Origin of the sequence: Frateuria flava (assembly GCF_017837635.1) — a bacterium.
In the GTDB taxonomy this organism is placed as follows: Bacteria; Pseudomonadota; Gammaproteobacteria; order Xanthomonadales; family Rhodanobacteraceae; genus Frateuria_A; species Frateuria_A flava.
This window is the reverse complement of sequence record NZ_JAGJRS010000003.1, coordinates 56,495-171,837: the sequence shown is the minus strand read 5'-3', so window position 1 is coordinate 171,837 and position 115,343 is coordinate 56,495. Positions and strand designations below refer to the sequence as shown.

The following is a 115,343-nucleotide window of genomic DNA, read 5'->3' as shown; positions in this document are numbered from 1 at the left end:
AGCCCGCCTGCCTTGGCGCCCCCCTCCCCGGAGGGGAGAGAAGCGGGCCCGGCGCATGTCGGAACGCTCCGAAAGCCCGCCTGCCTTGGAGTCCTCTCCCCTTCGGGGAGGGGGGTTGGGTGAGGGCCGGGGCTCGCCACCAACTTCGGCCCCGTTGCTCCTCGGCTGTTCTGAGCGCAATTCGCAAGCTCCTGGCAGAGCGCCACTCGTTCCCGCTTTCCTCCCGAAAGGAAGCGGCAACAAGATCTCACGCGCGCGGGTCGTACCCTTCGAACTGCTTGCTCAGGGCCTCGTAGGCCTCGCGCTGGGCATCGCTCTCGATGGCCGGTGCGCGGATCGACAGCTCCACCAGCTGATCTCCCGCCGGGTTTCCCGGTAGGCCGCGACCTTTCAGCCGCAGCTTGCGGCCGGACTGGGAGCCGGCCGGGATGCGCAGGTCGACCGCGCCGGCAAGCGTCGGCACCGGCACGGTGGCGCCCAGGGCCGCTTCCCACGGCGCCAGCGGCAGCACGTGCACCACGTTGCGGCCTTCCAGCCTGAAACGCGGATCGTCGCGGATCGTAACCTCCAGCATCAGATCGCCGTTGGGCCCCCCGGCGGCGCCCGGCTGGCCCTGGCCACTCAGCCGGATCACCTGGCCGGGCAGAATGCCGGCGGGAATCTTTACCTCCAGCACCCGTTCGCTGCCGCTGCCATCCTGCAGCGCCAGGCGCGTGCGCCCGCCGTCGAAGGCCGTCTGCAGGTCGATCTGCACCTGCGCCTGCACGTCGCGGCCACGGCGCGGGCGCGGCTGGCCGCGCGGCCCCCCGCCGGCACGGCCGAACAGGCTCTCGAAGAAATCGCTGAAGTCGCTATCACCGGCGCCGCCGAAGTCGAAACCACCGCCCTGCCCCCAGCCCGGCGGCGGCCGGAATTGCTCGCCACCGCGGTAACCGCCTGCGCGCAGCTGGTCGTAGGTACGGCGTTTTTCGGGATCGCGCAGCGCTTCGTTCGCCTCGTTGATCGCCTTGAAGCGCTCCTCGGCGCCGGGCTCCTTGTTCTTGTCCGGGTGGTACTGCCGCGCCAGCTTGCGATACGCCGACTTGATCTCGGCCTCGCTGGCATCGGGCTTGACCCCGAGGATCTCGTAATAATCTTTGAATTCCACTGGCCTTCCTCGGCAGGAGTAACGCAGGCAGGCGGCCCGTCGCGATGACTACCGCGAGGGGCCGCCAAGATCACGCTACGGTAGCCGCTCAGTGGTTGCCGCTGCTCGAACCCGAGCCCGAACTGCCTGACGTGCTGCTGCCGTGCTCGGTGGTAATCGAGATCCGCCGGGGCGTGGTTTCGGCGCGCTTGGGAATCATGATCTCCAGGACGCCGTGGCGCCCGACCGCGGTGATCCCCTCCGGATCGGCGCTGTCAGGCAACGCGAAACGGCGATGGAAGGTGCCGTGCGCGCGCTCGATGCGGGTGAAGCGGCCGGCCTGTTCCTGGTTCTGCACGGTGCGCTCGCCCTTGATGGTGAGGATGCCCTTTTCCATGCTCACCTCGATGTCCGCCGGGTCGACACCCGGGACGTCGACGAAGATCACGAAGCGCCTGTCCTCTTCCTTGATGTCCACACGCGGGGCCCACTGACTGGTCACCACGTTGGACGGGTCGGCCTCGTCCTGCTGGAAGAAGCGGTCGAAGGCGTGGCGGATCTCCTCGGGAAACGCGCTGGCTGCATTCCACATCGGGTTGCGGTTCGAACTCATGGGCAGGTCCTCCAGAAAGGGTCACGGCAGGCGCCGCTTGACCCAAAGGTAGGTACGGGCGCCGCCGATTCAAGGCGACAGCTGGCGCGGGGCGGGTTTACGATGCTCGGCCCCATTGCGCGGACGACGTCCCATGAGCATCCAAATCGGCCAGGCCCTGCCGGACCTCGACGTGGACGTAGTCGAGGACGGCGCACCGGCCCGGCGCATGTCCACCGCCAGCCTGCTCGGCCAGGGCCGGGTGGTGCTGTTTGCCGTGCCCGGCGCCTTCACGCCGACCTGCTCGGACCATCACCTGCCTGGCTACGTGCAGCACTTCGAGGCGTTCCGCGAACTCGGCGTCGGGGTGGTCGGCATGGCCGTGAACGACGTGTACGTGATGCAGGCGTGGGCGGCCGTGCAGCAGGTGCCCCCCGGCATGAAGCTGCTGGCCGACGGCAACGGCGGCTTTGCCCGCGCGCTGGGGCTGGAATTCGATGGCACCGCTTACGGCATGGGCCTGCGCGCGCGTCGCTTCGCGCTTTACGCCGAGGACGGCGTGGTACGCCAGTTGCACGTGGAAGCGCCCGGCGAGTTCCGCGTCTCCACCGCCGAGGCGGTGCTGCAGGCGCTCAAGGCACCCGAGGCCGGCACGACCGGGTGATGTACCCAAGGCGCGGGTCCCATGACGCAAAGCCTGTGCGGCCCGGAAGCGTTACGATCCGCTCGCGGTACGCGACATCAACCCGTCCAGGCCACATCCATCGATCGCAAAAGGAGCGCTGCCATGCGGTACCTACGGTTCGACAGGGTCAGTAACGAGGTCATCCTGCTTGCGCGGATACTTCTGGTAGTGCTGTTCGTGCTGTTCGGCTGGACCAAGCTGACCGACTTTTCGGGGACGGTCGGCTACATGGCGAGCGAGGGCTTGCCGGTGCCGACGCTGGCAGCGGCGGTGGTCGTCATCATGGAATTCTTCGTCGGCCTGGCGATTGGGCTTGGCTTCTGCACGCGACCGCTCGCCTTGCTGCTGGCCCTGTACACGCTCGGCACGGCCTTGATAGGACACCACTACTGGACCATGGAAGGCGCCGAGCGCATGGCCAACATGATCAACTTCTACAAGAACCTCTCGATCATCGGTGGCCTGCTGTTGCTGTGCGTGACTGGGCCGGGAAGGTATTCGATCGACCGGCGCTAACCCTCGGGGCGGCCCGCCGAAAACAAAAAAAACCCCGGCGAACCGGGGCTTTTTCGTTCATCAGGTTTCTTCCGTTCCGTCCTGGACAGGAGCCGGACCTTCCGGCGGCGCATCATCGGTCGATTCGGCATCCTCGCCGTTGGCCTCTTCGGCATCCAGCCGCACGACACTGACCAGGTGCTCATCGGTCGGCAGGCGGATAAGCGTGACACCCTGGGTATTGCGACCCAACTGCGAGATTTCCCCGACACGGGTCCGCACCAGCGTACCCTGGTTGGAGATGAGCATCAGCTCGTGGCCCTCGGTGACCTGCACCGCGGCGACCAGTGCGCCATTGCGTTCGGAGCACTGGATGCCGATCACGCCCTGGGTGCCACGCCCCTTCTTGGTGAACTCCTCCAGCGGGGTGCGCTTGCCGTAGCCACGCTCGGTCGCCGTGAGGATGTCGCCCTCGGCCGCCACGATCAGCGAGACCACCTCCGCCCCCTCGGCCAGGCGCATGCCGCGCACGCCGGTGGCGGTGCGACCCATCGAGCGCACGGTGTTCTCGTCGAAGCGGTTGACCTTGCCGTTGGAGGCGAACAGCAGGATGTCGCTGTTGCCGTCGGTGATCGCCACATCGACCAGCGCGTCGCCCTCATCCAGGTTGATCGCGATCTTGCCGCGCTGCAGCTGGAAGGCGAACTCGGTCAGCGGGGTCTTCTTGACCGTACCGCTCCTGGTGGCGAAGAAGACATAGCAGTCCGGGCTGTATTCGCGGATCGGCAGCACCGCCTGTACCTTCTCGCCCTCGCCCAGCGGCAGCAGGTTCACTATCGGTTTGCCACGCGCGCCCGGGCCAGCCTCGGGCATCTGGTAGACCTTGAGCCAGTAGACGCGGCCGGTGCTGGTGAAGGTCAGCAGCGTGTCGTGGGTATTGACCACCCACAACTGCTCGACCACGTCCTCGTCCTTCAGCGCCGACGCCGAACGGCCCTTGCCGCCGCGCTTCTGCGCACGATACGTGCTGGCCGGCTGGCGCTTGACGTAACCGGTGTGCGACAGGGTGACGACCATGTCCTCCGGCGCGATCAGGTCCAGGACGTTGAGGTCTTCCTGCGAGTGCTGGATCTCGGTGCGCCGATCGTCGCCGTACTCGGCCTTGATGGCCTCCAGTTCCTCACGGATGACCCTCAGCAGCACATCCGGGTTCTCGAGAATCTCGATCAGCCCACGGATGGTTTCCAGGATCTGGCGGTACTCGTCGGAGAGCTTCTCCTGCTCCAGCCCGGTCAGGCGATGCAGGCGCATGGCCAGGATCTCCTGTGCCTGGACGTCGGAGAGCTGGTAGCCATCGCCCTTGAGGCCATCGCGCGGGTCCATGTTTTCCGGCCGCGAGGCCTCCGCGCCGGCGGCGGCCAGCAAGGTGCCGACCATGCCCGGCTGCCACTTGCGCGCCAGCATGCGCTCGCGCGCCTCGGCGGGCGACGCGGAGCTGCGAATCAGCTCGATCATCTCGTCGATGTTGGCCAGCGCGACGGTCAGGCCTTCCAGGATGTGGGCGCGGGCGCGGGCCTTGCGCAGTTCGAAGATGGTGCGACGGGTCACCACCTCGCGGCGGTGGCGAATGAAGGCCTCGAGGATTTCCTTGAGGTTGAGTAACCGCGGCTGGCCATCCAGCAACGCGACCATGTTGATGCCGAAGGTCACCTGCAACTGCGTCTGCAGGAACAGGTTGTTGAGCACCACGTCGGCCATGGCGTCGCGGCGCACCTCGATCACCACGCGCATGCCGTCCTTGTCGGACTCGTCGCGCAGCTCGCTGATGCCCTCGAGCTTCTTCTCCTTGACCAGCTCGGCGATCTTCTCGATCAGACGCGCCTTGTTCACCTGGTAGGGCAGTTCGTGGATCAGGATCGTCTCGCGGCCGTTGGCCTCGGTCTCGATCTCGGCGCGCGCGCGCACCAGAATGCGGCCGCGCCCGGTGCGGTAGGCCTCCACGATGCCGGCGGCACCGTTGATGATGCCGGCGGTCGGGAAGTCCGGACCGGGGATGTACTGCATCAACTCATCGACCGAGAGTGACGGCTCGTCGATCAGCGCGATGGTGCCGGCGATCACCTCGTTGAGGTTGTGCGGCGGCACGTTGGTGGCCATGCCGACGGCGATGCCGGCCGAGCCGTTGATCAGCAGGTTCGGCACGCGGGTGGGCAGCACCAGCGGCTCGCTTTCGCTCTCGTCGTAGTTCGGGCCGAAGTCGACCGTGTCCTTGTCGATGTCGGCCAGCAGCTCGTGGGTGAGACGCGACATGCGCACTTCGGTGTATCGCATGGCCGCGGCGCTGTCGCCATCGACCGAACCGAAGTTGCCCTGGCCGTCGACCAGCATGTAGCGCAACGAGAACGGCTGGGCCATGCGCACGATCGCGTCGTAGACCGACGCATCGCCATGGGGGTGGTACTTACCGATCACGTCACCGACCACGCGTGCCGATTTCTTGTAAGCCTTGTTCCAGCTGTTGCCCAGTTCGTTCATCGCGAAGAGCACGCGGCGATGGACTGGCTTGAGGCCGTCGCGTACATCCGGAAGGGCGCGTCCCACGATCACGCTCATGGCGTAATCGAGGTAGCTCTGGCGCATCTCGTCTTCGATGTTGACGCGGATGACTTCTTTGGCGAGTTCTGCCATCAATCGGCTTCCCAGTGGCTTCCGTGGAACCAAAAAAGGCCGCGCAACGGACGCTGCATGCGCGCGGTTGCGCGACCCTCAAGCAATCGTGAAATTGTATCACGAATGCGCCTGGAAAGCCCTTATTTTTCCCTTTAGAAACAGCTGCTTAAAGAGGTTGTTTTGGCTGCCGAAAAAGCACGCCCCGCGCTGTCGAAAAATTGACCAGCGCAGCCACCGCCGAACCTGCCGCGGCCGCCAGCGCGGGCCAGCGCGTGAGAGGTTCGAAGGCAAGCAACAAGGCGGCATAAACGGCGTAGTTCACGCATGCGCCAACGCCCATCAGCGCCATCCAGTGCAGCCATTCGGCCACCGGGGCACGCCCGCTGGCGCGGTGTGCGAAGGTGTGTCGACGATTCCAGGCCCACGTCACCGTGGCGGCCAGCAAAAAGGAAAGCACGCGCGCCAGGTACGGATTCCACTGGCCCCAGCCGACCAGGGCCTGCACGGTGCCGGCATCCACCAGCAGGCCTAGCACCCCGCCGACGGCGAACAGCCCGGCCTCGCGGCCCAGCCTCATTGGCCGAACATTGCCCGCATGGCCATCGCATCGGGGCGTTCGATCACGCCGCGCTCGGTGACGATTGCATCGATCAGCTCCGCCGGCGTGACATCGAACACCGGATTCCAGGCCCTGGCGCCCTCCACTACCGTACGACGCCCGCCGGTGGCGAGCAGCTCGTCGGCGTGGCGCAATTCGATCTCGATTGCCTCGCCATCGGGTGTGGCCATGTCGACCGTCGAGGAGGGCGCGACCACCATGAACTTCACCCCGTGGTGGCGCGCGGCGATGGCGAGCTGATAGGTGCCGATCTTGTTGGCGGTGTCGCCATTGGCGGCAATGCGGTCGGCACCGACGATCACCCACTGCACCTTGCCCGAGCGCATCAGGTGGGCCGCCGCCGAGTCGGCAATCAGATGCGCCGGGATCCTGTCGCGCACCAGTTCGTACATCGTCAGGCGCGCACCCTGCTGCCAGGGACGTGTCTCGCCGGCGAACACTTCGTTGATACGCCCGTCCGCCACGCCCGCGCGGATCACGCCCAGCGCGGTGCCGTAACCAGCGGTGGCCAGCGAGCCGGTGTTGCAATGGGTGAGCACGCCCGAGCCCGGAGCGATCAGCGCCGCGCCCAGTTCGCCCATGTGGCGGTTGGCGGCCAGGTCCTCGTCCTGGATGGACTGCGCCTCGCGCTCGAGCGCCGCGGCCTGCGCGCCGGCCGCGATACGCCCCTTCATGCGGTCGAGCGCCCACATCAGGTTGACCGCCGTGGGCCGCGCGGCGCGCAAGGTCGCCAGCACGTCATCCAGCGGCGCGCCCTGCTGCGCGGCCAGCACCACACCCCAGGCGGCGGCGATGCCGATGGCGGGCGCACCACGCACGGCCAGGTCGCGGATCGCCTGGGTGACCTCTTCGGCATTGAGGCACTCGATCCAGCGCTCTTCGGCTGGCAGCAGGCGCTGGTCGAGCAGGCACAGGCGATCGCCCTGCCATCGCACCGCACGGATGGTGTCATGTTCGCGAAGGGATTGGGTGGAAGTGTCCATGGTCGGATGCATCGAAACAACGGGACCGGGGAGCCTAGCATGGGCCAGCTACGGGGCACGCGTGGGGACACGCTGGTCCAGCCAGGCGCGGAAGATCTCGCGCGGATCACCGTCTTCCGAGGAAACCTCCCAGCCTGGAGGCAACAGGATCGCTCGCGTTCCCATCCGATCCGAAATGACGAGCAAATCGCATCCACCGTCCTGTACACCCAGCGTGAAGCCATAGCGCTCGTGCAGCCGCGACAGCCGGTAGAGCAGCGCTCGGACCTCCGGTGCGGGCACCCTCTGCGCAACGACGGTTTCCTCGAGATCGGAAATCAGCCGGCCTTCGCCGCGATCGTCAACCGCTGCATAACCGAGTGACATCGTCATCCAGCCCACGCCCCAGGAAACCAGGGCCGCGTATTCGGACGCTCTGGGAAAAGGGCCTGCCTGGCTGACCAGGTCCAGCTGCCCGGGGAGGGACTTCATGCACTGCCGCAAGTCGGCATCGCGCGCGTCGGCCAGGTTGCTGTCAAAGGCGAGCACGGCCCAGTCGTTGATCACTTGAGATGCTCTCGCGTGCTGTCTGCCCATGGCCGGTAGGCTGACCAGCATGGCCACCAGAAGCAGACTGCGGATCCGCATCCCCGCCGGTCCTCAGGACCGGTCGCGCAGCCAGCGGTGGATGGCCGGCGGCACTTCGCGCTGCGCGCGGCCGGACACATAGATGCCGATGTGTCCGCCCTTGAAAGCCAGCTCGGTGTAATCGTCGCTGCCGATGTGGTGGGCAAGCGCGCGGGACGCGTCGGGCGGGACCAGATGATCCTGCTCGGCGTAGATGTTGAGCACCGGCTGGGTAATGCGCGCCAGCTCGACCGGCTTGCCGGCGATGGCCAGGCCACCCCTGACCAGCTTGTTGCCCTGGAAGAATTCCTTGACGAACTCGCGAAAGGCTTCGCCGGCCTGGTCGGGTGAATCGAAGATCCAGCGCTCCATGCGCAGGAAGTTCTCCAGCTCCTTCGGATTGTCCAGGATCTCGACCATGTTCACGTACTTCTGCTGCAGCAGACGCACCGGCTTGAGCGTGAGGTAGACCCAGTTCATCAACGCGGCCGGCACGTTGCCCAGCGTGTCCACGAACAAATCCACGTCGATGTCGCGCGCCCAGTGCGAGAGCATGTTGTCCGGCGTGTGGTAATCCACCGGCGTGACCATGGTGATCAGGTTGCGTACCTTGGCAGGGTGCAGCGCGGTGTAGCACAGCGAGAACGCGCCGCCCTGGCAGATGCCGAGCAGGTCGACCGCCGTCACGCCCGCGTGGGCGCGCACGGCATCCACGCAGCGGTCGAGGTAGCCGTCGATGTAGTCCTCCAGCGTGAGCCAGCGGTCGGCGCCGTCCGGGTAGCCCCAGTCGATCAGGTACACGTCCTCGCCCTGCGCGAGCAGGTTGCGCACCAGCGAGCGGTCGCTCTGCAGGTCGGTCATCCATACCGTGTTGACCAGCGCATAGACGATCAGCAGCGGCGCGTTCGATGTCGGTCGACCCTCGCCACGCATGCGCCAGAGGGTGAGCTTGTCCTCGCGATAGACCAGCTCGCGCGGGGTATCGGCGTAGGCAGGCTCGGCCAGGCCGCGCAGGCTGGCGGCGCCGGCGGCAAGCTTGCGCTGGAAGGTGGTGATCTCATCGAGCATCCGGGTGGGATCCAGCGGTCCTGGCGTCTGCATGGGCGGTCTCAGCGCGTCTTGCGAGGCGCGCGGCGTGAGGTGGGCTTGGAGGTTGGTGTGGCGCGGAGTGAGGGCTTCGAGGCGGACTTGCGTTTGGGCGTCTTTACGGCCGGAGCCGCCGTATCCTCGTTTCCGGCCTGCAGTCGCCGCACTTCGCGACGCAGCTCCTGCAACCGTTGGCCGAGCGTGTCGACCTCGCTGCGCGTGGGCAGACCCGCTTCCCGGCACCACTGCTCCATCTGCTGCCGTTGCAGCTGGCGCACGCGCATCTGCGTGTTGCCCTGTGCCGCATAAGCGGCGCGGAACTCGTCAGACAACGCAATCTCCGCATAGGCCTCTTCCACCGCGTCGACCCACAGGTCGTACATGGCCTTGAGCGAATCGACCTGGAAGCCGGGCTCGGCCAGCTTGCGCTGCATCCGTTCGGCGCCCTGCACCTGGGCCCGGGCGAGCAACTCCTGGTAGCGCGCGCTCGCCTGCTGGTGGTCGATCAACGCGCGCAGGAGCGCCTGCTGCTGGGCCTGCTGTTCACGCGTATAACCGAAGGCGGGGCTGTCGAGCAGGCCGCGCAAGGCGTCGAGGCCGACGGGCGGCGTGGCCGTGCCAGGCATGCTCCAGCCGGCGAAAGGGGCGACTGGCGGGGGCGTCGGGGCCACCTGCCCGGTCATGGCGGCCGCCACCTGCTGCATCCAGTCGAGGTAACCCTTGAGGCCGTCCATGCCGGGCACAGCGTCGGCGGCGGGTGAGGCGACCTGCCCCGGCCAATGGCGGCTCCAGGCCTCCCAGGCCTGGCGACCCAGGCTTTCGAAGTCGGTGAAGGGGTTATTCGCGGCGGTCACGGGAGTGCCTTGCGTGGGATCGTGGAGATCGTAGCAAAACGCTGTGGTGACCGACCCCACACCGGGGCGACCGCAGCCCTCGTGGAAGACCGCTTGTGGGCGATGCCCTGCCATCCGGCACAAGAGCATCTCCACCAGTGGGCTGCTTCGAGGAACGGGCGCAATGCGTGAGGGTGATGCACGCATAAAAAAAGCGGGCCAACAGGCCCGCTTTTCATTTCACCGTGTCGGCGGTGCTCAGCCGTTGGCGGCTTCGTCTTCGGTCACAGCCTTCATGGACAGGCGGATACGGCCCTGCTTGTCCACTTCGAGCACCTTGACCTTCACGATGTCGCCTTCCTTGAGCTTGTCGGAAACCTTCTCCACGCGCTCGGAGGAAATCTGCGAGACGTGCACCAGACCATCCTTGCCCGGCATGATCGTCACGAACGCGCCGAAGTCCATCAGCTTGGCGACCTTGCCCTCGTAGATGCGGCCCGGCTCGACGTCGGAGACGATCTGCTCGATGCGCTTCTTGGCCTCGTCGGCCGCCAGGCGGTTGACCGAGGCGATGATGACGGTGCCGTCGTCGCTGATGTCGATCGTGGTGCCGGTCTCTTCGGTGATCGAGCGGATGGTCGCGCCGCCCTTGCCGATGACCTCGCGGATCTTGTCCGGATGGATCTTGATGGTGAGCAGGCGCGGGGCGTACTCGCTCATCTCCGAACGCGGCGTGCTGATGACCTTGGCCATCTCGCCCAGGATGTGCAGGCGACCGCGCTTGGCCTGCTCCAGCGCCACCTTCATGATTTCTTCGGTGATGCCGTCGATCTTGATGTCCATCTGCAGCGCGGAGATGCCATCGGCGCTACCGGCCACCTTGAAATCCATGTCGCCGAGGTGATCCTCGTCGCCCAGGATGTCCGACAGCACGACGAAGTCGCCGCCTTCCTTGACCAGGCCCATGGCGATGCCGGCCACCGGTGCCTTCAGCGGCACGCCGGCGTCCATCATGGCCAGCGAGGAACCGCACACCGAGGCCATCGAGGACGAACCGTTCGACTCGGTGATCTCCGAGACCACGCGCAGCACGTACGGAAATTCCTCGATCGAGGGCTTCACCGCCTGCACGCCGCGCTTGGCGAGACGGCCGTGGCCGATCTCGCGACGCTTCGGCGCGCCGAAACGGCCGGCCTCGCCCACCGAGAACGGCGGGAAGTTGTAGTGGAACAGGAACGGATCCTTCGACTCGCCTTCCGGCGCGTCGATGATCTGTGCGTCGCGGGTGGTGCCCAGCGTGGCGACGACCAGCGCCTGCGTCTCGCCGCGGGTGAACAGCGCCGAGCCGTGGGTACGCGGCAGCACGCCGACGCGCACGCTGATCGGGCGCACGTCGTCGAGCTGGCGGCCATCGATGCGCACCTTGGTCTTGAGCACGCTGTCGCGCATGGTGCGGTACTCGAGCTCGCCGAATTCCTTCGACAGCTCGGCACTCGACCAACCGTTGGCTTCAGCCTGGCCCTTGAGGGCCTCCAGCACGTCGGCCTTGATCGCGCTGATCGCGTCGCGGCGCTGCAGCTTGTCGCGCACCTGGAAGGCCTCTTCCAGCTTGTTGCCGACTTCACCCTTGAGGGCGGCGATCAGCGACTCGTTGCGCGCTGGCGCCTGCCAGGTCGAGGCGGTCTTGGCCGCCTCGGTGGCGAGCTCGGCGATCGCGTTGATCGCGACCTGCATCTGCTTGTGGCCGAACATCACCGCGCCGAGCATGACTTCCTCGGACAGCAGCTTGGCTTCCGACTCGACCATCAACACGGCACCGGCGGTACCGGCGACCACCAGGTCCAGGTCGGAGGTCTTCAGCTCGGTGTGCGTCGGGTTCAGCACGTACTGGCCGTTGACGTAACCGACGCGGGCGGCACCGATCGGCCCCTTGAACGGGATCCCGGCCAGCGACAGCGCGGCGGACGCGCCGAGCATCGCGACGATGTCGCCATCGACCTCGGGGTTGAGCGAAACGACCTGTGCGATGACCTGCACTTCGTTCTTGTAGTCCTCCGGGAACAACGGGCGGACCGGACGATCGATCAGGCGCGAGGTCAGCGTTTCCTTCTCGGTCGGGCGGCCTTCGCGCTTGAAGAAGCCACCCGGGATGCGACCGGCGGAGTAGAACTTCTCGACGTAATCGACGGTGAGCGGGAAGAAGTCCTGCCCCTCGCGCGGCTTGGCGGCGGCCACGGCAGTGACCAGCACCACGGTGCCGCCCATGCTGACCATGACCGCACCGGACGCCTGGCGGGCGATTTCGCCCGTCTCCAGTGTGACTTCGTGATTACCGTACTGGAATGACTTGGTTACTTTCGCCACGTTAGGTCTCCTTGTGGATTAACGGCGGAGGCCGAGACGTTCGATCAGGCTCTGATACCGAGCCAGGTCGCGATCCTTGAGGTAGCCAAGGAGGCGCTTGCGCTGGTTGACCAGCTTGAGCAGGCCGCGACGCGAGTGGTGGTCCTGCTTGTGTTCCTTGAAGTGGCCGGTCAGGTGGTCGATGCGGGCGGACAGCAGGGCCACCTGGACTTCCGGCGAACCGGTGTCGTTCGGCACGCGGCCGTACTCAGCAATGATCTTGCCGGTCTGTTCTGCGGTAAGGGACATGTGTATCTCTTCCTTCGAAAATGCGGATGCGGAACTTGTGCAACGTCACCACCCGATGAGGTTGCACAAGCTCCGCCGGTTGAATGTAAAACGCTGGAACAAGCTCGCTATTGTAGCGAGGGCGGGCGTCCGGCAACAAGAGCGGGTATGGCGGGCAATTTCCGGGGTCCTGCCACCGCCCGCCACCCCCCCCCCCCGCAAGCGGGAAAGGATTGCCGGGTGGGCTCAGGGGCTTGGCAGGTTGAAGCCGCGTACGATGCGGATCCGGCCGATCGGGTCCGGTTCGACCAGCGCCAACAGGCGGCCATCGGGATCGAAGGCGGCACTGCATCCCTGGTCCGCAATGCCTGGCCAGGGGATTTGCTGGCCCAGGGTCACCGCCAGGGCCTGCGGCGCATCCAGCATGAGCGCAGGCAGATTTGCCAGGCCAGCCGCCAATGGCAACAACAATGCCTCCGCGGCCGTCTCGCCCTGCCCCGCAACCTGCTCCAGTTCCGCCAAGGTGACCATGGCTGGCTCGCGAAACGGCTCGACCCACAGTCGGCGCAGCGAGGTCAGGTGCGCACCGCAGCCGAGTCGCTCGCCAAGGTCCACGGCCAGGCTGCGGATGTAGGTACCCGGGCCGCATTCGACCATGAGCTGCAGTCGGTCGCCCACATGGGCCATCAGCTCCAGGCGGTGGACCTCCACCTCGCGGGGCGGCACCTCCACGGATTCACCGCGGCGGGCCTTCACATACAGTGGCTCGCCGCCCTGCTTGAGGGCCGAATACGCCGGCGGCACCTGCGTGATGCGCCCGCGCAGCGTGGCCAGGGCCTGCTCGATCGTCGCCGGGTCCAGCGCGGGCACCGGCCGCTGTTCGACGATATCGCCTTCCAGGTCGGCCGTGGTGGTCGTCAGGCCCAGCCGGCATTCGGCCAGATAGGCCTTGCGCGAGCCCAACAGCATGCCGGCGATCTTGGTGCCTTCGCCAAAGCACAGCGGCAACAGGCCGGTGGCCAGCGGATCGAGCGCCCCCGTATGGCCACCCTTGGCAGCGCGCAGCAACCGGCGGGCGGCCTGCAATGCCTGGTTGGAGCTCAACCCCAGCGGCTTGTCGAGCAGCAGGATGCCGTGCAGGTCGCGAAGTTCAGGGGCGGAATCGCGGTGCGAACCCCGCCGATTACGACTCGCTTTCGCCATCGCTCTTTGGCTGGATGTCGCCCGAGTCGCGCAGCAACCGCTCGATCCGCTCGCTCTTGTCGACCGAGTCGTCGTACTTGAAGCGCAATTCCGGCACGCGGCGCAGGCGCATGCTGCGCGAAAGCGTGCGACGGAACTCCACCGACAGTTCGTTGAGCGCCTTGACCGCGTCCTTTGCCTGCTCCGCCTGCAAAGCGGTGACCCACACCGTGGCGAAATCGAGGTCGCGGGTGACCTCCACGTCCGAAACGCTGACCGAAGGCAGCGCATGGTCGCGCACGGCGGCGTGGACGAGCAGGCCGAGTTCGCGGCGGAGCTCGGCGCCTACGCGGTCGGTGCGTTTGAAGTCGCGTGAGGGCATGGAATGGCCGGAAATCGTCAATAGGAAATCGTCAATAGGAAAAGCCGCCAGCATGGAATGAGAAGGTCACGGGAAATCGCCTCGACGATTCCCCGTTGACCACTCCCGATTCCCGGACGCTTACAGCGTTCTCGCCACCTCGATACGCTCGAAGCACTCGATCTGGTCGCCGACCTTGACGTCGTTGTACTGCTTCACGGCGATACCGCATTCCATGCCGTTGCGCACCTCGTCGACCAGCTCCTTGAAACGGCGCAGCGACTCCAGTTCACCCTGGAAGATCACCGTGTTGTCGCGCAGCACGCGGATCGGCTTGTTCCGCTTGACCGTGCCCTCGGTGATCATGCAGCCGGCCACCGCACCGAACTTGGAGCTGCGGAAGACCTCGCGCACCTGCGCGATGCCGATGATCTCCTCGCGCACTTCCATGCCCAGCAGGCCCGAAGCGGCCTGCTTCACCTGGTCGATGACGTCGTAGATGATCGAGAAGTAACGCACGTCCAGGCCCGCGGTATCGATCACCTTGCGCGCCGAGGCATCGGCGCGGACGTTGAAACCGATGACCAGCGCCTTCGATGCGGCCGCGAGCGTCGCGTCGGATTCGGTGATGCCACCGACGCCGGCGGCGATCACGTTGACCTTCACGTTCTCGTTGCCGATCTGGCTGAGCGAGTCGCGCAGCGCCTGCACCGAGCCCTGCACGTCGGCCTTGACCAGGATGTTGAGCGTCTGCTGCTCCGCACCCTGGCCCATGAGCGCCATGATGTCCTCGAGGCGGTTGGCCTTGCTGACCATGCGCGTCTCGCGGCGCTTCTGCTGGCGCTCGGCGGCCACTTCGCGCGCCAAGCGCTCGTCGGCCACCACCACGAAGTCGTCGCCGGCCTCGGGCACGCCGGACAGGCCGAGCACCTGCACCGGGATCGACGGACCGGCTTCCTGCACGGTCTTGCCGGTTTCATCGACCAGCGCGCGCATGCGGCCGTATTCCACGCCGCAGACCACGAAGTCGCCACGCTTCAGGGTGCCCTGCTGCACCAGCACGGTAGCGACCGGGCCGCGGCCCTTGTCCAGGCTGGATTCGATCACCACGCCGGAGGCCGGACCGTCGAACACGGCGGTCAGTTCCATCACCTCGGCCTGCACCGAAATGGCGTCGAGCAGGTCATCGATGCCCATGCCGGTCTTGGCCGACACAGGCACGAACGGCGTATCACCGCCCCACTCTTCCGGAATGACCTCGAGGTTGCCCAGGCCCTGCTTGACGTGGTCCGGGTTGGCGTCGGACTTGTCCATCTTGTTGAGCGCCACGATCAGCGGCACCTTGGCGGCGCGCGCGTGCTGCACGGCCTCGGCCGTCTGCGGCATCACGCCGTCGTCGGCGGCCACCACCAGCACCACGATGTCGGTGGACTGCGCGCCACGGGCGCGCATCGCGGTGAACGCGGCATGGCCCGGGGTGTCGAGGAAGGTGATCACGCCCTTGGGCGTTTCGACGTGGTACGCGCCGATGTGCTGGGTGATGCCGCCGGCCTCGCCCGCCGCCACCTTGGTGCGGCGGATGTAGTCCAGCAGCGAGGTCTTGCCGTGGTCGACGTGGCCCATGATGGTGACCACCGCCGGACGCGTGGACTTCTCGCCCTCGAGCTCGGCGTTCTGCGTGTGCGCGGCCAGAGCGGCCTCGGCATTGTTTTCGCTCGCCTCGACCGGGGTGTGCCCCAGTTCCTCGACCACCAGCGTGGCGGTGTCGCGGTCGATGGTCTGGTTGATGGTGGCCATCACGCCCATCTTGAACAGCGCCTTGACCACCTCCGAACCCTTGACCGCCATCTTCTGGGCGAGGTCGGCGACCACGTTGGCCTCGCCGACCACCACTTCGCGCACGACCGGCGCGGTGGGACGCGAGAAGCCGTGCGGACCGCTGGAAGCGCCGCCGCCACGGGACACGTCGCGACCGCTGCGACCAGGCTTGCCGCGCTTGCTGGAGCGGCGCGCGCGATCGGCTTCGGACAGATGCAGTTCGCCGCCAGCGAAACGCTTGCCGCCCGGACCCTCGTCGCGATCGCGGCCATAGCGGGGCTTGGCGCCGCGGTTGTCGGCCGGTGCGGGCGCCGGGGCAGGCGCGGGCGCCGGCGCCGGGGCGACGACCTTCTTCTCGCGCTTACGCGGTTCGTGGATGCGCGGCACGATCATGCCGAATGCACTGTGGTCGGTCACGCTGCTGCCGGAGGGCGCCGGCGCAGCGACGGGCGCGGGGGCTTTGGCCGGCTCGGCCACGGGCGCTTTGGCCACGGCTTCGTCCGCGGCTTCGGCCACCGGCTCGTCGGCCGGCTCGATGGATGCGCTGGCGGCCTGCTCGGCGGCCAGGCGACGGGCTTCCTCGGCCTGATGCTGTTGCTCTTCCTGGGCGCGACGCGCCTCGTCCTGACGACGCTGTTCGGCCTCCAGGCGCTCGCGTTCCTCGTGCTCGCGCTGCTGCTGCGACTCGGCCAGCTTGCGCACGGCCTCCTCGCGCTCGGGCTCGGCACTGGCTTCCTCGGCGATCACGCTGCGCTTGACGTAGGTGCGCTTGGCACGCACTTCCACGTTGACTGTCTTGGCGCTGCTGGCCGCGCCGCGCCCACCGGGCGTGGCGACCTTGAGCTCGCTGACCTTGCGACGCTTGAGCGTGATCTGGCGTGGCGCGCTGTCCTCCGCCTCGGCGACGGGCTCGCTCTTGCCATGGGTGCGGCGCAGGAAGCCCAGCAGCTTCACCTTCTCGGTGCTGCTGATGACCTGCTCCGGATCGGAGAAATTCATGCCCGCCTCACCCAGCTGCCCAAGCAGCTTGGTGACCGGCATGCCCAGCACCTGGGCCAGTTGTTTGATCGTTACATCCGACATCGTGTTCTTTCTCCGCCGTTCCCGCGCTTATCGTCCGTGCGGCCCCAAGCCTTCACGTCCACCTCCATCCCTGGTGGAAGACCCGCAGGTCCTCCTCGGCGCGCCCTTCCAAAGGCGCCGCCGTCCGCGGTTAGCCGCCCTTCTCCAGTCGCTCGATCATCGGTGCGCGGGCCGCCATGATCAATGCCGCAGCGCGCTCCTCGTCCATGCCCTCGATGTCGATCAGGTCGTCGACCGCGAGGTCGGCCAAGTCGTCCACCGTACTGATTTCACGTGCAGCCAACGCATAGGCAGTGGCTTCGTCCATGCCAGGCAGGCCGAGCAGTTCCTCGGTCGGCTCGGCAATGCCTTCTTCCACGGCCAGCGCCTCGGTGAGCAGCGCATCACGGGCGCGGGCGCGAAGCTCCTCGACGATGTCCTCGTCGAAGCCTTCGACCGCCAGCAGCTCGGCGCTGGGCACGTAGGCGATTTCCTCGACGCTGGAGAAGCCTTCCTGCACCAGGATGTTGGCGATCTCCTCGTCGACTTCCAGCTTGTCCATGAACAGCTGGCGCGCGGCCTGCTGCTCGGATTCGCTCTTGGCAGTGACCTGGTCCTGGGTCATCACGTTGAGCTGCCAGCCGGTGAGCTTGCTGGCCAGGCGCACGTTCTGGCCGCCGCGACCGATGGCCTGGGACAGTTTGTCCTCGGCCACCGCGATGTCCATCGAGTGCTTTTCCTCGTCCATGATGATGGACTGCACTTCCGCCGGCGCCATCGCGTTGATGACGAACTGCGCCTGGTTGTCGTGCCACAGGATGATGTCGACACGCTCGCCATTGAGCTCGTTCGACACCGCCTGCACGCGCGAACCGCGCATGCCGATACACGCGCCGATGGGGTCGGTACGCGCGTCATGCGCGATCACCGCGATCTTGGCGCGGTCGCCCGGATCGCGGGCACAACCCTTGATCTCAACCAGGCCCTGGCCCACTTCCGGAACCTCGAGCTTGAACAACTCGATCATGAATTCGGGCGCGGCGCGCGAAACGAACAGCTGCGGGCCGCGCACTTCCGAACGCACCTCGTAGAGATAACCACGCACGCGGTCGCCGACGCGCGCCGACTCGCGCGGAATGGTCTTGTCACGCGGAATGAATGCCTCGGCGTTGCCGCCCAGGTCCAGATAGACGTTGCCACGCTCGACGCGCTTGACGATGCCGGTGATCAACTCGCCGATGCGATCCTTGTAGGCGTCGACCACCTGCTGGCGCTCGGCCTCGCGCACGCGCTGCACGATCACCTGCTTGGCGGCCTGCGCGGCGATGCGGCCGAATTCGGCGTTCTCGATCTGCTGCTCGATGAAGTCGCCTACTTGGGAGTCATCCTTCTCATCCAGTGCATCCATCAGGCGCAGCTGGTGGAACGGGGATTCCATCTCGCCGTCGTCGGCGATGACTTCCCAGCGACGGAAGGTCTCGTAGTCGCCGCTCGTGCGGTCAATCGACACGCGAATGTCCGGATCCTCTTCCGGGTAGCGCTTCTTGGCAGCCGAAGCCAGCGCGGCCTCCATCGCCTCGAAGATCACTTCGCGCGGCACGCCCTTCTCATTGGCGACCGCCTCGACGACCAGCAACAGTTCTTTGCTCATTGCAGCAACTCCGCAGGCGCCCATCCGAACGCCAATGGTTTTTTGATTGTTTATTTCGGGGCCTTCTTGGCCGGCTTTCCGCCCGGCTTGGGCTGCGGCACGTAGCCGAGCGCGGCCCAGTCCGGCACCACCCGCGCGCTTTCCACGTCGACGTGGTCGAACTCGAATGTCTTGCCCTCGGCCTCGAAGGTCAGCTTGTCGCCATCGACCGCGGCCAGCTTGCCCCGCAGGCGCCGGCGACCTTCGATCGGCGCCTTGAGCAGCACCTTCACGTCCTGTCCGACGACCTTGCCGAACTGCGCCGCGGTGAACAGCGGGCGATCGATGCCCGGCGAGGACACCTCGAGCACGTAATGGCCCGGGATCGGATCCTCGACGTCCAACATCGCCGACAGCTCACGACTGGCCGTCTCGCAGTCGTCCAACGTGACCTCGCGACCATCGGCGTGGTCCAGCACGTCCAGATAAACGCGCAGGGTACTCTGCCCCTGCGACGGGGAGAATTCCACACCGAGGCATTCCAGGCCCAGATCGGCCAGGACGTCGGTGAATCGTTGTGCCAGTGCCTGTGTATCCATAGTCGTCGTTCGTGTGCTCCAGAAACAAAAAATGGGCGCATGCGGCCCATTCCTCCACCTCGACGATGTGCCGACTCGTCCAGGCTCTTTCCGGCAGCGCATCGGACACCTTAGCGTCCCGAACACTGCGACGCATCCTTGCGCCCAACAAAAAAGCCTCACGAGGAGGCTTTCTTGTTCTAAGAAAGATCTGGTAGCGGGGGCAGGATTCGAACCTGCGACCTTCGGGTTATGAGCCCGACGAGCTGCCAGACTGCTCCACCCCGCATCAGAGTCCGCAAACTATAGCGGCATGGCCGATTTCTTGCAAGCTTTTTGATACCGATCACGCAAAGGTTTTTGTAGGAGCGCACCCGATGCGCCCCTACCGGATCAACCCGCAAAAGCCGAGCGGCACCAGCCCAGCAGCGGGCCCCAGTACAGGCCCAGCGCCAGCAGCACGAGCGCATTGAGCGAAAGCACAGTGCGCAGGAAACCGTCCGCCTGCGGACGCACTTCCAGCCCCTCGGCGGGCTTGTCGAAGTACATCACCTTGACCACGCGCAGGTAGTAGTACAGGCCGATGATGGCGAACACCACGCCGACGAGCGCCAGCCACATCATGCCCGCGTCGATGGCCGCCTTGAGCACCAGCAACTTGGCGAAGAAGCCGAACAGCGGCGGCACGCCGGCCAGCGAGAACATCGCCAGCATCATCAGGAAAGCCATCCACGGCGAGCGCTGATTGAGACCTTTGAAGTCGTCGATCTCCTCGCACTCGAAGCCGGCGCGCGCCAGCGCCAGGATCACGCCGAACGCCGCGGTGCTCATCAGCGCGTAGCAGATGGCGTAGAACATCGCCGCCGCGTAGCCCTCGGGGCCCGCGTTGACCAGGCCCAGCAGCAGGAAGCCCATGTGCGAGATGGTCGAATAGGCCAGCAGGCGCTTGAGGTTGGTCTGCACGATCGCGACCAGGTTGCCGATCGCCAGCGAGACCACCGCCAGCACGGCCAGCATCATCTGCCACTGCCCCGCCATGCCGCCCATGCCCGACTCGAGCAGTCGGTAGGCCATGCCGAAAGCGGCGATCTTGGAGGTCGAGGCGATGAAGGTGGTCACCGAGGTGGGGGCGCCCTGGTAGACGTCCGGAATCCACATGTGGAACGGCGCCACGCCCAGCTTGAAGCTGATGCCCACGATCATGAAGATCAGACCGAACACCATCAGGTTGGACATGCCCGCGTGCACTACCGCGCCGTGCAGCTGCGCCAGCGCCAGCGTGCCGGTGGCGCCGTAGACCATCGACATGCCGTACAGCAGCATGCCCGAGGACAGCGCACCCAGCACGAAGTACTTGATCGCCGCCTCGGAGGAGAGCTGCGAGTCGCGATTGAGCGCCACCAGGCCGTACGAGCACAGCGTCAGCAGCTCCAGCCCCAGGTAGACCATCACCAGGTTGCCGGCCGAAACCAGCAGCATGGCGCCGATGGTGGCGAAGATCATCAGCGTATAAAACTCGCCCTGGAACAGCTTGCGGTCCTGCATGTACGGGCGCGAGAACACGAAGATCAGGGCCGTGCACAGCAGCGCGAAGACCTTGAGGACCTCCGCCACGGCGTCGCGCACGAACATGCCGCCGAAGGCGGTCACTGCCACGTCCGGCTGGCCGGCCACCACCAGGTAGATGCCCACCAGTACAACCAGGACCGAAACCCAGTGCAGGATGTTGCGCTGCTCGGGCTTCATCCAGGCGTCCAGCAGCAACAGGAGGCACGCCGCCGCTACTAGATAGAACTCCGGCAGCATGATCATGATGTCGTTGAGATTCGGCATTAGCGTGGGATTCCGCTTAGATCTTGTGAACGGCGAGCTGCTGGACCAACTGGGACACCGAAGCGTCCATCAGGTGGATCAGCGGCTGCGGCCAGATGCCCAGCGCCAGCACGGCGAGGGCGAAGGCGGCCAGCACGAACGTCTCGCGCCCGTTGATTTCCTTCATCTCACGCACGTGAGGGTTGGTGACGTCGCCCCACAGCACGCGCTTGACCATCCACAGCGTGTAGGCCGCGCCGATGATCAGGGTGAAGGCGGCGAACAGCGCGATCCACGGGTTGGCCGCGAAGCTGGCCAGCACCACCATGAACTCGCCGACGAAGCCGCTGGTGCCCGGCAGGCCCGAATTGGCCATGGCGAACAGCACGTAGAAGAAGCCGAACCACGGCATCACGTTGATCACGCCGCCGTAGTCCTTGATCTGGCGCGTGTGCAGCCGGTCGTACATCACGCCGATGCACGAAAACATCGCGCCCGAGACGAAACCGTGCGAGATCATCTGCACCATCGCGCCCTGCATGCCGAGCTTGGCGGCATCGATGTTGTTCGCGTCGCGCACCAGCATGAACGCAATGAAGATGCCCAGGGTGACGAAGCCCATGTGCGCCACGGACGAGTACGCCACCAGTTTCTTCATGTCGTCCTGCACCAGCGCGACGTAGCCGATGTAGACCACAGCGATCAGGCTGAGGACGATGATCAGCCAGGCGAAGTGCTCGGAGGCGTCAGGCACGATCGGCAGCGTGAAGCGCAGGAAACCGTACCCGCCGATCTTCAGCATCACCGCCGCCAGCACCACCGAGCCGCCGGTCGGCGCCTCCACGTGGGCATCCGGCAACCAGGTGTGCACCGGCACCATCGGCACCTTGACGGCGAACGCGATCAGGAAGGCGAAGAACAGCCAGGTCTGCTCCTTCATCGTCAGCGGCAGCATCGCCAGCGTGTGCAAGTCGAAGGTGCCGGCCTTCAGGTACAGGTAGATCAGCCCGATCAGCATGAAGATCGAGCCGAGGAAGGTGTAGATGAAGAACTTCAGCGTGGCGTAGACGCGCCGTGGGCCACCCCAGATGCCGATCAGGATGAACATCGGGATCAGCATCGCCTCGAAGAACACGTAGAACAGCAACGCGTCGGTGGCGCAGAACACGCCGATCATCAGGCCTTCGAGCACCAGCATGGCCGCCATGTACTGGTGCGGTTTGTCCTGGATCACCTCCCAGGCGCCCACGATGACGAGAATCGTGACGAAGGTGGTGAGCAGGATCAGCGCCACCGAGATGCCGTCCACGGCCAGCCCGTAGTGCACGCCGAGCGAGGCGATCCAGACGTGGCTTTCGGTCAGCTGCATGGCGCTGTCGGCAGCGTTGTAGGCCGGCAGCAGGAACAGGCTGGCCACGAAGGCCAGCACCGCCACCAGCAGCGAGATCCAGCGCGCCAGGCCCGGTCGGGCCGAGCCGGCCAGCAATACCGGGATCGCACCGACGATGGGGAGCCAGATCAGCAGGCTGAGCAAGTGATTGAACATGGAGCGTGCTTCCTTATTGCCCGATCTGCCCGGACCCGAAGACCCAGAACCCGCCCAGCAGCAGGATCAGGCCGAGAATCATCGCGAAGGCGTAGTGGTAGAGATAACCCGACTGCAGGCGACGCACGCCGCCGGCAACGCGCTGCACCAGTCCGGCCGAGCCGTTGACCATCGCGCCGTCGATCACCGCCGCGTCGCCCGCCTTCCAGAACAGCCGGCCGAGCGCCACGCCGCCGCGGGCGAAAATCGCGAAGTACACGTCGTCGACCCAGTACTTGCGGTCCAGCACGGTCCACAGCGGCTTGAGCGCGTTCTTGATCTTGCCGGCCATGGCCGGGTTGAACAGGTAGATGTACGTGGTGATCACGAAGGCCAGTGCGACCAGCGCGAACGGCCAGCTGGCGAACCCGTGCAGCGCCATGGCCGCCGCGCCATGGAACTCGTGACCGAGTTCGCCGAGTACGTTGTTGGCCTCTTCCACGTGGATCGCCTGCCCGAACCAGTCGCCGAACAGCATCGGGCCGATCGTGAAAAAGCCCACCAGCAGCGACGGGATCGCCAGCAGGATGAGCGGCAGCGTCACCACCCACGGCGACTCGTGCGGCGCATGTTCCAGCTCGCCCGGCTTGTGGGCGTGATGCGGATCGTCCGAAGGCGCATGGTGTTCGTCGGCGTGGCCGTCGTGGGCTTGCACGTCGTGATGGACGGCATGCGCGTCATGCGCATGGCCGTGATGGCCCACGACCACGAAGCGCTCCTTGCCGTGGAACGTCAGGTACATCTGGCGGAAGGTGTAGAGCGCGGTGACAAACGCGCCCACCAGCACGCACACGTAGGCGTAGCCCGAACCCCAGCGATGCGACTCGCCCACCGCTTCGATGATCGCGTCCTTCGAGTAGAAGCCCGAGGTAAACGGGATCGCGACCAGCGCCAGTGAACCGATCCACATGGTGATCCAGGTGATCGGCATGTACTTGCGCAGGCCACCCATGTAGCGCATGTCCTGCTCGTGGTGCATGGCGATGATCACCGAGCCGGCACCAAGGAACAGCAGCGCCTTGAAGAAGGCATGGGTCATCAGGTGGAACACCGCGCCGGCGTAGGCCGAGACACCGAGCGCCACGGTCATGTAGCCCAGCTGCGACAACGTGGAATAGGCGACCACGCGTTTGATGTCGTTCTGCACGATGCCGATCAGGCCGGTGAACAGGGCGCCCGTGGCGCCAATGATCATCACGAAGCTGAGCGCGCCTTCGGAGAGCTCGAAGAACGGCGACATGCGAGCGACCATGAAGATGCCCGCGGTCACCATCGTCGCCGCGTGGATCAGCGCGGAAATCGGGGTCGGGCCTTCCATCGAGTCGGGCAGCCACACGTGCAGCGGCACCTGGGCGGACTTGCCCATGGCGCCCACGAACAGCAGCACGCAGATGACGGTCGCCGCGTCCCAGTGGGTGTTGGCGGTCAGCGCCAGCGTCTTGCCGATCAGGCTGGGCGCGCTCGCAAACGCGGTGGCGTAGTCGAGCGTGTTGAGGAAGTACAGCACCGCGGCGATGCCGAGCAGGAAGCCGAAGTCGCCTACGCGATTGACCAGGAACGCCTTGAGGTTGGCGAAGATCGCGGTCGGGCGCTTGTACCAGAAGCCGATCAGCAGGTAAGACACCAGGCCCACGCCTTCCCAGCCGAAGAACAGCTGCATGAAGTTGTTGCTCATCACGAGCATCAACATCGCGAAGGTGAACAGCGAGATGTAGCTGAAGAAGCGCTGGTAGCCCGGATCGTCGGCCATGTAGCCGATGGTGTAGACGTGCACCAGCAGCGACACGAAGGTCACCACCACCATCATCATGGCGGTCAGGCGATCGACCATGAAGCCGACGCTGACGTGCAGGCGGCCGATCTCGAACCAGGTGTAGATGTCCTGGTTGTAGGCAGGAGCGCCGCCGGCAGTGATCTGGTAGAGCACGTAGAACGACAGCGCGCAGGAGATCAGCAGACCGAGGATGGTCACGCTGTGCGCACCGGCGCGGCCGATGGGCTTGCCGAGGAAGCCGGCGAGCAGGCAGCCGACGAGCGGCGCCAGCGCGATGGTCAGCAGGATGGAGGTCGAAAGTTGCATCGGCTCAGCCCTTCATCGAGTCGATTTCGGCGACGTTGACCGTGCTGCGGTTGCGGAACAGCAGCACCAGGATCGCCAGGCCGATCGCGGACTCGGCCGCCGCGACGGTAAGGATGAAGAACACGAACACCTGGCCGCCCACGTCGCCCAGGAAGCGCGAGAACGCCACGAAGTTCATGTTCACCGCAAGCAGCATCAGCTCGATCGCCATCAGGAGCACGATCACGTTCTTGCGGTTGATGAACAGACCGGCCACGGCGATGCAGAACAGCACCGCGCCCAGCACGATGAAATGCGACAGGGTGATCACGGGCGGGTCTCCGGGGATGCGGGTTGCGGCGGGCCGGCGGTCGGCTCGTCCGGGCGCGAGGGCGCCATCTTGACCACGCGGATGCGATCGCGAGGATTGACGCGCACCTGCTCACTGGCCGACTCGTGCTTCTTGTCACCGCGCTGGCGTAGCGTCAGCGCCACCGCCACCACTACGCCCACGGTCAGGATCAGCGCGGCGATCTCGAACGGCAGCAAATACTGCGTGTACAGCGCGCCACCCAGCCAGGCGGTATTGGACAGGCCGGCGGCGGCGGCCGGGTCGGCTCCCATTACGTGCGCGTGCATGGCGCGCACGCCGATCAGCGCCAGCATCTCCGACAGCATGACCAGCGCGACGATGATGCCGACCGGCAGGTAGCGGATGAAGCCTTCGCGTACCTGCTCCATCTTGATGTCGAGCATCATCACGACGAACAGGAACAGCACCATTACGGCGCCCACGTAGACCACGATCAGGGCGATGGCGAGAAACTCGGCCTCGGCCAGCAGCCAGATGCAAGCGGTGCTGAAGAACGCCAATACCAGCGAGAGCACCGCGTGTACGGAGTTCTTCACCGTGATCACCGCCAGCGCGGCGCCAATGGTGACCGCGGCGAAGCCGTAGAAGCAGATCAGTTGAAGCAGATTGGTATCGATCATGTCGGTGACCTTTAGCGGTACGCGGCGTCTTGCGCGCGGGCCGCGGCGATTTCCGGTTCGAAGCGGTCGCCGATGGCGAGCAGTTGCGCCTTGGTCACCACGTTCTGGCCGCGCTGTTCGAAGTGGTACTCCATCACCGAGGTTTCGACGATGGAGTCGACCGGGCAGCTCTCTTCGCAGAAGCCGCAGAAGATGCACTTGAACAGGTCGATGTCGTAGCGCGTGGTGCGGCGCTGGCCGTCGCCCTCGCGCGGGGCCGAGTCGATGGTGATCGCCAGCGCCGGGCACACTGCCTCGCACAGCTTGCAGGCGATGCAGCGCTCTTCGCCGTTGGCGTAGCGGCGCAGCGCGTGCAGGCCGCGGAAACGGTTCGAGCGGGGAATGTGCTCCATCGGGAAGCGCACGGTGTACTTGGGCGCGAACATGTAGCGCAACGTCAGCGCCATGCCCTTGAGCAGCTCGATGAGCAACAGGCTCTTGAAGTATTCGGTAATGCGGTTCATGGGTTTTGCCTTATGCCCCCGTTCCGACGAGAACTAAGCCGAAGTACTTCATGCAGCCGGCCACGAGAACCCACACGATCGTGATGGGAATGAACACCTTCCAGCCCAGCCGCATGATCTGGTCGTAGCGGTAGCGCGGGAACGTCGCGCGGAACCACAGGAACAGGAAGGACATCAGGAAGGCCTTGATCAGCAACCAGACGAAGCTGCCGGTCCAGATCCAGTTGACCCAGGGCGAGACGTCAGCCGTGACCCAGCCCTGCAGCGGGCTCAGCCAGCCGCCGAGGAAGAAGATCGAGGCGAGAAAGCTCACCAGGATCATGTTGGCGTACTCGGCCAGGAAGAAGATCGCGAAGGCCGAGCCGGAATACTCCACGTGGAAGCCCGCGACGATTTCCGATTCGCCCTCGGCCACGTCGAATGGCGCACGGTTGGTCTCGGCGACGCCCGAGATGAAGTAGACGATGAACACCGGCAGCAGCGGCAGCCAGAACCAGTCGAACAGGCCCTTGCCGCCCGCCTGCGCGTGCACGATGTCGGTCAGGTTGAGCGAACCGGCCAGCACCAGCACGCAGACCAGCGACAGGCCCATGGCCAGCTCGTAGGAGATCACCTGTGCCGCCGAGCGCATGGCACCGAGCAGCGCGTAGCGCGAGTTGGACGCCCAGCCGGCCAGGATGATGCCGTACACGCCCAGCGACGTCATCGCCAGCAGGTAGAGCAGGCCGGCGTTGACGTTGGCCAACACCATCCGGTCGTCGAACGGCACCACCGCCCAGGCAGCGAACGCCGGCACCAGCGCGAGCAGCGGCGCGAGGTAGTACAGGAAGCGGTTGGCGCTGGAAGGAAGGATCACTTCCTTGATCAGCAGTTTCACCACATCGGCGAAGGCCTGCAGGATGCCCCAGGGACCGATCTTGTTCGGCCCCATGCGCACGTGCATCCAGCCGATGACCTTGCGCTCCCAGTACACGAACATGGCCACCGCCAGAATCAGCGGCACCGCGATGCACAGGATGTAGACGACCGGCCAGACCAGCTCGTTGAGGAGTTGTTCGCCCATGGGTTACGCCTTGCTCAGGGTGATGGCCGCGCCATATGGCGGCAGCGTGGCGGTCAGGTCGTGTGCTGCTTCGATCCACACCGCGCCGTCGGGCACGGCCGGATCGACAGCCACCGGCAACAGCGCATCGGCAACACGCACCTGCGTGCCGGCGGTCAGGCCGTGGTGCATGGCTTCGTTGGCGTTCATGCGCACGGCGGCCGGACGGTTGATCGGATGCGCATTGAGTGCGGTGGCCCGGCGCAGCACCGCGTCGCTGCGGTAGATCGGCCAGGTCGCCAGGCGCACCAGGCCGCCGGCCGTGCCCTGACGCGGTGCCAGCGTGGCGCCATGCGCTGGCTGCGGGCGCGCCGTGATGCCCTCGCGCAGACCCGCCAGGTCATCGAACTCGAAGCCGGCCAGCTGCAGCATGCCGCCGAGCGCACGCAGCACCTTCCAGCCGGCACGCGTCTCGCCCGGCGCCTTCGCACCGGCGATTACGCCCTGTGCCAGGCCATCGACGTTGACTAGCGTGCCGTCGGTTTCCGGCAGCAGCGCGATCGGCAGGATCACGTCGGCCACTTCGCGCAACGCAGCGCCGGCGTAGGCGTTGAATGCCACCACCTTCGCGCCGCCCAGCGCCTTGAGCGCCGCGGCACCGTCGGCGAAGTCGTAGGGCGGCTCGGCGCCGTACAGCACATAGCCCTTCCGCGGCTGCGCAAGCATCGCCTGCGCGTCCAGGCCGCCGTTGCCGGGCACCACGCCGCCCTGCCCCAGGCCCAGCGCATTGGCGCCGACCGGGAGTTCGTCGTAGCCGGCGCCGGTCGCCTGCGCGATGAAGCGCGCAACGGCCCGCAGCCAGGACGCCTGCGGATGCGTGGCAGCCGCCTCGCCCAGGATCACCACGGCCTTACCAGCCTTGAGTGCGGCAATCGCGTCGTGGTCGCCCTGGTCGCTCTGCGCGCCGTTGATAGCATCGGCCAGCGCGGCCGGTGCCGAGGCGCCTCCGGCAACCGCAGCCTTGGCCAGCGCCAGCAGCGCGTCGACCATCGCCGCGGGCGACACGATGGCCTCGCCGGCCAGCGCGTAGTTGAACTCGAAACGGACGGGGTTGACCGCGTAGACCTTCGCGCCGCGCTTGACCGCCTGGTGCAGGCGATGGTTGAGCAGCGGGATCTCGTGGCGCAGGTTGGAGCCGACCAGCAGCGCCGCCCTGACCTCGGCCACCTCGGCCACCGGTACCTCGAAACGCTCCACGACCGGGCGGTCGGACAGGTCGAGCTGGCGCAGGCGATGATCGATGTGCGCGCTGCCCAGTCCGCGCGCCAGGCGCAGCAGCAGGTCACCTTCCTCGTTGGTGGTGGCCGGCGAAACCAGGATGCCCAGCTCGCTGCCGGGCACCGACTTCACCGCCTCGGCCGCGACGGCCAGCGCCTCTTCCCAGCTGGCCTGCTGCCACTGGCCGTTGCGCTTGATCTGCGGCGCGTGCAGGCGATCGGCCGCGTACAGGCCCTCGCGGCTGTAGCGGTCGCGGTCGGACAGCCAGCACTCGTTGACCGCCTCGTTGTCGCGCGGCACCACGCGCAGCACTTCGCCTCGGCGGGTGTGCAGCCACAGGTTGGAGCCCAGCGCATCGTGATAGCCGATCGAGGGCCGTGCGATCAGCTCCCAGGCGCGCGCCTTGAACTGGAACGGCTTGTCGGTCAGCGCACCGACCGGGCAGACGTCGATGATGTTGCCCGACAGCTCGGTCTCGACCGTCTTGCCGATGTAGGTACCGATCTGCCGGTCCTCGCCGCGATACATGGCGCCCAGCTCGAAGGTGCCCGCAATCTCGCTGGTGAAGCGCACGCAACGGGTGCAGTGGATGCAGCGGGTCATCTCGGTGGCGACGAGCGGACCGATGTTCTCGTCGGAGATGGTGCGCTTGCGTTCGGTGAAGCGCGACACGCTGCGGCCATAGCCCAGCGCCAGGTCCTGCAGCTCGCATTCGCCACCCTGATCGCAGATCGGGCAGTCCAGCGGATGGTTGATCAGAAGGAACTCCATCACGTCCTTCTGGAACCTCAGCGCCTTGTCCGAGCGCGTCAGCACCTTCATGCCCTCGGCCACCGGGGTGGCGCAGGCTGGCTGCGGCTTGGGCATCATCCGGCCACCCATCTCCACTTCCACCATGCACATGCGGCAGTTGGCGGCGACGGGAAGCTTTCGGTGGTAGCAGAAGCGCGGGAGCGAGATGCCTACGGCATCGGTCGCCTCGATGATCAAGGCGCCCTTGCGGATTTGCACGGACTTGCCGTCGACCTCGATGTTGACGAGATCGGGCGCGGTGGGGGTCGGCTGCGCACTCATCAGGCGGCAACTCCAAGCTTGTCGTCGGTCATCGAGCGACCGTGCTCGACGAAATATTCGAATTCGTTCCAGAAGTGGTGCAGGAAGCCCTGCACCGGCCAGGCAGCGGCTTCGCCGAAGGCGCAGATGGTGTGGCCCTCGATCTGCCCGGCGACCGCCTTGAGGCGATGCAGGTCATCGAGCGTGCCCTTGCCTTCGACGATGCGCGAGAGCACGCGATGCATCCACCCGGTACCTTCGCGGCAGGGCGTGCACTGGCCGCAGGACTCGTAGCGGTAGAAGCGCGAGATGCGGTGGCAGGCACGCACCATGCAGGTGGTCTCGTCCATCACGATCACCGCGCCGGAGCCGAGGCCCGAACCGGCCTTCTGCAGGCTGTCGTAGTCCATCGTGCACTCGAGGATCGTCGCCGCCGGCAGCACCTTCATCGAAGAACCGCCTGGGATCACCGCCTTCAGCTGGTGACCGTTGCGCACGCCACCGGCCATCGCCAGCAGGTCCTTGAACGGCGTGCCCAGCCGGATCTCGAAGTTGCCCGGGCTGTTGACGTGGCCGGACACCGAGAAGATCTTCGGGCCACCGTTGTTGGGCTTGCCGAGGTTGAGGAACCAGTCGGCGCCGTTGCGCAGGATCGCCGGCACCGAGGCGTAGGTCTCGGTGTTGTTGATCGTGGTCGGCTTGCCGTACAGGCCGAAATTGGCCGGGAACGGCGGCTTGAAGCGCGGCAGGCCCTTCTTGCCCTCGAGCGATTCCATCAACGCGGTTTCCTCGCCGCAGATGTAGGCCCCCGCGCCGAGCGCCGCGTAGATGTCCACGTCGATGCCGCTGCCGCCGATGTCCTTGCCCAGCAGGCCGGCTGCATAGGCTTCCTTCAGCGCCGACTCGAAGTGCTCGAACGGCTCGTGGTGGAACTCGCCACGCAGGTAGTTGTAGGCCACGGTCGAGCCGGTGCAGTAGCAGGCGATTGCCAGGCCCTCGATCACCGAGTGCGGGTTGTAGCGCAGGATGTCGCGGTCCTTGGCGGTGCCCGGCTCGGACTCGTCCGAGTTGCACAGGATGTACTTCTGCATCGTGCCCTTGGGCATGAAGGACCACTTCAGGCCGGTCGGGAAGCCCGCGCCGCCACGGCCGCGCAGACTGGATTTCTTGACCTCTTCGATGAGCGTGGCCGGATCCGGCTTCTCGGCGAGGATCTTGCGCCACGCCTTGTAGCCGTCCACCTTCTCGTAGCTGTCCATCGACCACGGTGTGTCGAAGTGCAGCGTGGTGTAGACGACCTGGTGGTCCTGGGGTGCGGGTCCTACCGGACCGGTGCTGTTCGCCATGCCCTTACTCCAGCCCGTCCAGGATCTCGTCGAGCTTCTCGGGCGTGAGATGCTCGTGGTAGTGCCCATTGACCGTCATCGCCGGCGCGTACACGCAGGCGGCAATGCATTCCTCTTCTCTCTTGAGGTACACGCGGCCGTCCTGCGTGCTTTCGCCCAGCTTGATGCCGAGCTTGTTCTCGCAATGGCGCACCAACCCTTCGGCCCCGTTGAGCCAGCACGAGATGTTGGTGCAGATGGCGACGTTGTTGCGGCCAACCGGCTTGGTCTCGAGCATCGAATAGAAGCTCGCCACCTCGTAGCCCCAGATCGCGGGCAACTCGAGGTACTTGGTCACCGCCGTGATCAGCTCGTCGGTGAGGAAGCCCTGGTTCTGCTCCTGCGCGGCGAACAATCCCTGGATCAGCGCCGAGCGCTTGCGGTCCGGAGGGAACTTGGCGACCCATTCGTCGATGTGGTGGCGCGTGTGGTCGCTGAGCACGACGAGCGGATCGACGTGCTTGACCTGCTCGTAGTTGTTGGTGGCCTTCATGGGGGAATCTCCGTGGTGCCGGCTTAGCGGTCAACTTCGCCGAACACGAGATCGTAGGTGCCGATCATCGCCACCACGTCGGCCAGCATGTGGCCCTTGACGGTGGCGTCCATCGACGAGAGGTGGGCGAAGCCCGGCGCGCGCAGGTGCACGCGGAAGGGCTTGTTGGCGCCGTCGGAAACCAGGTAGCAGCCGAACTCGCCCTTGGGCGCCTCGACCGCGCAGTACGTCTCGCCGGCGGGCACGCCGTAGCCCTCGGTGAACAGCTTGAAGTGATGGATGAGCGCTTCCATGCTCTCCTTCATCTCGGCGCGCGACGGCGGCGCGACCTTGAAGTTGGTCACCATCACCGGGCCCGGATTGGCACGCAGCCAATCCACGCACTGCTTGATGATGCGGTTGGACTGGCGCATCTCTTCCACGCGCACCAGGTAGCGGTCGTAGCAGTCACCGTTGACGCCGACCGGGATGTCGAAATCCATCTCGGCGTACTTGGCATAAGGCTGCTTCTTGCGCAGGTCCCACTCGACGCCCGAGCCGCGGATCATCGCGCCGGTCATGCCCCAGGCCTTGGCCATCTCCGGGCTGATCACGCCGATGCCGACCGTGCGCTGCTTCCAGATGCGGTTGGTGGTGAGCAGGTCCTCGTACTCGTCCACACGCGACGGGAAGATGCGGGTGAACTCCTCGATGAAGTCGAGCATCGAGCCTTCGCGCGCCGCGTTGATGCGCTTCAGATCTGCGCCCTTGTGCCAGGGCGATTCCTTGTACTGCGGCATGCGGTCGGGCAGGTCGCGGTAGACGCCGCCCGGACGGTAGTAGGTCGCGTGCATGCGCGCGCCCGAGACCGCCTCGTAGACGTCCATCAGCTCCTCGCGCTCGCGGAACGCGTACAGGAACACCGCCATCGCGCCAAGGTCGAGCGCGTTGGAGCCGATCCACATCAGGTGGTTCAGGATGCGGGTGATCTCGTCGAACATCGTGCGGATGTACTGCGCACGCTCGGGCGCCTCGATCCCCAGCAGGGTCTCGATCGCGCGCACGTAGGCGTGCTCGTTGCACATCATCGACACGTAGTCCAGGCGATCCATGTAGCCGATCGACTGGTTGAACGGCTTGGACTCGGCCAGCTTCTCGGTGCCGCGGTGGAGCAGGCCCACATGCGGGTCGGCGCGCACCACGGTCTCGCCGTCCATCTCCAGCACCAGGCGCAGAACGCCGTGCGCGGCCGGATGCTGCGGGCCGAAGTTCATCGTGTAGTTGCGGATTTCCTGCATGTCAGTTCCTCCGCCAGTCGTCGGCGGCTTCGGCCTTGGCCTGGATGAGGTCGGCGTCGTCACGGATCACGCGCGGCACCAACACGCGCGGCTCGATGGTCACCGGCTGGTAGACCACGCGCTGCTGCTCGGCGTCGTAGCGGACCTCGACGTTGCCGATCAGAGGGAAGTCCTTGCGGAACGGATGGCCGACGAAGCCGTAGTCGGTGAGGATGCGGCGCAGGTCCGGATGGCCGTCGAAGATGATGCCGAACAGGTCGAACGCCTCGCGTTCGAACCAGTTGGCAACGGGCCAGATGCCGGTGAGCGAGGGCACCATCGGCAGCGCGTCGTCCTCGCAGAACACGCGCAGGCGCAGGCGTCGGTTGTTCGCGACCGAAAGCAGGTGCACGACCGAAGCGAAGCGGCGCGGCATGTTGGCGTCGCGGGGCCGCTCGGCCCAGTTAAAGCGGCCCATGGCCTGGCCTTCCACGCCGCGGGAGAAGCCCGTGGCCGTGACCGTCTCGGTGGCCCATTCGTCCTGGCCGTAGCCGAGATAGTCCACGCCGCAGACGTCGATCAGCTGCTCGAAGCGGAACTCCGGCTCGTCGCGCAGCGCGGTGGCGACGCTCAGCAGGTCGGCAGCCGCCAGTTCGGCGGTGAGTTCACCGCCACGGGCCGGCAGTAGCGACAGGGTGTCGCCGAACCGCGCCGCAAGGCGCGCGGCGAGCGAGGTGTTTTGCGTATCGGTCATGGCGTAGGGCCTTAGCCGCGGGCGATCGTGCTGGTGCGGCGGATCTTCTTCTGCAACTGCAGGATGCCGTGGATGAGCGCCTCGGCCGTCGGCGGGCAGCCCGGCACGTAGATGTCCACCGGCACGATGCGGTCGCAGCCACGCACCACCGAGTAGGAATAGTGGTAGTAGCCGCCGCCGTTGGCGCAGCTGCCCATCGAGATCACCCACTTCGGGTCGGGCATCTGGTCGTACACGCGGCGCAGCGCCGGCGCCATCTTGTTGACCAGCGTGCCGGCCACGATCATCACGTCGGACTGGCGCGGGCTGGGGCGGAAGATCACGCCGTAGCGGTCCAGGTCCAGGCGCGCGGCGCCGGCGTGCATCATCTCGACCGCGCAGCAGGCCAGGCCAAAGGTCATCGGCCACATGGAACCGGTGCGCGCCCAGTTCATCAGCGCATCGACCGAGGTGGTGGCGAAGCCGCGCTGCACGACCGGGTTGTCCTCGGCCGGGCGCAGGATGTCGTCGACCAGGTTCAACGGCTCCGGGTTGTGCATCACCCGGTCGATGGAAGACATCACTCCCATTCCAGCGCTCCCTTCTTCCACACGTAGGCAAACCCGACCACCAGCAACAGCAGGAACAGCGCCATCTCGATCAGCGCCACGATGCCGATCTGCTGGAACACCACCGCCCACGGAAACAGGAAGGCGATTTCCAGGTCGAAAATGATGAACAGGATCGCCAGCAGGTAATAGCGGACGTCGAAGCGCATGCGCGCGTCTTCGAAAGCCTCGAAGCCGCACTCGTAGGGCGCGAGCTTGATCGCGGCGGGGCGGCGCGGGCCGGCGAGCATGCCGATGATCAGCAGCACCACGCCCAGGCCGGCGGCAACGCCGATGAACAGCAGGATGGGCCAGTATTGAGCAAGCACGATGCAACGTACCTCCGCACCCTTCGGGCGCATCAGTGATCGCCACGATGGCGATCCGGCTGGTTCGATTCGGCAGGCCGCGCACGGCAGGGGCTGTCCGGCCACGATCGCACGCGTGGGGGCCGCGAGCGCCCGATTTCCACGAAATCCCTTCGTGTAACCGCCGCATTGTATCAGCGCGTACGGGGACTACGCCAAGTATTGCGGACGCGACAGTTATTGGTTAGTGCAAGCCCGTTCTCGCAGATCGCGGGTGAGTACGCGGCGAACGCGCGGCCGGAGCGCGCGCTGGCGGAAGGGACGTCACATGGTGTGGGTCGGGCGCTCGGAGGCGAGCACGCCGGCGAGGATGTTTTCGATGCGCTGGCGCGCCGATTCGGCATCGCCGGATTCGTTGAAATGCACGCCGATGCCGGCTGTGCGGTTGCCCTGCGCCCCGAGCGGGCTGATCCAGGCGACCTTGCCCACGACCGACAGGCGCTCGGTCTCATCCATCAGCGTGATCAGCAGCACCACCTCGTCGCCCAGCGCATAACGTTGCGCTGTCGGCGCGAACAGGCCGCCGTTCTTCAGGAACGGCATGTACGCGCTGTATAGCGACGCGGCGTCCTTGATCTTCAGCGAGATGATGCCCTGACGGGCGGCGGTGGCGGTCATGCTGGGCTCCGGAGCGAACAAGCCGGTTTCGGCCGGCGCCCGAGCATCGTAGCGAGCGTGATGGGCCGGCGCAAAGCGGCCCATCACACAGGGTGGGCTTCAGCCCACCAGGCCCACGGTCGCGAGAAGGCCGGTGGGCTGAAGCCCACCCTACGCACGGCGTGTCTACTACAGCTCGCACCATCCCCAGCGGTCGAAAATCCAGGGGGACGGCACAGGCATGTCCAGGCGCGCGAAGCACGGCGCGGTCGGCACTTCGGCCAGGCGCCAGCCTCCCTGTCCGTCGCGCCGCAGCGGTGCGTCCGCCCAGGGCCAATGGCGTACCCCGTCCGGACTGGCGATGGTCAACCGCAACTGCGAGCGCCAGGCCCTGGGGCGCCAGGGCAGCGCGCCGGCTTCGCGGTCAGCCGGAGGCCGGGCGACCCGTTCGTAGCGCTCGGGGCGATCGGTGAGCCGGCGCATGCGGCCCGCGCTCAATGCCATCTGGCTGCCATGGGCGGTCAATGCGGCGAGTTTGGCCGCGTGGCGCTCGGCAGCAGCGGGCAATGCGATATCGGGCGCCGCCTCCCCGCGACCATGCACCAGGTAACTGAGCAGCAGCGGCGGTTCGGCATCCCAGTCGGCCAGCGCCAGCCGCATCAGGACATGCGCACTGCCGTGGTCGGGGTGGCGGTCGGACAGCGCCGGCAGGGCGACCACGTTCGGTCCGAAATCCACCAGTTCGGCGACCAGGCGTGCGCGCGCCATCGAGGCATCCCCGCGCACCAGTGTGGTGAGCCCCATGTCCGGCCAGCCCGTCGCGTGCAACGCGTCGAACGGCACGTCCAGCCGTCGCAGCGCCTCGGCGACCTCGCCGCGACGGCGCCTGCCCCAGCGCGCGCGCTCGACATCGCCAATGCGCAGGCGGCGCTCAAGCCAGCGTTGCGGCCAGGGGTTGTCGTCACCGTCGGTGAGCAGCAGTACGCGCACCTCGCCGCCGGCTGCACGCACGAGTTGCAGCAGTTCGCCGGTGCCGATGGTTTCGTCGTCGGGGTGCGGCGCGACCACCAGCAGGCGGGTCCGCGCGTCGGGGCTGTACAGCTCCGGGCTCAACGGCATGTCGTGGCGCCTCCCGCGCCAGGGTGTGGGGAACGCCCCGGCCGGAAGCCGCAGGCGGTCGTTGCGCGCAGCTTGCGGCAGCGCGCGTTCGCACTACGTGTAGCGTGAGGCTGACGACCGGAACGACCCGCAAGGCTCAGGGTCAGTGCCAGCCGGCGAGCAACTCTAGCAGCAGCAGGTCGCCGCGCAGCGGGCCGCGCAAGGCGTCGCGCGTGCGATTGGCAACGGCGAACCAGTCGGCCAGCGCCTCGGCATCGAGCTGACTGCCGAGCGGCGTGGCACCGCCGGTCGCGCGGGCACGGGCCTCGTCGACCGCGGCCTGCGCAGCAAACCACAGGCACTGCTCCGGCTCGGCATCCAGCCAGCGGCGGGCCACCTCCATCGGTTCGGCGCGGCCGGCCGCCAGCGCGGCCAGGTCCTTGCGCACCGCCTGCCGGCGCGCCAGCGCGCCCTGCTCTGCCCAGGCCTGCGCCAGCCCCGGGTTGCCGCCGGCCGCCTGCAGTGCTGCCGCGGGATCGGTCACGTCTTGCGCGGCGAGCCAGGCCATCGCCTCGGCCGGCCGGGGCAACTGGAATTCGATCCGCTGGCAGCGACTGCGGATGGTTTGCGGCAGCCGCCAGGGCGCATCGGCGACCAGCAGCAGCAGGGTCTGCGGCGAGGGCTCCTCCAGCGTCTTGAGCAGAGCATTGGCGGCGGCCGTGTTCATGGCATCGGCCGGATCGATCACCACCACTTGCCAGCCGCCGAACTGGCTGGCCATCGCCAGCCGTGCAGAGAGCTCGCGGATCTGCTCGACCACGATCTCCTTGCGCTGCACGCCGTCCTTGCGCAGGCCGTAGCTGATGGTGACGAAATCCGGGTGGGTGCCGGCATCGAGCAGCAGACAGGTACGACACTGACCGCAGGCTTCGCCCTCGCGTGGGCGCTCGCACAGCAGGCCACGCACGAAACGGCGCAGGAAGGCACGCTTGCCCAGTCCCGCCGGACCGCACAGCAGTAGCGCGTGCGGCAGTGCTTCGCGCGCCAGGCGCGATTGCAGCCGTTGCCAATGCGCCTCGTGCCAGGACGGTGACGTCATGCCGCGTCCTCCGCGAGCAGCGGCGCAAGCGCCGCGATGGCCGCCCGCAACACGGCCTCGGGCGGCTGGCCGGCATCGATCACACGGAAACGGTCCGGCTCCGCGGCGGCGCGCGAGCGATAGCTGGCGCGTACGCGTTCGAAGAAGGCATCGGCCTCGATTTCGATGCGGTCCGCCTCGCCTCGCCCGGCGGCACGCGCACGACCGGTCGCCACCGGCAGGTCGAGCAGCAGCGTGAGGTCCGGTGCCACACCGGCGCAGGCCCAGCGTTCCAGTTCCGCGATGCGCTCCGCGGGCTGGCCGCGACCGCCGCCCTGATAGGCGTAACTGGCATCGACGTAGCGGTCGCAAAGCACCCATTGTCCGGCTGCCAGGGCCGGCGCGATGGTCTCGCGCACGAGCTGGGCGCGCGAGGCGAACATCAGAAGCAGCTCGGTCTCGGCAGCCATGCCGCTTGCCTGTGGATCGAGCACGATCGCGCGGACCGCCTCACCCACCGCCGTGCCGCCCGGCTCGCGGGTCTGCACCAGGTCGACACCCTGCCCCGCGATGTGTTCGCGCAAGCCGGCCAGCAACGTACTCTTGCCGGCGCCTTCGCCACCCTCGAGCGAAATGAAGCGTCCGCGCCGCGCCTCAGTCATGGCAACGCTTCAGCTGGTAGCAGGCGACGTTGCGGTTGTGCTCGGCCAGCGAGCTGGCGAACACGTGGCTGCCGTCGCCGCGGGCGACGAAGTACAAGGCCTTGCCCGGCGCCGGATGCAGCGCGGCCTGGATCGCCGGCCGTCCCGGCAGGGCGATCGGTGTGGGCGGCAGGCCCGCATGCAGGTAGGTGTTATAGGGCGTATCGGCGAGCAGGTCGCTGCGGCGGATGTTGCCGGCGTAGGCCTCGCCCATGCCGTAGATCACCGCCGGATCGGTCTGCAGCAGCATGTGGTTCTCCAGCCGGCGCACGAACACGCCGGCAATCCTGGGCCGCTCGTCGGCGCGCCCGGTTTCCTTCTCGACGATGGAAGCGAGGATCAGCGCCTCGTAGGGCGTAGCCAGCGGCAGATTCTTGTCGCGCCCAGGCCAGAGCTCGGCCAGTGCCCGGACCATGGCCTGATGCGCGCGCTTGAGGATGTCCAGGTCGCCGTCACCCTTCACGTAGGCGTAGGTCTCGGGCAGGAAGCGCCCCTCGGGCTTCTCGCCAGGGGCACCGATGCGTCGCATGATTTCCGCATCGTCCAGTGCCGCATCGTCATGGCGCAAGGTCGGCACCTTCGCCAGCGCCTCGCGCAACTGGCGAAAGGTCCAGCCATCGACGATGGTGAAGTCGCGCTGCAGCACGCGCCCGGCGGCCATGGCGTCCAGTAGCTGACCAGGCGTGACGCCCGGATCGAGCGCGTACTCGCCGGCGTGCAACCGGTCGGCGACCCGCATGCGTTCGGCCAGCACGCGCCAGTACAACGATGGCGCACGGGTGAGGTTGCGGCTACGCAGCTGCGCCACGATGCCACGCAGGCTACTGCCGCGCTCCACATCGAGCGTCTGGCGCTGCGGCCCGACCGTCAGCGGCGTGCGGCTGAACCGCTCGAAGTCGTACCAGCCGGCCACCAGCGCGGCCAGCATGGCGAGCAGCACCAGCCAACCCAGGATCCGCCAGGCCGCTCGACCTTTTCTTTTCTTGCGCCCCATGGGGACTCCTTCAGAAACCCAGTTCGCGCCAATGCGACTGCAGCGCGCGCGTCACCGCGCCGACCGCAAAAGCCTGGCCGTCCAGTTCGCGAACCGGCAGGATGCCGCGCACGCTCGAGGATAGGAAGAGTTCGTCCGCCCGGCGCAGTTCCTTCAGCGTGATCGGGCGCACCTGCGCGTGCGGCCGGGCTGACAGCACTTCGGCCCGGGCCACGCCCGCGATGCCGCAACGATCGACCGCCGGTGTGGCGAGCACGCCACCGAAAACCGCGAACAGATTGGCCGCGGTGGTAGATATCGCCAGGCCGTCGGCGTCGCACAGCAAGCCCTCGGCAATCGCCGGATCGTCCCACTCGGCGCGCGCCAGCACTTGCTCCAGGCGATTGAGGTGCTTGAGGCCGGCAAGCCGCGGCTGCAAGGCCAGGCGCGTGGCGCACAGACGCACGCGGATACCTTCGGCGCAGGCAGCCTCGTCGCGCGGCGGCGGATCAAAGGCAGCGACGATGCGGGTGGCCTGCGCCGACACCGGTGGCTTGTAGCCGCGCTCGCCGGTACCCCGCGTCAGCGTGATGCGCACGACCGACTGCGGCAGATCCCGCGACACGGCCTGCGCCTCGGCCAGCAGGATGGCAGGGGCCGGCACCGACAGAGACAGCCGGCGGCAGCCGTCCTGCAGGCGTTGCATGTGGCGCGGCCAGAGCGGCGCCTTGGCGCCGAGGAAACGGATCGTCTCGAACAACCCATCGCCGTAGGCGAGCCCACGGTCCAGCACGGAAACCCGGTCCTCCGCCCGGCCGTCCACCAGCACGCGCGCGATCAACCGGGCGCTCCCAATGCGAGCAGCAAGCCGCGGGCCTTGGCCCGGGTTTCGTCCAGCTCGCGCTCGGCGACCGAGTCGGCGACGATGCCGGCGCCCGCACGCAATGTAACCTCGGAACCGATTTGGGTGAGCGTGCGGATCAGGATGTTGAGATCCAGCTCGCCGCTAAGGTCGAGATAGCCCAGTGCCCCGGTGTAGGCGCCACGCGGCGTGTCCTCGATCGCCGCGATGATCTCCATGCAACGCACCTTGGGGCAGCCGGTGATGGTGCCGCCCGGAAAGGTCGCGGCGATCACCTGCCCCGGCGTCACGTCCTCGCGCAGGCGCCCGCGCACATTGGAGACGATGTGGTGCACGTGCGCGTAGCTCTCCACCACCATCAGCTCGTCGACCTCGACCGTGCCGGGCACGCAGACCCGGCCCAGGTCGTTGCGCTCCAGGTCGATCAGCATGACGTGCTCGGCGCACTCCTTCGGATGTGCGGCAAGCTCGCGGACGCCCGCCGCGTCGTCCTCGCCCGCCAGCCGCGGACGCGTGCCAGCGATGGGGCGGGTCTGCGCGATGCCATTGCGTACTTCGACCAGCCGCTCCGGCGAGGAACTGGCGACCGCCCAGCCGTGCTGCTGCAACAGGCCCGCAAACGGCGCCGGATTGGCCTTGCGCAAGGCCGCGTAGAGCGCGGCGGCGGACGGTGGCTGGGCATAGTGTGCGTGCCAGGCGCGCGACAGATTGACCTGGAAGATGTCGCCCGCGTGCAGGTGATCGTGGATGCGCGCCACGCCGTCGAGGAAGTGCGCGGGAGCGTCTTCCGCGACGGAACGCGGTGCGGCAGGCGCGAAGTCCGGAGGCGACGCAGCGAGGTCCGCCTCCATCGCATCAAGCAGTGCCTCGCTACCATCCTCGGTGACCAGCAGCGTGCGTTCACGCAGGTGATCGACGATCACCGCCGCCGGACAACGCAGCGCGAGCGCCACGGGCAACTGCGCGGACGAGCGCAGGCGCAGCCGCGGTTCGATCTCGGCGGCCAGCTCGTAGGCAAGCATCAGCACCCACCCACCGTGGAACGGCAGATCGTCCTCCGCTGAGGGCATGCGCTCGGCCCGCCACGCGGCGTCGAGTGCGTCGAGGAAGCGGACTCCCGGCAGGATCCCGCTTGCGGGCGATGCTCCGGTTGCAACGCCCTGAGCATCGCCTGCAAGCGGACTCCTGCAGACGCTGCCGTCGCCGTGCAGGATGAGTTGTTCGCGAGGAAAACCAAACAGGATGTCGTAGCGCGATTGCGCCGTGCCGCGCACCACGCTTTCGAGCAGGCAGGGATAGCGGTCCGCAAATGCGGCGGCCGGCGCGAGCAGGTCGCGCCGGCCGTCGAGGACCCTCAGATGGCAGCCCACGCTTCCGCCTTAGTGGCGGCGGAAGACGAGCGTGCCGTTGGTACCGCCGAAGCCGAAGGAGTTGGAGATCGCGACGTCCAGATCGGCCTTGCGCGCGGTGTGCGGCACGAAGTCCAGGTCGCAGCCTTCGCTCGGCTCGTCCAGGTTGATGGTCGGCGGCAGCACCTGGTCGCGCAGCGCCAGGATGGTGAAGATCGCCTCGACGCCGCCAGCGGCACCGAGCAGGTGGCCGGTGGTCGACTTGGTCGAGCTCATCGCCAGCTTGTAGGCGTGCTCGCCGAACACCTTTTTCGCCGCCATCACCTCGCCGAGATCGCCCAGCGGCGTGGAGGTGCCGTGCGCGTTGATGTACTGCACCTCGGTCGGCTTGACGTTGGCGTCGTCCAGCGCCGCCTGCATGCAGCGCGCGGCACCTTCGCCGCCCTCGCTGGGCGCGGTGATGTGGTACGCGTCGCCGCTCATGCCGAAGCCGACCAGCTCGGCATAGATCTTTGCGCCGCGGGCCCTGGCGTGCTCGTACTCCTCCAGCATCAGCACGCCGGCGCCATCGGACAGCACGAAGCCGTCGCGGTCCTTGTCCCACGGACGGCTCGCCTTGGTCGGCTCGTCGTTGCGCGTGGACATGGCCTTGGCCGAGCAGAAGCCAGCCATCGCGGTACCGGTCGTGGCGAACTCGGCGCCGCCGGCGATCATCACGTCGGCGTCGCCGTACTGGATCATGCGCATGGCCAGGCCGATGTTGTGCGTGGCCGTGGTGCAGGCGGTGACGCAAGCGATATTCGGGCCCTTCAGTCCGAACATGATCGACAAGTGGCCGGAGACCATATTGATGATCGAGCTGGGCACGAAGAAAGGCGACACACGACGCGGGCCCTTCTCGTGCAGCTCGATCGAGGTGTCCTCGATGGTGTTCAGACCGCCGATGCCGGCGCCGACCGCCACGCCGATGCGCGGCGCGTTGGCTTCCGTGACCTCAAGCCCGGAATCACGCAGCGCCTGGGTGCCCGCGGCGATGCCGTAATGGATGAACGGGTCCATTTTCTTGACGTCCTTCGGTGGCATCCACTGTGCCGGGTCGAAGTCGCGTACCTGCCCGGCGATGCGGGTGGCGTAGCCAGTGGCGTCGAAATGCGTCACCTGCCCGATGCCGCTGTTGCCCTTGAGGATGTTGTCCCAGGCGGTGGCGATGTCATTGCCGACCGGCGAGATGATGCCCATGCCGGTCACTACAACACGCCGTCTACTCACGGGTCGTTCGCTCATGGATTTCAATCCTTACGTGTTCTCTTAGGCTCGCTGCCGCGCAACGGCCTCAAGTCCAGCCACCATACGGTATCGGACGTTTCAAAACGCAGAAACGAAAACTGCGCCAAGGTGGCGCAGCTTTCAGTATCGCCACGTGAACGGAATCCGCGCCACATGAGCGCAGACACCGGCCACGAAACCGATCAGTCCTTGGTGTGGGCCTTGATGTAGTCCACGGCCTGCTGAACGGTGGTGATCTTCTCGGCCTCTTCGTCCGGGATCTCGGTCTCGAACTCTTCCTCGAGGGCCATCACCAGTTCCACCGTGTCCAGCGAATCGGCGCCCAGGTCGTCCACGAACGAAGCGTTCGCCGTGACTTCGTCTTCCTTCACGCCCAGCTGCTCGATGACGATCTTCTTGACGCGCTCTTCGATGGTGCTCATGTTGCCAAACCTCCCAAGGGGTGTGCTTTTTTGTCGGGCCGGCACGGGTCCGGCAAAGGACGGCGAATTGTAGTGGCTAAGCGGCCAGGCCGCCATTGCTCCGCCGACAGGGTCAATACGCGCCGGCTTTCCTGCCGGCGCGAAAGGTCAATTGTCGCCTAAAAACGAGCCGTTGGCGACAACTGTTCCATACGTCAGGGCATGTACATGCCGCCGTTGACATGCAGCGTTTCGCCGGTGATGTAGGCGGCGGCCGGTGAAGCGAGGAAGCCGACGGCCTTGGCGATGTCGCTCGCCTCGCCCAGGCGGCCCAGTGCGATCTGACCGAGCAGCGCCTGCTTCGATTCTTCCGGCAGCGCACGCGTCATGTCGGTGTCGATGAAACCGGGCGCGACCACGTTGACGGTGATGCCGCGCGAACCGATCTCGCGCGCCAGCGATTTGGAGAACGCGATGATGCCGGCCTTGGCCGCGGCGTAGTTTGCCTGGCCAGGGTTGCCAGTGAGGCCGATTACCGAGGCGATCGAGATGATGCGGCCCTTCTTCGCCTTCATCATGCCGCGCATGACCGCCTTGGACGTGCGATAGACCGAGGTCAGGTTGGTATCGATGATCGCCTGCCAGTCCTCGTCCTTCATGCGCATCAGCAACTGGTCGCGCGTGATGCCGGCATTGTTGACCAGCACCGACACCGCGCCGAACTCCTTGGCGATCGCATCGATCAGCGCCTCGACAGCCGCGCCGTCGGTAACGTCCAGCACACGGCCGTGTCCGCCGTTCGCCGTCAGGCGCTCATCAATGGCCTTGGCGCCATTCTCGCTGGTGGCGGTACCGATCACGGTGGCGCCCATGGCGGCCAGCTCGTCGGCGATCGCCGCGCCGATACCGCGGCTGGCGCCGGTGACGAGTGCGATGTCCCCTTGCAGCGTATTGCTCATGGTCTTGCCCTTATCGAAAGCGAAGAAAGGTTCTTTGTGGAAGCCCGCTTGCGGGCGATGCTCGTGTCCCGATCGGCCAAAGCATCGTCCACAAGCGGGCTCCTGCAAGGCGGTGTGGTATCAGGCGAGCGCGGACTCCAGCTCGGCCGGCGCGCCGATGGCACGCGCATCCAGGCCCTTGTCGATGCGCTTGATGAGGCCCGAGAGCACCTTGCCCGGGCCGCATTCGAGCACGCGGGTGGCGCCGTTGCCGGCGAGCGCCTGCACGCATTCGGTCCAGCGTACGGGGAGGTAGAGCTGGCGCTGCAGCGCGCCGCGGATCTCCTCCACACTGCCATAGCTGCGCGCCTCGGCGTTCTGCACGACGGGCACGGCCGGCAGCGACCACTCGATCCTGGCCATGCGTTCGCCCAGGCGATCAGCGGCCTCGCGCATCAGTGCGCAGTGCGAGGGCACCGACACGGCCAGCTTGACCGCTTTCTTCACACCCAGCTCGGCGAGCTTGGCCAGCGCGCGGTCGACCGCCTCGGCGTTGCCGGCGATCACCAATTGGCCGGGAGAGTTGTAGTTGGCCGGCGAGACCACCTGGTCCTGCGCGACCTCTTCGCACACCTGCGCGATCTGCGCATCGTCACCGCCGAGGATCGCCGCCATCGCGCCGACGCCGGCAGGCACCGCCGCCTGCATCAGGCGGCCACGCTCGGCCACCAGCGCGGCGGCATCGTGCAGGGACAGGGCGCCGGCACAGACCAGCGCGCTGTACTCGCCCAGGCTGTGGCCGGAAAGCTGCGCCGGCCGCGCGCCACCGAGCTTGTTCCACACCCGCCATACCGCCACGCTCGCCGCCAGCAGCGCCGGCTGGGTGTTTTCGGTGCGGTTGAGCTGGTCTTCCGGCCCCTGCTGGCTGAGCTGCCAGAGGTCGACGCCGGCGCCCTGGGAGGCTTCCTCGAACGTCGCCCGCACTTCCGCGTGCGCGGCGGCCAGGTCGGCCAGCATGCCGACCGATTGCGAGCCCTGGCCGGGGAAGACGAAGGCGAGCGAGGCGGAGGTATCGGTCATCGGTGTCGATCCGTCAAAGGCAAAAAAGCGATGATGCCAGCAGCGGCGTGCGTACGCAGCCGTATCGGATTGGCGCGCATGGCCTGGCGTCTTCGCAAAGCTTCCCCCATCCGCCCGTCGGCACCCTCCCCCGCGCGCGCGGGAAGGCTCGCGATCGGAGATCCCGTGACGATGCAGACCTGCTCACCGGATGTCCCGCCTTCAATCGTTCCCGGCGCGGAAGACGAGGACCGCAGAGCGGATAAAAGGAACAGCTGCCTCAGTCCGGAAACAACGATGCCGCCCGAAGGCGGCATCGCGTGAGTGACTGGCACGGCTCAGTAGCGCAGCAGCGCCGACGCCCAGGTAAAGCCGCCGCCAAAGGCTTCCAGCAGCAGGTTCTGGCCGCGCTGCACCTTGCCCGAGCGTACCGCGTAGTCCAGCGCCAACGGCACCGAGCCCGACGAGGTGTTGGCGTGCTTGTCGACGGTCACGATGACCTGATCCATCGACATGTTCAGGCGCTTGGCCGTCGCCTCGATGATGCGCAGATTGGCCTGGTGCGGGATCAGCCAGTCCAGCTGCGAGGCCTCCATGCCGGCGGCCTTCAGGGTCTGCTCGACCAGCGAGTCGAGCGTCTTGACCGCGACCTTGAACACCTCGCGGCCCGCCATCTTGATGCGCACGCCGTGATTGGGCTCGTCGCGGAAGCCGACCGACACGCCGACCGGGTTCCACAGCAGTTCCTTGTAGCCACCGTCGGCATGCAGGCAGGTGGCATAGATGCCCGGCTCGTCGCTTGCCTCGAGCACCACCGCGCCGGCGCCATCGCCGAACAGCACGCAGGTCTCGCGCTCTTTCCAGTCGACCATGCGCGTCAGCGTCTCGGCGCCAATCACCAGCGCCTTCTTGGTCTGGCCGCTGCGGATGAACTTGTCCGCCACGCCCAGCGCATAGACGAAACCCGAGCAAGCGGCGTTGACGTCGAACGCGGCGCAGCCGTTGGCGCCCAGGCGGTTCTGCACCAGGCAGGCGGTCGAGGGAAAGATCAGGTCGGGCGTGGTGGTGCCCAGGATGATCAGGTCGAGTTCGGAGGCCTTGACGCCGGCGGCGGCAAGCGCGCGCTCGGCGGCGAGGAAGGCCAGGTCGCCGGTGGTTTCGCCCTCGGCGGCCACGTGGCGCTGGCGGATGCCGGTGCGGCTCTGGATCCATTCGTCACTGGTTTCGACGAACTTCTCCAGGTCGAAATTGCTCAGGACGCGTTCGGGCAGCGCGCTGCCGGTGCCGATGATGCGGGCGTAGGTCGAAGCCATGGACTTTCCATCTGCATGCGGGGGCGATGGCCAGGCCACGCCGGAGCCGCAACGTTACGTTCGCGGACGCCGAAACGCAAAGCGGCGCGTCGCCGCGCCGCCAGGGTTGCGTCCGATGGAAGCCGCTTACTCGGCGTCGACGGCCGCGGCGGTGTCGATCACCTTCTTGCCACGGTAGTAGCCGTCCTTGGTGACGTGGTGGCGCAGGTGCACCTCGCCGCTGGTCGGGTCGGTCGCCAGCTGCACGGTCTTGAGCTTGTCGTGCGAACGACGCATGCCGCGGGTGGACGGGGTCTTGCGGCTCTTGGCAACGGCCATGGGTGTATCTCCGGCTTCAATCGGTTTTCTTGAGTTCGCGCAGAACCGCGAACGGGTTGTCGTTGGGCTCCGACACGGATTCCTCCGGGCCGGGGCCAGTCACCTCGGGTGGCAGGCTGCTGTCCGGATTGACCGGCACCAGCGGCACTGCCAAAAGCAATTCGTCCTCGATCACGGCGGCCAGGTCCAGCTTGCCGTCGTCCTCGACCAGCAGCGGTTCGCAGCCCGGCGGCAGGGCCGCCTCCTCGCGCTCGCTGCGGATCAGGCCGAGCCGGCTGTCCACCGTCAGGGGCAGCACGAACGGTTCCAGCGTACGCTGACAGGTCAGCGTCAGCGGCGCCTCGACGTGCACCTGAAGGTAGGCCGTGCCGAAGTCGTCGCGACCGAAGTCCAGTGTGTACTGCGCCGCTCCTTCGTTGCCCGCCAGCATCCCGCACAGACGGGACATGGCGGCCACGGGAAGCGCTCCGGCAAACGAACGCCGCGCCGAGACCATGCGCCAAGCGTCCACGGACTCTGGCAGTGTCACGGACATAATCGCGAAATCTTAGGGTCGGCGGGGGTTCAAGTCAACCGCACCACTACGGGCTTTGCCTCCCGACGGGACTGCGGCAGACTGCCCTTCCGATCGTAACCGGTTGTCCTCGTGCCCGCTTCCCTCGCCTTTGGCCTCGCCGCGATGTGCCTGCTGCTGGTGGGCGCCGGCGCGCTCGTGCTGGCCGGACGGCGGCGGCGGCTGGAGCGGCGTCGCCACAGCATGCACCGGCTGCTGGAGCTGGCCGACCAGCTGGAAGCGGACCTGAAGACCTGCCGCAAGGGCCTCAAGCAGGCCCATGCGGTGATGTCCTTCAACCCCGACCAGCCGGCCGCCGGCGAGCAGGAAGCCAAGCAGGCGATCGACGCCGGCCTGCGTTCGCTGCTGCAGCAGCGGTTGTGGATCCGCGACTGCGCCCCCGATGCGAGCCAGCAGGGCCTGGACGAGGCCGCCGCCGACATGAGCCAGACCCGCGCCCGGCTGCGCCCGCTGGTAAAGGCGCTGGAGCGCGCGCACCACGAACTGGACGACGCCATGCGCGAACACATCCGTCGCGAATCGGACGTATGACCCTGCTGGTACTGGGCTCCACGTCGCGTTACCGCGCCGAACTGTTGCGCCGGCTGGTGCCGGAGTTCGAGCAGCGCGCGCCCGGCACCGACGAAACCCTGATGACCGGCGAAGCCCCGGCCGAGGGCGCCCTGCGGCTGGCGGTCGCCAAGGCGGAAGGTGCGGCGCGGGGGCTCGGCGAAGCGCTGGTGATCGGTTCGGACCAGATCGCCGAGCTCGACGGCCGCGCATTGGGCAAGCCCGGCACGGTCGAGGGAGCGCAGGCCCAGCTGGCCGACTGCGCGGGCCACGAGGTGCGTTTCCATACCGGACTGTGCCTGTTCGACACCCGCGAAGGACGCCGCCACACGTATCTGGATACCACCCGCGTGCGGTTCCGGTCGCTCACGCTGACGGAAATCGCCCGCTACGTGAAGCGGGAGATGCCGCTGGATTGCGCCGGCAGCTTCAAGTGCGAAGGTTTGGGGATTTCGCTGTTCGAGCGTATCGACAGCAGTGATCCGACTGCGCTGGTGGGCCTGCCGCTGATCGCGCTGGCGCGGCTGCTTCGTGAAACAGGCCTCGCGCTTCCGTAAACCGGGCGGGCTCAACCCGCCACGCGCATCGGCGGGATGGATGGTGGTTGGCTGAAGCCCACCCTACGGCCGCGGCAAGACTTGCGCGTTGCGCCAGAACAGGCATTGCGTGGGGTCGGCCAATGGCCGGGAGGCTGCCACCGGCACGCGTCCGCGGTAATACGCAAAGCTTTTGCGACCATCGAACAGCACCAGCCGCGTGACCAGCCGTGGCGCATCGATGCTTCCGCAGATGCCACCGAGCCGCTCCAGTCTCTCGCGCTCGCGCATGACCTCGCTCACCACCAGCAGCATCGGCGCACCCGCATGCGTGGCACGCAGCCCGGCCTCGTCGCGTCCCCAGATCGCCAACTGCGGCGCACGGCCGTGCTTGACGTTGAGCGTGCTGTCCAGCGAATACACCGGGCGGTCGCCGAGTTGGAACTCGAGCTCCGCGGCGAGCATGAAATTGTCGGCCACCAGCACGGCATCCTTCCGCCCCAACAGCGTGCGCGCCTGCGTCGCGCTTTCGCGCCAGCCGACGAAGTTGGTCGGAAAGGCCTTGCTCGACGCCAGCACGTCGACGCCCTGCGGGCTCGCCGCCAGCGCCAGGTAACCAAGCCCCAGCAGCGTTCCGAGCCCGCCCAGCACACCACCGGCCACAACCGTCGTGCGCCAGCCCCTGCCCGCCCCGCGGCACAGCGCGGGCAACGCGCCCAGCAGCGGCAGGTAACCGGGCAGCGGCCAGTGCGCGCGGAAACGCAGGTCGTCGGCGAACAGGCCGAACACGAAATACGGAACGAGAAAACCCAGTGAGGTCCAGGCAAGCAGGTCCCACGGCGCGCCCTCGCCGCGCCGACGCCAGCACCGCCACAGCGCCCACAACAGCGCGACATAGAGCACCGGCGTGCAGGCGACCGCCTGCTCCAGGGGTTGCACCAGCGCATCGGCATGGAAGCTCCAGGGGTTTCGATCGACGAGCTGGAACGCCAGCCCGGCACCGTGCTGACGCCAGTTCGACACGATCAACGGGACCAACCCCAGCGCCGCTACCGCCAGCGCCAACCACAGGCCCGGCCTGCGCCACTGCGCGCGGCCGCGCGACGTGAAGACCAGCAGCAACAGTCCGGCAAGCATCGCCATCGCGGCGCGGTAGTGGGTCAGCCACGCCACCGCCAGCGCAAGTCCCAGCAGCAGCCAGTCGCGCAGCCGGTCCTCGTCCATCGCGCGCAACAACCCATACAGCGCGACCGCGATCGCCAGCGTCAGCGGCACGTCGGGCATGGCCATCACCCCGAAAGTGCCGGCCAGCGGCAGCCCAAGACACAACAGGCCTGCCTGCCAGCCGATACGCGCATCGAAGGCACGCCTTCCGAACGCCACGATCAGCCACGGCAGCGCACTGCCCAGCAGCAGGAACGGCCAGCGCATGCCGATGAGTCCGTGCCCGGCGAGGCGCTCGCCGAGCCAGATCAGCCATGCGGTCAGCGGCGGCAGGTCGCTGTAGCCCCAGGCCGGATGCCGGCTTTCCAACCAGTAGAACGCCTCGTCGCCAAACGGCGACATCGTGGCCGCCACGATGCACTTCAGAACCAGCAGGCCGACGAACGCGATGAGGAACGCGCCTCGCCAGCGCGCGAGACCGGCCGCTACACTCGACCGGCCCTCCCCGCGTTGCGCCCGTGCCGACTGCCAGGAACCCATGTCCGCCACCACTCCCCTGTCCGAAGAAACGCTCCATCCGCGCCTGGAAGCGGCGATGGCCCAGGTCAATCGCGTGCTGCTTGGCAAGCCGCGCCAGGTGAAGCTCGCCTTTACGTGCCTGGTCGCCGGCGGCCACCTGCTGCTGGAGGACGTGCCGGGCGTCGGCAAGACCACGCTGGCGCATGCACTGGCCGCGAGCTTTACGCTGGACTTCCAGCGCGTGCAGTTCACCAGCGACCTGTTGCCCTCGGACATTATCGGGGTCAGCGTGTTCGAGCGCGAGACGGGCCAGTTCCGTTTCCACCCCGGGCCGATCTTCACCGGCCTGATGCTGGCCGACGAGATCAACCGCGCCACGCCCAAGACGCAGAGCGCGCTGCTGGAAGCGATGGCCGAGGGCCAGGTCACGGTGGACGGCCAGACGCACACGCTGGCGCAACCGTTCTTCGTGGTGGCCACGCAGAACCCGCTGGATCTGCACGGCACGTTCCCCCTTCCCGATTCGCAGCTGGATCGTTTCATGCTGCGCATCTCGCTCGACTATCCCGATGCCGCCGCCGAGCGCGCGCTGCTTGCCGGCAGCGACCGCCGCGACCTGCTCGCGCAGCTCACCCCGCAACTGGATGCGCCGAGCCTGGCCGCCCTGCACCGCCAGGCACAGGGCGTCACCGCCAGCAGCGCGCTGCTCGATTACCTGCAGGCGTTGCTCGCGGCCAGTCGACGGCACGCCGACATCCGCGTCGGCCTGTCGCCACGCGCCGGCATCGCCCTGCTCGCCGCGGCGCGCGCCTGGGCCCTGCTGAGCGGCCGCGGCCACGTGTTGCCCGAAGACATCCAGGCGCTGTTCGTGCCGCTGGCCGCGCACCGGCTGGTGCCTTCGCGTGGGGCCAGCGGCGACGCGCTGGCCCGCGCCTTGCTGGCCGATACCGCAGTCGACTGACCATGCGCGACGCGCTGCGCCGCCTGCAGGAGCTGGCCGAACGGCGGCTGCCCGCACTGACCCGCTTCCGCCGCCCGGAGCCGATGCCGATCGAGCTGAACCGCCGGCGCATCTACATCGTGCCGACCGGCTTCGGCATCGGCTTTACCGTGTTGCTGCTGGTGATGCTCGTCGGCTCGCTCAACTATTCCAACAACGCCGCCCTGCTGCTCACCTGCCTGCTGGGCGCGGCCGGCGCGGCGAGCATGCTGATTGCGTTCCGTGCGCTCGACGGCCTGGCCTTGGCCAGCGTTCGCGCGGGCCAGGCGGTCGCCGGCCAGCCGCTGGCGCTGACGCTGGAATTCGAATCGACGCGGCCGCGCAGCGCGATCCGCGTTGATCTGGGCGACGCCTGCCAGGCGTTCGCCATCGATGCCTCCGGCAAAGCCGACGTCACGCTGCCGCTGGCCACCCACCAACGCGGCTGGCACCCGCTGCCGCGCGTGCGGGTGTGGACGACGTGGCCATTGGGACTGTTCCGCGCCTGGAGCTGGATGCATCCGGAGCAGTCCGTGCTGGTCTGGCCGCGCCCGGAAAGCGGCGGCCCGCCGCCGCGGCTGCCCGCCGACGAAGGCCTGCGTCCCCGCCTGCACCACGGCGAGGACCTGGCGGCCCTGCGCGACTACCGCAGCGGCGATCCGCGCAAGCACATCGCCTGGAAGGCCAGCGCGCGACTGGGCCAGTTGCTCAGCAAGGACTTCGAGCAGCCCGAGTCGCGTCCCGAATGGCGACTGGACTGGCGCGAACTGGAAGGCATGGACAACGAGGCACGCATCGCCCGCCTCGCCCGCTGGCTGGGCGAGGCCCATGCCCAGGGGCGGCGCCACAGCCTGTGGCTGCCGGGCCAGCCGATCGAGGCGGGAAGCGGCCCCGGCCACTATGCGCGCTGCATGAGCGCACTGGCGTCACTGCCATGATCGGCGCGATGCGTCCCCCGAGCGAAGCCACGCTGGATGGCCGCGCATTCGACCTGCTATGCCTGACCATGACCTGCGTGCTGGGCGTGCACGCCTCGCATCTGCCCTGGTGGCTGGTGGCTGGGCTGGCGCTGGTGCTCGCGCTTCGCTGGTGGCAACGCCGCCGGCATGGCGCGCGCCCGCCAGCGCTGCTCAAGCTGCCCTTGCTGGCTCTGCTGGCGGTGGCGGTCGTCTTCACCTACGGCACCATCTTCGGGCAGCAACCCGGTTCGGCGCTGGCTGTCGGTCTGCTGGTGCTGAAACTGCTGGAAAGCGAAACGCCCCGCGACGCCAGGGTCGGGGTGAGCTTCGCCTGTTTCGGCCTGATGGCTGCGCTGCTGTTCGACCAGGGCCTCGTGGCCACGTTCGTGGTCGCCTTGGGTCTGCTGCCCGCCCTGGCCACCTTGCGTGCGCTGGAGCCGGCGCAGGCGCCGACAAACCTGCCACGCGCGCTGCTGCCGGGGCTGGCCCTGCTTGCAGCCGCCGTACCGTTGGCGCTGCTGGCCTTCGCGCTGGTGCCCCGACTGAGTTCGCCGCTGTGGGGAGCGGCCAACAGCCCGGAGGCCCGGACCGGCCTCAGCGACCGCATGTCGCCGGGGAACTTCACCGAGCTGCTGACCGACGACCGCCCCGCCATGCGGGTCAGCTTCGACGGCCCCGCTCCGGCACCGGAGCTGCGCTACTTCCGCGCGTACGTCATGTGGCTGTACGACGGGCGCACCTGGGAACATGCCGACCTGCGCCGCGCCGACGGCCAGGCCCGGCCCCTGGAAACGCTGGAGGCGAGGGCCACCAGCCGCTACGAGATCGATCTGGAGCCGACCCACCGCACCGTCCTGCCCGCGCTGGATGTGCCGCTGACGGCGCCAGCGGACGCACAGCTCAGCGCGGACCGCGAAGTCTTCAGCGACAAACCGGTGCGCGAGTCACTCCACTACACCGTGCGCTCGGCGCTCTACTACCGCCTCCAGGCCAGCCTGCCCGCGGGCGCCAGGGAACTGGCCTTGCGCCTGCCGCAGGGATTCAATCCGCGCACGCACGCGCTGGCCGCGCAATGGCGCACACGCTACGGCGGCGACGAGCAGGCCATCGTTCGCGCGGCACTGGCCTTGTTCCACGACGGTGGTTTCCGCTACACGCTGGCGCCGGCGCCGTTGGGCCGCAACGCGGTGGACGACTTCCTGTTCGGCACGCGCGAGGGCTTCTGCGAGCACTACGCATCGTCCTTCACCGTGCTGATGCGGGCCGCGGGGATTCCCGCGCGCGTGGTCACCGGTTACCAGGGCGGCTACTGGAATCCGCTGGGCAACTACCTGCTGGTTCGCCAGTCCGATGCGCATGCATGGAGCGAAGTGTGGCTGGAAGGTCGCGGCTGGGTGCGCGTCGATCCCACCGCCGCGGTACGACCCGAGCGCGTCAGCCTGGGCGCCGCGGCGGCGGCCGGCGACCAGCTCGGCTGGACGGACTCCGGTTGGCTGGCCTCGCTGCGCAACCGTTGGGACGTGGTCAACCACTGGTGGGCCCAGGGTGTTATCGGGTTCGATGCGTTGCGCCAGCGCGGCCTGCTGACCCCGTTCGGCATCCGCGACACGGGCACGGCGATGCTGGGCATGCTGCTGGCGATCGGCACCGCGTTGTTCGTGGCGATCGGCACCGGCTGGGCGTTGTGGCGGCGTGAACGGCCCGAGCCGTTGCGCCAGGCGCTGCGCCGGCTGGAGGCCAGGCTCGCACGCGCCGGCATCACGCGCCGTCGCGGCGAGGGACCGCAGCATTACCTGCGCCGCGCCGCGCGGGCGCTGCCGGCGCAACGCGCAGAGCTGGAGCAACTGATGAACCGCTACCTTGAACTGCGCTATGCGCACGACGAACCGGTGCCTGAACTGCTCAAGGAGTTCCAGCGGGCGGTACGGGAATTCCGGCCGCGGCGCGTGGTCAAATGAACATCCATGCGGCCGCCGGGGCGGTCGCTGCCCCAGGGAGAACCGCCATGTCCTTTCCTTACCGCCCTCTGGCCCTGGCCACCGCCTTCGGCCTGCTGACCGCCTGTGCAACGGTGCCCCAGCCGTTGCAGGGCACCTACTCCGACGTGAGCACGGCGGGCGCCCAGCAGGGCGGTGCCGGCGGCGCGAAGGTGCGCTGGGGTGGCGAGATCATCAAGACCGAGCCGGGACCGCAGGAGACCTGCTTCTACCTGCTGTCGCGCCCGCTGGACAAGCAGGCGCGCCCGGAGTCCGATACCAGCGGGGCGACCGAGGGCCGTTTCGTTGCCTGCCATGAAGGCTTCTACGACCCCGAGGTGTTCACCCGCGGCCGCGAGCTGACCGTCACGGGCACGCTGCAGGGCACCGTGACGAAGAAGGTGGGCGAGTACGACTACGCCTATCCGCGCGTGGCGGCCGACGTGGTCTACCTGTGGCCCAAGCGCCCGGTCACGGTGCGCTACCCGCCGGGCTACTACGACCCGTTCTGGGGCCCGGGCTGGGGCCCCTCGTACTGGGGCCCGTGGGGCGATCCGTTCTGGAATCGCCCGCGCGTGATCATCGTGCGCCCGCCGCCGGCGCCGGCACCGAAACCGGCGCACAAGTAAGCGCGGTTGCATTCACGAAGACGCCGGCCCAGGGCCGGCGTTTTCGTTGCCGTCAATACAGCGCCGTGCGCTTTCCCTGTGGAAGCGCCTGCCGTGCGCGAGCGGTCGCGCACGGGGTGCGCTCCTACAGGATCCGCTCAGCCGGGCGGCCAGCCCAGCCGGCGGCCAGCCAGCAGATGCACGTGCAGATGGAACACTGTCTGCCCGCCATGCTCGTTGCAGTTGATCACCGTGCGGTAGCCCTGCTCGGCAAGGCCCTCCTGCCTGGCGTACTCGGCCGCGGCGAGCTGCAGCTTGCCCAGCAACTCGGCGTCGCCGGGGCCGGCGTCATCGAGCGTGGGCAACGCCTTCTTCGGGATGAACAGCACGTGCACCGGCGCCTGCGGGTTCAAGTCACGGAAGCCCAGCACGTCGTCGTTCTCGAAGACGATGTCCGCCGGGACCTCGCGGCGGATGATCTTGCCGAAGATGGTGTCGCCCATGCCTGATTCCTCGCGTGGATTCACTGATCAGGCAGCATACCCTGCGAGCGCGGCGCGCTCAGCCGGAAACCGGACTGCTCGTACAACTTCGTCCCTTCGCCGTGGGCGAGCAGCGTGACGATCGCGCCGCCGGGCGCGCGCCCGGGACGTCCTGCAGCAACGCAGCCATGATCCGACGGCCAAGGCCGCGCCGCCGGCCGGCGGGCCGCACGGCGACGTCGACCAGCTGCAGGAACAGCGCCCCGTCACCGACCCTGCGGTCCCACGCCACCAGATCGCCGCCGCCGCGCAGGCTGACGGCGCACAGCTCGCCGGCAGCGGCGACCGCCGGCGACAGGTCCATCGCGTTCAGGCCGGCAAGCCGTAACGCCGCAGCTATTCGGCCGGCACCACGCAGGCCACGCTTGCTCCGGTCAATCCAGCGCCTGTCGGCTGCCGAAGGCATGCGCCAGCGTGCCGCGGTCGACGTACTCCAGTTCGCCACCCAGCGGCACGCCATGGGCCAGCCGTGTCGGCTTCACGCCGCCGGCGTGCGCCAACTGCGCCAGGTAGTGCGCGGTGGCCTCGCCTTCGACGGTCGGATTGGTGGCGATGATCATCTCCTCGATCTCGCCCTCGCCCAGGCGTGCGCTCAGCTGCGCCAGGCCGAGCTCTTCCGGGCCCAGCCCGTCCAGCGGCGACAGGCGCCCGAGCAGCACGAAGTACTGCCCGCGGTAGCCGGTGGCCTGTTCGATGGCGGCAAGGTCGGTCGGCGATTCGACCACGCACAGCACGTGGCGGTCGCGGCTGGCACTGGCGCACAGCGCGCACACCGGCTCCTCGCTGAAGTTGCGGCAGCGCGTGCAGTTGCCGATCCGTTCCATCGCCTCGCGCAGCACGCCGGCGAGCTTCAGGCCGCGCGTGCGCTCACGCTCGAGCAGATGGAAAGCCATCCGCTGCGCGCTCTTGCCACCCACGCCGGGCAGGCAGCGCAAGGCCTCGATGAGGTCGGTCAGGAGGGGGGAGCCGGGCATTAGTGGCCGGGAATCGTCAATGGTGAATCGGCAATCGTCATTGCCACAAGCGTTGGCCTGCGCGACGCGTTTGAATGATTCACCATTCCCTGTTCCCGATTCCCGTTCAGAACGGCATCTTGAAGCCGGCCGGCAGGTTCATTCCCGCCGTGACGCCGCCGAGCTTGTTGCGGCTGGCCTCGGCCACCTTGTTCACCGCGTCGTTGACGGCGGCGGCGACCAGGTCCTCGGCCATCTCCGGGTCGTCGGCGAACAGCTTGCGGTCGATCTGCACGCGGCGCACCTCGTGTGCGCCGGTCATCAGCACGGTGACCAGGCCGCCGCCGGCACTGCCGGTGACTTCCATCTTCGCGATTTCGTCCTGCGCACGCTTCATGTCTTCCTGCATGCGCTGGGCCTGCTGCATCAGCTGACCGATCTGGCCTCTCATGACTTCTGCTCCACTCAACTTTCGATGGGTTTGATGGATTGCGGCACCACGCGGGCGCCGAATTCGCGCTTGAGCGACTGCACCAGCGGATCGTCCTCGATCGCCTGCTCGGCCGCGCTCTGCGCGCTTTCGCGGGCCGAAGCGGCACGCGCGGCGGGCGTCTCGGACGCACCCTGGCTGTCGGCCACGAAACGCAGCTTGATGCGCTCGCCCAGCACGTCGCCGATGCGGTCGGCCATCTGGCCGACCATCGGCTCGACGGCCAGGTGCATGTGCGCCGGCTGCAGCGCCAGCACCAGCGTATTGCCGTCGCGCTCGCGCAGTGCGGCGTTCTGCGCCAGCTGGCCGAGGGGGCCGCGCAGGCCGGCCTGTTCGATCAGCGCCTCCCAGCGCGGAAGGCCGCGGGCATCGGTGGCCACCGGCGCGCGCACGGCGGGGGCAGCGGCGGGCGCCTGGGTCGTGCTGGCGGCGTGCGTGTGCTGGGAGCGCGGCGATGCCGGGGCGGGCGCCGCCGCAGGTGCGCTGCGCGGCGGGGCGACCGCCGGCCGCGGCGCCGTCGCCGGGCGGGCCGCGCGTTCGGCTGGCGCGGCTTCGCCCGGCTCGCCTGGCTGGAATGCCAGCATGCGCAGCAGCGCCATCTCGAAACCGGTGCGCGCGTCGGGCGCCAGCGCCAGGTCGCGGCGGCCGGTGGTGGCGATCTGGTAGTAGAGCTGCACGTCTTCCGGCTGCATGCGCCCGGCCAGGCCGGCAAGGCGCTCCACATGCTCGCCGTCGCCTTCGGCGTGATAACCGGGCACCAGTTGCATCAACTGGATGCGATGCAGGGTGGCGGCCAGGTCGTCGAGCACGCCGCCGAAGTCGGGCGAGTACGAGGCGATGCGCTCGCACTCGGCCATCAGCCGCGCGCCATCGCCGTCGGCCAGCGCATCGAGCACGCCAAGTACCTGGCCGCGCGCGACGCTGCCGAGCATGGCGCGCACGTCGTCCGCCTTGAGCGCCCCCCCGCCGTAGGCGATCGCCTGGTCCAGCAGCGACAGGCCGTCGCGCAGCGAGCCATCGGCGCCGCGCGCCAGCTCGCCGATGGCGGCGTCTTCGTAGGCGATCTTTTCGGCATCCAGGATGTGGCGCATCTGGCCGGAGATCTGCTCCGGCAACAGGCGCTTAAGGTTGAACTTCAGGCAGCGCGAGAGCACGGTCACCGGCAGCTTCTGCGGATCGGTGGTCGCCAGCAGGAACTTCACGTGCGGCGGCGGCTCTTCGAGCGTCTTGAGCAACGCGTTGAAGGCCGGCTTGGAAAGCATGTGCACCTCGTCGACCAGGTACACCTTGAAGCGGCCGCGGGCGGGGGCGTACTGCGCGTTCTCGATCACCTCGCGCACGTCGTCCACGCCGGTGTTGCTGGCCGCATCGATTTCGAGCAGGTCGACGAAACGGCCAGCATCCACTGCCGTGCAGACGGCGCACTCGCCGCAAGGATCGGCCGACTCGCCACGCTCGCAATTGAGCGACTTGGCGAAGATGCGCGCGATGGTGGTCTTGCCCACGCCCCGGGTGCCGGTGAACAGGTAGGCGTGATGCATGCGCCCGGTGTCCAGCGCATTGGTGAGCGCGCGCACCACATGCTCCTGCCCGACCAGCTCGACGAACTTGCGCGGGCGCCACTTGCGGGCGAGGACCTGATAGGACATGCGTTGGAGCCTGTTCTGCGGCTGGGCGGTGGCCCTTGAGTCAGCACTGACTTTGGGGCGGAAACCGATTGTGCCAAGTCGACGCCGGCAAGTCAGCCGAGCGCGTCGGAGCCCCGAAATGGCGGCGGCCCCGCCAGCCACACCCCGGCACCCGAATCATCCACTACCGTTGCTTCCTTCCGGACCTGGCGGGGTTTGCGGACTATCGTCGCGGGGGGACCGACGGGGCCACCATGGACGTGGGCCTGGAAGCCCTATTTGAAACTGGCGGAGAGGGCGGGATTGTTCGGCCCGTCCTGGGCCTCACCCCTCGCTCCGCTCGGGGCCAGCCTTCGGCTGTCCGGATTCGCTCCCGGCGAATCCGTCGAACCGGGCGGGTTCTCACCCACCCTCTCTTCCTGCTTCTTTTCAAACTCGCGCCAGCTTTCAGCCGGCACGCACATCACAACTGGCGGAGAGGGCGGGATTCGAACCCGCGATACGGGGATAAGCCGTATACACACTTTCCAGGCGTGCTCCTTCAACCACTCGGACACCTCTCCGGATCTTCCTTGCCGGCCCTGGGGGCTGGCAAAGAAGCGGAAGGATAGCGATCTCCCCCGGCCGACACAACCGGCGGACCCACTTGTGGGCGATGCTTTCCTCCTGCCCAGGCAAAAGCATCGCCCACACGGGGCTTCTGCCGGAGTCAGCCGGCGTCCGGCTGCGGGGGTGATGGCGGGGGCAGCTCGAGGCTGCCGCCGGTTCGGGCGATCGCATAGCCCCGCGCGCGCAGCGCTTCCCCATCGGCGGCGCTGCCGTAGTGGTAGAGCACGAGCTGTCGGCGCAGCCTTTCGTCGTATTCGCGCTCCAGGTCGTCCACGCCGCTGTGCGAGGGATTGCCGACCAGCCCGCAGTCGTGCAGCACGCGCTCATCGCCCGCCGCGTATTGCGCAAGCATCTCGGGCACCGGCCGGGTATCGCCGGTGAACACGAAGCTTCCATGCAGCGCCAGGCCGAAAGAGGTGTTCGGCCGGTGATGCCGGGTGGGAAACACGTCGAACCACCACCCGTCCAGCCAGAAGCCACGGCTGCACGGCACCAGCCGGAATGCCTCCCAGAAGTTCACCCCGCCCTCGGCCAGCACGCCGGGGTAGTCCGCCACGCGCGTCTGCAGCCACGGCACCAGCGCAGCATGGATGAAAACACGGACAGTGCCGCGCAACGCTTCGTCGAACCACAGCCGGGTGAACAGCCGTTCCATCCCCCCGACGTGGTCCAGGTGGGTGTGGGTGATGTAGATCGCCCGCGGCAGTTCGCCGAAGGCGGCCTGGTAGCGATCCAGCGTGTCGGGACCGCAGTCGATCAGCAGCATCGGCCGGCCGTCACGCTCGAGTACGGCCGCCGAGGAGCCTAGCTCCACCGCATGCGCCGCGCCGACACCGAGAAACCGCAACGACCAGTTCATGCGCCCAGCGTCCTTTCGTAGCCGTAGACCAGCGGTCCCCAGATGGCCGCCTGGAAGTCCGCAATGCGCTCGATCGCGCCAAGCTTGACCAGCGAACGACGCAAACGGGCCAGGTTCGCCAGCCGCCAGGCCTCGGCCGGCGCGCGCAGCCTGCCGCGATCGAAGTCGATCAGGTAGAGAGCCTCGGAGGTGACCAGTACGTTGTGCGCATTGAGGTCCGCGTGCCAGATCCCCTCGCGGTGGAAGCGCGCGACCAACGCGCCGGTTTCGCGCGCCAGGTCCGCGTCGAGGCGGCCGTCCGCCAGGCACTGCGCGAGCGTGCGCGCGTCGTCGATACGGCGGGTAATCAGGTCGGCGGTGTAGAACACGCCGTGGCGGCAGAAGCGCGCGGCGACCGGTTCAGGCGCCGGGAGCTTCAGGCCGGCGCAATGGGCCAGCAGCCGGAACTCGGCGAAGCTGCGCGTGTGCGCCTCGCCGGTCCACAGATAGCGGTCGCGGCTGAAGCGTGCCACCAGGCCGCCGCGATGGTAATGGCGCAGCACGCACGCACCGGTCGGCGTATCGATCATGGCAACGCCGCCACGTCCTCCGCCTTGCACCTGGAGCGCGCCGCGGTCACGCCAGAAGGCCGGGTCGAACCAGTCGCCGTCGACGCCGGCCAGCGCGGCATCGAACAGCACCTTGCCGCCGGCTTCCTCGCGGATCTGCTCCTGCATCATCATGTGCGGTCGAAGGAGACGTTCATGCCGGTCGATTCTAGCCCAAGCCCCCTGCCCGCTCCCGCCTCGCTGTGCCTGCTGCGCACCTCGGCGATCGGCGATGTCACCCACGTTGTACCGCTGGTGCGCACGTTGCAGCAGGCGTGGCCGCAGACGGCGCTGACCTGGGTAGTGGGCAAGCTCGAGCGCCGGCTGGTGGGCGATATCGAGGGGGTGCAATTCGTCACCTTCGACAAGGCAGCGGGCTGGGCGGGCATGCGCGCGGTGTGGCATGCGCTGCGCGGGCAGCGCTTCGACGCGCTGCTGCAGATGCAAGTGGCGGCACGCTCGAACCTGCTGAGCCTGGGCGTGCGGGCCGCACGTCGCGTGGGCTACGACCGCGCGCGCTCGAAAGACCTGCACAGCCTGGTGATCAACGAGCGTATTCCGGCGCGCACCGGCGAGCACGTGCTCGATGCCATCGGCAGTTTCAGCGAGCCGCTGGGGCTGAAGCAGACGCAGGTGCGCTGGGATATCCCGATTCCCGAAGAAGCACGCGCATGGGCCGAGGAACAACTCCCGGGCGACACGCCCACGCTGCTGGTCAGCCCCACGTCCAGCCATGCCCTGCGCAACTGGTATCCCGAGCGCTACGCGGCGGTGATCGACCACGCGTTGGCGCGCGGCTGGCGCGTGGCACTGGTGGGCGGCCCGTCTCCCGGCGAGCGAACGATGGCCGATGCCGTGCTGGCCGCCTGCAAGCACCCGCCGCTGGACCTTACCGGCAAGGACACGCTCAAGCGGATGCTCGCCATGTGCGCTCGGGCGCAGCTGCTGGTCACGCCCGATTCCGGCCCGATGCACATGGCCAATGCCGTCGGGACCAGGGTGCTGGGGCTGCATGCGGCAAGCAACCCGAACCGCTCCGGCCCCTACTCGGACCGGACCTGGTGCGTGGACAAGTACGACGAGGCGGCGCGTCGCTTCCTCGGCAAGCCGGCGAGCGAACTGGCCTGGGGTACGAAGATCGAGCGGCCGGGCGTGATGGGCCTGATCGACGTCGACGACGTGATCGAGCGGTTCGAGGCGTTTGCCTCGTCGCGCGGGCTGGCTTGACTGGCTTCCTGCGCCGGCCGGCTGAGCCTGGGCGGACCTCGACGTCGCGCATCGTCCGGATCCTCACCCGCCTGCCGGCCAGCCCGGATAGATCCGGCCGGTGCGTCGACGTCGCCTGCGGGCTGCCGGGCACGGTCGGATCACTACAACCGATCGCCCCGAGCGTAGCGCGCGGGACCGGACCGCTCAGGCGGACGGGCGGTAGTCCTGGTAGGACTTTTCCTCGACCAGCTGCGAGCCGAGCTTGAGGTTGATCTCGCGCTTGACCGCCGCACGCACGTCGTTGCGGAAATACACCGAACGCGCCAGTTCGATGAACTCCGCGTCGAAGGCCTGCGCCTTCTCCTTCAGCCGGATGCGATCTTCGATGTCCCACAGGTCCTCGTTGACCGCCAGCAATCGCGCGCGCTCGTCGGTGATGTCGGTGTGCGACGCCGCGTCGTTGGCCCAGGTCGCATTGAGCAGGTCCAGCTCGTTGCGCACGTTGGCCAGCTTGGCCGGATCGCTGATCTGGCGCGCCTTGATCTCCAGGATGGTGATCTTGTCGATCAGCTCGCCGTAGGAAACCGGGACTTGGATGAGGCTCATGAAGATCTCCGCAAATCAGGGGTAAGCGACGACGTCGGCCACCAGCCACGGGTGTGCCGCAGCGGCGAACGCACGCTGTTGCTGCAGGTCGCAGATGGCGCGGATGTCGCCGTCCATCGCACGGTCGCGATGCATGAAGGCGACCCGCTCGCGCAGCAGGGCATGGGCGGTCCGCACGGCGGTGCCGGCGTGGAAGTCATCGCCTTCGGACAGCGCCGCCATCAGCTGGCGCACTTCCTGTTCGAACTGGGCGTGGTGCGGATGGCCCTCGCGCGGCGCATTGCCGATCTTGGCGGCGAGCGCACGCCAGTCCCCACGCGCGGCCAGGCGGCGCGCCGCATCGAGCATTTCGCGGCGGTAGTCCAGCGCCTGCGCGGCGGTGTAGAGCTCCAGCGCCAGCACGTGGCCGAGATCCTCCATCATGTCCAGCACGTGGCGCGCCTCGTTGGCACCCATCGAGACGTGGTCCTCGGCGTTGGCGCTGGTCGGGATCGAGTACACGCTGGCCGGGTGTGCGCGGGTGGCCAGATCGTTGACCAGCGCCGCGGCGGTGTACTGCACGATCATGAAGCCCGAATCGGTGCCGTCTTCGTTGCCGGTGAGGAACGCCGGCAGGCCGTCGTTGGTGGCCGGATCGACCAGCTTGTTGAGGCGGCGCTCGGAGATCGAGGCCAGCACCGGGATGGCGGCCTTGACGTAGCTCATCGCCAGCGCCAGCGGCATGCCGTGGAAGTGCCCGGCGGAGATCACCTGCTCTTCGATGAACTGCGCGCCCTCGGCATCCGGGAAGATCAGCGGGTTGTCGGTGACCGAATTGAGCTCGACGTCGATCACGCGGCAGGCCTGTGCCCAGGCATCCCGCACCGCGCCGTGCACCTGCGGCATGCAGCGCAGACAGTAGGCGTCCTGCGGCTGGTGCTTCTTGCCGCCCTTGAACGGCAGGAAGCGGTCGTAGAAGGCCTCGCGGCCGTGCCGCTGGTTGGCCGGCACCCAGTCCCAGCCGATATCGAAGGACAGCGCCTGGTCTTCCGGCAGCGTCCACGCCTCGGCCGACCACGGCTTGAAACGCGGCACCAGGTGGTAGGGAATGTCGACCAGCGTGGAGCCGTCCAGCAACTGGCGCACGTGCGCCGCCGCCTCGACCTGGCCCGGATGCGGGCGCAGCGCGTGCACCTCCGGTCGCAGCGCGCCGCTGCGGCCGGCGAAAGCATCCAGCGTCATCGACCCCGCCAGGTCGGCCACGCCGAGCAGGTATTCCAGCTCGTCCAGCGCCAGCACCGCGGTGGCGAGCATCTGCGCGGTTCCGTTGTTGAGCGCCAGGCCCTCCTTGAACGACAGGCGGATCGGCTCCAGCCCGGCGCGCCTGAGCGCTTCGTCGCCGGGCAGACGCTCGCCTTCGAAGAAGGCCTCGCCGCCGCCCAGCAGCACGATCGCCAGGTGCGAGAGCGGCGCCAGATCGCCGCTGGCGCCGACCGAACCCTTCTCCGGCACCACCGGCACCACGCCGCGGTTGAGCATCGCGGTGAGCGCCTGGAGCGTGGACACGCGGATGCCGGAGTGACCGCGCATGAGGGTGTTGATGCGGATCACCAGCATCGCCCGCACCACCTCGGGCGCGAACGGTTTGCCCACGCAAACGGCGTGGGTGACGATCAGGTTGTGCTGCAGCTCCTCCATGAGGCTCGCGCCGCCCCGACCCGGGTGGCGCGGGTCGGCCTGGTCGACCACCAGCTCGTCGCGCAGACGGTGGCCGCCAAGCAACTTGTCGGCGTTGCTTCCGAAGCCGGTAGTGACACCGTAGGTCGGCTCGCCGCAACTGACCTTTTCGGTGAGGAAGTCCGCCGCGTGCTGGACGCGCTCGAGCTGGGCCGGGTCCAGCTTCACCGTGGCGCGCTGGCGCGCCACGGCGACCAGTTGCGCGCGGGTGAGGTTGCGGCCATCGAGAATGATCTTGTCCACCGGTGCTCCGTAGTTGTGTTCTCGCGTGAAACAAGATGGATGCAGCTTGCGCGGGGAGTGACGCCATCGAGGGAAGGCCGTCATCCCCGCGAAAGCGGAAATCCATTTTCGCTCTCCAGGCATCGGAGCACGCTGGATTCCCGCTTTCGAACGAACGACGGCCGGCAGGCGTGGGTTATGCCGCCTACTGCCCCATCGCCGCCGCCTGTTCCAGCTCCACCCGCAGCGCCTTGACCAGCTCGCTGCGCGCCACCTCGAACTGATCGCCCCGGCGCAGGTCCTTGACCGTCACCACGCCCTTGGCCAGTTCATTCTCGCCCAGCACCACGGCAAAACGGATGCCGGCGCGGTCGGCGTACTTGAATTGCTTGCCGAGCTTGCCGCTCTCCAGCACCGCCTCGGTGGCGATCCCGGCCGCGCGCAGCTCATTGGCGATCGCCAGGTAGGCGGGAAGTTGCGCCGGGTCCATCTGCGTCACCAGCACGTCCACCGTGCTGCGCGCGCTGCCCAGCAGGCCGGCGTCGCGCAGCTGCCAGAACAGGCGGGTCAGTCCGATGGAGATGCCCACACCCGGCAGCTTCGACTTGGTGTACTGGCTGGCCAGGTTCTCGTAGCGGCCACCCGAGCAGATCGAGCCGATCTGCGGATGGTCGTTGAGCGTGGTCTCGTAGACGGTGCCGGTGTAGTAGTCCAGGCCACGGGCGATGGAGAGGTTCAGCGCGAAATGCGTCTCGGGCACGCCGAAGTCGCGGATCAGCCCGAGCACCTCCTTCAGTTCGGCCCTGCCCTCTTCCAGCGCCACGGAGCCGCTGCCCAGCGCGTCGAGCCTGGCGAAGGCGTCGTCCAGCGAGGTCGAGCGCACCTGCACGAAGTCGAGGATCTTCGCCGCGACCTCGGCCGACAACCCGAAGGTCCCGCCGGTGAGCGTGTCGCGGACGTAATCGGGCCCGCGCTTGTCGAGCTTGTCCACCTCGCGCAGCACCAGCATCTGCTGCTCGCTGTCGGCGATACCCAGGCTCTCGAAATAGCCGCGCATGAGCTTGCGGTTGTTGAGCTGGATGGTGAACGCGCCGATGTCCAGGTCGCGGAAGGTGCTGTAGATCACCGCCGGCAGCTCGGCGTCATAGCGCGTGGTCAGGCTGTCCTTGCCGATCACGTCGATATCGCACTGGTAGAACTCTCGGAAGCGCCCTCGCTGGGCCCGCTCGCCGCGGTACACGCGCTGCATCTGGTAGCGGCGGAACGGGAAGTTGAGGTCGTGCTCGTGCTCGGCGACGTAGCGCGCCAGCGGCACGGTGAGGTCGAAACGCAGCGCCAATTCCGGCGTGCCCTCCTTCGCCAGTGCGCCGGTGGACTGCACGAAGTACACCTGCCGCTCGGTCTCACCGCCGCTCTTGGTCAGCAGCACGTCGGAGAATTCGATCACCGGCGTTTCCACCGGCAGGAAACCGAAGCGCTCGAAATTGCGGCGAATGGTGTCGAGCATGCGCTGGAACGCGATCTGGTCCAGCGGCAGCAACTCGAGTACGCCGGGCATGGTGCGGGCCGGGGTAAGCGCCATGGAATCCTCTGCTTGCGGGGTAACGGAAGCGGCGGCCGAAGGCCGCGCGACGGCAGCCGCCTAGATTAGCAGAAGGGCACGTCCGCCCCGGAGCGCGCGGCGAAGAAAAAAGCCGAGGGGATGTTGCCAAGCCCGCGCCGGCTCACTAAGATACGCGGCTCCACGGGGTGTAGCTCAGCCTGGTAGAGCGCTACGTTCGGGACGTAGAAGTCGCATGTTCGAATCATGTCACCCCGACCAAGGTTCGTGGAAAGGCCACCGCTAGCGGTGGCCTTTTTCTTTCCGGTTTCCTGCAGTCATCGCGCCAATGCAGCCAGCTGGTCCATTTCCTCGGCGTCGAAGCCGGCGGCCAGCCGTGCGGGATGGTTGAACGGCCCGCGCAGATGGCCGCCCATGTAGTCGCGAAGCAGCTGCACGAAGGTTCCGCGCGGCTCCAGCCCGTCGCGTTCGCAGCACCAGCGGAACCAGCGCGTGCCTGCCGCCACGTGGGCCACTTCCTCGCGCAGGATCACCTCCAGGATCGCGATGGTGCGCTGGTCGCCGACGCCGCGCAGGCGCTCGATCATGCCAGGCGTCACGTCCAGGCCGCGGGCTTCCAGCACGCGTGGCACCAGCGCCATGCGGGCGAGATCGCTGTGGGCGGTCTTGGCGGCCATCTCCCACAGGCCGTTGTGCGCGTCGAAGTCGCCGTAGGCGTGACCGAGCTCGGCCAGTCGCTCCTGGAGCATCCGGAAGTGGCGCGCCTCGTCGTTCGCGCAACTGGCCCAGTCGCGATAGTAGTCGCCGGGGAAGCCGCGGAAGCGGTAGACGGCGTCCCACGCCAGGTTGATGGCGTTGAACTCGATGTGCGCAATGGCGTGGACGAGTGCCGCCCGACCCTCGGGGGTGCCCAGGCCGCGTTGCGGCACCCCGCGCGCTTCGACCAGCCGGGGGCGGGCCGGACGGCCCGGGGTCCCGAAGGGTTCCGCAGGCGATGCCTGCGCGTCGGGACCCAGCTCGCCGGCCTGCAGCGCCCGCCAGGCTTCATGAGTCAGGCGCAGCTTTTCTTCCGGGTCGCTGGCGTCGAGGCAGCGCCGGGCAGCTTGGTGCAAGTCGGTCATGGGCCAAGTTTACGGCGTGGCCCGCATTGCCAGTGCAACCGGGCGACCGCATAGTGGCCTTCCACAGCACCAGGGAACGGGACATGCCGAATTTTCTTACGGTCGAGATCAAGGCGTTCGTGCCGGCGCGCGACTTCGAGCTGTCGCGACGCTTCTACGCCGACGCGGGCTTCGAGGAAAAGTCGAACTCCGACGGCGTGGCCTACTTCGCGGCGGGTGAGTGCAGTTTCCTGTTGCAACGCTTCTACCAGCAGGCACATGCCGAGAACTTCATGATGCACCTGCTGGTGGAAGACGCCGATGCCTGGCACGCGCGCCTGGTCGAGCAGGACATCGTCGGTCGCTATCGCGCGCACCACGTGCGCATGACCACGCCGGGGGATCGCCCCTGACGCATGCGCGACTTCCAGTTGACCGACCCCTCGGGCGTGCTCTGGCGCATCGCCCACAACATCCGGTGACCCGACATCAGGCGCTGCGGCGGGCCGCCTTGGCGTCGTCCGAGCGAAGCATCTCGATCTGCTGCAGGTAGTCGCGGTCCAGGCCGGTGACGTACTCGCCGGAAAAGCAGGACGTGTCGAACTGCTTGAGCTCCTCGTTGCCGTCCTGCACGGCCCAGACCAGGTCGGCCAGGTCCTGGTAGATCAGCCAGTCGGCACCGAGCAGCTGCTCGATTTCCTTCTCGGACTTGCCGGCGGCGACCAGTTCGCTGGCCGAGGGCATGTCGATGCCGTAGACGTTGGGGTAGCGTACCGGCGGCGCGGCCGAGGCGAAGTACACCTTCTTGGCCCCCGCATCGCGAGCCATCTGGATGATCTGCTTGGACGTGGTACCGCGCACGATCGAGTCGTCGACCAGCAGCACGGTCTTGTTGCGGAATTCCAGGTCGATCGCGTTCAACTTGCGGCGTACCGATTTCACGCGGTCGCCCTGCCCCGGCATGATGAACGTGCGCCCGACATAGCGATTCTTGACGAAGCCCTCGCGGAACGGCACGCCGAGCGCGTTGGCCAGCGAACTGGCGGCGGTACGCGCGGTATCCGGAATCGGGATCACCGCATCGATGCCGTGATCGGGACGCTCGCGCAAAATCTTCTGCGCCAGCTTTTCGCCCATGCGCAGGCGCGCCTTGTAAACCGAGACGTCCTCGATCATCGAGTCGGGCCGCGCCAGATACACGTATTCGAAGATGCATGGCGCATGCACCGCGGCCTCGGCGCAGCGGCGTGCGTGCAGCTGGCCGTCGACCGTGATGTAGACCGCCTCGCCCGGCTCGACGTCGCGCACGCGCTTGAAACCGAGCACGTCGAACGCGACCGACTCGGACGCCACCGCGTACTCGCGCCCTTCCGGCGTCACGCGCTCGCCCAGCACCAGCGGGCGGATGCCGTGCGGGTCACGGAAGGCCAGCAGGCCGTAACCCTGGATCAGCGCCAGGCAGGCATAGCCGCCGCGCGCGCGGGCGTGCACGCCGGCGACCGCCTTGAAGATCTGGTCGGGCGTCAGCGCCATGCGGTCCTGGATCTGCAGTTCGTGCGCGAGCACGTTGAGCAGCACCTCGGAATCCGAATCGGTGTTGATGTGGCGGCGGTCGTCCTGGAACATCTCGCGCCGCAGTGCCTCGGTGTTCACCAGGTTGCCGTTGTGCGCGAAGGCGATGCCGTAGGGCGAATTGACGTAGAACGGCTGCGCTTCGTCGGCGTTGTCCGAACCGGCGGTGGGGTAACGGCAATGGCCGATGCCGATGGCGCCGCGCAGGCGGCTCATCGCGGTCTGGTTGAACACGTCGCGCACCAGGCCGTTGCCCTTGTGCAGGCGCAGGTGCGCGCCATCGACGGTGACGATGCCGGCCGCGTCCTGGCCGCGGTGCTGCAGCACCGTGAGTCCGTCATAAAGCGCCGATGCCACTTCGGTGGTACCGACGATGCCGATGATTCCGCACATGGTTTGATGCCTTGATGTCGTGAAACCGGGTGGGGTAAGGCGTGTTCAGGTGAGCGTGGCCGCTCGCACGGCCGAAGGGACAGAGTGCGCCGGCGCGGGTGAACTGCCCGGAAGTGCCGGCACGATGCCCGGCGGCAACGCGGGAAGCTGCGCCGGCGGATGCAGATAGCGGCGCACGCTCTGCGGCACCCGTTCGCCCAGCCAGGCCGCCGCGCCAGTGAACTGCGGCAGCAGCAGCGAGTGCTGCCAGCCGGCCTCGCGGGTAAGTGCGGTGAAGCCCGCCAGGAACACCACCAGCGTCACCAGCAGTACGCCTCGCGCAAAACCGAAAACCATGCCCAGCAAACGGTCCAGCCCGCCGAGCCCAATCCCGGAAAGGATCCGCCGGGCGACAAACCGCAGCAGCGCACCGACGATCAGCACCACCGCAAAGCAAAGGCCGTAGCCCAGCAGGATCCGCGCCGCCGGCAGCGACAGGCTGTGCTCGAAGTGCGCCGCGACCACCGGCCCGAACATCCAGGCGACCCAGAACGCAGCGACCCACGCCACCAGCGACAGCACCTCGGAGACCAGCCCGCGCCACAACCCGACCAGCACGGACAGGGCCAGCACGGCGAGGATGGTGAAGTCGATCCAGTTCATGCCTGCCGCCCCGGTGGACCGCGCCTTACGGCACGCTCACCACGTTGCCGGCCATCCCGAGTTTGGCCTTGATCTGGTCGCGCACGCGCTCGGCGTCCGCACGCTGGGTCTGCGGACCGGCACGCACGCGCCACAGCGTGCGACCGCTGCTGCTGACCGAATCGGTAAACCCGTCGAAGCCGGCGGCGCGCAGCTTGTCGCGCAGCGCATTGGCATCGGCCTGGCTGCCCATCGCCGCGACCTGCACCGCGTAGCCACCGGCACGCGCCGGAGCCGCAGCCGGCGTCGCAGCGGCGACGTCACCCTGTTGGTCGCTGGCGCCACTTTCAAGGTGTGCCGGCGCACCGGGAATGGTCTGGGTGATCTTCAGGCGCGCAGCCTCGGCGGCCGTGCGCGTCTGGAACGGCCCGGCGGTCACCAGCGTGAGCGCGCGACCGCCCTGGCGGATCGGCGCTCCGCTGACCGGATAGCCCAGCGCGCGCACCTTACGGATCAAGCGCTGCGCGCCTTCGTTCGAGTAGGCGCTGAGGTTGAGCGTGAAGTTGCCGCGCGCGGCGGTGCCGGCCGTGTCGGCCGGCGCGCTGGCGATCGCCGGCTCGTCGGCGGGCTTCTCGGCCGGCTTCGGCGCCGCAGGCTCGGGCTTGGTGGTTTCCGTCGCCGGCGCCTGCGCGGGCGCGGCCGCTTCCGGCTCCATCTCCACGTCATGCGGACGACGCGAGGCGATGTCGACGGTGGCCAGGCGGTCCGACGGTGCTGCCGCCGCGCTCGATTGCGTGCGCGCCGGAATCACCGGCGCCGTCGTGCCGCTGCTGGCGGGCGCGTTCGGATCCAGGCTCATCGTGCGCGTCTGCAGGTCGCGATCGGGCGCCGGCGGGATCGCCAGGCTCACCGCCTGGTCGCCCGCGGCCGTCGGCGGCGTGCTGGAGAAGAACATCGGCACGAACAGCACCGCCAACGCGATCAGGACGAAGGCACCCAACAGGCGTGTTTTCAAGACTGAAGCTCCAAGGCGGCACGGCATGCAACACGATGATTATACCTGCCCGTACCGCCGGCACGGTTCGCTCAGGCGGTCGGTTCAGCCAACACCGCACTGGCGACGAAAAACGAGCCAAAGGCCAGGATGCACTCGCCCGGCCGCGCCTGCGCGCGCGCCGCGGCCAGCGCATCGGCGACACTTGCATGCGCGTCGTGGCTCGCCTCCGGCAGGGTCTGGCGCAGCGCCTCGACCAGCGCGCCGATGGGCAGCCCGCGGGGCGAATCCCTGTCCAGCCCGGCCAGGTGCCAGTGATCGACCCGTGGCCCGAGCGCACCCAGTACGCCGACCACGTCCTTGTCGGCGAGGACACCGTAGACCGCGTGCACGCGCGGGAACCGGCGTAACTGCAGCCAGTCGGCCAGGGCGCGCGCCGCCTGCGGGTTGTGGCCGACGTCGACCACCACCACCGGGTCGCCGCCGAGCGATTGCAGGCGCGCACGCACCCGTACGGACTTCAGACCGTCGGTGGCGGCCTGGCCCAGGGCGATCGGCGCGGCCAGCGCGCCGTTCGCGTCGAGCGCGTGCAGTGCGGCGATGGCGGCGGCGGCATTGGCGTACTGCACCGGAGCGGGCAACGCCGGATCGGGCAGCTCGAACGCGGTGCCGTCGCGGTGCTGCCAACGCCATCCCTGCGCGTGCCGCTCAACGCGGAAATCGCGACCCGCCCGCTGCACCTGTGCGCCGCTGACCGCCAATGCGTCCAGGAGGCCGGCGGGCGGGTCGAGCTCGCCGACAATGGCCGGGCGTCCACGCCGAGCGACGCCGGCCTTTTCACGGCCGATGCTGTCGCGGTCGTTGCCCAGCCAGTCCATGTGGTCCATGTCGATGGTGGTGATAACTACGGCGTCGGCATCGACAATGTTGACGGCATCGAGCCGTCCGCCAAGGCCGACTTCGAGTACGGCGACGTCGAGATCGGCACGTGCGAAAAGATCGAGCGCGGCCAGCGTGCCGTACTCGAAGTAAGTCAGCGGGATGGCGTCTGAGCCGCTGCCGCGCGCGGCCTCGATGCGTTCGAAAGAGGCGATCAGGTCCTCGTCCCTCGCGTCATGGCCGTCGATGCGCACGCGCTCGTTGTAACGGAGCAGGTGCGGGGAGGTGTAGCAGCCGACCCGCCTTCCGGCGGCGGCCAGCATGGCTTCGAGCAGCGCGACGGTGGAGCCCTTGCCGTTGGTGCCGCCCACGGTGATCACTCGACGCGCCGGTGCCTTGGCTCCCATGCGCTGCCATACCTTGTTTACCCGCTCGAGGCCGAGCTCGATGCTGTGGGGGTTGACGCCTTCCTGGTAGGCAAGCCATTCGGCCAGCGTGCTTGGCATGGGGGGGGTCTTTGTGGTGGGGCGGCGCGCAGCTTAAGGCATCGAAGCGGGATGCGCTTTTGTTGGTGACTGCGTGCATCCCCGCGAGCCCCTGCCCCTCACCCCAACCCACTCCCTGGACGGGGTGGGGACAGAGCAGCTTCGCATGCTCCAGCCTCGATCCCGAGTGCGGCAGGCGACCGTAAGCCCCCGCAGGCTCGCCACGTCGCCGAAACCCCGCAACGCGATCAGAGACGCGTGCTTCGCAACCGCAGGGCGTTCGTCACTACCGACACCGACGACAAACTCATCGCCAGCGCCGCCACCATCGGCGAAAGCACGACCCCGAAGACCGGATACAACACACCGGCGGCCAACGGCACGCCCACCGCGTTGTAAACGAACGCGAAGAACAGGTTCTGGCGAATGTTGCGCACCGTCGCCTGCGACAACGCCCGCGCCCGACCGATCGCCGAAAGCTCGCCGCGCACCAGCGTCACCTGCGCGCTCTCCATCGCCACGTCCGTGCCACTGCCCATGGCCATACCGACATCCGCCGCCGCCAGGGCCGGCGCGTCGTTGATGCCGTCACCCGCCATCGCAACCCGCCGCCCCTGTCGCTTGAGCCGCTCGACCACCGCCGCCTTGTCCGCCGGCGAGACATCGGCATGCACCTGGTCGATACCGAGCTGGCGCGCTACCGCCTGCGCCGTCGTCGCGTTGTCACCGGTGAGCATCACGATGCGCAGCCCCTCGTCGCGCAACCGGTCGAGCGCCGCGGGCGTATCGGCCTTGATGCGATCAGCCACCGCGATCAGGCCCGCCAGCACGCCATCGGCGGCGAGGAACATCACCGTGGCGCCATCGCTGCGCAGGCGTTCGGCCTGCCTCGCGGCAGGCTCGGCCAGTGCGACGTTCAGCTCGTCCAGCAAGCGCGCATTGCCCAATGCCACCTCACGACCATCGACCTGCGCCCGCACGCCACGACCGGTGAGCGAACGGAAGCCGGTCGCCGCCGGGATCGCGACGCCCTGCGCCGATGCGCCGGCCACGATCGCGCGCGCCAGCGGGTGTTCGCTCGCCTGCTCCAGCGCGGCGGCCAGGGTCAGCAACTGCGCCCGCGGCAGGTCACCGAAGGCAAGCACGTCGGTCAGGACCGGACGCCCCTCGGTGAGGGTGCCGGTCTTGTCCACCACCAGCGTGTCCACGCCGTGCAGCGCCTCGATCGCCGCCGCGTCGCGGAACAGCACGCCGGCCTGCGCACCGCGCCCGCTGGCAACCATGATCGAGATCGGCGTGGCCAGGCCCAACGCACAGGGACAGGCGATGATCAGCACCGACACCGCGGCGATCAGCGCATGCGCCAGCCGCGGCTGCGGTCCGAGCGCGGCCCACGCGGCGAACGCAAGCACCGCGACTGCCACCACCGCCGGCACGAACCACGCCGCCACGCGATCGGCCACCCGCTGCAGCGGCGCGCGGCTGCGCTGGGCCTGTGCGACCAGCGCGACGATCTGCGCCAGCATGGTCTCGCCGCCGACCTTCTCCGCCCGCAGCACCAGCGTGCCGTCCTGGTTGACGGTGCCCGCGGTCAGGCGGTCGCCGGCGGCCTTGGCCACCGGCATCGGCTCGCCGGTGAGCATCGATTCGTCGACGTGGCTCTCGCCCTCGGTGGCGATACCGTCGACCGGCACCTTTTCGCCCGGACGCACGCGCAACAGGTCGCCCACCTGCACCGCTTCCAGCGGCACGTCGTGCTCGTGGCCGTGCTCAAGGCGGCGCGCGGTCTTCGGCGCCAGCCCGAGCAATGCCTTCAACGCTTCGCCCGTACGGCGACGGGCGCGCAGTTCCAGCAGGTCACCCAGGCTGACCAGGGTGACGATCACGGCCGCCGATTCGAAGTACACACCCACGCGGCCATGCATGCGGAAGCCGGCCGGGAACAGGCCCGGCGCGAGCAACGCCACCACGCTGTAGAGCCAGGCCACCCCGGTGCCCAGCGCAATCAGCGTGTACATGTTCGGCGACCACGGCCGCAGCGAGCGCCAGCCACGGCGGAAGAACGGCGCGCCGCCCCACAGCACCACGACGCTGGCAAGCATCGCTTCGATCCAGCCCAGCAAGCCCGCCCAGCGCATCGGCCACGGATGGCCGACCAGGTGCGGGCCCATCGCCAGCACCAGCACCGGCAGGGTCAGCGCGACCAGCCCGCCGAAGCGGCGCGCCAGGGCACGCACCTCACCGCCATCGTCGGCGTCCGCACGGGGCGCGAGTGGCTCCAGCGCCATGCCGCACTTGGGGCAGTCGCCGGGTCCGACCTGACGCACCTCCGGATGCATCGGACAGGTGTAGATGGCGCCCGGATCGGCGGGCGGCGTGGGCTGCTCGCCAAGGAATCGCCCGGGGCTTTCCACGAAGCGTTCACGGCAACGCGCGCTGCAGAAATACCACGTCCTGCCCGCATGTTCGGCGCGATGCCTGGCCGTGTGCGGATCGACGTCCATGCCGCAGACCGGGTCCTTGACTCGATGCGCGTGCTGATCTGCCGGCACAGCGGCGGCCCCGTGACAACAGGCGGCAGCAGGCGGCGCGGGCGTGTCGCCTGCGAACGCGTCGGGCGCAGCCAGGAAGCGCTCGCGGCAGCGCGCACCGCAGAAGTGATAGGTGCGGCCCGCGTACTCGGCATGATGGGGCGTGCTTGCCGGATCCACCGCCATGCCGCACACCGGATCCCGCTCGCCGGTCGCCGTGGTCGTATGGCAGCAGCCGCTCATGGCTGCTCCTCCCCGCCCAGGGCCCGCAGGATCGGGCAGGCTTCCGGCGCGCCATGGCCAGGGCAGGCATCCACCAGCTCGGCCAGGCCGCCACGCACGCGCTCCAGTTCGGCGATGCGCGCCTCGATGTCCGCCAGCCGCTGCTGTGCGCGCTGCTTGACCGCCTTGACGCCGCGCGTGCGGTCCGCGGAGAGCGCGAGCAGGTCGCGGATTTCCTCCAGCGTGAAGCCCAGGTTCTTGGCGCGGCGGATGAAGCGCAACCGGGCGACCGTGCCCTCGCCGTAGCTGCGGTAGCCGGAGGGCCGCCGCGTGGGCTCGGGCAGCAGCCCTTCACGCTCGTAATAGCGGATGGTGTCGATGGCCACGCCGACGCGCTTGGCGACGGCTCCGATGGTAAGCGGCGTCTGGGGGTTCATGGCGCAAGTCTAGACCTTTGATCCAGGTCCAGAGTCAAGTCCCTGCCCGTACCGAAGGGTGGGCTTCAGCCCACCGGCTGGGCACGACGCACGTCGGTGGGCTGACGCCCACCCTGCGGGATGCTCAGCGTTGGAGGATGGCGTGCACCCACGCCACGTAGCGATCGACGAAGCCCTGCAGGAACTTGCGCGTGCTGTCGACGGTGATGTTGCCGTCCGCGTCGACCGGGCCATCGTCCTTGAACTGCACGAACACCTCCGGCTGTCCCAGCAAAGGGACGTCCAGGTAAGCCAGCACATTGCGCAGGTGTTGCTGCGCCAGCGCGCTGCCGGTCGAACCGATCGACGCGCCAATGACCGCGCCAGGTTTGCCGGCGAAGGCATTGGTGCCATAGGGACGCGAGGCGATGTCGATGGCGTTCTTCAGCACACCAGGCACGGAGCGGTTGTATTCCGGAGTGACGAACAGCAGCGCGTCCGCCGCCTGGATCTGCTGCTTCATCGCCGTCCACGGCACCGGGTAGTTGCCGTCGAGGTCCTGGTCGTACAGCGGCAGGTCACCGATGGCCACGTGTTCGAACGCCAGTTCGTCGGGCGCCAGTTTCTCCACCGCGTGCGCCAGACGGCGATTGAAGGAGTCCTTGCGCAGGCTGCCGACCAGGACGGCCACTTTGATACTCATGGGCGATCTCCGCGGGATGCGCCCTGCCGGGCGTCATCGTTTCGTGAAAGGCAAGCGGCGCGACTGCTCGTATGGGTCCATAGCTACCCCACAGGGTCAGACACGGCCGCGATTCGGCGAAGCATGACGCGCGCGCCGGCAAGGGCCTGTGAGCGCCGGGGATCATCCACACCTTGGCACGGAGCCTGCTAGATCAGCCTTTGGCTCGCCTGAAAAAAGGCGGGCGGAGGACCGGACGGTTCGCGTAGGATCGTCTTCAACAACGGTGCGACGGCCGGGAGGCCACCGCCGCGCCGGACCAAGGGGTGGGGGTCGCCGACTGCAGGAACGTGCAGCCGACGCCAAGCGGGGACAAGGGGATGCGAACGCTGTCCGCAGCAAGGATCTGGAACCGGTGCAGGCTCCCGTTGATCGGAAGCGTGCTCGGCTTGCTGTGGCTGTGGTTCGGCGTGGTGCACGCGGCCATGCTGCTGGATGGCGGCTGGCGCGAGGCGCATCCCGGCGACACCCCCGCCGCGGTACTGCAGCAGTTCCACAAGGGCCAACTGGCCGCGTTCGACCCGTCCCTGCTGCACAGCTTTCCTCGCGAGAACCTGGGCACCTGGGTGGTGCTTCGGCCGCAGCCACCCTGGGTGAACGAGGAGCGGGTGTTGACCATCTATCCGCCCGCGTTGGGGCGGATCACCGTCTATGACGAGAACGGCCCTATCAGCCGCCTGGCGCTGGACGACATCGGCGGCCCGCCGCTGGGGCACGGACGGCTGGCTTTCCGCTATCCGGCCAGCGTGCCGGCCTCCACCCTCATCCTGCTGAAGCTCGAACCGGTGGACGGACTCTCGCCGCCGCTGAGCTTCCACCTGGAATCGCTGACCGCCTTCTTGGGCCATGACGCGCACTGGCTTACGCTGTTCAGTGCCTGCTTCGCCGTGATGCTGACGATGGCGCTGATGGCGCTGTGCTTCGCGCTCATGCTGCGCGACAACACGTTCTTCTGGTACGCCGGCTACATCTTCTGTTACGCGCTGATCCAGAGCATCCAAACCGGTTTCCTGTTCCATCCGCTGGAAGCGACGTGGCTGGCGCCTTCGGCCAGTCTGCTCGAATCGGCATCGATCGCGCTGTCGGTGGCTTTCGCGGCGCTGTTCATGGCGCGCTTCTGCGAACTGCAGCGTTTCGCCCCTCTGCTGCGCGCGCCCGTGCTGGCGCTGGCCATCGGCATGCCGGTGCTGGTGCTGATGCGCAGCAGCTCGATCGGACTGCTGGTGGACGCCGCGCAGGCGCTGGTCGATCCGCTGCTGATCCTGGGCGCCTTGTTGATGCTGCTCTCCGCCATCGTGGCCGCCTCGCACGGGTCCCGCCATGCGTGGTTTTTCCTGGTCGGCTGGACACCGCTCCTGGCGCTCACCGCGCTGTCGACCGCCCAGCTGAGCGGCGCCCTGCCCAACATGAGCTGGACCAGCGACGCCAGCGTGGTCGCCGGCGCGTTCGAGGCGATCGTATTGTCGATCGGCCTGGGCGATCGAGCGCTGACCATGCGGCGCGACCGCGACATGGTGCGTGCGCTGGCCGACAATGATTCGCTCACCGGGGTGCTCAACCGCCGCGCCTGGAACGAGGCCGCCGAGGCGATGCTGGAGGGAAGCACCGGTCGGCCGGTCGCGCTGCTGTTCCTGGACCTGGACCGTTTCAAGCTGCTCAACGACCAGCAGGGCCATCGCGCCGGTGACCGCGCGCTGATCGAGGTGGCCGAGGCGCTGCGCGCCGAACTGCGCCCCTCGGACCTGCTCGGACGCTATGGTGGCGAGGAGTTCATCGCCATGCTCGACGGCGTAGTGGAAGAGCAGGCCATGCAGGTGGCCACCCGCCTGTGCCGACGGGTGCACCGGCTGGAAATCCCGGTCGACGCCGAGCTCCTGCTCAGCGTGAGCATTGGCGTGGCCATGCGTACGTTGTCCGATACGGTGGAAACGCTGATCGAACGGGCGGACCAGGCGATGTATCAGGCCAAGGTGAACGGCCGCAACCAGGCACGACTCTACGACCGGCCGCGGGCCATCACCGAGGGTTCGTGGCCGCGCGTTAGCGAAGTCGAAGAATAGGCAATGTTGCGGCTTGCGCCATTCAATACTCGGCAACCTCGCTTGGCGCGGGAAGAAATCCGGGGTCGGGCCCCTGCCTGGTGAGCCTTCCCCCGTTCACGGGGGAAGGTGCCCGAAGGGCGGATGGGGGAGGCCTTGCCTCGAACTCTCCCGCGCAGCGCTTCCTCAGCCGGCCAGCCGCCGCGCCGCCGCCACCACATCCGCCTCGCCCGGCAGCACCAGGAACGCCGCACCCGCCAGCGGGGTGAACGTATCGGCACCCACGACCCGCTCCAGCGGCGTGGCGCCCAGGCCGGCCTCGACGATGGCGCTGATCACGCCCTCGCCCACGCCGGCGCTCTTGCGGCCCTCGTCCAACACGATGATCCGTTTGGCCGTCTTTGCTTCCGAAGCGATGAAGGCATCATTGAGCGGCGCCAGCCAGCGCAGGTCGACCACGCGAACCTTCCACTTCAGTTCCGCCTCGACGGTGCGTGCCGCACGCAACGCCATCGGCACGCCGTTGCCGAAGGTGAACACCACCAGGTCGCTGGCATCCTCGCCATAGACCCTGCCCTCGCCCAGCGCCATCGCCTCGCCCGGCGCCGGATAGGCGAACTGCCACGCACCGTCGCCGGCGTCGTAGAGGTCCTTGGTCATGTACAGCGCGATCGGTTCGAGGAACGCGCACACGCGTCCGTCCACCTTGGCCAGCGCGGTCAGCGTGCGCAGCATGGTCGCCGCATCGTCGCCACGGCTGGGGCATCCGACCACGAGGCCCGGGATGTCGCGCAACGCGGCGATCGAGTTGTCGTTGTGGAAGTGCCCGCCGAAGCCGCGCTGGTAGCCGAGCGACGCCACACGCATGACCAGCGGGTTGCGGTACTGGTCGTTGGAAAAGAACTGCAGGCTGGCCGCCTCGCCGCGGATCTGGTCGGCGGCGTTATGGAAGTAGGCCAGATACTGGATCTCCGGGATCGGCAACATGCCCATGTTTGCGTAGCCCTGGGCCAGGCCGAGGATCACGGTCTCGTCCAGCAGCGTGTTGAACACGCGGGTGTTCTTGAACGCCTTGTGCAAGCCCTTGGTGACCGTATAGACACCGCCCTTCTGCGCCACGTCCTCGCCGAACAGCAGCGATTCGGGGTACTTGGCCATGGTGTCGTGCAGCGCCTGCCCGATCTGGATGGCAAGGTGGCGCGGCGGCTGGTTCTCGGGCAGCTTTTCTACACTGCCGAAGGCCTTCAGGCGAGCGTCCGCATAATCGGTGCGCTCGGCCTCGGCCTTGACCTTGGCCGGTGTGTAAGGCGCCAGCGGCGCCATGACGTCGTCGAGCCGCTCCAGCTTCGGGCGGCGGTCGGCCTCCTCGGCGGCAGCGAAGCAGCGCTTGCGGGTCGCCTCGTACAAGGCCAGCAGTTCGTCTTTCGAATACAGCCCCGACTCCATCCCGATCGCCGCCGAGCGCAGCAGCGGATCGGTCGCCTCCACCGCGCATAGCTCCTCGATGCTGCGCCACTCGATCTCGAAGTCGGTGCCGGCGTGGCCCATCACGCGGGTGGTCTTCAGATGCAGGAAGGTCGGCCGGCGCGTGCTGCGGCAGTGGTCGACCGCGCGTTGCACCTGGGCATAGCCCTCGGCCAGGTCCAGCCCGTCGGCGTAGAAGTAGTCCAGGTTGGAGCGCGAACGGTAGTTGGCCGCCACCCAGTCGGTCGGCGTCTTCACCGAGATGCCGATGCCGTTGTCCTCGCACACGAACAGGACCGGCGCCGGCAGCTTCTGGTAGGCGGTCCAGCCCGCGGCGTTGAAGGCGGTCTGTGCGGTGGCGTGGTTGGACGAGGCATCGCCGAATGAACAGATCGCGATGGAATCGTCCGGCACCGGCAGCGTGTGGCCGATGCGACGCGCATGGTCGATGGCGATCGCGGTGCCGAGCGCCTTGGGCAGGTGCGAGGCGATCGTCGAAGTCTGCGGCAGCACCCAGAGCGGCTTGCTGCCCCACACCTTGTGGCGGCCGCCGGAGGCCGGGTCGTCCTTGCTGGCGGCGAACGACAGCGCCGAATCCATCACCGGGTCCATGCCCGGCAGCTTGCGGAAGCGCTCGGCCATGAAACCGCCGGAGCGGTAATGCAGGAACGCCGGATCGGTGTGGCGGGTCAGCCGCGCCACCATCGCGTTGCCCTCGTGTCCCGACGAGCCGATCGTGTAGAACACCTTGTTCTGCACGCGAAGCACGCGCGCCATCAGGTCGAGATGGCGGCTGATCAGCTGCGATTCGAACAGTTCGCGGAAGCCCTTCGCATCAAGCGCGCTCCCCGGCAGCACCGGCTGGTCGTCGTGGGGCGCCCTGCGCACTTCGCCCTCCCACAACGTCACGAACTCGGTGAAGTTTTGATCGACGATCTCGGCGCGGTTGAAGCCCTTGTGGCGGGCGGTGATCGGGAATGGCAGGGACATGGTGGTGTTCGTCTGGAAATGGAGGGCATTGTAGGAGCGCCCTTGGCCGCGACCGAAACATCCGTCGCGCCCAAGGGCGCTCCTGCAGGGGTTCAGGGCTGCATGGGAGAGTGCCCCGGCTGCGCCCGCACGCGGGTCAGCCAGGCCTGGATGTTCGGAAAGGAGCGCAGATCGAAACCGCCGTCGCCGGCGCAATGGGTGTAGGCATACAGTGCGATGTCCGCTATGCCGTAGCGTTCGCCCACGAACCACTCGCGTCCGGCCAGGTGCTGTTCCATCACCGCCAGCACTGCCTTGCCGCGTTCGATCAGCGCCGGCACCTCGGCCTGCCGCGGATGCTCCGGCGGCAGCCAGCCGCGGATGAAGCGCGCCACCGCGATGCACGGCTCGTGGCTGTATTGTTCGAAGAACAGCCACTGCAGCGTCTGCGCGCGCAGCCAGGCGTCCTGCGGCCAGAACGCCGTGCCTTCGGCGAGGTAGCAGAGGATCGCGTCGGACTCGGCCAGCCGGCGCCCGTCTTCCAGCGCCAGCAACGGCACCTTGCCGTTGGGGTTCAGGGCGAGGAATTCGGGAGTGCGGGTGGCGCCTCCTGCGCTGTCGACATCGACCCAGCGGTATTGGCGACCGAGCTGGTCCAGCAGCAACTGCAGCTTGTAGCAGTTGCCCGAGGCGCGCATGCCGTAGACGGTGATCACGCCCGCGCCCTTTGGCGCGCGCGCCACTGCTCGCGGGTCTGGCCCCAGATTTCGGTGGGTGAGTCTTCGTAGGGGGCCGGCAGCTTGCCGGGGCCGCGGCAGGTGGAGCCGAGCCGCTGCGCGAGCGCCTGCGAAGGTTTGTTGTCCGGGTGGATCGAGTGGATGACCTCGTCCCATCCCAGGTGGTCGAACGTCCAGTCGATCGCGGCAGTGGCGCCTTCCACCGCATAGCCCTTGCCCCAGGCGGCACGGGCCAGTCCCCAGCCGACTTCGGTGCCGGGCCAGCCTTCCGGATACCAGGGACCGAGGCGCCCGACCCACTGGCCGGTGGCTTTCTCGATCACCGAGAACATGGAAAAACCCTGGATCATCCAGGCGCCCGCGGAGGACAGGAAGCCACGCCACGCCAGCGCGCGTGGCTGCTGCCCGCCGATGAAGCGGGCGGCCTCCAGGTCAGCCATGTTGGCCGCGTAGGCATCGAAGTCCTCGATGCGCGGTGGGCGCAGGATCAGCCGATCGGTTTCGATGCGGATATCCGGAACGTGCAAGGCCTGGCTCCTGGTAGCCCTTCTCCCGTCGGGAGAAGGGTTGGGGAGAGGGTTCGGGCGTGCCGCAGATGGTGTCCTTGCGCTTCGGCCGAACCCTCATCCGTCGCTGCGCGCCACCTTCTCCCGGCGGGAGAAGGAACGTCAGAACGCGTTGATGCCGGTCAGCTCGCGCCCGACCACCAGCTGATGCACCGTCTCAGTACCCTCGTACGTGATCACGGACTCGAGGTTCAAGGCATGGCGGATCGCCGAATGCTCGGTGGTGATGCCGGCGCCGCCGAGGATGTCGCGGCACTCGCGGGCGATGTCGATGGCCATGCGGCAGTTGTTCCACTTGGCCAGCGAGACCTGGGTCGGCTGCATGGTGCCGGCGTCCTTCAGGCGACCGAGCTGCAGCGAGAGCAGCTGCGCGGTGGTGATGCGGCGAGCCATGTCGGCCATCTTCAACTGCACGGCCTGGTTGGAGGCCAGCGGCCGGCCGAAAAGAATCCGCTCGGCGGTGTAGTCGAGCACTTCCTTCAGGCATGCCTGCGCGGCGCCGATCGGGCCCCAGGTGATGCCGTAGCGGGCCTGCGTCAGGCAGCCCAGCGGACCCTTGAGGCCCTTCACGTTGGGCAGGCGGTTGGCTTCGGGCACGCGCACGTTGTCGAAGAACAGCGCGCTGGTGACCGAGGCACGCAGGCTCATCTTCTTGTGCACTTCCTGCGCCGTGAAACCCTTGGTGTCGGTCGGCACGATGAAGCCCTGGATGCCGTCCTCGGTCTGCGCCCAGACGATCGCGATATGCGCCAGGTTGCCGTTGGTGATCCACATCTTGGCGCCGTTGATGACCCAGTCGCCGCCGTCCTTCTTGGCGTTGGTCTTCATGTTGGCCGGATCGGAGCCGCCGTGCGGCTCGGTCAGGCCGAAGCAGCCGATGATCTCGCCCGCCGCCATCTTCGGCAGGTAGTGCGTCTTCTGCTCCTCGGTGCCGTAAGCGTAGATCGGGTACATGCACAGCGAGCTCTGCACCGAGGCGAAACTGCGCAGGCCCGAATCGCCGCGCTCGAGTTCCTGGCAGATCAGTCCGTAGCTCACGCCGTTCATACCGGCGCAACCGTACTTTTCCGGAATGGTCGCGCCGAGCAGGCCGAGGTTGGCGATTTCGGGAATCAGTTCCTTCGGAAAGCGGCCCTGGTCGAAGCAGTCGCCGATGATCGGCAGCACCTTCTCATCGACGAAGCGGCCGACGGTGTCCTGCACCATGCGCTCCTCGTCGGACAGCAGCGAGCGGACGTCGTACAGGTCGAGCGGGTCGAGACGGGCGGCCATGCGAGGGTTCCGTTGGAGGGACAAGCCCGGCATTCTACCGCCGCGATGGGGGCAGGTCATGCCGGGGCGCCCGCCCACCTGCCGCCCTGCCCCACCCAACCCGGACACCGCATGTTCAAGGGCGTATTACTCGGCTTTGCCTGCTACGCGGCCTATGCGATCAGCGATGCCTTCGTCAAATCGCTGCACGGCACGCTGCCGGCGTTCGAGGCGGTGTTCTTCGGCGCAGTGCTGGGGCTGGTGGCCATTCCTTTCATCCGCAAACCGGGCGACCGCTGGCACGAGGTGTTCGTGGCCAACCGCCCCTCGCTGTGGTGGATTCGGGCAGTCACCGGCGCGATCTGCAACGTTTCGGCGGTGGTGGCGTTCACCCATCTGCCGATGGCCGAGACCTTCGCGCTGATCTTCCTGATGCCGATCTTCGTGACGCTGTTGTCGGTGGTGTTTCTCAAGGAGCACGTGGGCTGGCGGCGGTGGTCGGCCGTGTTCGCCGGTTTCGCGGGGGTGCTGGTCGTACTTCGGCCGGGCTTCCGCCAACTTGGCGTGGGCCACTTCGCGGCGATCGCCTGTGGCATGGCGGGAGCGGTTTCGGTCGTCGCATTGCGCATGGCCGGTGCGCACGAGAAGCGCATTAGCCTGTACGGCGCCGGCGTGGTCGGCCCGCTGGTGGCTGGCGGCCTGCTGATGTTGCCGACCTTCATCTGGCCCACCCTGCACCAGGGTTGGCTGCTGGCTGGCTACGGGCTGCTTGCCGGCCTGGCAGGCGTGCTGCTGATGCTCGCCACCCAGCTCGCTCCCGCCAACCGCGTGGCGCCCACGCAGTACAGCCAGATGCTCTGGGCGATCGGTTTCGGCTACTGGCTGTTCGGCGACACGCTGGACTGGCCGATGCTGGCCGGCATCGTGCTGATTCTCGGCGCGGGCTTGTTCACGCTGGTGCGCGAGGAGCAGGTCACCGGCTGGTGGCGGCGGATGAAGCTGGTGTCCTAAAGGCCACCGCTGCCCGCGCCGCTAGCGGTGCCGGCCCAGGTCAGAGAGCAGTTCCACCTGCAGCTCCTGGATGCGCACCAGCCGTTCCCACTGGTGCGACAGCAGGTGGTCGACCTTCTCGTGCAGGTGGCGGATCTCCAGCTCGGCCTTGAGGTTGATCTTGTAGTCGTGCTGCGAGCGCAGGCGGTCCTTCGCCTCCTGCCGGTTCTGGCTCATCATGATCACCGGCGCCTGCACCGCCGCGAGGCACGAAAGCAGCAGGTTGAGGAAGATGTAGGGATATGGATCCGGCGGGCGGCGCCAGAGCACGAACGAATTGACCCCGATCCAGCCGAGCAGGAACAGTGCGAAGCAGCCCAGGAAGGTCCAGCTGCCGCCGAAGGTGGCGATGCGGTCGGCCAGTCGCTCGCCGAAGCTCCACTGGCGATCGAATTCGCGCTCGATGTCGGTGGAGACCAGCTCGTGCTCGCGCAGGCTGCGCAGCACATCCATTTCGAGCGAGCTCAGCTCACCCTTCTCCGACTCCAGCAGGTCATGCACGTAGGCGGTGCGGGCCTTGGCCAGGTCGGCATGGCACACGGCGCGGTCCGGCGTCCACCCGGGCGCTGCCCTGGAAAGCTCCTCGGCAACCTCCGGCCGGACCAGTTCGCCGGGCACCAGGTCGCGCGCAGGAAGGGTGCGACCGCAAACGGCACAGGTACCCATCGTGTGCTTGCCCACCGCCGTATCCTCCGGATGCCCGGCGCGAGCCTAGCACCGGTGCCACCCGGCGGGAGGCTAGCGGTTGCTGACTCCGTGCGGCACGTGGCCGGTGGCGACATGCTTGCGGGCCGACTCCACGTTCGCCGGCGAGTCGTCGAAGAAAATGTCGGCGCCGAAGGCATCCAGGAACGGCCCCTTGTCGCGGCCGCCCAGGAACAGCGCCTCGTCGATGCGCACGCCCCAGCGGCGCAGGGTCAGGATCACGCGCTTGTGCGCGGGTGCCGAACGGGCGGTGACCAGGGCAGTGCGGATCGGCGAGTCCTCCGCCGGGAAAGCCGTCTGCAGCCGGTGCAGCGCGGTGAGGAAGCCGCGGAACGGGCCGACCGAGAGCGGCTCGCCCGCCTGCTCGGTTTCGCGGCGATGGAACGCCTCCAGCCCTTCCTCGCGCGAGACACGCTCGCCCTCGTCGCCGAAGATCACCGCGTCGCCGTCGAAGGCGATCCGCAGTTGCTCGCTGGCGCGCGGCGGCGCCGTGCTCGGCAGGATGGTTGCGGCGGCCACGCCGGCGGCCAGCGCGCGGCCGACATCCTCGGCGTTGGCCGAGAGGAACAGGTCGGCCTTGAACGGGGCGATGTAGTCGGAGGTGGGCGCGCCGCTGGTGAAGGCCGCGCGGCTGATCTCCAGACCGTAGTGCTGGATCGCGTTGAAGATGCGCAGGCCGGTGTCGCCGGAATTGCGCGAAAGCAGGATCACCTCCACCGGCGGCTTGTCGCCCGCCAGCCGGTTGAGCCCGAGCAGTTTCTGGACTAGCGGAAAGGCGACGCCGGGCTTGAGCAACTGGTCTTCGTGCTCGATCTGGAAGCGGCGATAGGCGTCCAGGCCATCGCGCTCGAACAGCGCGTGGCTGTCGCCCAGGTCGAACAGCGCGCGCGAGGAGATGGCGACGACCAGGCGGTTGTCGGTACTGGCGCTGGGGTCGTGGACGTCGGGGGCGGTCATGGGGTCAATCTAGCAAAGGCGGCTGGGTGGGTGTGCGGCAAGGCCTCCCCCATCCGCCTTCGGCACCTTCCCCCGCAGGCGGGGGAAGCCTCGCATCGAGAGATCAGGCGCGTCGCTGCAAGGGGAGCCCGCATCGTGAGAGCCGGCCCGTCGCTGCAAGGGGAGACCGCGTCGTGAGAGCCGGCCCGTCGCTGCAAGCGGCGCTCGCATCGTGAGCCGGCAGGTTCCTCACCGCCAGCAGCGAAGGCGCCTGCATCGTGAGCTGCCGCACGTCGCCGTCCACGGGTGGGAACGGCGGATCGTGAGAGCTGCCAGACCCCTCCCCCGCCTGCGGGGGAAGGTGCCCGGAGGGCGGATGGGGGAAGCCTTGCGGGGAGCCGCCCTACTCCGCCGCAAACTGCTCGTCCAGAATCCGCTGCTCCAGGTTGTGCTCCGGATCGAACAGCAGCTTCACCCCGCACTCCTCCGCCTGGCAGATCTTCACCGTGCGCACGTTGCGCACCTCCAGGAAGTCGGCCGTTGCGCTGACCGGGCGCTTGCCTGGCTCGAGCACGCGCAGGGACACCAGTGTCCGGTGCGGCAGGATGGCGCCGCGCCAGCGGCGCGGGCGGAACGGGCTGATCGGGGTCAGCGCCAGCACGTTCGCGTCCAGCGGCAGGATCGGGCCGTGGGCCGAGAGGTTATAGGCAGTGGAACCCGCCGGCGTGGCCACCATGATGCCGTCGCAGACCAGCGCGGGAAGCTTGACCTCGTCGTTGAGCTTGACCTCCAGGTGCGCCGCCTGGTTGGTCTGGCGCAGCAGCGACACCTCGTTGAAGGCCAGCGCGAACTGCTCGTTGCCGTCGGCGTCGGTGGTGCGCATCTGCAGCGGATACAGCAATGCGGCGTGAGCCCTTTCGATGCGTGCGGGCAGGTCGTCGAGCTGGTGCTTGTTCATCAGGAAGCCGACGCGGCCGAGCTTCATGCCGTAGACCGGCAGGTCGAGCGCGCGGTGCGCATGCAGGGTGCGAAGCATGAAACCGTCGCCGCCCAGCGCGACGATCACCTCGGCCTCCAGCGGCGGCAGGTCGCCGTAGCGCTCGGCCAGCTTGCGGCGGGCCTGTTGGGCGACGGCGGTATCGCTGGCAACGAAGGCGAAGCGCATGGGCGTCCGGCGTGGCGAGGGAGCTTCGAGCTTAGCGCAGCGGCGGGCGAATGTAGGAGCGCCCCGGACGCGACTGCCATCGCCCCGAACGCGGGGCATAGCGGTCGCGCCCAAGGGCGCTCCTGCAGGGGAGGCCCGGCGTACCGGGCGCTTGCATCAGCCCACCGGCACCTGCGCCAGTTGCGCCAGGCGGCGGACGGCGACCGAGGCGATCGGGTAGTCCGCGTTCTGGGTCAGGATCTCGGCGAGCATGCTGCGGGTGTAGTTGAGCGTGGCGTCGTCGCGCTGCAGCCATGCCTGCACCGGCGAGACGTCCTTGCGGTCGCCGGCCAGCGCCAGCACCTGCTGGGCCAGTGCGCGATGCTGGTGGTTGAGCTCATCCAGCAGCGAGCCGCGCGCCTGCGCATGCCAGTGGCCTTCCACCGGCAACGCCTCGATCTGGCCGCGCAGCCATTCCAGGTCCAGCGTCTCGCCCAGTTCGTAGAACACGCGGGCGACGGTGGTGATCGGCTGCCCGCTCTGCTGGGCGACCTCGCACATGTCCAGCACCGCGCGCAGCACCGGCATGCGGGCCAGCCGGACGGCCAGCGCCTTCGGCACGCCGAGGCCTTCCCACTTCTCGCAACTGAGCTCGAAGTCGGCCTTGCCGGTCTCGGTCAGCACATCGGGCAGGCCCTGGCGCAGCGCGGTGACGCCGGCCTGGTAGCGTTCGACGTTGGCGGCGATGTCCAGGCTGGCGCCCGGACGGTTGAGCAGCCAGCGGGTCATGTGCCGCAGCTGCGACCAGATCTGCATGATCGCGTCGATCTGGGTGTCCTCCGCGACCTTGCCATCGAGCGCCTCGATCTCCGCCCACAGCTCGCGCGCATCGAGGATCTCGCGCGCGGCGGTGTATGCCTTGGCGATGGAGGCCGGACCCTGCCCGGTGTCCTCCTGCATGCGCATCATGAAGGTGGCGCCCATGCGGTTGATCGTCGAGTTGGTCACCGCGGTGGCGATGATCTCGCGCTTCAGGCGATGGCGCTGCATGTTGGCCGCGTACTTCTCGTGCAGCGGCTCGGGGAAGTAGCGCACCAGTTCCTTGGACAGGTACGGGTCTTCCGGCACGTCCGACTCGAGCAGCTGCTGGAACAGCTTGATCTTGTCGTAGGACAGCAGCACGGAGAGCTCCGGCCGGGTCATGCCCTGGTGGCGTGCCTTGCGCTCGGACAGTTCCGCGTCGGAAGGCAGGTTTTCGACCTGGCGGTCGAGCAGGCCCTGGGCTTCGAGCTCGCGGATGAAGTGCGCCATCGAGCCCAGCCGCTTGACCGACTGGTGCTCCATCAGCGTGATCGCCTGGTTCTGGCGGTAGTTGTCCCATAGCACCAGTTGCGCGACCTCGTCGGTCATCGCGGCCAGCTGCTTGTTGCGGCCTTCCTCGGTCAGCTCGCCGCGACGCACCGCGTCGTTGAGCAGGATCTTGATGTTCACCTCGTGATCGGAGGTGTCCACGCCGGCGGAGTTGTCGATGAAGTCGGTGTTGAGCAGCACGCCGTGCTGGGCGGCCTCGATGCGGCCCTTCTGGGTGAAGCCCAGGTTGCCGCCCTCGCCCACCACCTTGCAGCGAAGCTCGCCGCCGTTGATGCGAAGTGCGTTGTTGGCGCGATCGCCCACGTCGGCGTTGGTTTCCTGCGAGGACTTCACGTAGGTGCCGATGCCGCCGTTCCACAACAGGTCGACCGGCGCCTTGAGGATCGCGCTCATCAGCTCGTTCGGGTTGAGCTGGGTGACGTCGTCCTTCAGGCCGAGCGCGGCACGCACCTGCGGCGAGACCGGGATCGACTTGGCGCTGCGCGGATAGACGCCGCCACCCTCGGAGATCAGCGACTTGTCGTAGTCCTCCCAGCTCGAGCGCGGGATCTTGAACATGCGCTGGCGCTCGGCGAACGACTTCGCCGCATCGGGGTTCGGGTCGAGGAAGATGTGGCGATGGTCGAACGCGGCCAGCAGGCGGATGTGCTCGGACAGCAGCATGCCGTTGCCGAACACGTCGCCGGACATGTCGCCGATGCCCACGCAGGTGAAGTCCTGGCTCTGCGAGTCACGGCCGAGCGCACGGAAGTGGCGCTTGACCGACTCCCACGCACCCTTGGCGGTGATGCCCATGCCCTTGTGGTCGTAGCCGTTCGAGCCGCCGGAAGCGAACGCGTCGCCCAGCCAGAAGTTGTGCTCGATCGAGATGGCGTTGGCGATGTCGGAGAACGTCGCGGTGCCCTTGTCGGCCGCGACCACCAGGTACGGATCGTCCTGGTCGTGGCGCACCACGTCGTGCGGCGGCACGACCTTGCCCTCGACCAGGTTGTCGGTGATGTCGAGCAGGCCGTTGATGAACATCTTGTAGCAGGCGATGCCCTCGGCGATCTGTGCATCGCGGTCGCCGCCGACAGGCGGACGCTTGACGAAGAAACCGCCCTTGGAGCCGACCGGCACGATCACGGTGTTCTTGACCATCTGCGCCTTGACCAGGCCCAGCACCTCGGTGCGGAAGTCCTCGCGACGGTCCGACCAGCGCAGGCCGCCGCGGGCGACCGCGCCGAAGCGCAGGTGGATGCCCTCCACGCGCGCGGCCGAGACGAATATCTCGCGGTAGGGGACCGGCTTGGGCAGCTCGGGCACCTTGTGCGAATCGAACTTGAAGCTGATGTACGGACGGTAGGCGCCGTCCCACTGCTGGAAGAAGCTGGTGCGCAGCGTGGCGCGGATCACGCCCAGGAAGCTGCGCAGGATGCGGTCGTCATCGAGGCTGGAGACGTTCTCCAGCAGCGTGGCGATGGCCTCTTCCAGGATCGCCACCTGCTCGTTGCGCGGGCGCGAGAGCATGCCGACGAGGTTGTCGACCAGCGCCGGCTGCGCGCCCTGCACGTTGCCCGGGATCAGCACGCGCATTTCGGCGTCGAGCAGCTCGCCGGCGGTCTTCAGTTCGTCGGCCGAGAGGCTTTCGCGGCGCGGGTCGAACTTGGCGTTGAACAGCTCCACCAGCAGGCCGGCGATGGCCGGATAGCGGTTGAGCGCGTCCTCCATGTAGGCCTGCGAGAAGGACACGCCGGCCTGCAGCAGGTACTTGCAGTAGCCGCGCAGCATGGCGACCTGGCGCCAGTTGAGCTTGGCGCCCAGCACCAGCCGGTTGAAGCCGTCGTTCTCGGCGTGGCCGCGCCAGATCTGCTCGAAGGCGTCCTCGAACAGCGAGCCGACCTGCTCCACGGTGAACGTCAGGTGGCCGACCGGCTGCACCTCGAAGTCCTGGATGAACAGCGGCGTGCCGCCGGTGCGCACGTCGTAGACGTGCTCGGTGAGCACGCGCAGGCCCAGGTTCTCCAGCTGCGGCAGCACCTCGGAAAGCGCGATGTCGCTGCCGGAGCGGTAGACCTTGAAGCGCAGTTCGTCCGGCCGCTGCGGCGGGTGGTAGAAGGACATGCGCACGGCATCGTCGCCCTCGAGCTGCGAGAGCTCGTAGACGTCCTCGGCCGCGACCTCCGGGCTCACCTCGTCGACGTAACCGACCGGCAGCGACTTCACGTAGCGGTTGGCCAGCACCACGCCCTCGTGGTCGCCACGGGCCTGCACCAGCGCGTCGCGCACGTCGTCGTGCCAGTTGCGCACGATGGCGGCGACGGCCTGCTCCAGCGCGGCGGCGTCATAGCTGGCGCGATCGCCGATCTTCGGGCGCACCACCACGTGCAGGCGGGCCAGCGCAGCCTCGCCCATCAGTACCGCCGAGTCGACGTGCTCGCCGTGCAGCGCGTCGCGCAGCAGGTTCTCGATGCGCTCGCGCACGGTGGTGTTGAAGCGCTCACGCGGCACGTAGACCAGGCAGGTGTAGAAGCGGCCGTAGCGGTCACGGCGCACGAACAGGCGCGTGCGGGCACGCTGACGCAGGTCCAGGATGCCGCAGGAGATGCCGAACAGCTCGTCCTCGCTGCTCTGGAACAGCTCGTCGCGCGGCAGCGTTTCCAGGATATGGCGCAGCGACTTGCCGGAATAGGAATCGCGCTTGAGGCCCGAGCGGCACATCACCGTCTCGACCTTCTGGCGGATCAGCGGCACGTCCTGCGGGCGGGCCATGTAGGCATTGGAGGAGAACAGGCCCAGGAAGCGCTGCTCGGCGACCGGCTTGCCGTTGGCGTCGAACTTGAGCACGCCCACGTAATCCATGTAGCCCGGACGATGCACGTGCGAGCGGGCGTTGGTCTTGGTCAGGATCACCGCGTCGGTCGAACCCGATTGCGGCAGCGCCGAAGCCGCCAGGCTTCGCAGCGAACGCGGCGCGACCGAACGCTCGCTGCCGCGCAGGATGCCCAGGCCGGAATCATTGATGGCACGGAGCACTTCCTCGCCGTCGGCCTCGGTCACTTCGTATTCGCGATAGCCCAGGAAGGTGAAGTTGTCGTCGGCCAGCCAACGCAGGAACGCCGAGGCCTCGCCCACGGCGCTTTCGCCCACCGGCAGCTTGCGCTGCGGCAGCTCGGCGGCGATCGCCAGCGCCTTGTCGCGCATGGTCGACCAGTCGACCACGGCCACGCGCACGTCCTCCAGCGCGGCTTCCACGCGCGCCTTGAGCGCGGCCTGCGCCGCTTCGTCGGCGACGCGATCGACCTCGAAGTGCATCACCGATTCCGGCTTGCCACCCTCGCCGCCCAGCTGCTTCAGCCGGCCCTCGGCGTCGCGCGTGGCGCTGACCACCGGGTGGATCACGGCATGGATCTGCAGGTCGTCGGAGGCGACCATGCTCACCGTGTCGACCAGGAACGGCATGTCGTCGGTGACGACCTCGATCACGCTGCGGCCAGCATGGCCGCGCTCGGGATTGAACACGCGCACCTTGGCGCGGCCCGGTTCACGCTGCTGGACGAAATCCAGCAGTCCGCCGATCAGCCCGGCCCACTCGGCCGGGGTATGCAGGTCCACGTCGCTATGCGCCATCCGCGCGAAGAAGGCGCCGATAAAAAATTGCGCCTCATCAAGGCGCCCGGTCGCAAAGCCGCTTTTCTTCAGTTCCTCGAAGACAGCCGGGGGAACCGTGCTGTCGCTGGTCGCGCGAATGGCATTCATGGCATCTGCTTGTCAGTGGAAACGGATGGTGCCCACGCTGGGGAGGCGTAAAGCCCCAAAAGGATACGCCTCGCGTCAGGGCGATTCCACCGATGAGGCCACTGCCGGCGGGCTTTCAGGCACATGCATGCAGCGACAATTCAAGATGGGTGTGCACGCCCGTCCATCGCACACTTCACCGTGCGCCCGCGCACGAATGGGGCGTCCGCCCAAACGATGCGCGTGCCGCGGCTTTGTCCACATTCCCGTGCCATAAGCAAGTCTTGGCCGCGGCGGCCCACCATATGTAAACTGGCCGGTATAGTTGCGCTTTCCTGCCGGCGGTTGCCCCATCGCCGGCCCGTCGTGTCACGACCACTGGCACTGGTCGGTCACGTCGGCGCCCGTATGCTCGCCGGCTTCCCCGCCGCGTCCCAGATCACGCCTCATAAGAATGGAGTTCCCATGAAGTCCACGACAACGCGCACCCTGGCCCTGTGCCTCGGCATGCTTGCCCTAGCCGCCTGCGGCGGCAAGGAGCAGCCGCAGGAACAGCAGCAGATGCCGCCGCCGCAGGTGGGCGTGATCACCCTCAAGGCGCAGACCGTGCCGCTGACCAAGGACCTGGTCGGCCGCCTGTCGCCGTTCCGCCGCGCCGACGTGCGCGCCCGCGTGCCCGGCGTACTGCTCAAGCGCACCTACGAGGAAGGCACCGACGTCGAAAAGGGGCAGTTGCTGTTCCAGATCGACCCGGCGCCGCTGAAAGCGACGCTGGGCGCGGCGCAGGCCAGCCTGGCGCAGGCGCAGGCGAGCTACACCAATGCCAAGGTCAACGCCGACCGTGCGCGCGAACTGGCGCCCAAGGGCTACGTCTCCAAGGCCGACCTGGACAGCGCACTGGCCACCGAGCGCAGCGCCAAGGCCGCCGTGCAGCAGGCGCGCGCCTCGGTGCAGTCGGCACAGATCAACCTCGGCTACGCCGACGTGCGTTCGCCGATCGACGGCCGCGCCGGCCAGCAGCAGGTCACCGAAGGCGCACTGGTCGGCCAGGGCGAGGCTACGTTGCTGACCACCGTCGAGCAGATCGATCCGCTGTACGTGAACTTCAACATGAGCGTGTCCGAGCTCGAGCAGCTGCGCCAGGCGCAGGGCCAAGGCAACGTCTCGCTGGCGGTCGCCGGCAAGAGCGACCAGAACGCCAGCGTGCGCGTGACCCTGCCTGACGGCAGCACCTATGCTCAGCCGGGCACGGTCGACTTCTCCGCGACCTCGGTCGATCCGGCCACTGGCGCGGTGTCGCTGCGCGCGCGCATCCCCAATCCCGAGCACACCCTGCTGCCGGGCATGTACGTCACCATCGAGGCCTCGCTCGGTCAGCGCCATAACGTGTTCGTGGTGCCGCAGGCGGCGGTGCTGCGCGATACCGTGGGGGCCTATGTCTACGTGGTCGGGCCCGACGGCAAGGTCGCCCGCCGTGACATCTCCACCGCCTCCATGCAGGGTGGCAACTGGGTCGTTACCAGTGGCCTGAAGGCCGGCGAAAAGGTGATCGTCTCGGGCGTGCAGAACGTCAAGGAAGGCGCTCCGGCCAACCCGTCCCCGTGGCAGCCGCCGGCCCCGGCCGGCCAGGCTCCGGTTGCCGCCAAGGCGCCGGCCGCCGCCGCAACCGCGCGCGGCAAGTAACGGAGCGCCCTCATGCCGAGTTTCTTCATCGACCGCCCGATCTTCGCCTGGGTGGTGGCCATCCTGATCTCGCTGGGCGGCGTGCTGGCCATCCTCAACCTGGGCGTGGAGTCCTACCCCAACATCGCGCCCCCCTCGGTGACGGTGAGCGCCTCGTATCCGGGCGCCAGCGCCGAGACCACCGAGAAAGCGGTCACCCAGGTGATCGAGCAGCAGCTGACCGGCATCGATCACCTGCTGTACTTCAGCTCCTCTTCCAGCGCCAGCGGCCGCGCCAACATCACGCTGACCTTCGAGAGCGGCACCGACCCGGACATCGCCCAGGTGCAGGTGCAGAACAAGGTCTCGCTGGCCACGCCACGCCTGCCTTCGGAGGTGACCCAGCAGGGCGTGGTGGTGGCCAAGGCCAACTCGGGCTTCCTGATGGTGGTGGCGCTCAAGTCGGACAATCCGAACATCGACCGCGACCGGCTGAGCGACATCGTCGGTACGCAGGTGCTCGACCAGATCGCCCGCGTGCCGGGCGTGGGCAGCACCAACCAGTTCGGCTCCGAATACGCCATGCGCATCTGGCTCAACCCGGACCAGCTGCACGGCTATGACCTCTCCGCCACCCAGGTGTTGAACGCGATCCGCGCGCAGAACGTACAGTTCGCCGCCGGCTCGATCGGCGCGGACCCGGCGTTGCCTGGCCAGGGCTTCACCGCGACCGTCTCCACCGAGGGCCGCTTCACCAGCCCCGAGCAGTTCGCCGGCATCATTCTGCGCGCCAACCCCGACGGCACCACCGTCAAGCTCGGCGACGTGGCGCGGATCAGCTTCGGCCCCGGCAGCTACGGATTCAACACCACGGTGGACGGCAAGCCGATCGGCGCCTTCGCGATCCAGCTGCTGCCCGGCGCCAACGCGCTCAACGTGGCTACCGCCGTGCGCGGCAAGATGGACGAGCTGGCGCCCAGCTTCCCGCCCGGCGTGACCTGGTTCAGTCCGTACGACAGCACCACCTTCGTGAAGATCTCCATCGACGAGGTGGTGCACACGCTGATCGAGGCGATCGTCCTGGTCTTCCTGGTGATGCTGCTGTTCCTGCAGAACATCCGCGCCACCATCATTCCCACGCTGGTCATCCCGGTGGCGCTGCTGGGTACGTTCCTGGGCATGCTGGTGCTGGGCTTCACCATCAACCAGCTGACCCTGTTCGGCATGGTGCTGGCCATCGGCATCGTGGTCGACGACGCGATCGTGGTGATCGAGAACGTCGAGCGCATCATGACCGAGGAAAACCTGTCGCCGAAGGACGCCACGCGCAAGGCGATGGGCCAGATCACCGGCGCGGTGGTGGCCATCACGGTGGTGCTGACGGCGGTGTTCGTGCCCTCGGCCCTGCAACCGGGCGCCACCGGCATCATCTATCGCCAGTTCGCACTGACCATTGCCGTGTCGATGGCGTTCTCGGCGTTCCTCGCGCTGTCGTTCACGCCGGCGCTGTGCGCGAGCTTCCTCAAGCCCGAGCACCACAAGAAGAAGAACGTCGTCTTCCGCAAGTTCAACCAGTTCTTCGACTGGACCACGCGCACCTACACCGGCCACGTCGGCAGTGCCGTGCGGCACGCGCCGCGCTGGATGTTCGTGTTCGTGCTGGTCGCGGTGCTGGCGGGCTTCCTCTACACCCGCCTGCCCGGCAGCTTCCTGCCGGAGGAAGACCAGGGCTACGCGATGTCGGTGATCCAGCTGCCGCCGGGTGCCACCAAGCAGCGCACCGAGGAGGTGATGGGCGAGATGCTGAAGATCCTGAAAAAGGATCCGGCGGTCGACACCGTGCTGCAGGTCGCCGGCTTCAGCTTCATCGGCTCGGGCGAAAACGCCGGCATGGCCTTCATCAAGCTCAAGGACTGGTCCGAGCGCGACGTGACCGCGGCGGAGTTCATCCAGCGGGCCAACGGGGCGCTGTTCCAGATCCACGATGCGCGCATCTTCGTGGTGAACATCCCTACAGTGCAGGGCCTGGGCCAGTTCGGCGGCTTCGACATGTACCTGCAGGACCGCGCCGGCTTCGGTCGCGACGCGCTGACCCAAGCGCGCAACACGCTCCTGGGCAAGGCCAGCCAGGATCCGGTGCTGACCGGCGTGCGTCCCAACGCGCTGGAGGATGCACCGCAGCTGCATCTGGACGTCGACCGTGTGCAGGCGCAGTCGATGGGCCTGTCGGTGGGTGACATCTACAACGCCGTCGGCCTGATGCTGGCACCGGTGTACGTCAACGACTTCACCTACGGCGGGCGCGTCAAGCGCGTGATCATGCAGGCCGACGCGCCCTACCGCATGAGTCCGGATGCGCTGCAGCACTTCTTCACCCCCAGCAGCACACAGACCACCGCCGCGGGCACGCCGGAGATGATCCCGCTGTCCAACGTGGTGCATGCCGACTGGCAGATGGGCTCGCCCTCGCTCAACCGCTACAACGGTTACGCGGCGGTGGAGATCGTCGGCTCGCCCACGCCGGGGCACGCCTCGGGCGAGGCCATGGCGGAGATGGAGAAGATCGTCACCAACGACCTGCCGCAGGGCTACGGCTTCGACTGGACCGGCCAGTCCTACCAGGAAATCCTTTCCGGCAACGCCGCCACGCTGCTGATGGTGCTGTCGATCGTGATCGTGTTCCTGGCGCTGGCCGCGCTCTACGAGAGCTGGTCCATTCCGGTCTCGGTGCTGCTGGTGCTGCCGCTGGGCCTGCTCGGCGCGGTGGTGTTCACGCTGCTGCGCGGGCTGCCCAACGACATCTACTTCAAGATCGGCCTGATCACGGTGATCGGCCTGGCGGCGAAGAACGCGATCCTGATCGTGGAGTTCGCGGTGGAGCAGCAGGCGCTCGGCCGTACGCTGCGCGAAGGCGTGGTAGAAGCCTCGCGCCTGCGTCTGCGCCCGATCCTGATGACCTCGCTGGCGTTCATCCTGGGCGTGTTTCCGCTGTTCATCTCCTCCGGCGCCGGCGCCAACGCGCGTCACGCGATCGGTACGGGCGTGATCGGCGGCATGCTGTTCGCCACGTTCCTTGGCGTGTTGCTGATTCCGGTGTTCTACGTGGTCGTGCGTCGCCTCCTGGGCGACAAGCTCGACGGCAACGGTCCCGCGCAGCCGGGCATCGGTCACGGCCCGCACACGTTCGACTCCGATCCGCGCCGCGGGCACTAGCCACGCTCCTGCACCCTCTCCCTTCGGGGAGAGGATTGCGGTGAGGGGCGGGGCTAGCCTCGGACTGCAAAAAAAACCGGGCAATGCCCGGTTTTTTTTGCTTGAAAGAATGGCTTGTCGGCCGGTCGGGCTATTTTCCAAGAAGGCTCGCCTGGAACGTCCCGCGAGCCTCCCCCCCCATCCCTCTCCCGAAGGGGAGAGGGCGCCTGGAGCTCAGCGCAGGCCGGTCTCGTTGCGCGCGATCACGATACGCTGGATCTCGCTGGTGCCCTCGTAGATCTCGGTGATCTTGGCATCGCGGAAATAACGCTCCAGCGGCATCTCCTTCGAATAGCCCATGCCACCGTGGATCTGCACCGCCTGGTGGCTGATCCACATCGCCGCCTCCGATGCGGTGAGCTTGGCGATGGCCGCCTCGGTGCCAAAACGGCCACCGTTCTTCTCCGCCTCGCCCTTGGCCCACGCCGCGCGCAGCGTCAGCAGCGTGGCCGCGTCCAGCTTGCACTTCATGTCGGCGATCTTGGCCTGGGTCATCTGGAAGGTGCCGATCGGCGTACCGAACGCCTTGCGGTCGCGCGACCACTGCAGCGTGGCCTCATAGGCGGCGCGCGCAATACCCACGGCCTGCGAGGCGATGCCGATGCGGCCGGCATCCAGCACGCCCATGGCGATGGCAAAACCCTTGCCTTCCTGGCCCAGCAGGTTTTCCTTCGGGCACACGTAATCGTTGAACTCGATCTCGCAAGTGGCCGAAGCGCGGATGCCGAGCTTGGGCTCGGTCTTGCCGGCGAGGAAACCTGCACGCTTGGTGTCGATGATGAACGCCGACACGCCCTTGGCGCCGATGCCCGGCGTGGTGATCGCGAACAGCACGATGTAGCGCGCCACCGGGCCCGAAGTGATCCAGCTCTTCTTGCCGTTGATCACCCACTCGCCATCGGCGTTCTTCACCGCGCGGGTGTGCATGTTGGAAGCGTCGGAGCCGGACTGCGGCTCGGTCAGCGCGTAGGCGCCAATGGCCTCGCCCGAAGCGATGGCGCGCACATAGGTCTGCTTCTGCTCCTCGGTACCGTGCTTGAGGATGCCGTTGCAGAACAGCGAGTTGTTGACCGACATGATGGTCGAGGTGGCCGCGTCGGCCGCGGCGATCTCGATCATCGCCAGCACGTAGGCGATCGGGTCCATGCCGGCACCGCCGTACTCGGTCGGCACCTCGATGCCCATCAGGCCAAGCTGGCCCATCTCCTGGATGTTCTCCAGCGGGAACTGGCCCTTGGCGTCCAGCTCGGCCGCCACCGGCGCGATACGCTTTTGCGCGAAATCACGGGCGATCGACTGGATCGAGAGCTGGTCTTCGGTGAAACGGAAATCCATGGGCGGCTCCAAGACTTGGCGAAGCCCGCTAGTTTAACCGAACCGGCAGGTGGCCCCGTAGGGTGGCACCACGCGTACGCGTCGACCTTGCAGGAGCCGGAAACCGGTCCCGCCCTTGACGTTCCCATCCCGGCCACCTAGCCTATCCATCTTCGCATCGCGATAAAAGGATGGAAATGGATCTGGCGACTGCCTCCGGCGTCCTGCGCCTGCTGGCCGATCCCACCCGCGTGCGCCTGCTGGCTTTGCTGGAGCGCGAGGAACTGACCGTGGCCGAGCTGGCGCAGGTACTGCACCTGGCCCAGCCGCGCGTGTCCACGCACCTGGCCAAGCTGAAGGAGGCCGAGCTGGTGCGCGATCGGCGTGCCGGCGTGTCGGCCTACTACCGCGCGAACAACGAGGGCGGCTCGCACCAGCACGCGCTACTGCATTCGCTACGCGAAAGCATCGACGATGCCTTGCTGCGAGAGGACGCCGCACGCCTGCCGTCGGTACTGGCCAACCGCGCCCGCGCGGAGGGTTGGGCCGATACCGTCGCCGGCGACATGGAACGCCATTACTCGCCCGGCCGCACGTGGGAAACCCTCGCCCGCTCGCTGCTGCAACTGCTGGAAACCGGCGACGTGCTGGACATCGCCTCGGGCGACGGCATCACCGCGGAGCTGCTGGCGCCGCACGCCCGTTCGATCGTCTGCGTGGATTCGAGCGAGCGCGTGGTCGCGGCCGCCGCGCAGCGCCTGAAGGCGTTCCCGAACGTGGAAGTGCGCGAAGGCGACATGCACGCACTGGATCTGGGCAAGCGGCGTTTCGACCTGGTGTTGATGCTGCACGCGTTGACCTATGCCGAGCGCCCGGCCCGGGCCGTGGCCGAAGCTGCGCGCCTCTTGCGCACTGGCGGCCGGCTGCTCGCCGTGACGCTGGGCAAGCACGCCCATCGCACCGCGGTCGAGCCATTCGATCACCGCAATCTCGGTTTCACGCGGGAGGAGTTGTCGCGCTTCGCCACCGACGCCGGCCTGACCGTGTCCAGTTGCGTGCGCCTGAGCCGCGAGCGCAAGGCGCCGCACTTCGAAGTCATCAGCCTGCTGGCCCGCAAACCGTAAACCGATCCTTCCCCCGCGCTCGGGGAAGGCGCCGAAGGGGATGGTGGCACTCGCCTCACACCCGCACCATCGAGAAAAACATGACCGCCCTGCCCTGGCTCCATCCCGACCGCGTCGCCCAGCTCGAACAGGCCTTGCGCGAGCGCATCCTGATCCTCGATGGCGCCATGGGCACCATGTTGCAGGGTCATGCACTGGACGAGTCGGGCTTCCGCGGCGAGCGCTTCGCGCACGGTCACGACAGCCAGCATGACCATGACCACCCGGGCGGCTGCGACCTGAAAGGCAACAACGACCTGCTCTCGCTCACCCGCCCGGAGCTGATCCGCGGCGTGCACGAGGCCTACCTCGAGGCCGGCGCCGACCTGGTCGAGACCAATACCTTCAACTCCACCCGCATCAGCCAGGCCGATTACCACCTCGAGCACCTGGCCTACGAGTTGAACCTGGAGGGCGCCCGGCTGGCCCGGGCGGCCTGCGATGCGTATACCGCAAGAACACCAGGCAAGCCCCGCTTCGCCATCGGCGTGCTCGGGCCAACCAGCCGCACCGCTTCGCTGTCGCCCGACGTCAACGACCCGGGCTTCCGCAATGTCACTTTCGAGGAGCTGGCAACCAACTACCGCGAGTCGGCTGCCGGCCTGATCGATGGTGGCGCCGACGTAGTCATGGTGGAGACCATCTTCGACACGCTCAACGCCAAGGCGGCACTGTTCGCGCTGTCCGAGCTGTTCCGCGAGCGCGGTGCGCGCGTGCCGGTGATGATCTCCGGCACGATCACCGACCGCTCCGGACGCACGCTCTCCGGCCAGACTGCCGAGGCGTTCTACTACTCCATCGCCCACGCCCGCCCGCTGGCGGTTGGCCTCAACTGCGCGCTCGGTGCCGCCGACCTGCGCCCGCACGTGCAGACCCTGGCCGACATTGCCGACTGCTATGTCAGCACGCACCCCAACGCCGGCCTGCCCAACGCCTTCGCCGAATACGACGAGACGCCCGAACAGATGGCCAGCGTGGTCGCCGGTTTCGCCCGCGACGGCCTGCTCAATCTGGTAGGCGGTTGCTGCGGCACGACGCCGGCGCACATCGCGGCGATCGCCGCAGCGGTGCGCGGCTGTGCGCCGCGCAGGCTGCCAGGCGTCTCACAGGAGGCGGCGTGAGTACTTCAGCGCAGCTCCCTCTCTTCCGCCTCTCATCCGTCACCGGGGAGAGGGTCGGTGTAAGGGGCCGCGCTGGCGACGGCCCCACACCAGCGCCGGCTCTTCTGGACCTTCCCGCACGCCCCGCCCCCTCACCCCAGCCCTCGCCCCAACGTGGAGAGGGAGCAGAAGCACAAGCATGACCACCATCCGCCACACCCGCCTTTCCGGCCTCGAACCGCTGGTGCTCACCCCGGACCTGCTGTTCGTCAACGTCGGCGAGCGCACCAACGTCACCGGCTCGGCGCAGTTCAAGAAGCTGATCAAGGAAGACCGCTACGAGGAGGCCGTCGAGGTCGCGCGCCAGCAGGTCGCCAATGGCGCGCAGATCATCGACGTCAACATGGACGAGGGCCTGATCGACTCCGAGGCGGCGATGGTGCGCTTCCTCAACCTGATCGCCGCCGAGCCGGACATCGCGCGCGTGCCGGTAATGGTCGATTCGTCCAAATGGAGCGTGATCGAGGCCGGCCTGCGCTGCCTGCAGGGCAAGGGCATCGTCAACTCCATCTCGATGAAGGAAGGCGAGGAAGCGTTCCTGGAACAGGCACGCAAGGTGCGCCAGTACGGTGCCGCCGCGGTGGTGATGGCCTTCGACGAGGAAGGCCAGGCCGACACCTGCGCGCGCAAGGTGGAGATCTGCTCGCGCGCCTACGCGCTGCTGACGGAAAAGCTCGACTTCCCGCCGGAAGACATCATCTTCGACCCCAACATCTTCGCCATCGCCACGGGTATCGAAGAGCACAACAACTATGCGGTCGACTTCATCGACGCCACCCGCGAGCTGAAGCAGCGCTTCCCCGCCTGCCACGTTTCCGGCGGTGTCTCCAACGTGTCGTTTTCCTTTCGCGGCAACAACGTGGTGCGCGAGGCAATCCACTCGGTGTTCCTCTACCACGCCATCAAGGCCGGCATGGACATGGGCATCGTCAACGCCGGTGCGCTTGCGATCTACGATGACCTGGATCCGGAGCTGCGCGAGCGCGTCGAAGACGTGGTGCTCAATCGCCGCCCCGACGCCACCGAGCGCCTGCTGGAGATCGCCGACCGCTACAAGGCGAGGAAGGGCGAGGTGGTGGTGGAGAACCTTGCCTGGCGTGCCAGGCCGGTTCGCGAGCGGCTGGCCCACGCCCTGGTCCACGGCATCGACCAGTATGTCGTCGAGGACACCGAGGAAGCCCGCCAGCAAAGCACGCGCCCGCTGGACGTCATCGAAGGTCCGTTGATGGACGGCATGAACGTCGTCGGCGACCTGTTCGGCGCCGGCAAGATGTTCCTGCCTCAGGTGGTCAAGTCCGCCCGCGTGATGAAGAAGGCGGTCGCCTACCTGCTGCCCTACATCGAAGCGGAGAAGGCACGCACGGGCGACGCCGGCAAGAGCAACGGCAAGATCGTGATGGCCACGGTCAAGGGCGACGTGCACGACATCGGCAAGAACATCGTCGGTGTGGTCCTGCGCTGCAACAACTTCGACGTGATCGACCTGGGCGTGATGGTGCCGGCGCAGAAGATCCTGGACACCGCGATTGCCGAGAAGGCCGACATGATCGGTCTGTCCGGTCTGATCACCCCGTCACTGGAGGAGATGGGCCACGTCGCCCGCGAAATGCAGCGCCAGGGCTTCAACGTGCCGCTGCTGATCGGCGGTGCCACCACGTCGCGTGCGCACACCGCGCTCAAGATCGAGCCGCACTACAAGTCGCCCTGCGTATGGGTCAAGGACGCCTCGCGCGCGGTCGGCGTGGCGCAGTCGCTGGTCAGCAAGGACCTGGTCGACGGGTTCATGGCCAGGATCCGCGCCGAATATGCCGAGGTGCGCGAACGCCACCGCCATCGCGGCCCCGGCAAGCAACTGGTGCCACTTGAAAAGGCGCGTGCGCAACGCTTTACCTGTGATTGGGCCAACTACGACCCGCCACAGCCGGCCTGCCCCGGCCTTACCGTGTTCGACGACTACGACCTCGCGGAGCTGCGCGAGTACATCGACTGGACGCCGTTCTTCCAGGCTTGGGAGCTTGCCGGCCACTACCCGGCGATCCTCACCGACGAGATCGTCGGTCCGCAGGCGACCGAGCTGTTCAACGATGCACAGACAATGCTCGACCGCATCGTCGCCGAGAAGTGGCTGACCGCCCGTGCCGTCATCGGCTTCTGGCCTGCCGCCAACGTCGGCGACGACATCGAACTTGACCTGCGCCCTCTCCCCTCCGGAGAGAGCGTTGGGGTGAGAGGTCGCGGCTTGCTGGAAGCGACGACCGGAGCGGCTGCAGAAAAAACCATGCTCCACCACCTGCGCCAGCAGGCCGACAAGCCGATCGAGCGCCCGAACTTGTGCCTATCCGACTTCATTGCGCCGAAGGAATACGGCAAGCGCGACTGGGTCGGCGGTTTCGCCGTGACCGCGGGCCTGGGAATCGAGCCGCACCTGCAGCGCTTCCATGCCGAACACGATGACTATTCATCGATCATCCTCAAGGCCCTGGCCGACCGCCTGGCCGAGGCCTTCGCCGAACGCATGCACCAACGCGTGCGTCGCGAGTTCTGGGGTTACGCAACCGACGAAGCGCTGGACAACGAAGCCCTGATCGCCGAGAAGTACCGGGGCATCCGCCCGGCCCCGGGTTACCCCGCCTGCCCTGACCACACCGAGAAGACCACCCTGTTCCGCCTGCTCGATGCCCAGCGCAACGCCGGCATCGAACTCACCGAGGGCTTTTCCATGTATCCGGCCGCGGCCGTTTCGGGCTGGTATTTTTCCCACCCGGGCAGCCAGTACTTCGTGGTCGGCCGGCTCACCCGCGAGCAGGTCGACGACTACGCCAAGCGCAAAGGCTGGAGCCGCGAGGAAGCGGAGCGCTGGCTGGCTTCCAACCTCGATTACGATCCCGACTGAACCTGCGGGAGCACACCCCTGCGCGACCACCATCAATGGCGGTGCCCGGTGCCGGGGCCGCCCCAGATGCGTTCCTGCAGGCGAAGAGCCTGCTCCGGCTCAGACTTCCGCCGCGGCGTCGCGCCTGCGGTGGCGCATGTGCACCACCAGGTTGTAGACCGACACGAACACCGGAAAGAAGTTGGAGAGGATTCCGACCGAGTCGTTCTTGCCCACGGTGAAGTAGGCGAGCAGCAGTGCACTGCCGATCACCGACAGCCACCAGAACGCCAGCGGCATCACGACCCGCTTGTACTTGCGCGTGTAGTACAGCTGCACGAACCAGCGGCTGGTGAACATGAACGTGCCGGCGAATCCGACCAGCTTCCAGGGCGTCAGGTGGAACTGCTGCAACGCGTGCAGGATGGGAGCGAGAAGATCCATGGGGCGGCGCCTGCCTGAAAGGCGGGCATTCTACCGAACGCCGCCCGCGTGCGACGTGGGCATTGACCGCACCCGCGAGGGTCCGTATAGTTGCGCGCTCTCGGGCGATTAGCTCAGCGGTAGAGCACTGCCTTCACACGGCAGGTGTCGCAAGTTCGATCCTTGCATCGCCCACCACGTTTGAAAAAAAACCCGGCCTTGTGCCGGGTTTTTTCTTGCCACTGACGCGGATCAGCCGCAGCTGCCGCCGGCCTCGATCTTCCGGATCGACGCGCGCCCGGAAGTCGACAGCAAAACCGCCGCGCCCCGCACCTTGTCGGTGCTCTCGCCGACGGTATCGCCGTCGGACATGGGACATACCAGGAAGCTCAGCGGCGCGGTACTGGTGGTCGAACCGTCCTGGCTGAACCCGACGTCGTTTACCGCCGTGCCGGTATCGTCCACCAGGCGAACGCTTATGCCTGATTTGGCCTGGGTGACGCGCAACACCTCATCGGCCGAGGTGAACGTCGCGGCCGACCCCGGCGCAGTCTCGCGGTACACCACCCAACCGCCCTCGAACGTGTTCGAACCCGTACAGGCGGTACCGTCCGTGCTGCCACAGAGCTCGGTGACTACGCGACGGGTGATGGCGTCGTTGCGTGCGTACTGCAAGTCGGCAAGGACGGCGTTGGACTGCGCCGTGACCGCGCTGCGACGCATGAAGTCGCGGAAGTTGGGCAAGGCAATGCCAGCCAGGATCGCGAGCACGACCACGGTCACCATCAACTCGATCAGGGTGAAGCCGCGCGATGGCCTGGACGCATGCGTGTTCATGGCTGGCTCCCCGTTTCACAGAACTGGTTGATGCGCTGCCTGGTGCGGAGCTTGGCCTGGCTGCGCTGTTCCGCGTCGAGTTTGGTGGCTGCATCGGGGCTATTGCCGCTGACCACCATGCGATTCTTTTCCAGCACCGCCAGATCATCGCGTGCCGCATCGCACGCCTGCTTGCGGTAGGCCGCCTGCGCCTCCTCCAGTTGCGGCGTGGGCTCGGCCGTCGACGCCGCCGGCGCGGGAGCCGCCTGCTCGCCGCCCTGCCCCGCAAGCTTCAGCGTCTCGGCCTTCTTCCCCGGCGGAGGCGAGGCGCTGAAATGGACCGTGCCACTGGCATCGGTCCACTTGTAATACGTGCCGTCCTGGGCGGCGGCGGCCAGGCACATGCACGCGGCGATACATCCGGCCAGTAGCCTTCCCCGCGCCATGATCAGCGGCCCCAGCATTTGGGATCGTTGGTGGTCGAACCGGTCGACTCCTGTCGACCGGCCTGATCGAGGCTGAGCGTCTGGCACTGCGTGTCATCGTCGTGCTGCGAGCCCACCGCGGTAGCCACCAAGGTATAGGTGGTCGTGCTGGCGCTGGCTGGGTCGACCTGGACCGTGTAATAGCTGCCGGCCATCGAACTGGTGCCGCCAAGGGCGGAAACGCTATCGGCATAGCTGTTGTTGCTGTAGAGGAAGCGCTCCTGCCTGGCCGCCAGCTCGGTAAGCGCGCGCTGCGCGTCCACGCGATGGGAACGCACCACATATCTGCGGTACGACGGGATCGCAACCGCCGCCAGGATGGCGACGATCAGCAACACGATCATCATTTCGATCAACGTAAAGCCCTGCTGCCTGCGCATGCGGCGCTCCTTACTTGTCCAGCGGTTCATGCCAGGATACCTCGCTGCTGAGCACCGACTTCAGGGTGGTGATCTCCTTGCAGATGATCGCGCCCGTCGAGGTCTGCACGCAGGCCGTCAGCTTGCGCTGGCCGGTGCCTTCACCGACATGAAGGCTTGGCGGCGCCGGCAGGCCCGGTCCCATGTCGGTCGACTTGTTCACCCGTTCCTTGCCGTCGACGCTGGTAGTGCCGAAGGGATTGTCGGTCGGGTTGGCCGTGCCGCTCTTGTAGTTGAGGCTGTAGAGCGCGCCTCGGCCCACGTCCGTGCAGGTGTCCGTGCCCGGGAAGAACGTGGAGGTCAACAGCACGCCGCCCAGCAAGCTCTGCGAGCTGACCACGCGCTCGGCTGGCGTCTTGTCGGTGGTGGTCGTCGGCGCGGTCAGCTTCTGGTACCAGCCCAGGCGCGTGTCCGTGTCGAAGCTTCCCAGCAGCTTGTCGAAGGTATCGATGCTCTTGCCATCGGCATCGGTGCCCGCCCCCGACACCGATGTATCGGTGAAGACATTGACGTTAGTGACGTCGACCAGATCGGCCATGTCCAGTGGCAGCACCTTGTATTGCTGATCGGTGGTCGAAAGGAGCGAGGTGTCGATCAGACCCACGATCTTCTGTTGCGCCGTCGAGTCCAAGTCCTTCTTGGTATACGCGCGGCCGGTGCCGAAGAACACCATGGGCGCACCGCGGTCATTGCGGCCGACCGTGGGGCGAATGGTCACCGGCAGGTCGAGGTCCTTGACTATGCGCAGCTTCGTCCACCTGCTCGGATCCGGATCGGCTGCACCGTCGTAGATGAAGCTGAGCTTCCACAACGAGCCGCCGAATGCCCCGGTACCGGTGCCCTTGACGCTGCCGAAGTAGAGGCCTTCGGAACGGCCGTCGAGATTGTAGTCCGAGGCGATGAGATCACCCGCGAAGCTGGTGGCGCCTGCGTCGGTGGCACCGATGTCCTTGAAATCGAACACATTGGTCGGCGTGGCGGAGAGGCTCGCAAGATCGTAGGCACGAATCTTCAGCGAGGTGGCAGCCACCGCGCTGCCGCCTTCGGTCGAGCCGACACCGCCGTTGTCCGTCGTACCCGAACCGGTGAACAGGAAGAACTTGTTCGGGCTGCCGGAGGTGTTGTCGCGGAACATCGCGGCGGCAGGAATCGACGAGGTGTAGGTATCGACCACCTTGGTGATATCGACGCACGAGGGCGCATTCAGCTTGTTGTCGCTGGCACACTTGGCCGTGCCGTCCGACAACGCGGTATTGGTCAGCTCGGCCAGCAGCTTGGGCGGATCTTCCGGATCGGTTACATCCAGGACGACGTAGGCAGAGAAGGAGTTCTGCGTGGCCGTGGTGTTGTCGGTGGCGGTGTTGACCGAGATCGGACCACCTCCGAAACGGAACGGCACGATCAGGATGGTGCCCCAGCCCTCGGGATGAGCCGTGTCCTCGGGGAAGATCTTCACGTCCTGGGCGATCGGGCTGCCGTCGACGTAGAAGTTGTGCTTGTAGGCCGGATCGGCCAGCCAGCGCAGGTGCGGCAACAGGTTGCCCGGCACGTAGGCCCAGAGTTCGCCACCGAGCGGGTCGGCGGTCACCGAGGCGTCGGTATCGGTCGGGGTCAGCTGCACCCGGTGTTCCCTGGCGTTATAGAAGCCGCCGTTGAAGGCATGCAGCATGCCGTCGTTGGAACCTACGTAGACGACCTGCCGGCGATTGCGGTACTTGTCCCTGAATTTGCCGTAGCTGGTATCGCCATACAGCAAATCGAACGCTTCCGAGGGAGTGCCGACGACGACGGGCGTGGAGTCGACGATGTCACCCAGGCGTAGCACGCGCAACGTACCGTCGTTGCCGTAGTCGACCGTGCGCGAACGCCACAAGCGGTTGCCCTTGGCATCATTGTCCGCCAGCTCGTAGCCGCGGATCCAGGCGACGATGCGCTTGGCCACGTCCGGGTCGGCGGTGTTGAGGTACCGGAAGTTGCCGGTGGTGCTGTTGGTTTTCTTTTCGCCGTAGAAGCCCGTTTTGGTCTTGCCCGAACCGGTGCCGGTGAACGCGAATGGTTGCTGCTCACCGCTGTCGACCACGCCATCGTGGTCCGCGTCGATCCAGGTAAAGATGTAGCGACCGTTGCTGGAAAGGGTGTCGTAATCGCGGTTCGCGCTGGTCAGGTCACTGTTGTTGACGCCAGTGCTGAAGGCGGTGCTCCACAGCTGGTCCTGCGCGCTCCATACCGTCCTCAATTGGTCGAGTTTCTGATCGGTGATGATCGCCTCATCTTTTTTGAAGACCGTCACGGGCGAGCCGTCCGCGTTGGCGGGCATGACCATGCGGTGGAACTTGGTCTGGTTGTCGTTCGGGTCGAAGAAGAATTCGATGACCGGATCGACGTCATAGCCATCGAGCACGGCCGCCCCGCTGGTGAAGCCGTTGCCGTTTTCTCGCAGGTACCCGTAGCTGTCGGTCCACAGGCCGTTGAGCGTACCGCTCCACGCCGCCACACGATCGCTGGAATCCTTGCGTTCGGCCTGGTAGAGCGCCTGGTAGACCAGACCTACGCCCTTGGCGCTGTTGGCCACCACCGCAGCGGCCGTACCGGAGCCGGCACGCTTGAGGATGGCGTCGAACGTTCGCGACAGGCGATCCTGGAGCTGGGCCGGGTTGCGGACCATGAAGTAGTTGTCCGGCAGGCCGTCCTGCCCGTTGGCGCCCGAATCGTTGACGATCGCGTCCCATTCGGGCGAATCCGCCGGGTCCGGCTTGTTGTCCTTGTTCTGGTCGATGAAGCCGCCGTACTTGGCCGCGTAGAACAGCGGATTGGGCAGCGGCAGCTGCTCGGAGGGACCGGTGCTCAGCTTGTCCGCGGACGGGCGGCTCCAGTTGTCGGCGCCGCCCTTGTCGCCATACAGGAGGCTGCCGTTCTTGTCGCCGGGCCTCAACACCGTGAACTTCGCGGCCTGGCCAGTAGAGTTGTCCGCGCCAGCCATGGTGTAGCCGATGCGCAAGGCATTGCCCGCATAGGCCGAAAGCGCCTGCACCCGGGCCACCAGGAACTGCCCGTTGCTGGTATTGACCTTGCCGTTCTTGCAGATCTGGGAATCGAGCGTGTCTACGCAGATGTCGTCGTAGCCGTCCCCGTTCCCGTCGTAGGAACAGTAGGCCCCCACGCAGAAGCTCAGCATCTCGACCACGTCATTGTCGTGATCGTTGCCCCACTGGGAGTCCTCCCAGGTGATGGTGAAGCTGCCGCGTACGGGGCGACGCTGCCCGTTGTAGGTCACGTCCAGCGAGGGGAGGCCATAGACCTTGTAATTGCCCTTGGAGTCCTTCTGCGTCGTCGACGTCTTCGGACCTACGGTCAGGTTGCCCAGATAGCAGCTTCGCCAGCCGCTGGTGCTGTTCAGCGCCGCCGAGCCGTTGTTGTTGGCCTGGCATGCCGGCGTGATCGTGATGAAGTCGACCGCGCATTTGTCGATGTCGTTGCCCGTTTCGCACACCGGAATGGTGAAGCTGGGCAGCGATTCGGCGAGGGCGATCGCATAGGTCTGTACCTTCTGCGTGCCGGTCTTGTCCTTGCGGATGTCGTTGGTCCAGGCCTCGTAGGCCAGGCCGGCCATCTGGTACCCGCCTTCGAGCGAGGGCACATCCGGGCAGATGCCGTGCGCCAGTGCGAGATCGTCGATCTCGTACGGGGTGCAGACGTCCTGATAGGTGCTCCCGTCCAGTGCGCCGTAGCGTCCGACCAGGTACTTGGGCGGCGATCCGCTGGTCTTGGTACCGGACAGGTTTTCGTTGTTGCCCACCAGCGTGGTCGCTGCATCGGCCTGCGCCGGAAGTGACGCGACGTTCGGGATCTGGTCGCTGTCGAACGAGTTCAGCCCCGTGGTGATGACAATGATGCTGCAGTTGGCGCAATACGCATTGCCGCCGTCCTCCGGCTTCCGGTAGGGATCCTTCCAGGTCGCCAGCGGCAAGCCGGCAACGCCGTTGATGGCCGCATCGCTGACGTTGAACAGCGTGGTGGGTGCGCTCTCGCCGCCGATGTAACGCAACGCCTCGGCATACATCTCAGCGAGCGGGTTGCCCGAATCCTTGCAATCGTACGCATCGGTGCCCGCCGCACCCGGATCGTTCAGGTGCTTGGTGCCCGCCGAACCTCGCTGCAGGATGCCGTAGGTGCCGCAATCGTCGTAATTGTCCGTGCTCGGATTCCACGAGGTCAGGCGGAACCGGCTCAGGGTATTGACGATGCCTTCGTTTCCAGCGGCCACGTTGCAGAACTGGCCGGTCTGCAGGTTGACTTCGTCGACCTTGCCGTTGGCCGGATCGTAAGTGCAGCCGGTGGCGGCGTTACCGGCAAACAGTCCGATATTGCGCCGCAGAACGCCACCCGCGCGGGGTTTGCTGTAGGTGCCGGTGATCAGGCCAAAACGCATGGAGCCGTTCTCGCCGTAGCGCTGCAGCAGCCCGGCGGGCTTCCAGTGGTCGGCCGACGTACCATCGCTGAGCGTCTCGGTGTACTTGCGGCAGAACTTTTCGCGATAGTCGGACGAATTGCAGGCGAGCACGCGCACGGTGTAGACCGAGTTGCCCAGTCCGTCACTTTTTTGCGGAGAGTCCGACTTGTTGATGTCGCTGCCCGACTCCGAGATGTCGTCGCGCCAACGGCATTGCTCACGTGCGGTCGATGCCCACTCGGTGTACGAGCCCTTGGCCACCCTCAATTGCGGGGCACCGGAGGTGCTGGGCGAAACGTTGCACATGGACAGGCCCTTGCCACCGGTGTTGGTGGTGGTGAAGGGGGTGTACTTGTTGACGTCGCTGCCCAGGTAGACCTTGGACCAGGCATGCAGGTCGCTCGGAATGTAGGAGCGCTCCAGTACCGTGCTGGTTTTGGTGTCGGTGGATCGATTCCCGCCGTAGAGCACCAGCCGCAACACGTCGATGCGGCTCATCGCGGCCCAGTTCAGAAAGTTGCCGCTCCACTTCGTGCCGTCGCACTCGTGCGCTTTCTCGTTGCCGTTGGCATCCGTGGCGTCGGCACCGGCAACGAACTGTCCATTGCTGTAGCCGTAGCACAGGTTCGCATCGAAATAGCCGGAGTAATCGAACCCATCCTGGTAAGTGGTGTCGACGACGCCGTCTCCGTCGAGGTCGGTGTAGTCGGTATAGGCCTTGATGTAGAGCTGCTCGTCACGCGACATCACCAGCATCACCAGCGGCGGTACCGAACCGACGTTGAGCAGCGGATAGGCGGTGTAGTTGTCCGCCGTCGCAACGCTGCCGTTGCTAGTGATCGAAATGGGGGCGTCCAGCCCGACGCCCGCCGTGGTGGCGGCCGCGTGCGCGGGCGGCAGGTACGAAACACCGGAAACCAGCGTCAGCAGCGCCAGTCCGGCGACGTTGGAAAACAGTTTGCCAAGTTGCATGTTCATTCCCCTGCCCGCTTCAGTTGCGGATCGATTGGCGGTACTGGGCCATGGTGACGGCGCGGCCGTCGCCCGGTACGGTGCCAACGCTCATTACTTCGAAATACATGCTGCCGCCGCCGGCCGCGGCGCCGCCGCCAATGCCGCGGTAACCGGCCGCCTGGGCGCCGCCGGAACCTTCCGCCAGCACAGTGCCATCCGGGATGATCGATATCGTTGCCGAGACGTTGCGCGAGCAATTGCTGCTGGTCACGTCGCACATGGACAGGATCGCGTCCGGATGCCATGTGCTGCTGTCGTAGCGCTTCTCCTCCGGCAGGGTGCCGCAGGTCGGTTGCAGGTTGGCGTAGAACAGATCGACCACGCCATCACAATCCTTCTGCAGGCCATCCTTGACCACCGCCAACATGTCGTCGGTGAGGCTGAAATCGAAGTCATCGTTAGGCAACGTGCCACCGAGATCTTCGGGCCAGCCACGCTGGAAGACGTGCTCGTCGAACATGGCGATCGGCACCGAGCGCAGGGTCTCGGAGGTCTCGAACGCCCGCTGGTGATTGGCTACGTTGGTGACCAGACGCATTTCCATGAGAGTGCCGCGCATGGCGATCACCGCCACGAGCGATAGCACCACGAGGAAGACGAGGCCGACGAAAAGCGCGATACCGCGCTGACGTGAACGTGTCGCGGGAATGTTCATCGGGTTGCCACCAGCATGCGAATGCGGTTACGCAGTTGCACCACCTGGGTCAACGGGGTGCGGGCGAATTGCCAAGGCTGGGTTCCGGCTACGGAGAAGTTGGTGCAGCCGGTGGTGGTGGTGGATGCGGTGCCGATCACGTAGGAGCAGTTGCCGACGCTGAACGTACCTGTGTGCGGCATCGAAACGTCGCGCTGCTGCGACACCGCCACCAGGCCGACGTTGACGGTGATTACGCGCGTCCACTCATCGGCCGAGATGGTGCTTGCGTCCTCGTAGGCTGCCGGCACCAGCTGGCTCATGTCCGTACCGGTGATGCCATAACGGAACTGCAACTGTTCGATGCCCTCCACCAGCGGCTCTTCGGTAAGGTTGCCGGTACTGTCCAGGCGCATGCGCATGAGCGTGGGGACGGGGTTTCCGTCATCGTCCGACGCGTCGCAATGGGATGCGTCCGATCCGCCGGACGGATTGCTGCAGGGGCGCAGGTAATACATGTCCAGGCGGTAGGGGTACACGTAGCGGCCGATCGCCGACGCGGGCGGCGTGGTCGGCACCGAGTCGCTGCCCAGGAACAAGGCCGCCTGCTGGCCTATGGCCGACACCAGATACACCTGCTTGGGCGCGGCGCCGATAGTGGTGCTGGCGGCCGGGTCCATGCCATCGGCATCCACATAGCGCGTCACCAGGACATCGGAGCCCTTCACGTAGTCCTTGTCGTCGACGCAGCCGGACAGCGGGAACGTGCTGCCGCCCTCGTAGCCGAAGACGCCTTCCCGGGTATCGAGAATCCAGTCAGCCTTGCAATCGCCACGCGCGGTTACCGCGGGCGAACCGGTCACCACGCCGCCCGCATTGCCGCCCCAGAAGTCGGCCATGCGCAGCGACCATCCGATGCGGTCGGAGGCGAAACGCACGTTCTGCTGCAGGATGTTGGTGCCCTGTTGCAACTGGTAGGACTTGCGATTGGCCAGCAGCACCTGGATCAGGCCTGCGACCACGATGAGGCCCAGCACCACGGCGATCATCATCTCCACCAGCGAGAAACCACCGGCGGTGCGGCGGGAGCGGCTCGATCCCATGCGTGGCGTCCTCATGGCAGCATGCTGAAGCTGTAGGTGCCGTTGTCGGCGGCGGTCAGCTGCTTGTCGCCGTTGAGATCCAGGCCGTTCCAGGACACCGTGATGGTGAAGGTGCCGAGGTTGGCATCACGCGCCACCTTGCCCGCCGGCACGCCCTTGGCGGCGATCGTGCTGTTCTTCAGGCTGTCCAGCCAGTTCTTCAGATCCGTCTTGGCCTGGGCGCACGGCGGATTGCTGGCACAGCTGGCCGGGTTCGGCGCGACCGAACCATCGTAGATGTAATAGCTGCTGCTGCCGTCGGCCGGATCGACGCCCTGCGGATTGGCGCGCATGGCGTCGGCCAGGCTGCGCGCCTGGATGATCGCGTTGGTGCGCGAGCTCGATTCCTTGGTGAACTGGGCACCCTTGGTCTGCAGCAACGCCAGGCCAAGCATGCCGATGCCGAACACGACGATCGCGACCATCACCTCGATCAGCGACACGCCGCGCTGGCTGCGCGCGTAACGATTCATTTTCCGTCCCCTACCGGATCACGCCGACTCCAGCATAGGCGGCCTCACGGCAGCCGCCAGACCCGGACGGACGAATGGCGGCATTTTTCCGACGAACGGCATCCACCGCCCGGCCGGATGAGGCGTGCGTCACACGACCTGGGCGCGGCCGCCGACCTCCACGCGGTTGCGCCCGGCATCTTTGGCGCGGTACATCGCGTTGTCGGCGCGCCGAATCAGTTCCGCCAGATCGTCGGCATCATGGTCAGCCATGGCGGCCCCCACACTGGCGGTGATCCGCAACCCCGGAGCGAGATGGGCCAGCGGGAGGCTTTCGACCTTCCGACGCAGGCGTTCGGCGATCTGCAGGGCCACCTCCGGTGTGGTGTCCGGAAGCACCACCAGGAATTCTTCGCCGCCCATCCGCCCGATCATGTCGAAGCGGCGCAGCGCCTGTTTGCACGATTGCGCCACGCGCACCAGCACCTGGTCGCCGACCGCATGCCCGAAGGCGTCGTTGACCGCCTTGAAGTGGTCCACGTCCACCACCAGCACGCACAACGGCTCACCGTCGGCGCCGGCACGCGCGAGCGCCCGCTGGGCCAGCTGTTCGATATGACGGCGGTTGGCGATGCCGGTCAGCGGATCGGTCATCGCCAGCCGGTGCAGTTTCCGTGAGCGCCGGAACTGCCGGGCCGCCAGCCATAGCAACAGCACGATCAGCACGCCGCCCAGCACCAGCGCCAGGCGCTGCCAGTGGCGCACGTGCTCGAGCGACTCCAGCTGCTGCTCCTTCAGCGCGCGATCCGCGGCCAGCCGGCGGTTCTCCTGCTCGCGCTGGGCGGTCTGGAACTGGTAGTTCATCAGCGTGGCGTTGTCCGAGTGCGCCTTGCGATCGAGCGCCTCGTGCACCGAAACCAGCCGGCGCAGGTCCGCCACTGCCAGATCCAGATGACCGAGCGCCTGGTAACTGCGCGCGCGGGCATCGAGCAGTTCCGCCAGGTAACGCAGGTTGCCGCTCTGCTGCAGCAGCTTCTCTGCCTGGTTGTATTCGTCGATCGCTTCGGCGTGCTTGCCCATGCCCGCATGCGCCTGGGCAGTCTGCAGCATGATCATGTCGCGATTGGAGCGGTCGCCAATGCGCGCGAACCCGGGCTTGGCCCTTTCCAGCTCCACCAGCGCTTCCTGATGGCGCCCCTGCAGGTTGTCGACCTGGGCCAGCCCCAGGTGGATGCTCGCGCCCCGCGAACGGCTGTCGACCTCGTGCGCCAACACCAGCGCCCGGTGCAGATGCCGCTCCGCCGCCACCTGATTCCCCGCTTCGCTTTCGAGGAAGCCCAGCTCCATGTGGGCGCCTAGCTGCTCCGCGCGGTCATGACGCTGTTGGCCGATGGCGAGCAGTTTGTCGAGATATGCGCGCGCCTGCGCTTCCTCGCCGAGCCGGCGATAGGCCACCGCGATATTGAACAGGTTGTCCTCGCTCTCGACCGGGGCACCGCTGCTTTCGTAGAACTTCTGCGCCTCCAGGAAATCGACCAGCGCCAGCGCGTGCTCGCCCAACAGCGACTGCACGCTGCCGCGCCAGGTCAGGCCGTCGGCGACCAGTCGCTGGTCTTCGTGCTGGTGGGCCAGGGAGATGCCGGCGTCGTAGTCGGCCAGCGCATCGCGCGGCGTGGTCAGCGCCTCCTGGTTGGCGCCGCGGCAGAAATGGAAATTGACTTCCGCCTCGTAGTAGCCAAGGCGCTGGGCGTCTGCAATGCCCTGGTCGGCGTACGCGATAGCCTGTTCAGGGGAGGTGTCCAGGCCAAGGACGCAGTACATGTAGCGGTAGCGCAACTCGCGCCGGGGATCGTCCGGCGGCAGCAGGCTCTTCATGTGCTGCAGCGCTTCGAGGACGCCCGCCTGGGTATCGGGCGAGATTTCGCCCCGCTCCAGTTGGCCTGCGTACTGATCGAAGGCAGCGGCCTGGTCGGACGGCACGGCGGCGAACGCCGACCCCAGGCACAGCAAGACGATCAGGATCGACACTGCCCGCAGCAGCGGTTTTGCTCTGGCTGTCGATGTGGGCAAGGTCGAGGAATCCGTTGGGTGCCTCTCCCTGGCGAGCTCTGGCTGCATGTCTCCCCCATGTAGCGGCAGAAGACCTGGAAACTGTAGTGGGCGGCGCCCCCTCCATCCATCCACCATCCACTGCAGTCTCCAAGCTTGCCACGGCTGGCGCGCTTGCGTGTGCCGCGGTCGATCCGTAGAATTTCCGTCTCTTTGCCGGAATAGCTCAGTTGGTAGAGCGGCGCATTCGTAATGCGTAGGTCGTAGGTTCGATTCCTATTTCCGGCACCAGATCAAGAAAAAAGGCCCGCGCGAGCGGGCCTTTTTTTCTTTGGTGAAAGACACTTGCGTCAGAGGCTGGCAGGTACGTTGCCGCCATCCAGGCGCAGCTCGCGCGGCAGCGCGAAGGTGATGGTTTCCGCCTCGCCCTGCAGCTCGCGCACGTCGCCGGCGCCCCAGGACTGCAGGCGGGCGATCACGTCGCGCACCAGTTTGTCCGGCGCCGAGGCGCCGGCCGTGAGGCCGATCCGGGTGATGCCATCAAGCCAGGCGCGGTCGATGTGCTCGGCACCGTCGATCAGGAAAGCGCGCACACCCTGCTTTTCGGCCAGCTCTCGCAGGCGATTGGAGTTGGAGCTGTTGACCGAGCCGACCACCAGCACCAGGTCGACCGCCGCGGCCAGCCGGCGCACGGCGTCCTGGCGGTTCTGCGTGGCGTAGCAGATGTCGTCCTTGCGCGGCCCCTCGATATCGGGGAAACGCTCGCGCAGCGCGGCGATGATCGCCTTGGTGTCGTCCACCGAGAGCGTCGTCTGGGTGACGTAGGACAGCTGGTGCGGAAAGCGCGGCGCCAGGGAGGCGACGTCCTCGACCGATTCGACCAGCAGGATCTGGCCGCTGTTGGCCGGGTTCCACTGGCCCATGGTGCCTTCGACTTCCGGGTGGCCGGCATGGCCGATCAGCACCACGCTGCGCCCGGTGCGTCCCAGCCGCGCCACCTCCATGTGCACCTTGGTGACCAGCGGACAGGTCGCGTCGAACACCTTGAGCGCGCGCTGGCCGGCTTCCTCGCGCACGGCCTGCGATACGCCGTGGGCGCTGAAGATCACCGTGGCGCCGTCGGGCACCTCGTGCAGTTCCTCGACGAAGATGGCGCCGTCGGCGCGCAGCTTCTCCACGACATACCG

At 67.3% G+C, this 115,343-nt stretch carries 97 protein-coding genes, 5 tRNA genes, 1 other RNA gene and 1 pseudogene (1 of these 104 cut by a window edge); 20 read left to right on the top strand and 84 right to left on the bottom strand.

The window, feature by feature from the left end; genetic code table 11:
- Positions 1-247: 247 nt before the first annotated feature.
- Both J7I44_RS01545 and J7I44_RS01540 read right to left on the bottom strand, forming a co-directional pair.
- The gene (locus J7I44_RS01545) at positions 248-1,147 is read right to left on the bottom strand and encodes a DnaJ C-terminal domain-containing protein (RefSeq protein WP_209614796.1); all 900 of its coding nucleotides are present in this window, start codon (positions 1,145-1,147) and stop codon (positions 248-250) included.
- Positions 1,148-1,235: 88 nt separating this feature from the next.
- On the bottom strand, positions 1,236-1,739 hold the full coding sequence (locus J7I44_RS01540; protein ID WP_209614794.1) for an Hsp20/alpha crystallin family protein: 504 nt from the start codon (positions 1,737-1,739) through the stop codon (positions 1,236-1,238).
- Positions 1,740-1,872: 133 nt separating this feature from the next.
- On the opposite strand from J7I44_RS01540, the gene J7I44_RS01535 reads away from it, so the two are divergent.
- Together J7I44_RS01535 and J7I44_RS01530 are read left to right on the top strand one after the other, a co-directional pair.
- Positions 1,873-2,382, top strand: a complete 510-nt coding sequence (locus J7I44_RS01535) for a peroxiredoxin (RefSeq protein ID WP_209614792.1) — start codon at positions 1,873-1,875, stop codon at positions 2,380-2,382.
- A 123-nt stretch (positions 2,383-2,505) separates the two neighbouring features.
- Positions 2,506-2,919, top strand: coding sequence for a DoxX family protein (locus tag J7I44_RS01530; RefSeq protein WP_209614790.1), 414 nt, complete (start codon positions 2,506-2,508; stop codon positions 2,917-2,919).
- A gap of 60 nt (positions 2,920-2,979) precedes the next feature.
- Here J7I44_RS01530 and gyrA read toward each other — a convergent pair whose 3' ends face one another.
- The 42 genes from gyrA to J7I44_RS01320 all read right to left on the bottom strand — a co-directional run bounded on the left by gyrA (position 2,980) and on the right by J7I44_RS01320 (position 46,634).
- Entirely contained in the window at positions 2,980-5,586 is a 2,607-nt protein-coding gene (gyrA, locus tag J7I44_RS01525; RefSeq protein ID WP_209614788.1) for a DNA gyrase subunit A, read from the bottom strand.
- A gap of 148 nt (positions 5,587-5,734) precedes the next feature.
- Complete coding sequence (locus J7I44_RS01520) at positions 5,735-6,145, bottom strand: GtrA family protein (RefSeq protein WP_209614785.1); 411 nt, start codon at positions 6,143-6,145, stop codon at positions 5,735-5,737.
- Complete coding sequence (gene mtnA / locus J7I44_RS01515; RefSeq protein ID WP_245187835.1) at positions 6,142-7,170, bottom strand: S-methyl-5-thioribose-1-phosphate isomerase; 1,029 nt, start codon at positions 7,168-7,170, stop codon at positions 6,142-6,144. Before mtnA ends, J7I44_RS01520 begins: the two co-directional genes overlap by 4 nt.
- A 48-nt stretch (positions 7,171-7,218) precedes the next feature.
- A complete protein-coding gene (locus J7I44_RS01510; protein WP_209614783.1) occupies positions 7,219-7,716 on the bottom strand; it encodes a hypothetical protein in 498 nt (165 codons plus the stop codon).
- Positions 7,717-7,809: 93 nt separating this feature from the next.
- Complete coding sequence (phaC, locus tag J7I44_RS01505) at positions 7,810-8,877, bottom strand: class III poly(R)-hydroxyalkanoic acid synthase subunit PhaC (protein WP_209614781.1); 1,068 nt, start codon at positions 8,875-8,877, stop codon at positions 7,810-7,812.
- 8 nt (positions 8,878-8,885) lie between these two features.
- Entirely contained in the window at positions 8,886-9,716 is an 831-nt protein-coding gene (locus tag J7I44_RS01500; protein ID WP_209614779.1) for a poly(R)-hydroxyalkanoic acid synthase subunit PhaE, read from the bottom strand.
- 237 nt (positions 9,717-9,953) lie between these two features.
- Positions 9,954-12,059: a polyribonucleotide nucleotidyltransferase gene (gene pnp, locus J7I44_RS01495; RefSeq protein WP_209614777.1), complete on the bottom strand. Its 2,106-nt coding sequence runs from the start codon at positions 12,057-12,059 to the stop codon at positions 9,954-9,956.
- A gap of 18 nt (positions 12,060-12,077) precedes the next feature.
- Entirely contained in the window at positions 12,078-12,347 is a 270-nt protein-coding gene (rpsO, locus tag J7I44_RS01490) for a 30S ribosomal protein S15 (protein WP_209614775.1), read from the bottom strand.
- 225 nt (positions 12,348-12,572) lie between these two features.
- Positions 12,573-13,529 carry a tRNA pseudouridine(55) synthase TruB gene (truB, locus tag J7I44_RS01485; RefSeq protein WP_209614773.1) on the bottom strand — a complete coding sequence of 319 codons (957 nt, stop codon included), beginning with the start codon at positions 13,527-13,529 and terminating at the stop codon, positions 12,573-12,575.
- Entirely contained in the window at positions 13,510-13,890 is a 381-nt protein-coding gene (gene rbfA, locus J7I44_RS01480; RefSeq protein ID WP_209614771.1) for a 30S ribosome-binding factor RbfA, read from the bottom strand. Before rbfA ends, truB begins: the two co-directional genes overlap by 20 nt.
- A gap of 120 nt (positions 13,891-14,010) precedes the next feature.
- Complete coding sequence (infB, locus tag J7I44_RS01475) at positions 14,011-16,770, bottom strand: translation initiation factor IF-2 (RefSeq protein ID WP_209614769.1); 2,760 nt, start codon at positions 16,768-16,770, stop codon at positions 14,011-14,013.
- Positions 16,771-16,900: 130 nt separating this feature from the next.
- Positions 16,901-18,400: a transcription termination factor NusA gene (gene nusA, locus J7I44_RS01470; protein WP_209614767.1), complete on the bottom strand. Its 1,500-nt coding sequence runs from the start codon at positions 18,398-18,400 to the stop codon at positions 16,901-16,903.
- A gap of 50 nt (positions 18,401-18,450) precedes the next feature.
- Entirely contained in the window at positions 18,451-18,978 is a 528-nt protein-coding gene (locus tag J7I44_RS01465; protein WP_209614765.1) for a ribosome maturation factor RimP, read from the bottom strand.
- Positions 18,979-19,169: 191 nt separating this feature from the next.
- A tRNA-Met gene (locus tag J7I44_RS01460) sits at positions 19,170-19,246 on the bottom strand.
- A gap of 104 nt (positions 19,247-19,350) precedes the next feature.
- Positions 19,351-20,790 carry an NADH-quinone oxidoreductase subunit NuoN gene (nuoN, locus tag J7I44_RS01455; RefSeq protein ID WP_209614763.1) on the bottom strand — a complete coding sequence of 480 codons (1,440 nt, stop codon included), beginning with the start codon at positions 20,788-20,790 and terminating at the stop codon, positions 19,351-19,353.
- Between the two features lie 16 nt (positions 20,791-20,806).
- The gene (locus J7I44_RS01450; protein WP_209614761.1) at positions 20,807-22,315 is read right to left on the bottom strand and encodes an NADH-quinone oxidoreductase subunit M; all 1,509 of its coding nucleotides are present in this window, start codon (positions 22,313-22,315) and stop codon (positions 20,807-20,809) included.
- Between the two features lie 13 nt (positions 22,316-22,328).
- Positions 22,329-24,434 (bottom strand): NADH-quinone oxidoreductase subunit L, encoded by a 2,106-nt coding sequence (nuoL, locus tag J7I44_RS01445; protein ID WP_209614759.1) that lies wholly within the window; start codon positions 24,432-24,434, stop codon positions 22,329-22,331.
- A 4-nt stretch (positions 24,435-24,438) separates the two neighbouring features.
- Positions 24,439-24,744, bottom strand: coding sequence for an NADH-quinone oxidoreductase subunit NuoK (gene nuoK, locus J7I44_RS01440; RefSeq protein WP_209614757.1), 306 nt, complete (start codon positions 24,742-24,744; stop codon positions 24,439-24,441).
- A complete protein-coding gene (locus J7I44_RS01435) occupies positions 24,741-25,406 on the bottom strand; it encodes an NADH-quinone oxidoreductase subunit J (protein ID WP_209614754.1) in 666 nt (221 codons plus the stop codon). The genes nuoK and J7I44_RS01435 overlap by 4 nt, the downstream gene beginning before the upstream one ends.
- An 11-nt stretch (positions 25,407-25,417) precedes the next feature.
- On the bottom strand, positions 25,418-25,909 hold the full coding sequence (nuoI, locus tag J7I44_RS01430) for an NADH-quinone oxidoreductase subunit NuoI (protein WP_209614753.1): 492 nt from the start codon (positions 25,907-25,909) through the stop codon (positions 25,418-25,420).
- 10 nt (positions 25,910-25,919) lie between these two features.
- The gene (gene nuoH / locus J7I44_RS01425; RefSeq protein WP_209614751.1) at positions 25,920-26,972 is read right to left on the bottom strand and encodes an NADH-quinone oxidoreductase subunit NuoH; all 1,053 of its coding nucleotides are present in this window, start codon (positions 26,970-26,972) and stop codon (positions 25,920-25,922) included.
- Positions 26,973-26,975: 3 nt separating this feature from the next.
- Positions 26,976-29,303: an NADH-quinone oxidoreductase subunit NuoG gene (gene nuoG, locus J7I44_RS01420; protein ID WP_209614748.1), complete on the bottom strand. Its 2,328-nt coding sequence runs from the start codon at positions 29,301-29,303 to the stop codon at positions 26,976-26,978.
- Positions 29,303-30,628 (bottom strand): NADH-quinone oxidoreductase subunit NuoF, encoded by a 1,326-nt coding sequence (gene nuoF, locus J7I44_RS01415; RefSeq protein ID WP_209614745.1) that lies wholly within the window; start codon positions 30,626-30,628, stop codon positions 29,303-29,305. Before nuoF ends, nuoG begins: the two co-directional genes overlap by 1 nt.
- A gap of 4 nt (positions 30,629-30,632) precedes the next feature.
- On the bottom strand, positions 30,633-31,160 hold the full coding sequence (nuoE, locus tag J7I44_RS01410) for an NADH-quinone oxidoreductase subunit NuoE (protein ID WP_209614744.1): 528 nt from the start codon (positions 31,158-31,160) through the stop codon (positions 30,633-30,635).
- 23 nt (positions 31,161-31,183) lie between these two features.
- Positions 31,184-32,437, bottom strand: coding sequence for an NADH-quinone oxidoreductase subunit D (locus J7I44_RS01405; RefSeq protein WP_209614742.1), 1,254 nt, complete (start codon positions 32,435-32,437; stop codon positions 31,184-31,186).
- Position 32,438: 1 nt separating this feature from the next.
- Entirely contained in the window at positions 32,439-33,170 is a 732-nt protein-coding gene (locus tag J7I44_RS01400) for an NADH-quinone oxidoreductase subunit C (RefSeq protein WP_209614740.1), read from the bottom strand.
- 11 nt (positions 33,171-33,181) lie between these two features.
- A complete protein-coding gene (locus tag J7I44_RS01395; RefSeq protein ID WP_231349022.1) occupies positions 33,182-33,739 on the bottom strand; it encodes a NuoB/complex I 20 kDa subunit family protein in 558 nt (185 codons plus the stop codon).
- Positions 33,730-34,086 (bottom strand): NADH-quinone oxidoreductase subunit A, encoded by a 357-nt coding sequence (locus J7I44_RS01390; protein WP_342451862.1) that lies wholly within the window; start codon positions 34,084-34,086, stop codon positions 33,730-33,732. Before J7I44_RS01390 ends, J7I44_RS01395 begins: the two co-directional genes overlap by 10 nt.
- Before the next feature lie 303 nt (positions 34,087-34,389).
- Positions 34,390-34,743 carry a PilZ domain-containing protein gene (locus J7I44_RS01385; protein WP_209614738.1) on the bottom strand — a complete coding sequence of 118 codons (354 nt, stop codon included), beginning with the start codon at positions 34,741-34,743 and terminating at the stop codon, positions 34,390-34,392.
- Between the two features lie 168 nt (positions 34,744-34,911).
- On the bottom strand, positions 34,912-35,841 hold the full coding sequence (locus J7I44_RS01380; RefSeq protein ID WP_209614733.1) for a PIG-L deacetylase family protein: 930 nt from the start codon (positions 35,839-35,841) through the stop codon (positions 34,912-34,914).
- Positions 35,842-35,983: 142 nt separating this feature from the next.
- Positions 35,984-36,919 carry a DNA polymerase III subunit delta' gene (holB, locus tag J7I44_RS01375; RefSeq protein WP_209614731.1) on the bottom strand — a complete coding sequence of 312 codons (936 nt, stop codon included), beginning with the start codon at positions 36,917-36,919 and terminating at the stop codon, positions 35,984-35,986.
- Positions 36,916-37,560 carry a dTMP kinase gene (gene tmk / locus J7I44_RS01370; RefSeq protein ID WP_209614729.1) on the bottom strand — a complete coding sequence of 215 codons (645 nt, stop codon included), beginning with the start codon at positions 37,558-37,560 and terminating at the stop codon, positions 36,916-36,918. Before tmk ends, holB begins: the two co-directional genes overlap by 4 nt.
- Entirely contained in the window at positions 37,553-38,593 is a 1,041-nt protein-coding gene (gene mltG / locus J7I44_RS01365; protein ID WP_209614726.1) for an endolytic transglycosylase MltG, read from the bottom strand. The genes tmk and mltG overlap by 8 nt, the downstream gene beginning before the upstream one ends.
- Positions 38,594-38,603: 10 nt before the next feature.
- The gene (gene pabC / locus J7I44_RS01360; RefSeq protein ID WP_209614725.1) at positions 38,604-39,413 is read right to left on the bottom strand and encodes an aminodeoxychorismate lyase; all 810 of its coding nucleotides are present in this window, start codon (positions 39,411-39,413) and stop codon (positions 38,604-38,606) included.
- Complete coding sequence (locus J7I44_RS01355) at positions 39,410-40,804, bottom strand: aminodeoxychorismate synthase component I (RefSeq protein WP_209614723.1); 1,395 nt, start codon at positions 40,802-40,804, stop codon at positions 39,410-39,412. The genes pabC and J7I44_RS01355 overlap by 4 nt, the downstream gene beginning before the upstream one ends.
- A gap of 9 nt (positions 40,805-40,813) precedes the next feature.
- The gene (gene fabF / locus J7I44_RS01350) at positions 40,814-42,052 is read right to left on the bottom strand and encodes a beta-ketoacyl-ACP synthase II (protein ID WP_342451861.1); all 1,239 of its coding nucleotides are present in this window, start codon (positions 42,050-42,052) and stop codon (positions 40,814-40,816) included.
- A gap of 200 nt (positions 42,053-42,252) precedes the next feature.
- Complete coding sequence (gene acpP, locus J7I44_RS01345) at positions 42,253-42,492, bottom strand: acyl carrier protein (RefSeq protein ID WP_091336635.1); 240 nt, start codon at positions 42,490-42,492, stop codon at positions 42,253-42,255.
- Between the two features lie 194 nt (positions 42,493-42,686).
- Positions 42,687-43,430: a 3-oxoacyl-ACP reductase FabG gene (fabG, locus tag J7I44_RS01340; RefSeq protein WP_209614719.1), complete on the bottom strand. Its 744-nt coding sequence runs from the start codon at positions 43,428-43,430 to the stop codon at positions 42,687-42,689.
- 120 nt (positions 43,431-43,550) lie between these two features.
- Positions 43,551-44,489, bottom strand: a complete 939-nt coding sequence (gene fabD, locus J7I44_RS01335; RefSeq protein WP_209614717.1) for an ACP S-malonyltransferase — start codon at positions 44,487-44,489, stop codon at positions 43,551-43,553.
- Between the two features lie 317 nt (positions 44,490-44,806).
- Complete coding sequence (locus J7I44_RS01330; RefSeq protein WP_209614715.1) at positions 44,807-45,781, bottom strand: beta-ketoacyl-ACP synthase III; 975 nt, start codon at positions 45,779-45,781, stop codon at positions 44,807-44,809.
- A gap of 126 nt (positions 45,782-45,907) precedes the next feature.
- A complete protein-coding gene (rpmF, locus tag J7I44_RS01325; protein WP_091336642.1) occupies positions 45,908-46,099 on the bottom strand; it encodes a 50S ribosomal protein L32 in 192 nt (63 codons plus the stop codon).
- 16 nt (positions 46,100-46,115) lie between these two features.
- Positions 46,116-46,634, bottom strand: coding sequence for a YceD family protein (locus tag J7I44_RS01320; protein ID WP_245187834.1), 519 nt, complete (start codon positions 46,632-46,634; stop codon positions 46,116-46,118).
- A 111-nt stretch (positions 46,635-46,745) separates the two neighbouring features.
- Here J7I44_RS01320 and J7I44_RS01315 point away from each other — a divergent pair, with 111 nt between their 5' ends.
- Together J7I44_RS01315 and J7I44_RS01310 are read left to right on the top strand one after the other, a co-directional pair.
- Positions 46,746-47,204, top strand: coding sequence for a hypothetical protein (locus tag J7I44_RS01315; RefSeq protein WP_209614712.1), 459 nt, complete (start codon positions 46,746-46,748; stop codon positions 47,202-47,204).
- The gene (locus J7I44_RS01310) at positions 47,201-47,779 is read left to right on the top strand and encodes a Maf family protein (protein WP_209614710.1); all 579 of its coding nucleotides are present in this window, start codon (positions 47,201-47,203) and stop codon (positions 47,777-47,779) included. Before J7I44_RS01315 ends, J7I44_RS01310 begins: the two co-directional genes overlap by 4 nt.
- Positions 47,780-47,842: 63 nt before the next feature.
- On the opposite strand, the gene J7I44_RS01305 is transcribed toward J7I44_RS01310, so the two are convergent.
- On the bottom strand, positions 47,843-49,462 hold the full coding sequence (locus tag J7I44_RS01305) for an ArnT family glycosyltransferase (RefSeq protein WP_209614708.1): 1,620 nt from the start codon (positions 49,460-49,462) through the stop codon (positions 47,843-47,845).
- Here J7I44_RS01305 and J7I44_RS01300 point away from each other — a divergent pair.
- From J7I44_RS01300 to J7I44_RS01285, 4 genes are read left to right on the top strand one after another with little or no spacing between them, the layout of a single operon-like run.
- Positions 49,461-50,402 (top strand): AAA family ATPase, encoded by a 942-nt coding sequence (locus tag J7I44_RS01300; RefSeq protein ID WP_209614706.1) that lies wholly within the window; start codon positions 49,461-49,463, stop codon positions 50,400-50,402. The two genes, J7I44_RS01305 and J7I44_RS01300, sit on opposite strands and share 2 nt — an antisense overlap.
- Before the next feature lie 2 nt (positions 50,403-50,404).
- Positions 50,405-51,358 (top strand): DUF58 domain-containing protein, encoded by a 954-nt coding sequence (locus J7I44_RS01295; protein WP_209614704.1) that lies wholly within the window; start codon positions 50,405-50,407, stop codon positions 51,356-51,358.
- A gap of 8 nt (positions 51,359-51,366) precedes the next feature.
- Positions 51,367-53,337, top strand: a complete 1,971-nt coding sequence (locus J7I44_RS01290) for a transglutaminase TgpA family protein (protein WP_209614702.1) — start codon at positions 51,367-51,369, stop codon at positions 53,335-53,337.
- Positions 53,338-53,384: 47 nt separating this feature from the next.
- Entirely contained in the window at positions 53,385-53,984 is a 600-nt protein-coding gene (locus tag J7I44_RS01285; RefSeq protein ID WP_209614701.1) for a Slp family lipoprotein, read from the top strand.
- 137 nt (positions 53,985-54,121) lie between these two features.
- On the opposite strand, the gene J7I44_RS01280 is transcribed toward J7I44_RS01285, so the two are convergent.
- From J7I44_RS01280 to J7I44_RS01240, 9 genes are all read right to left on the bottom strand, one after another.
- Positions 54,122-54,466: a histidine triad nucleotide-binding protein gene (locus J7I44_RS01280; protein WP_209614699.1), complete on the bottom strand. Its 345-nt coding sequence runs from the start codon at positions 54,464-54,466 to the stop codon at positions 54,122-54,124.
- A 58-nt stretch (positions 54,467-54,524) separates the two neighbouring features.
- On the bottom strand, positions 54,525-54,809 hold the full coding sequence (locus tag J7I44_RS01275) for a hypothetical protein (RefSeq protein ID WP_209614697.1): 285 nt from the start codon (positions 54,807-54,809) through the stop codon (positions 54,525-54,527).
- A gap of 70 nt (positions 54,810-54,879) precedes the next feature.
- The gene (gene recR / locus J7I44_RS01270; RefSeq protein ID WP_209614690.1) at positions 54,880-55,479 is read right to left on the bottom strand and encodes a recombination mediator RecR; all 600 of its coding nucleotides are present in this window, start codon (positions 55,477-55,479) and stop codon (positions 54,880-54,882) included.
- Between the two features lie 106 nt (positions 55,480-55,585).
- Complete coding sequence (locus J7I44_RS01265) at positions 55,586-55,909, bottom strand: YbaB/EbfC family nucleoid-associated protein (protein ID WP_209614688.1); 324 nt, start codon at positions 55,907-55,909, stop codon at positions 55,586-55,588.
- Positions 55,910-55,923: 14 nt separating this feature from the next.
- Positions 55,924-57,597, bottom strand: coding sequence for a DNA polymerase III subunit gamma/tau (gene dnaX / locus J7I44_RS01260; RefSeq protein ID WP_209614686.1), 1,674 nt, complete (start codon positions 57,595-57,597; stop codon positions 55,924-55,926).
- Between the two features lie 128 nt (positions 57,598-57,725).
- Positions 57,726-57,822: signal recognition particle sRNA small type (ffs, locus tag J7I44_RS01255), an RNA gene on the bottom strand.
- Positions 57,823-58,046: 224 nt separating this feature from the next.
- A tRNA-Ser gene (locus J7I44_RS01250) sits at positions 58,047-58,139 on the bottom strand.
- A 146-nt stretch (positions 58,140-58,285) separates the two neighbouring features.
- Entirely contained in the window at positions 58,286-59,044 is a 759-nt protein-coding gene (locus tag J7I44_RS01245) for an MBL fold metallo-hydrolase (protein WP_209614684.1), read from the bottom strand.
- Positions 59,041-59,766 carry a 3-deoxy-D-manno-octulosonic acid kinase gene (locus J7I44_RS01240; protein ID WP_245187833.1) on the bottom strand — a complete coding sequence of 242 codons (726 nt, stop codon included), beginning with the start codon at positions 59,764-59,766 and terminating at the stop codon, positions 59,041-59,043. The genes J7I44_RS01245 and J7I44_RS01240 overlap by 4 nt, the downstream gene beginning before the upstream one ends.
- A gap of 21 nt (positions 59,767-59,787) precedes the next feature.
- On the opposite strand from J7I44_RS01240, the gene J7I44_RS01235 reads away from it, so the two are divergent.
- A complete protein-coding gene (locus tag J7I44_RS01235) occupies positions 59,788-60,858 on the top strand; it encodes a glycosyltransferase family 9 protein (RefSeq protein ID WP_209614680.1) in 1,071 nt (356 codons plus the stop codon).
- Between the two features lie 186 nt (positions 60,859-61,044).
- On the opposite strand, the gene J7I44_RS01230 is transcribed toward J7I44_RS01235, so the two are convergent.
- From J7I44_RS01230 to hisS, 3 genes are all read right to left on the bottom strand, one after another.
- A complete protein-coding gene (locus tag J7I44_RS01230) occupies positions 61,045-61,446 on the bottom strand; it encodes a DUF6165 family protein (protein WP_209614678.1) in 402 nt (133 codons plus the stop codon).
- 15 nt (positions 61,447-61,461) lie between these two features.
- The gene (locus J7I44_RS01225) at positions 61,462-63,405 is read right to left on the bottom strand and encodes an HAL/PAL/TAL family ammonia-lyase (RefSeq protein WP_209614676.1); all 1,944 of its coding nucleotides are present in this window, start codon (positions 63,403-63,405) and stop codon (positions 61,462-61,464) included.
- A gap of 184 nt (positions 63,406-63,589) precedes the next feature.
- Positions 63,590-64,966 carry a histidine--tRNA ligase gene (gene hisS, locus J7I44_RS01220; RefSeq protein WP_209614674.1) on the bottom strand — a complete coding sequence of 459 codons (1,377 nt, stop codon included), beginning with the start codon at positions 64,964-64,966 and terminating at the stop codon, positions 63,590-63,592.
- A gap of 163 nt (positions 64,967-65,129) precedes the next feature.
- Here hisS and J7I44_RS01215 point away from each other — a divergent pair.
- Positions 65,130-65,206 (top strand) — tRNA-Pro (locus J7I44_RS01215).
- Positions 65,207-65,262: 56 nt separating this feature from the next.
- Here the strand turns inward: J7I44_RS01215 and J7I44_RS01210 are convergent.
- Positions 65,263-66,066: a ferritin-like domain-containing protein gene (locus tag J7I44_RS01210; RefSeq protein ID WP_209614672.1), complete on the bottom strand. Its 804-nt coding sequence runs from the start codon at positions 66,064-66,066 to the stop codon at positions 65,263-65,265.
- Between the two features lie 83 nt (positions 66,067-66,149).
- Between J7I44_RS01210 and J7I44_RS01205 the strand changes: the two genes are divergently transcribed.
- Entirely contained in the window at positions 66,150-66,458 is a 309-nt protein-coding gene (locus J7I44_RS01205) for a VOC family protein (protein WP_209614670.1), read from the top strand.
- Positions 66,459-66,534: 76 nt separating this feature from the next.
- Here J7I44_RS01205 and purF read toward each other — a convergent pair whose 3' ends face one another.
- The 7 genes and pseudogenes from purF to J7I44_RS01170 form a co-directional block, all read right to left on the bottom strand.
- Positions 66,535-68,010 (bottom strand): amidophosphoribosyltransferase, encoded by a 1,476-nt coding sequence (purF, locus tag J7I44_RS01200; RefSeq protein WP_209614668.1) that lies wholly within the window; start codon positions 68,008-68,010, stop codon positions 66,535-66,537.
- 45 nt (positions 68,011-68,055) lie between these two features.
- On the bottom strand, positions 68,056-68,652 hold the full coding sequence (locus tag J7I44_RS01195) for a CvpA family protein (protein WP_209614667.1): 597 nt from the start codon (positions 68,650-68,652) through the stop codon (positions 68,056-68,058).
- Positions 68,653-68,677: 25 nt separating this feature from the next.
- Positions 68,678-69,646, bottom strand: coding sequence for an SPOR domain-containing protein (locus J7I44_RS01190; RefSeq protein WP_209614665.1), 969 nt, complete (start codon positions 69,644-69,646; stop codon positions 68,678-68,680).
- 71 nt (positions 69,647-69,717) lie between these two features.
- Positions 69,718-71,013: pseudogene (gene folC / locus J7I44_RS01185) on the bottom strand (bifunctional tetrahydrofolate synthase/dihydrofolate synthase); the annotation flags it as partial.
- A 224-nt stretch (positions 71,014-71,237) separates the two neighbouring features.
- On the bottom strand, positions 71,238-73,763 hold the full coding sequence (locus J7I44_RS01180; protein WP_209614662.1) for a heavy metal translocating P-type ATPase: 2,526 nt from the start codon (positions 73,761-73,763) through the stop codon (positions 71,238-71,240).
- Positions 73,760-74,179 (bottom strand): heavy metal-responsive transcriptional regulator, encoded by a 420-nt coding sequence (locus tag J7I44_RS01175; RefSeq protein WP_209614660.1) that lies wholly within the window; start codon positions 74,177-74,179, stop codon positions 73,760-73,762. Before J7I44_RS01175 ends, J7I44_RS01180 begins: the two co-directional genes overlap by 4 nt.
- A 124-nt stretch (positions 74,180-74,303) precedes the next feature.
- Positions 74,304-74,861: an NADPH-dependent FMN reductase gene (locus J7I44_RS01170; protein ID WP_209614658.1), complete on the bottom strand. Its 558-nt coding sequence runs from the start codon at positions 74,859-74,861 to the stop codon at positions 74,304-74,306.
- 419 nt (positions 74,862-75,280) lie between these two features.
- Here J7I44_RS01170 and J7I44_RS01165 point away from each other — a divergent pair, with 419 nt between their 5' ends.
- Positions 75,281-76,960 (top strand): GGDEF domain-containing protein, encoded by a 1,680-nt coding sequence (locus tag J7I44_RS01165; protein WP_209614656.1) that lies wholly within the window; start codon positions 75,281-75,283, stop codon positions 76,958-76,960.
- 165 nt (positions 76,961-77,125) lie between these two features.
- Here J7I44_RS01165 and J7I44_RS01160 read toward each other — a convergent pair whose 3' ends face one another.
- The 4 genes from J7I44_RS01160 to J7I44_RS01145 all read right to left on the bottom strand — a co-directional run bounded on the left by J7I44_RS01160 (position 77,126) and on the right by J7I44_RS01145 (position 81,947).
- The gene (locus tag J7I44_RS01160) at positions 77,126-79,393 is read right to left on the bottom strand and encodes a thiamine pyrophosphate-dependent enzyme (RefSeq protein ID WP_209614654.1); all 2,268 of its coding nucleotides are present in this window, start codon (positions 79,391-79,393) and stop codon (positions 77,126-77,128) included.
- A gap of 92 nt (positions 79,394-79,485) precedes the next feature.
- Positions 79,486-80,070, bottom strand: coding sequence for a glutathione S-transferase family protein (locus tag J7I44_RS01155; RefSeq protein WP_245187845.1), 585 nt, complete (start codon positions 80,068-80,070; stop codon positions 79,486-79,488).
- Between the two features lie 14 nt (positions 80,071-80,084).
- Entirely contained in the window at positions 80,085-80,636 is a 552-nt protein-coding gene (locus tag J7I44_RS01150; RefSeq protein WP_209614649.1) for a GNAT family N-acetyltransferase, read from the bottom strand.
- Between the two features lie 141 nt (positions 80,637-80,777).
- A complete protein-coding gene (locus J7I44_RS01145; RefSeq protein ID WP_209614647.1) occupies positions 80,778-81,947 on the bottom strand; it encodes an acyl-CoA dehydrogenase family protein in 1,170 nt (389 codons plus the stop codon).
- A 111-nt stretch (positions 81,948-82,058) separates the two neighbouring features.
- Between J7I44_RS01145 and J7I44_RS01140 the strand changes: the two genes are divergently transcribed.
- Entirely contained in the window at positions 82,059-82,937 is an 879-nt protein-coding gene (locus J7I44_RS01140) for a DMT family transporter (RefSeq protein WP_209614645.1), read from the top strand.
- A gap of 21 nt (positions 82,938-82,958) precedes the next feature.
- Here J7I44_RS01140 and J7I44_RS01135 read toward each other — a convergent pair whose 3' ends face one another.
- From J7I44_RS01135 to J7I44_RS01120, 4 genes are all read right to left on the bottom strand, one after another.
- Positions 82,959-83,657 (bottom strand): DUF1003 domain-containing protein, encoded by a 699-nt coding sequence (locus J7I44_RS01135; protein ID WP_209614644.1) that lies wholly within the window; start codon positions 83,655-83,657, stop codon positions 82,959-82,961.
- 57 nt (positions 83,658-83,714) lie between these two features.
- Positions 83,715-84,638, bottom strand: coding sequence for a 5'-nucleotidase (locus J7I44_RS01130; RefSeq protein ID WP_209614641.1), 924 nt, complete (start codon positions 84,636-84,638; stop codon positions 83,715-83,717).
- Between the two features lie 382 nt (positions 84,639-85,020).
- The gene (locus tag J7I44_RS01125; RefSeq protein ID WP_209614639.1) at positions 85,021-85,782 is read right to left on the bottom strand and encodes an NAD kinase; all 762 of its coding nucleotides are present in this window, start codon (positions 85,780-85,782) and stop codon (positions 85,021-85,023) included.
- A gap of 156 nt (positions 85,783-85,938) precedes the next feature.
- Positions 85,939-90,870: an NAD-glutamate dehydrogenase gene (locus J7I44_RS01120; protein ID WP_209614637.1), complete on the bottom strand. Its 4,932-nt coding sequence runs from the start codon at positions 90,868-90,870 to the stop codon at positions 85,939-85,941.
- Between the two features lie 444 nt (positions 90,871-91,314).
- Between J7I44_RS01120 and J7I44_RS01115 the strand changes: the two genes are divergently transcribed.
- On the top strand, positions 91,315-92,532 hold the full coding sequence (locus tag J7I44_RS01115; protein ID WP_209614635.1) for an efflux RND transporter periplasmic adaptor subunit: 1,218 nt from the start codon (positions 91,315-91,317) through the stop codon (positions 92,530-92,532).
- A gap of 12 nt (positions 92,533-92,544) precedes the next feature.
- Positions 92,545-95,724, top strand: coding sequence for a multidrug efflux RND transporter permease subunit (locus J7I44_RS01110; RefSeq protein WP_209614633.1), 3,180 nt, complete (start codon positions 92,545-92,547; stop codon positions 95,722-95,724).
- 213 nt (positions 95,725-95,937) lie between these two features.
- Here the strand turns inward: J7I44_RS01110 and J7I44_RS01105 are convergent, their stop codons facing one another.
- A complete protein-coding gene (locus J7I44_RS01105; protein WP_209614631.1) occupies positions 95,938-97,098 on the bottom strand; it encodes an acyl-CoA dehydrogenase family protein in 1,161 nt (386 codons plus the stop codon).
- 176 nt (positions 97,099-97,274) lie between these two features.
- Between J7I44_RS01105 and J7I44_RS01100 the strand changes: the two genes are divergently transcribed.
- The 3 genes from J7I44_RS01100 (at position 97,275) to metH (ending at position 102,293) form a co-directional block, all read left to right on the top strand.
- Positions 97,275-98,201, top strand: a complete 927-nt coding sequence (locus J7I44_RS01100; RefSeq protein ID WP_209614629.1) for an ArsR/SmtB family transcription factor — start codon at positions 97,275-97,277, stop codon at positions 98,199-98,201.
- Between the two features lie 80 nt (positions 98,202-98,281).
- Positions 98,282-99,361 carry a homocysteine S-methyltransferase family protein gene (locus J7I44_RS01095; RefSeq protein WP_209614627.1) on the top strand — a complete coding sequence of 360 codons (1,080 nt, stop codon included), beginning with the start codon at positions 98,282-98,284 and terminating at the stop codon, positions 99,359-99,361.
- Between the two features lie 178 nt (positions 99,362-99,539).
- Complete coding sequence (metH, locus tag J7I44_RS01090) at positions 99,540-102,293, top strand: methionine synthase (RefSeq protein ID WP_209614625.1); 2,754 nt, start codon at positions 99,540-99,542, stop codon at positions 102,291-102,293.
- A 99-nt stretch (positions 102,294-102,392) separates the two neighbouring features.
- Here metH and J7I44_RS01085 read toward each other — a convergent pair whose 3' ends face one another.
- Positions 102,393-102,716 carry a lipid-A-disaccharide synthase N-terminal domain-containing protein gene (locus tag J7I44_RS01085; RefSeq protein ID WP_209614623.1) on the bottom strand — a complete coding sequence of 108 codons (324 nt, stop codon included), beginning with the start codon at positions 102,714-102,716 and terminating at the stop codon, positions 102,393-102,395.
- 102 nt (positions 102,717-102,818) lie between these two features.
- On the opposite strand from J7I44_RS01085, the gene J7I44_RS01080 reads away from it, so the two are divergent.
- Positions 102,819-102,893 (top strand) — tRNA-Val (locus J7I44_RS01080).
- Positions 102,894-102,947: 54 nt separating this feature from the next.
- On the opposite strand, the gene J7I44_RS01075 is transcribed toward J7I44_RS01080, so the two are convergent.
- From J7I44_RS01075 to J7I44_RS01040, 8 genes are all read right to left on the bottom strand, one after another.
- On the bottom strand, positions 102,948-103,532 hold the full coding sequence (locus J7I44_RS01075) for a GspH/FimT family pseudopilin (protein ID WP_209614620.1): 585 nt from the start codon (positions 103,530-103,532) through the stop codon (positions 102,948-102,950).
- The gene (locus J7I44_RS01070; RefSeq protein ID WP_209614619.1) at positions 103,529-103,975 is read right to left on the bottom strand and encodes a DUF4124 domain-containing protein; all 447 of its coding nucleotides are present in this window, start codon (positions 103,973-103,975) and stop codon (positions 103,529-103,531) included. Before J7I44_RS01070 ends, J7I44_RS01075 begins: the two co-directional genes overlap by 4 nt.
- Entirely contained in the window at positions 103,960-104,376 is a 417-nt protein-coding gene (locus J7I44_RS01065) for a type IV pilin protein (RefSeq protein WP_209614617.1), read from the bottom strand. The genes J7I44_RS01070 and J7I44_RS01065 overlap by 16 nt, the downstream gene beginning before the upstream one ends.
- Before the next feature lie 10 nt (positions 104,377-104,386).
- Positions 104,387-109,837: a pilus assembly protein gene (locus J7I44_RS01060; protein WP_209614615.1), complete on the bottom strand. Its 5,451-nt coding sequence runs from the start codon at positions 109,835-109,837 to the stop codon at positions 104,387-104,389.
- Positions 109,838-109,856: 19 nt separating this feature from the next.
- Entirely contained in the window at positions 109,857-110,534 is a 678-nt protein-coding gene (locus J7I44_RS01055; protein WP_209614613.1) for a PilX N-terminal domain-containing pilus assembly protein, read from the bottom strand.
- On the bottom strand, positions 110,531-111,616 hold the full coding sequence (locus J7I44_RS01050; RefSeq protein ID WP_209614611.1) for a PilW family protein: 1,086 nt from the start codon (positions 111,614-111,616) through the stop codon (positions 110,531-110,533). The genes J7I44_RS01055 and J7I44_RS01050 overlap by 4 nt, the downstream gene beginning before the upstream one ends.
- Positions 111,617-111,627: 11 nt before the next feature.
- On the bottom strand, positions 111,628-112,128 hold the full coding sequence (gene pilV, locus J7I44_RS01045; protein WP_209614609.1) for a type IV pilus modification protein PilV: 501 nt from the start codon (positions 112,126-112,128) through the stop codon (positions 111,628-111,630).
- Between the two features lie 129 nt (positions 112,129-112,257).
- Positions 112,258-114,177 (bottom strand): tetratricopeptide repeat-containing diguanylate cyclase, encoded by a 1,920-nt coding sequence (locus tag J7I44_RS01040; RefSeq protein WP_209614607.1) that lies wholly within the window; start codon positions 114,175-114,177, stop codon positions 112,258-112,260.
- A 194-nt stretch (positions 114,178-114,371) separates the two neighbouring features.
- Here J7I44_RS01040 and J7I44_RS01035 point away from each other — a divergent pair.
- Positions 114,372-114,447, top strand: a tRNA-Thr gene (locus J7I44_RS01035).
- Positions 114,448-114,506: 59 nt separating this feature from the next.
- Here the strand turns inward: J7I44_RS01035 and ispH are convergent.
- Positions 114,507-115,343 carry the 3' portion of a 4-hydroxy-3-methylbut-2-enyl diphosphate reductase gene (gene ispH, locus J7I44_RS01030; RefSeq protein ID WP_209614605.1) on the bottom strand. The gene runs 126 nt beyond the window's last position, so only the last 837 of its 963 coding nucleotides appear in the window; its start codon lies off the right edge, out of view; the stop codon is at positions 114,507-114,509.

Coding starts and splice junctions, on each gene's coding strand:
- J7I44_RS01540 (WP_209614794.1), bottom strand. CDS start 1,739: ATGAGTTCGAACCGCAACCCGATGTGGAATGCAGCCAGCGCGTTTCCC.
- J7I44_RS01535 (WP_209614792.1), top strand. CDS start 1,873: ATGAGCATCCAAATCGGCCAGGCCCTGCCGGACCTCGACGTGGACGTA.
- J7I44_RS01530 (WP_209614790.1), top strand. CDS start 2,506: ATGCGGTACCTACGGTTCGACAGGGTCAGTAACGAGGTCATCCTGCTT.
- gyrA (WP_209614788.1), bottom strand. CDS start 5,586: ATGGCAGAACTCGCCAAAGAAGTCATCCGCGTCAACATCGAAGACGAG.
- J7I44_RS01520 (WP_209614785.1), bottom strand. CDS start 6,145: ATGAGGCTGGGCCGCGAGGCCGGGCTGTTCGCCGTCGGCGGGGTGCTA.
- mtnA (WP_245187835.1), bottom strand. CDS start 7,170: ATGGACACTTCCACCCAATCCCTTCGCGAACATGACACCATCCGTGCG.
- phaC (WP_209614781.1), bottom strand. CDS start 8,877: ATGCAGACGCCAGGACCGCTGGATCCCACCCGGATGCTCGATGAGATC.
- rpsO (WP_209614775.1), bottom strand. CDS start 12,347: ATGTCCCTTACCGCAGAACAGACCGGCAAGATCATTGCTGAGTACGGC.
- truB (WP_209614773.1), bottom strand. CDS start 13,529: ATGGCGAAAGCGAGTCGTAATCGGCGGGGTTCGCACCGCGATTCCGCC.
- rbfA (WP_209614771.1), bottom strand. CDS start 13,890: ATGCCCTCACGCGACTTCAAACGCACCGACCGCGTAGGCGCCGAGCTC.
- infB (WP_209614769.1), bottom strand. CDS start 16,770: ATGTCGGATGTAACGATCAAACAACTGGCCCAGGTGCTGGGCATGCCG.
- nusA (WP_209614767.1), bottom strand. CDS start 18,400: ATGAGCAAAGAACTGTTGCTGGTCGTCGAGGCGGTCGCCAATGAGAAG.
- J7I44_RS01465 (WP_209614765.1), bottom strand. CDS start 18,978: ATGGATACACAGGCACTGGCACAACGATTCACCGACGTCCTGGCCGAT.
- nuoN (WP_209614763.1), bottom strand. CDS start 20,790: ATGCCGAATCTCAACGACATCATGATCATGCTGCCGGAGTTCTATCTA.
- J7I44_RS01450 (WP_209614761.1), bottom strand. CDS start 22,315: ATGTTCAATCACTTGCTCAGCCTGCTGATCTGGCTCCCCATCGTCGGT.
- nuoL (WP_209614759.1), bottom strand. CDS start 24,434: ATGCAACTTTCGACCTCCATCCTGCTGACCATCGCGCTGGCGCCGCTC.
- J7I44_RS01435 (WP_209614754.1), bottom strand. CDS start 25,406: ATGATCGATACCAATCTGCTTCAACTGATCTGCTTCTACGGCTTCGCC.
- nuoI (WP_209614753.1), bottom strand. CDS start 25,909: ATGAACCGCATTACCGAATACTTCAAGAGCCTGTTGCTCATCGAGCTG.
- nuoH (WP_209614751.1), bottom strand. CDS start 26,972: ATGGGCGAACAACTCCTCAACGAGCTGGTCTGGCCGGTCGTCTACATC.
- nuoG (WP_209614748.1), bottom strand. CDS start 29,303: ATGAGTGCGCAGCCGACCCCCACCGCGCCCGATCTCGTCAACATCGAG.
- nuoF (WP_209614745.1), bottom strand. CDS start 30,628: ATGGCGAACAGCACCGGTCCGGTAGGACCCGCACCCCAGGACCACCAG.
- nuoE (WP_209614744.1), bottom strand. CDS start 31,160: ATGAAGGCCACCAACAACTACGAGCAGGTCAAGCACGTCGATCCGCTC.
- J7I44_RS01405 (WP_209614742.1), bottom strand. CDS start 32,437: ATGCAGGAAATCCGCAACTACACGATGAACTTCGGCCCGCAGCATCCG.
- J7I44_RS01400 (WP_209614740.1), bottom strand. CDS start 33,170: ATGACCGATACGCAAAACACCTCGCTCGCCGCGCGCCTTGCGGCGCGG.
- J7I44_RS01395 (WP_231349022.1), bottom strand. CDS start 33,739: ATGGGAGTGATGTCTTCCATCGACCGGGTGATGCACAACCCGGAGCCG.
- J7I44_RS01385 (WP_209614738.1), bottom strand. CDS start 34,743: ATGACCGCCACCGCCGCCCGTCAGGGCATCATCTCGCTGAAGATCAAG.
- J7I44_RS01380 (WP_209614733.1), bottom strand. CDS start 35,841: ATGCCGTTGAGCCCGGAGCTGTACAGCCCCGACGCGCGGACCCGCCTG.
- holB (WP_209614731.1), bottom strand. CDS start 36,919: ATGACGTCACCGTCCTGGCACGAGGCGCATTGGCAACGGCTGCAATCG.
- tmk (WP_209614729.1), bottom strand. CDS start 37,560: ATGACTGAGGCGCGGCGCGGACGCTTCATTTCGCTCGAGGGTGGCGAA.
- mltG (WP_209614726.1), bottom strand. CDS start 38,593: ATGGGGCGCAAGAAAAGAAAAGGTCGAGCGGCCTGGCGGATCCTGGGT.
- acpP (WP_091336635.1), bottom strand. CDS start 42,492: ATGAGCACCATCGAAGAGCGCGTCAAGAAGATCGTCATCGAGCAGCTG.
- fabG (WP_209614719.1), bottom strand. CDS start 43,430: ATGAGCAATACGCTGCAAGGGGACATCGCACTCGTCACCGGCGCCAGC.
- fabD (WP_209614717.1), bottom strand. CDS start 44,489: ATGACCGATACCTCCGCCTCGCTCGCCTTCGTCTTCCCCGGCCAGGGC.
- J7I44_RS01330 (WP_209614715.1), bottom strand. CDS start 45,781: ATGGCTTCGACCTACGCCCGCATCATCGGCACCGGCAGCGCGCTGCCC.
- rpmF (WP_091336642.1), bottom strand. CDS start 46,099: ATGGCCGTTGCCAAGAGCCGCAAGACCCCGTCCACCCGCGGCATGCGT.
- J7I44_RS01320 (WP_245187834.1), bottom strand. CDS start 46,634: ATGTCCGTGACACTGCCAGAGTCCGTGGACGCTTGGCGCATGGTCTCG.
- J7I44_RS01310 (WP_209614710.1), top strand. CDS start 47,201: ATGACCCTGCTGGTACTGGGCTCCACGTCGCGTTACCGCGCCGAACTG.
- J7I44_RS01300 (WP_209614706.1), top strand. CDS start 49,461: ATGTCCGCCACCACTCCCCTGTCCGAAGAAACGCTCCATCCGCGCCTG.
- J7I44_RS01305 (WP_209614708.1), bottom strand. CDS start 49,462: ATGGGTTCCTGGCAGTCGGCACGGGCGCAACGCGGGGAGGGCCGGTCG.
- J7I44_RS01295 (WP_209614704.1), top strand. CDS start 50,405: ATGCGCGACGCGCTGCGCCGCCTGCAGGAGCTGGCCGAACGGCGGCTG.
- J7I44_RS01290 (WP_209614702.1), top strand. CDS start 51,367: ATGCGTCCCCCGAGCGAAGCCACGCTGGATGGCCGCGCATTCGACCTG.
- J7I44_RS01285 (WP_209614701.1), top strand. CDS start 53,385: ATGTCCTTTCCTTACCGCCCTCTGGCCCTGGCCACCGCCTTCGGCCTG.
- J7I44_RS01280 (WP_209614699.1), bottom strand. CDS start 54,466: ATGGGCGACACCATCTTCGGCAAGATCATCCGCCGCGAGGTCCCGGCG.
- J7I44_RS01275 (WP_209614697.1), bottom strand. CDS start 54,809: ATGGACCTGTCGCCGGCGGTCGCCGCTGCCGGCGAGCTGTGCGCCGTC.
- recR (WP_209614690.1), bottom strand. CDS start 55,479: ATGCCCGGCTCCCCCCTCCTGACCGACCTCATCGAGGCCTTGCGCTGC.
- J7I44_RS01265 (WP_209614688.1), bottom strand. CDS start 55,909: ATGAGAGGCCAGATCGGTCAGCTGATGCAGCAGGCCCAGCGCATGCAG.
- dnaX (WP_209614686.1), bottom strand. CDS start 57,597: ATGTCCTATCAGGTCCTCGCCCGCAAGTGGCGCCCGCGCAAGTTCGTC.
- J7I44_RS01245 (WP_209614684.1), bottom strand. CDS start 59,044: ATGAACTGGTCGTTGCGGTTTCTCGGTGTCGGCGCGGCGCATGCGGTG.
- J7I44_RS01240 (WP_245187833.1), bottom strand. CDS start 59,766: ATGATGATGCAGGAGCAGATCCGCGAGGAAGCCGGCGGCAAGGTGCTG.
- J7I44_RS01235 (WP_209614680.1), top strand. CDS start 59,788: ATGCCGGTCGATTCTAGCCCAAGCCCCCTGCCCGCTCCCGCCTCGCTG.
- J7I44_RS01230 (WP_209614678.1), bottom strand. CDS start 61,446: ATGAGCCTCATCCAAGTCCCGGTTTCCTACGGCGAGCTGATCGACAAG.
- hisS (WP_209614674.1), bottom strand. CDS start 64,966: ATGGCGCTTACCCCGGCCCGCACCATGCCCGGCGTACTCGAGTTGCTG.
- J7I44_RS01210 (WP_209614672.1), bottom strand. CDS start 66,066: ATGACCGACTTGCACCAAGCTGCCCGGCGCTGCCTCGACGCCAGCGAC.
- J7I44_RS01205 (WP_209614670.1), top strand. CDS start 66,150: ATGCCGAATTTTCTTACGGTCGAGATCAAGGCGTTCGTGCCGGCGCGC.
- purF (WP_209614668.1), bottom strand. CDS start 68,010: ATGTGCGGAATCATCGGCATCGTCGGTACCACCGAAGTGGCATCGGCG.
- J7I44_RS01195 (WP_209614667.1), bottom strand. CDS start 68,652: ATGAACTGGATCGACTTCACCATCCTCGCCGTGCTGGCCCTGTCCGTG.
- J7I44_RS01180 (WP_209614662.1), bottom strand. CDS start 73,763: ATGAGCGGCTGCTGCCATACGACCACGGCGACCGGCGAGCGGGATCCG.
- J7I44_RS01175 (WP_209614660.1), bottom strand. CDS start 74,179: ATGAACCCCCAGACGCCGCTTACCATCGGAGCCGTCGCCAAGCGCGTC.
- J7I44_RS01170 (WP_209614658.1), bottom strand. CDS start 74,861: ATGAGTATCAAAGTGGCCGTCCTGGTCGGCAGCCTGCGCAAGGACTCC.
- J7I44_RS01160 (WP_209614654.1), bottom strand. CDS start 79,393: ATGTCCCTGCCATTCCCGATCACCGCCCGCCACAAGGGCTTCAACCGC.
- J7I44_RS01155 (WP_245187845.1), bottom strand. CDS start 80,070: ATGCGCGCCTCGGGCAACTGCTACAAGCTGCAGTTGCTGCTGGACCAG.
- J7I44_RS01145 (WP_209614647.1), bottom strand. CDS start 81,947: ATGGCCGCCCGTCTCGACCCGCTCGACCTGTACGACGTCCGCTCGCTG.
- J7I44_RS01140 (WP_209614645.1), top strand. CDS start 82,059: ATGTTCAAGGGCGTATTACTCGGCTTTGCCTGCTACGCGGCCTATGCG.
- J7I44_RS01130 (WP_209614641.1), bottom strand. CDS start 84,638: ATGACCGCCCCCGACGTCCACGACCCCAGCGCCAGTACCGACAACCGC.
- J7I44_RS01125 (WP_209614639.1), bottom strand. CDS start 85,782: ATGCGCTTCGCCTTCGTTGCCAGCGATACCGCCGTCGCCCAACAGGCC.
- J7I44_RS01120 (WP_209614637.1), bottom strand. CDS start 90,870: ATGAATGCCATTCGCGCGACCAGCGACAGCACGGTTCCCCCGGCTGTC.
- J7I44_RS01115 (WP_209614635.1), top strand. CDS start 91,315: ATGAAGTCCACGACAACGCGCACCCTGGCCCTGTGCCTCGGCATGCTT.
- J7I44_RS01110 (WP_209614633.1), top strand. CDS start 92,545: ATGCCGAGTTTCTTCATCGACCGCCCGATCTTCGCCTGGGTGGTGGCC.
- J7I44_RS01105 (WP_209614631.1), bottom strand. CDS start 97,098: ATGGATTTCCGTTTCACCGAAGACCAGCTCTCGATCCAGTCGATCGCC.
- J7I44_RS01100 (WP_209614629.1), top strand. CDS start 97,275: ATGGATCTGGCGACTGCCTCCGGCGTCCTGCGCCTGCTGGCCGATCCC.
- J7I44_RS01095 (WP_209614627.1), top strand. CDS start 98,282: ATGACCGCCCTGCCCTGGCTCCATCCCGACCGCGTCGCCCAGCTCGAA.
- metH (WP_209614625.1), top strand. CDS start 99,540: ATGACCACCATCCGCCACACCCGCCTTTCCGGCCTCGAACCGCTGGTG.
- J7I44_RS01085 (WP_209614623.1), bottom strand. CDS start 102,716: ATGGATCTTCTCGCTCCCATCCTGCACGCGTTGCAGCAGTTCCACCTG.
- J7I44_RS01075 (WP_209614620.1), bottom strand. CDS start 103,532: ATGAACACGCATGCGTCCAGGCCATCGCGCGGCTTCACCCTGATCGAG.
- J7I44_RS01070 (WP_209614619.1), bottom strand. CDS start 103,975: ATGCTGGGGCCGCTGATCATGGCGCGGGGAAGGCTACTGGCCGGATGT.
- J7I44_RS01065 (WP_209614617.1), bottom strand. CDS start 104,376: ATGCGCAGGCAGCAGGGCTTTACGTTGATCGAAATGATGATCGTGTTG.
- J7I44_RS01060 (WP_209614615.1), bottom strand. CDS start 109,837: ATGCAACTTGGCAAACTGTTTTCCAACGTCGCCGGACTGGCGCTGCTG.
- J7I44_RS01055 (WP_209614613.1), bottom strand. CDS start 110,534: ATGAACATTCCCGCGACACGTTCACGTCAGCGCGGTATCGCGCTTTTC.
- J7I44_RS01050 (WP_209614611.1), bottom strand. CDS start 111,616: ATGGGATCGAGCCGCTCCCGCCGCACCGCCGGTGGTTTCTCGCTGGTG.
- pilV (WP_209614609.1), bottom strand. CDS start 112,128: ATGAATCGTTACGCGCGCAGCCAGCGCGGCGTGTCGCTGATCGAGGTG.